This is a genomic window from Pseudomonas sp. MF4836 (assembly GCF_002018875.1).
GTDB lineage: Bacteria > Pseudomonadota > Gammaproteobacteria > Pseudomonadales > Pseudomonadaceae > Aquipseudomonas.
Genome location: NZ_MVOL01000004.1, coordinates 224,760 through 339,160, shown reverse-complemented (window position 1 = coordinate 339,160; position 114,401 = coordinate 224,760). Strand labels below are relative to the sequence as shown.

The window sequence follows — 114,401 nt, the reverse complement described above, 5'->3', positions numbered from 1 at the left end:
CTCGGTTGCAACGCCTACCTCAATGGCCTCAACCCGGAGCTGGGTGGCAAGGTGTTGCCCGCCGGCAGCTACATCATCGCCACCGAGCCGTTGAGCGAGCAGCAGGCACAGCAGTTGCTGCCGCAGAACATGGCGGTCTGCGACCAGCGGGTGGCCCTGGATTACTACCGGCTTTCGGCGGATCGGCGCCTGCTGTTCGGCGGCGCCTGCCATTACTCCGGGCGTGACCCGCAGGACATCGCCGCGTACATGCGGCCGAAGATGCTGCAAGTGTTCCCGCAACTGGCCGGGGTCAAGATCGACTATCAATGGGGCGGGATGATCGGTATCGGCGCCAACCGCCTGCCGCAGATCGGCCGGCTCAAGGACCAGCCGAATGTGTATTACGCCCAGGCCTATTCAGGTCATGGGCTGAATGCCACGCACCTGGCCGGCAAGCTGCTGGCCGAAGCCATCAGCGGCCAGCAGGGTGGCGGCTTCGAGCTGTTCGCCAAGGTGCCGCACATCACCTTCCCGGGCGGCCGCTACCTGCGTTCGCCGCTATTGGCACTGGGCATGCTCTGGCACCGCCTCAAGGAGCTCGGCTGACACCGCAACCGCCCTCCCCCTGGCATTGCTGCCGCCCAATGGCCTGACGGCGTGCAGCAGCGCCAGAGCCCTTCTTCAGAGACGCCAGAACGGCTTGAGCCCTTCGCGGCGCGCCTGCTCCCGGCTAAGCCCGATGTCCCGCAGTTCGTCAGCCGTCAGGGCGAGCAAGGCCTTGCGGGTACGCAGCCGATGCCAGTACAGGCCCCAGCGGCCAAGGGCGCGCGGCGCGTTGCGGGACATCACCGCCTGCATCGCCCGCTCGTGCCCAACCGCCAGTTCCTGACTGTGTAACGACAGACGCACATCGCTCAAGCCGTTCATTGTTGTTTGCTCCTGTTTACTTGGGTGGCCATGAGCAAACATGATGCGCGGGTGCCTGAAACCATGACAGATTCAAAGCGCTGGTATTATTTCCATACAGAATTTCCCCACTGATGGCTGAATCCTGTATTTTCCGTCCATCTGTACTGGTTCTTTGATCAATCCCTTGCGCGAGTGCCTGCCATGACCCTCTACGTCAACCTTGCCGAACTGCTGGGCACCCGCATTGAGCAGGGTTTTTATCGCCCCGGCGACCGCCTGCCTTCGGTGCGCGCCTTGAGTGTCGAGCACGGTGTCAGCCTGAGCACTGTGCAGCAGGCATACAGAGTGCTGGAAGATAACGGCCTGGCGATGCCCAAGCCCAAGTCCGGCTACTTTGTACCGGCCAGCCGCGAACTGCCGGCGTTGCCCGCCATCGGCCGCCCGGCGCAACGGCCGGTGGAGATATCGCAATGGGAACAGGTGCTGGAACTGGTGCGCAGCGTGCCGCGCAAAGACGTCATACAGATGGGCAGGGGTATGCCGGATATCAATACACCGACCCTGAAACCCCTGCTCCGCGGGCTGGCCCGCATCAGCCGGCGCCAGGACATGCCCGGCCTGTATTACGACAACATCTACGGCGTGCTCGAACTGCGCGAACAGATCGCCCGCCTGCTGCTCGACTCCGGCTGCCAGCTGCAAGCCAATGACCTGGTGATCACCACCGGCTGCCATGAGGCGCTTTCAACCAGCATTCGCGCCATCTGCGAGCCTGGCGACATCGTCGCGGTGGACTCGCCGAGCTTTCACGGTGCCATGCAGACCCTCAAGGGCCTTGGCATGAAAGCCCTGGAGATCCCCACCGACCCGCTGACCGGCATCAGCCTCGAAGCCCTGGAACTGGCCCTGGAGCAGTGGCCGATCAAGGCCATACAGTTGACCCCCAACTGCAACAACCCGCTGGGCTACATCATGCCCGAGTCGCGCAAGCGCGCGCTGCTGACCCTGGCTCAGCGCTTTGACGTGGCGGTCATCGAAGACGATGTGTATGGCGAACTGGCCTACACCTACCCGCGCCCGCGCACCATCAAGTCGTTCGACGAAGACGGTCGGGTACTGCTGTGCAGTTCGTTCTCGAAAACCCTCGCCCCGGGCCTGCGCATTGGCTGGGTCGCGCCGGGGCGCTATCTGGAGCGGGTGCTGCACATGAAATACATCAGCACCGGCTCCACCGCGCCGCAACCGCAGATCGCCATTGCCGAGTTCCTCAAGGCCGGCCATTTCGAACCCCACTTGCGCAAGATGCGCGCTCAATACCAGCGCAATCGCGACATGATGCTCGACTGGGTCAGCCGCTACTTCCCCCTGGGCACTCGCGCCAGTCGGCCCCAGGGCAGCTTTATGCTGTGGATCGAACTGCCGGAAGGCTTCGACACCCTCAAGCTCAACCGCGCGCTGCTCGACCAGGGCGTACAGATTGCCGTGGGCAGTATCTTTTCCGCCTCGGGCAAGTACCGCAATTGCCTGCGGATGAACTACGCTGCCAAGCCAACGCCGCAGATCGAAGATGCGGTGCGCAAGGTGGGCGCCGCCGCGATCAAGCTGCTGGCTGAAACTGATTGCACGACCGACTGACCTTTTTCCCCCAAGACTGCGTCCATATGTCGACCATCGCCGCCTTCGAGACGAGCTGACTTGAGACTCAAACAGGCTTTCGCCTTACTTCTGCTGATCACGGCGGGCCTCAGCGGCTGTGCCACCCTGAACGTGCCCCGAGAACCGAGCCAGGCCCTGCCGGCCACAGAGTCGGCGTTTGGACGCTCGATCCAGGCCCAGGCCGCGCCCTATCAGGGGCGCTCCGGGTTTCGCCTGCTGTCCAACAGCACCGAAGCCTTCATGGCTCGCGCCGAGCTGATCCGCAATGCGCAAAGCAGCCTGGATTTGCAGTACTACATCGTGCACGACGGCATCAGCACCCGGATGCTGGTGGATGAGCTGCTCAAGGCCGCCGATCGCGGGGTGCGGATACGCATCCTGCTGGACGACACCACCAGCGATGGCCTGGACCAGGTGATTGCCACCCTCGCCGCCCACCCGCAGATCCAGATCCGCCTGTTCAACCCCCTGCACCTGGGGCGCAGCACCGGCATCACCCGCGCGGCAGGGCGCCTGTTCAACCTGTCCCAGCAACACCGGCGCATGCACAACAAGCTGTGGCTGGCGGACAACAGCGTGGCCATCGTCGGCGGGCGCAACCTGGGCGACGAGTATTTCGATGCCGAGCCCAGCCTCAACTTCACGGACATCGACATGCTCAGCGTCGGGCCGGTGGCCGAGCAGTTGGGGCACAGTTTCGACCAGTACTGGAACAGCGCCCTGAGCAAGCCCATCGACGAGTTCCTCTCCAGCGTCCCCACCGCCCGGGACCTGGCCAACACCCGGCAACAACTGGAACAGTCCCTGGCAGACACCCGCCGGCAGAACCACGCCCTGTACCAGCAACTGAAGACCTACCAGAGCCACCCGCGCATGGATATCTGGCGCAAGGAGCTGATCTGGGCCTGGAACCAGGCCCTGTGGGATGCGCCGAGCAAGGTCCTGGCCAGGAACGAGCCCGACCCGCAATTGCTGCTGACCACCCAACTGGCGCCGGAGCTGCAAGGGGTAAGCCAGGAACTGATCATGATTTCGGCCTACTTCGTGCCCGGCCAGCCGGGCCTGGTGTACCTCACCGGGCGTGCCGACGCCGGGGTGCAAGTGAGCCTTCTGACCAACTCCCTGGAAGCCACCGATGTGCCGGCAGTGCACGGCGGCTATGCGCCTTACCGCAAGGCCCTGCTGGAACACGGGGTAAGGCTGTTCGAATTGCGCCGCCAGCCCGGCGATCACGGCGGCAGCGGGCCGCACCTGTTCCGCAGCACCTGGCGCGGCTCGGACTCCAGCCTGCACAGCAAGGCGATGATCTTCGACCGGCAGAAATCCTTTATTGGCTCGTTCAACTTCGACCCGCGCTCGGTGCTGTGGAACACCGAAGTCGGGGTGCTGGTCGACAGCCCGGAACTGGCCGAACATGTGCGCGCCCTGGCCCTGCAAGGCATGGCCCCGGCCTTGAGCTACGAGGCCAAGCTGCAGGACGGCAAGATCGTCTGGGTCACCGAAGACAACCAGCAACTGCACACCCTGACCCGGGAGCCGGGCAGTTGGTGGCGGCGCATCAACGCCTGGCTGAGCACCAGCGTCGGCCTGGAGCGCATGCTCTAGGCCCGCGCCGATCTGTCAGCGTTTGAGCAGCTGGTTTTTGATAAAGGCGTCCAGCCCGGGCGAGTGATAGAAACTCATGCAGCGTTCAAAAATCGCGTTGATCGGGTAACCGGCCTCGTTCTTCATCGGCGGCCCGCCGATATGGAAGCTGCCCGTCTGCTGCTCGACGTAGTTGCTCAGGGCCCGGGTACGGCGGTCGGTGCCGTCGCGGTCCAGCTGCACCCGATCGACGAAGTAGGACGCGTCGTGCAGGTCGTACGCCTTGTAGAACTTCAAGCGCCCGTAGTTATCGTCCAGGCACTGCTTCAGCGCCAGTTGCTTGACCCGCTCCACGGGCGGGTCCTTGGGTGCGGCATGGGCGGACCCGGCGAGCAAAATCGTCAGCGCACAGAGCGCCCCGCTGAATCGAATCCCTGGCTTAAGCTTCATCTGACCTCCCTGATTGAACCAACAGCGGTGAAGCCTATACCGATTGCGGCGCCGCGGCACCCAATGCTCCCTGGCGCAGCAACAACACAATCAGCCCAAAAGCCCCGGCCGCCATCAGCCACAGCAAGGCATGGCCGCTGACCCACTGGCTGCCCGCCCCGGCCACCAGCGGCCCGATCAGGCAGCCAATGCCCCAGAGTTGCGCCACATGGGCATTGGCTCGCACCAGGGCGTCGTCGCGGTAACGCTCGCCGATCAGGATCAACGACAGGGTAAACAGGCCCCCGGCGCTGGCGCCGAACAGCACCCACAACGGCCAGATCAACAAGGTGTGGAGCAATAGCGGAATCGCCAGGCTCGACAACAACAGCGCCACCGCACAGCCGGTGAACAGGGAGCGCCGCGACAGGCGATCGGCCAGGGCGCCAATCGGCAATTGCAGCACCGCATCGCCGACCACCACGGTGCTGACCATCGCCAGGGCGATGTCTTCGGTAAAGCCCTGGCGTAGGCAATACACCGGTAACAGCGTAAGAATCATTGCCTCAAAGGCGGCGAACAGCGCCACGGCCCAGGCAATCGCCGGCAGCCCACGACAAAAGCGCCACAGGTCGACCAGGGTCACGCTGCAGGCTTCAGTGGTCGGGGCGCCGCTGCGGCCGATCAACAGCAGGGGCGATACCACCAGCAGCCCGACACCGACCCAGAAGCCGTAGTCGGTCTCGGTGCCCAGCGCGCCCAGCAGCAATGGCCCGGCCAGCTGGCTCAGGGCGTAACAGCTGCCATACAGCGCCACCAGCCGCCCGCGCCACTGCTCGACCACCAACTGGTTGATCCAGCTCTCGCCCAGGATAAACACGATGGTCAGCACCATGCCCAGGCCCAATCGCAGCACCAGCCACAGCGGGTAACTCGGCAACAGCGCCAGCAAAGCAATGGACAGCGCCCCGCCCCACAGGCACAGGCGCATCAGGCCCGCAGTACCAAAACGCGCCGCCAGGCGGCTGGCAAGCTTGGCCCCAAGCAACACGCCAAAGGCCGGCATCGACGCCATGACGCCAATGGCAAAGGGGCCATAACCCCAGCCTTCCAGGCGAAACGACACCAGCGGCATGCTGACACCCAGGGCCAGCCCGACACTCAGGACAGCCGCCAAAACGGCGAAATAGGTCGCCCAACGCATTTCCACGCTCCTGTGGATCATTTTTTATACCGACACAGACAACGCAGCCGGACTTCCCTTGCGGAAAGTCCGGCTGCGATTTTGGATCGAGGCCCGGTCCGGCGGGCAAGCGCCCGCCCCGAGCCCTTCAGGTCAGAGCTTGATCCAGGTCGCCTTCAACTCGGTGTACTTGTCGAATGCGTGCAGCGACTTGTCACGGCCGTTACCCGATTGCTTGAAGCCACCGAACGGCGCGGTCATGTCGCCGCCATCGTACTGGTTGACCCACACGCTACCGGCACGCAGGGCCTTGGCGGTCAGGTGAGCCTTGGAGATATTGGCTGTCCAGACCGCTGCGGCCAGGCCGTACAGGGTGTCGTTGGCAATCTCGATGGCTTCTTCGACGGTATCGAAGGCGATCACCGACAGCACCGGGCCGAAGATTTCTTCCTGGGCGATTTTCATCGCGTTGCTCACACCGTCGAAAATCGTCGGCTCAATATAGGTGCCGCCGGTTTCCTGCAGGGTGCGCTTGCCGCCCGCGACCAGCTTGGCGCCGTCGGCATGCCCGGCTTCGATGTAGGACAGCACGGTGTTCATCTGCTGGGTGTCGACCAATGCACCGACGTTGGTTGCCGGGTCCAGTGGGTTGCCCGGCTTCCAGCCCTTGAGGGCCTCGATCACCAGGGGCAGGAATTTATCCTTGATGGAGCGCTCCACCAGCAGGCGCGAACCCGCGGTGCAGACTTCGCCCTGGTTGAAGGCAATGGCGCCCGCGGCCGATTCGGCCGCGGCCTGTAGATCCGGTGCATCGGCGAACACGATATTCGGGCTCTTGCCGCCGGCTTCGAGCCAGACGCGCTTCATGTTCGACTCGCCGGAGTAGATCAGCAATTGCTTGGCGATTTTGGTCGAGCCGGTGAACACCAGGGTGTCGACGTCCATGTGCAGGGCCAGGGCCTTGCCCACGGTGTGACCATAACCTGGCAGCACGTTGAGCACGCCCGCCGGAATACCGGCTTCCACGGCCAGGGCGGCGATGCGGATTGCGGTCAGCGGGGATTTTTCCGAAGGCTTGAGGATGACCGAGTTACCGGTGGACAACGCCGGCCCCAGCTTCCAGCAAGCCATCATCAGCGGGAAGTTCCACGGCACGATGGCCGCGACTACGCCCACCGGCTCGCGAGTCACCAGGCCCAGTTGATCATGGGGCGTGGCGGCGACTTCGTCGTAGATCTTGTCGATGGCCTCGCCACTCCAGCTCAGCGCTTGCGCCGCGCCCGGAATGTCGATGCCCAGGGAGTCGCTGATCGGCTTGCCCATGTCCAGGGTTTCAAGCAGGGCGAGCTCTTCGGCGTGCTTTTTCAGCAGGCCGGCAAAACGAATCATGGTGGCCTTGCGCTTGGCCGGGGCCAGGCGCGACCAGGCGCCGGAATTGAATGTGGCGCGGGCATTTTCTACAGCACGCTGGGCGTCGGCGGCGTCACAACTGGCGATGGTTGCCAGCACGCGACCGTCAACCGGGCTGATGCATTCGAAGGTTTCACTGGAAACCGCAGCGGTGTATTCGCCATTGATATAGGCGCGGCCTTCGATCTTCAGGTCGCGGGCACGTTGTTCCCAGTCGGCACGAGTCAGGGTGGTCATACGAGTGTCCTCCTCTTATTGAATACAAGCGCCACGCGATCAACGCAGGCACCTTCAGGAATTCTGCCCGGCCAGCCTTCTTTCGGCCCAAGGCACCGGCCACCCTAAACCAGTGGCACCCGAAGTTTCAATATATTTGACATAACGCCCGTAAACGCCATTGCTATGTTCATTTTAATAAACATAGACTTTGGCCCCACTACCACTCGCGCCGCCAATCACGGGGGAATACAAGAATGAGCATTCAGCACGTCGTCGACTTCAGCCAGGCCACCACCGAGGGTGAACGCTATCGCCCTGCACCGGAAAAAGTCCTCAAGGGCGACCCGGAACAGGCGTTGTTCAACCATTACGCCAGTCCGTGCGGGCAGATGAACGCCGGGGTCTGGGAAGGTGCGGTCGGGCAGTGGACGGTGAATTTCACCGAGCATGAATACTGCGAAATCGTGCAGGGCGTCTCGGTGCTGCGCGACAGCGACGGCAATGCCAAGACCCTGCGCGCCGGCGACCGCTTCGTCATCCCGGCCGGCTTCAAGGGCACCTGGGAAGTGCTGGAGCCCTGCCGCAAGATCTACGTGGCCTTCGAACAGAAAGCCTGAATCACAGGCACAAAAAAACCCGCTTGAAGGCGGGTTTTTTTGTCAGAAGAAAAATCAATTACTTGATTTTGCCTTCTTTGTAGATCACGTGCTTACGAACAACCGGATCATATTTCTTGATCTCGATTTTGTCCGGAGTAGTGCGCTTGTTCTTGTCGGTAGTGTAGAAGTGACCAGTACCGGCGCTCGAAATCAAACGAATCAATTCACGCATGATTAGCTCCCTTAGATCTTGCCAGCTTTGCGGATTTCGGCCAGCACGACAGTAATGCCACGCTTGTCGATGATACGCATGCCTTTGGCAGATACGCGCAGACGCACGAAACGTTTCTCTTCTTCAACCCAGAAGCGGTGATGCTGCAGGTTCGGCAGGAAACGACGACGGGTTTTGTTGTTTGCGTGGGAAATGTTATTCCCAGTCACCGGACCCTTACCGGTAACTTGACAGACTCTCGACATGCCTCAGCCCTCTAAAACCACATGCCCAACCCGGCATGGGTTGGCCGCTTAATCTCTCAGTCATTTGGCGCCAGGCGCCGCGTTTCTTTAGGGGTCTTACCGGCTACACCTACAAACGAAGGAACCGGGCCCCTAGAAAAGAGCGCTGCTTTATACCAGAAAGACCCAATAGCAACAACAGTCACTGTGGTCGGGAATTCAAAAAGTCCCGTTTTTCTTGCGCCAAGCGCCTGCGGCAAAGGCTACCGCAGTTATCGACCGCTCGTCGCAGAATAAAATTCCTGCCCCGCAAAGCCCCCGCCAAAGCAGCGTCATTCACCGTCGCCAGCACCCGCGAGGCCCCTTCGAACGGGTCAATTTGTCAATTCATGGCAAATTATTGGCCGTCGGCCAGGGTAAAAACCGACCTTTTTGCCTTTGAAGGCCCACTCCACCCACGTCAATAAACGGAAAATGGGGATAGTCATTTTCCGACGAGATCACTAGGGTAAGCCTTTTCCAGACTGCACTCGCAGATGGGCCTTCGATCTGCAAAGGAAGCCGAATATGCGTCTCGCCGCCCTACCGCTGTTGTTCGTACCGTTTCTGAGCCCGCTGGCCCAGGCTGCCGCCCTGAGCGTCTGCACCGAAGCCAGCCCGGAAGGTTTCGACGTGGTGCAATACAACTCGCTGACCACCACCAACGCCTCGGCGGACGTGCTGATGAACCGCCTGGTCGACTTCGACGAAGCCAGCGGCAAGGTGGTGCCGAGCCTGGCAGACAGTTGGGAGGTGTCCGACGACGGCCTGACCTATGTGTTCAAGCTGCACCCCAAGGTCAAGTTCCACCACACCGACTACTTCAACCCCAGCCGTGAACTGACCGCCGAAGACGTGAAGTTCAGTTTCGAGCGCATGCTCGACCCGGCCAATCCCTGGCACAAGATTGCGCAAAGCGGCTTCCCCCACGCCCAATCCCTGCAGTTGCCGGCACTGATCAAGAAAATTGACGCCCTTGACCCACTGACCGTGCGCTTCACCCTGGACCACGCCGACTCGACATTTATCGCCACGCTGAGCATGGGCTTCGCCTCGATCTACTCTGCCGAGTACGCCGAGCAACTGCTCAAGGCCGGCACACCGGAGAAGCTCAACAACCAGCCGATCGGCACTGGGCCGTTTATCTTCGGCCGCTTCCAGAAAGACGCGTCGATCCGCTACAAGGCCAACCGCGACTACTTCGCCGGCAAGCCGGACGTGGACCCGCTGATTTTCGCCATCACCCCGGATGCCAACGTGCGCCTGCAAAAACTGCGGCGCAATGAATGCCAGATCGCCCTCTCGCCCAAGCCCCTGGACATCAATGCCGCGAGCCAGGACCCGGCGCTGAAAGTCGAACGCACCGCCGCCTTCATGACCGCTTTTGTCGCCATCAACAGTCAGCACCCGCCGCTGGACAAACCGGAAGTGCGCCAGGCAATCAACCTGGCCTTCGACAAGGCCAGCTACCTCAAAGCGGTCTTCGAAGACACCGCCGAAGCTGCCAACGGCCCGTTCCCGCCGAACACCTGGAGCTATGCCAAGGACTTGCCGGGCTATGCCCACGACCCTGAAAAAGCCCGCCAACTGCTGGCCAAGGCCGGCCTGAAAGACGGCTTCCAGACCACCATCTGGACTCGCCCATCCGGCAGCCTGCTCAACCCCAACCCCAGCCTCGGCGCACAACTGCTCCAGGCTGACCTGGAGAAAATCGGGATCAAGGCCGAGATCCGCGTGATCGAATGGGGCGAACTGATCCGCCGTGCCAAGGCCGGCGAGCATGACCTGCTGTTCATGGGCTGGGCCGGCGACAACGGCGACCCGGATAATTTCCTCACCCCGCAGTTCACCTGCGCTGCGGTCAAGTCCGGCACCAACTTCGCCCGCTACTGCGACCAGGGCCTGGATAAGCTGATCACCGCCGGCAAGACCACCAGCGAGCAAGGCGTGCGCAGCAAGCTCTATCAGCAGGCCCAGGCGCAGATCCAGCAACAGGCCCTGTGGCTGCCCCTGGCGCACCCCACCGCCTTCGCCCTGACCCGCAAGGAAGTCCAGGGCTATCAGGTCAGCCCCTTCGGCCGCCAGGACTTCTCCAAAGTCAGCGTCGGCAAATAACCCCGCCACAGGTTCTGGGCGCCCCGGTGCCCAGAACCTGCCGTTCAACACTTGCCGCTGCCCTCACCTAGACCCAACCGTATTCCGCCATCGACAGTGGATCGCCTTCACCGATGATGAAGTGATCGAGCACCCGCACATCCACCAGATCCAGGGCCTCTTTCAGCCGACGTGTCACCACGCGATCGGCATGACTGGGCTCGGAGATGCCCGAAGGGTGGTTGTGGCACAGGATCACGGCGGCGGCGTTGTGTGCCAGGGCACGCTTGACCACCTGCCGCGGGTAGACGCTGGTGCTGTCAATCGAACCCTGGAACAGCGCCTCGAACGCCAGCACCCGGTGCTTGGTGTCCAGAAACAGGCAGCCGAACACCTCATGGGGCTCATGGCGCAGCATTGACTTGAGGTAGTCGCGGACCACCAGCGGGTTTTCCAGCACCGAGTCGCGACGCAGTTTTTCGGCCAGATGCCGACGAGCCATTTCCACCACGGCCTGCAACTGGGCGAATTTTGCCGGGCCCAGGCCGAGTTGGCGGCTGAAGGTCAACTGGTCCGCCTCCAGCAGGCGACGCAGGCTGCCGAACTGATGCAAAAGGTGACGCGCCAGGTCCACTGCGCTCTTTCCGGCAACCCCGGTACGCAAGAAAATTGCCAGCAATTCGGCGTCGGAAAGGCTCGCCGCACCCTGCTCCAGAAGCTTCTCCCGCGGGCGCTCCGCCGCGGGCCAGTCGCGAATGCTCATAGCACCTCCATGTGTGTGGGCGCCGCTGTTCCATAGCGGTCGCTGTGGTATCTTAGCCCATCTTTTTGCCTGTGATTTCCCCTGGGGAGGGGGCGTTACAAGCAGCAATCATTGAACTCAAAGGCAGGCCTATGCAGCGGCTGTATCGGAAACGCATCGTCCTCGGCGTCGGCGGCGGCATTGCCGCCTATAAGAGCGCCGAGCTGGTTCGCCGACTCCTCGACCAGGGCGCCGAAGTGCGTGTGGTCATGACCCGTGGCGGCAGTGAATTCATCACACCGCTGACCATGCAGGCCCTCTCCGGGCACCCGGTCCACCTGGACCTGCTCGATCCCGCAGCCGAGGCTGCCATGGGCCATATCGAGCTGGCCAAATGGGCCGACCTGGTGCTGATCGCCCCCGCCACCGCCGACCTGATCGCGCGCCTGGCCCAAGGCATCGCCGATGACCTGCTGACCACCCTGGTCCTGGCCACGGACGCCACCGTCGCCATCGCCCCGGCCATGAACCAGGCCATGTGGCGCGATCCGGCCACCCAGGCCAACACCCAATTGCTGCAAAGCCGCGGCCTCCAGGTGTTCGGGCCGGCCTCGGGCAGCCAGGCCTGCGGCGACGTCGGCATGGGCCGCATGCTCGAAGCCAACGACCTGGTACTGTGCGCCGCCGATTGCTTCCAGCATCAGGCACTGACCGGCAAACACGTACTGATTACCGCCGGCCCGACCCAGGAAAACATCGACCCGGTGCGCTACATCACCAACCACAGCTCCGGCAAAATGGGCTTTGCCCTGGCCGAAGCCGCAGTTGAAGCCGGCGCCCGAGTGACCCTGATCACCGGCCCGGTGCACCTGCCGACCCCGGATCGGGTGACCCGGATCGATGTCGTCAGCGCCCGCGACATGCTCGCCGCCTGCGAGGCCGCCATCCCCTGCGACCTGTTTATCGCCTCGGCGGCGGTGGCGGACTACCGCCCGGAAGTCGTTGCCCCACAAAAATTAAAGAAAGACCCTACGAAAGGTGACGGCCTGCTGCTGCAGATGGTGCGTAACCCGGACATCCTGGCCACCATCGCCACCCGTCCCGATCGCCCTTTCAGTGTCGGCTTCGCCGCCGAGACCGAACACTTGCTCGACTACGCTGCACGCAAATTGAAAGACAAGAACCTCGACCTGATCGTCGCCAACGACGTGGCCAACCCGAGCATTGGCTTCAACAGCGAGGAAAACGCCTGCAGCGTGATTGACCGGGAGTTGCACGCAACTCTCTTCGCCCAGACCAGCAAGGGCAAGATCGCCCGCCAACTGATCTCTTTTATCGCCGAACGGCTGAACCAGGTTTAACTCGCATGCACGCTCTACAAGCCAAGATCCTCGACCCACGCATCGGCAACGAATTCCCGATGCCACAGTACGCCACCCCGGGCTCCGCCGGTCTCGACCTGCGCGCCATGCTCAAGCAAGACACCGTGCTGGAGCCGGGCCAGACCCTGCTGATCCCCACCGGCCTGTCGGTCTACATCGGCGACCCGGGCCTGGCGGCGCTGATCCTGCCGCGCTCCGGCCTGGGCCATAAACACGGCATCGTCCTGGGCAACCTGGTGGGCCTGATCGACTCGGACTACCAGGGCGAACTGATGGTGTCCTGCTGGAACCGTGGCCAGACCGCCTTCAACATCGCGGTCGGCGAGCGCATCGCCCAACTGGTACTGGTGCCGGTGGTCCAGGCGCACTTCGAAGTGGTCGAGGCCTTCGACGAAAGCCAGCGCGGCGCAGGCGGTTTCGGGCATTCCGGCAGCCACTGATCGACGCGGAACCTGGCTGGGCGCCAAACCCGGTCAGAGTTCCGGGTTTTGTATTTCAGGACGAAAATCGGGCAAAGCGCCTTCGTGGGTTTCCCTCCCCAAATCAAGGCATTAGACCCTCAAAAGCAGGCTGAATCGCCGACGATGGCATTTTTGCACCATGAACCCAATGGCAAAAACGCCGTCATACCCTTCAGTTTGAGCCTGCCGGCCCACCCTGGCCCGGCCTGTCCCGCCCCCTTTTGAAATGGAGCAACCCCGATGAGCAACCCGGCCCCAGTCGCACCGAGCTTTCCCGATAGCATCTTTCGCGCCTACGACATTCGCGGCACCGTCCCGGAGTTTTTGAACGCTGAAACCGCTTACTGGCTCGGCCGCGCCATTGGCGCCCAGAGCCTGGCTCAGGGTGAACCTGACGTTTCCGTTGGCCGCGACGGCCGTCTCTCCGGTCCGGAGCTGGTGGAGCAACTGATCAAAGGCCTGGCGGACAGCGGCTGCCACGTCAGCGACGTCGGCCTGGTGCCCACTCCGGCGCTGTACTACGCCGCCAACGTACTGGCCGGCAAGTCCGGGGTCATGCTCACCGGCAGCCACAACCCGTCGAACTACAACGGCTTCAAAATCGTCATTGCCGGCGACACCCTGGCCAATGAACAGATCCAGGCCCTGCACCAACGCCTGAAGGACAACAACCTGAGCAGCGGCAAGGGCAGCATCACCCGGGTGCAGATCCTTGAGCGCTACAGCGACGAGATTACCCGCGATGTGAAACTGGCCCGCCGCCTGAAAGTGGTGGTCGATTGCGGCAACGGCGCGGCCGGGGTCATTGCCCCGCAGTTGATCGAAGCCCTGAACTGCGAAGTCATCCCGCTGTTCTGCGAGGTCGACGGCAACTTCCCCAATCACCACCCGGACCCGGGCAAGCCTGAAAACCTGGTGGACCTGATCGCCAAGGTCAAGGAAACCAAAGCCGACCTGGGCCTGGCCTTCGACGGCGACGGCGACCGCGTCGGCGTGGTGACCAACACCGGTAGCATCGTCTTCCCGGACCGCCTGCTGATGCTGTTCGCCAAGGATGTAGTGGCGCGCAACCCGGGCGCGGAAATCATCTTCGACGTCAAATGCACCCGCCGCCTGACCCCGCTGATCAAGGAATACGGCGGCAAGCCGCTAATGTGGAAGACCGGCCACTCGTTGATCAAAAAGAAGATGAAACAAACCGGCGCCCTGTTGGCCGGCGAAATGAGCGGGCATATCTTCTTCAAGGAGCGCTGGTTCGGTTTTGACGACGGGATTTACAGTGCCGCGCGCCTGCTGGAGATCCTCAGCAAGGAGCCATCCAGCGCCGAAGAGCTGTTCGCGACCTTCCCGAACGATATTTCGACGCCGGAAATCAATATCCATGTGACCGAAGAGAGCAAATTCAGCATCATTGATGCTCTGCACGACGCGCAGTGGGGCGAAGGCGCCAACCTGACCACCATTGACGGGGTGCGAGTCGATTACGCCAAAGGCTGGGGCCTGGTCCGCGCCTCCAACACCACGCCGGTGCTGGTGCTGCGTTTCGAGGCCGACAACGAAGCCGAGCTGCAGCGCATCAAGGATGTGTTCCACGTCCAATTGAAACGTGTTGCACCCGATCTCCAACTACCGTTCTGATTTTCTGAAACACCGGAGCCCTGAATGACCCTCGAACGCGATGCCGCCGCCAACACCGCCAAGGTTCTATCCGAAGCGCTGCCTTACATTCGCCGCTATGTCGGCAAGACGCTGGTGATCAAATACGGCGGCAACGCTATGGAGAGCGAAGAGCTCAAGACCGGTTTCGCCCGTGACATCGTGTTGATGAAAGCCGTTGGGATCAACCCGGTGGTGGTACACGGTGGCGGCCCGCAAATCGGTGACCTGCTCAAGCGCCTGTCCATCGAGAGCCACTTTATCGACGGCATGCGCGTTACCGACGCCCAGACCATGGACGTGGTGGAGATGGTCCTCGGCGGCCAGGTGAACAAAGACATCGTCAACCTGATCAACCGTCACGGCGGCAGCGCCATTGGTCTGACCGGCAAGGACGCCGAGCTGATTCGCGCGAAAAAACTCACCGTGACCCGCAAGACGCCGGAGATGACCCAGCCGGAAATCATCGACATCGGCCAGGTGGGCGAAGTGATCGGCATCAACACCGACCTGCTGAACCTGCTGGTGAAAGGCGACTTCATTCCGGTGATTGCGCCCATCGGCGTCGGTGCCAACGGCGAGTCCTACAACATCAACGCCGACCTGGTGGCCGGCAAGGTGGCCGAGGCGCTGAAGGCCGAGAAGCTGATGCTGCTCACCAACATCGCCGGCTTGATGGACAAGGAAGGCAAGGTCTTGACCGGCCTGACAACCCAGCAAGTGGATGACCTGATCGCCGACGGCACCATCTACGGCGGCATGCTGCCGAAGATCCGTTGCGCGCTGGAAGCGGTGCAAGGCGGGGTTGGCAGCTCGTTGATCCTGGATGGCCGGGTTCCAAATGCGATCCTGCTGGAAATCTTCACCGATACCGGTGTGGGTACCCTGATCAGCAATCGCAAGCGCCCTTAAGCGCTGAAAAAAAGCCCCGCTCAACCTGGTTGAGCGGGGCTTTTTTATTGTAGCGAGGGCGCTGGCTCCCGCCGTACGGCCTAGCAGTCGCGAATCAGACGCCGAACTGCTCGCGATACGCCTTGACCGCTGGTAAATGCTGCTTGAGCTGCGGATCATCTTCCAGGAACTGCAACACCTGGTTCAGCGACACGATGCTGACCACCGGAATCCCGAAGTCACGCTCCACTTCCTGGATGGCCGACAATTCACCGTTGCCGCGCTCCTGGCGATTGAGCGCGATCAGCACGCCAGCGGCCTTGGCACCTTCCTGGGACGCAATGATCTGCATCACTTCGCGAATCGCCGTACCGGCGGTGATCACGTCGTCGATGATCAGCACATCGCCCTTGAGCGGCGCGCCCACCAGGCTGCCGCCTTCACCGTGGGCCTTGGCCTCCTTGCGGTTGAAGCACCAGGGCAGATCCTGCCCATGATGTTCAGCCAGGGCCACGGCTGTGGCGGCGGCCAGGGGAATGCCCTTGTACGCCGGACCGAACAGCACGTCGAAGGAAATACCGCTTTCAACGATGGCGGCCGCATAAAAACGACCCAGCTGCGCCAGGGCGGAACCCGAGTTGAACAGCCCTGCATTGAAGAAGTAAGGACTGGTGCGCCCGGACTTCAGGGTGAACTCACCGAAGCGCAAAACCCCGCGATCGATGGCAAAACGAATGAAATCGCGCTGATACGCTTGCATGAAAAAAGCCCCAGATACCACGGATTTAGCTAATTAGGTAGACCTCGGGTATCATACACGCACGTGATTTTTGGGGCCATTTATGCGGATCATCAGTGTGAACGTCAATGGTATTCAGGCTGCAGTCGAGCGTGGTTTGCTCAGTTGGCTGCAGGCCCAGAATGCCGACGTCATCTGCCTGCAGGACACCCGCGCCTCCGCCTTTGAACTGGACGACCCAGCCTTCCAACTGGATGGCTACTTCCTTTATGCCTGCGATGCTGAAGTCCCCGCCCAAGGTGGCGTGGCTTTGTATTCGCGGTTGCAACCTAAGGCGGTCATCAGCGGCCTCGGCTTCGAGACAGCCGATCGCTACGGGCGCTACCTGCAAGCCGATTTCGATAAGGTCAGCATCGCGACCTTGCTGCTTCCTTCGGGGCAGAACGGCGATGAAGACTTGAACCAGAAGTTCAAGCTAATGGACGACTTCGCCCGTTATCTGGATAAACAGCGGCGCAAACGTCGCGAGTACATCTATTGTGGCTCGCTCTACGTTGCGCAACAGAAGCTGGATATCAAGAACTGGCGTGACAGCCAGCAATCCCCGGGCTTCCTGGCGCCTGAGCGTGCCTGGATGGACGAGATTGTCGGCACCATGGGTTATGTCGACGCCTTGCGCGAAGTCAGCCGTGAAGGCGATCAGTACAGCTGGTGGCCGGACAACGAACAGGCCGAGATGCTCAACCTGGGTTGGCGTTTCGACTATCAACTGCTGACCCCGGGCCTGCGTCGCTTCGTGCGCAGCGCACGCCTGCCGCGTCAGCCACGCTTCTCGCAGCACGCACCGCTGATCGTGGACTACGACTGGACGCTGACTATCTAAGCGTCGTTTCGCAGCCACAAAAAAGCCGACATCAGTGTCGGCTTTTTTGTGCGCGGCGGTTTTACTTGATCAAGCGCCAGGTGAACGGATAGCGATACGGTACCCCTTCCCCCGCCTTGACCCCGCCAATGATCGTCAGCACCAAGGCGCCGATCGCCAGCAACCCGAACAAGAAGAAGCCGATGATTACCAGCATCAACAGGAAGCAGATAGCCGAGGCAATGGCGACGGTGATCTGGAAATTCAGCGCCTCCTTGCCCTGAGCGTCGATGAACGGGTCGGATTCGCGCTTGATCTGCCACAGAATCAACGGACCGATCAGGGTACCGAACGGCACCCAGATCCCCAGCAAGGCAGACAGATGACAAAACATTGCCCACTGCCGAACCTCATGGCTCGGCGTAGGCAGCGGAAGCTGGTCGTCACTCATGGCGTTCTCCTTGGCGGGTCGTCCGTAGCGCAATCAGTCGGCCAGGGCCGCCTGCTGCAGTTCAAAAATCTCGCTCATGCCTTTCTTCGCCAGCTCCAGCATTGCATTCAGGTCTTCAGGCTGGAACGGTGCGCCTTCGGCAGTGCCCTGGACTTCAATGAAACCACCGGTGCTGGTCATCACCACGTTGAGGTCAGTCTCGGCAGCCGAGTCTTCCAGGTAGTCCAGGTCCAGCACAGGCTCGCCCTGATACATGCCCACCGACACCGCAGCGATCATTTGCTTGAGCGGGTCGCCGCCTTTGAGGCCGCCACGCTTCTTGATCACTTTCAGCGCATCGACCAAGGCCACCATGGCGCCGGTGATCGACGCGGTACGGGTGCCGCCGTCAGCCTGGATCACGTCGCAGTCGACGTACAGGGTCACGTCACCCAGCTTGGACATGTCCAGCGCGGCGCGCAGGGAGCGGCCGATCAGGCGCTGGATTTCCAGGGTGCGGCCGCCCTGCTTGCCACGGCTGGCTTCACGCTGGTTACGCTCGCCGGTAGCACGCGGCAACATGCCGTACTCGGCGGTCAACCAACCCTGGCCCTGGCCCTTGAGGAAGCGCGGCACGCCGTTCTCGACGCTGACCGTGCAGATAACCTTGGTATCACCGAACTCGACCAGTACAGATCCCTCGGCGTGTTTGGTGTAGTTGCGGGTGATGCGGATCGAGCGGAGCTGATCGGCAGCGCGACCACTTGGACGTTTCATAGGGGAACACCTGTACGGGGACGGAAAACTGCCGAACATTATAGAGCCCGCGGCCGCGCCTGGGCAGTTCTAAAAAATCCAGAGGCGGACCAAAGGCTCTGCACGAAGGCTCCAGCGCCCCGCCGCAACCCTTTGTCACCGCCACGGTTGGGGGCTTTCGCCGCACTGCGCTACAATCCTGCGCCTTCGCAGCCTGTCGGCTTTAATTCATATCTATCGGGCCCGCCCAACCCTATTGCGGTTGGTGCCAGACCTGAATCGGAGGTACCTCCATGGTGCACAGCATGACCGCCTTCGCCCGGGTCGAACGGGCCGGCACTCAGGGCACCCTGAGCTGGGAACTGCGCTCGGTCAACAGCCGCTACCTGGAACCGCACCTGCGCCTGCCGGAGTCCTTTCGCGACCTCGAAGGCGCGGTTCGTGAAGCGCTGCGCCAGGGTTTGTCCCGCGGCAAGCTTGAATGCACCCTGCGCTTTACCGAAGAAACCACCGGCAAACCCCTGCAAGTGGATCGCGAACGGGCCGCGCAACTGGTGGCCGCAGCCGAATCGGTGGCAAGCCTGATCAAGCAGCCTGCCCCGCTCAACCCCCTGGAAGTCCTGGCCTGGCCCGGCGTGCTGGTGGCTGACGCAACCGATCCACAGGCACTGAATTCCGAGGCCCTGGAATTGTTCAAGCAGGGCCTCAAGGAACTCAAGGGCGGCCGCGAACGCGAAGGCTCGGAGCTTGCCCGCCTGATCAACGAGCGCCTGACCTCGATCGAGGAAGACGTGGTGACACTGCGCGAACTGGTGCCGCAAATGCTCGCGACCCAGCGCCAGAAGGTCCTCGACCGCTTCGCCGACATGCAGGCCGAGCTCGACCCGACGCGCCTGGAGCAGGAAATGGTGATGCTTGCGCAAAAGAGCGACGTCGCTGAAGAACTGGACCGCCTGAGCACCCACATCATCGAAGTACGCCGCGTGCTGAAGTCCGGTGGCGCCGCCGGTCGGCGCCTGGACTTCCTGATGCAGGAGCTCAACCGCGAAGCCAACACACTGGGCTCCAAGGCCTTCGACCCGCGCAGCACCCAGGCTGCGGTCAACCTCAAAGTGTTGATCGAGCAGATGCGCGAACAAGTACAGAATATTGAGTAAGGCTACCCCCACATGACCCACAGCACCGGCACCCTGTACATCATTTCCGCCCCTTCGGGCGCGGGCAAGAGCAGCCTGGTCAAGGCCCTGACCGACGCCAACCAGGAGATCCGTGTCTCGGTCTCCCACACCACCCGGGCCATGCGCCCCGGTGAAGTGAACGGCGTGAACTATCACTTCGTCTCCCGCGAAGCGTTCGTGAAGATGGGCGAGCATGGGGACTTCCTCGAGCGTGCCGAAGTATTCGGCAACCTCTACGGCACCTCGCAAAGCCACCTGCAGCAAACCCTGGATGCGGGCCATGACCTGATTCTGGAGATCGACTGGCAGGGCGCCGAGCAAGTGCGCAAATTGATGCCGCAAGCCCGCTCGATCTTCATCCTGCCGCCGTCCCTTGAGGCCTTGCACCAGCGCCTGACCAACCGCGGCCAGGACAGTGACGAGATCATCGACGGGCGGATGCGCGAAGCGGTCAGCGAAATGAGCCACTACGTCGATTATGACTATTTGATCATCAACGATGATTTTGCCCATGCGCTGGCGGACCTGAAGGCGATTTTCCGGGCCAATCAGCTGCATCAAAAGCGTCAGCAGCAGCGTTTTGGCAAATTGCTCGCTGAATTGCTGGGCTAAAACAGCACTTCCCAAAACCGCTGCAAGCGCTTTACATTGGCACTTGCAGCGCGTTGCAGGGCCTGGTCAAAAAATCAGCGCTTCCCTAATCGCTGGTGATTTTTTAAACTGTTGAGTCCGCTCGCCCAACCGGGCAGCGCGCATATTGCATTCGCTCCGAGGAATACCATGGCCCGCGTAACCGTTGAAGACTGCCTAGAACACGTGGAAAACCGCTTTGAGCTGGTCATGCTCTCTACCAAGCGTGCCCGTCAACTGGCCACCGGCGGCAAAGAGCCCTTGGTTCAGTGGGAAAACGACAAGCCTACCGTTGTAGCCCTGCGTGAAATTGCCGAAGGCCTGATGAGCTACGAGTTCATTGCCAACGCTGAGATCGTTGAAGACGAACCGCTGTTCGCAGCGTTCGAGGACGAGTCCAACGAGGCCGTCTAAGCCTATGCCTGGTCGACGTAGCACGGCGCGGGAATACAGCTTACGGCAGGAGTCAGCATGCCGAGCATAGACGCCCTCGCCGATCGCTTATCGACCTATCTCGGCACGGACCAGGTCAACCTGGTCCGCCGAGCGTATTTCTACGCCGAACAAGCCCACGACGGCCAACGCCGCCGCAGCGGCGAGGCGTACGTCACGCACCCATTGGCGGTGGCGAATATTCTTGCCGACATGCATATGGACCATCAGAGCCTGATGGCGGCCATGCTGCATGACGTGATTGAAGACACCGGTATTGCCAAGGAAGCGCTTTCAGCGCAGTTCGGCGAAACCGTGGCCGAACTGGTCGACGGGGTCAGCAAACTGACCCAGATGAACTTCGAGACCAAGGCCGAAGCCCAGGCTGAAAACTTCCAGAAAATGGCCATGGCCATGGCCCGCGACATTCGCGTGATCCTGGTCAAGCTGGCCGACCGCCTGCATAACATGCGGACCCTGGAAGTGCTGTCCGGCGAAAAGCGCCGGCGCATCGCCAAGGAAACCCTGGAAATCTATGCCCCCATCGCCAACCGGCTGGGCATGCATGCCATCCGCATCGAATTCGAAGACCTTGGTTTCAAGGCCATGCACCCGATGCGTTCCGCGCGGATCTATCAGGCCGTCAAGCGCGCCCGGGGCAACCGCAAGGAAATCGTCAACAAGATCGAAGAATCCCTCAGTCACTGCCTGGCCATCGACGGTATCCAGGGTGAGGTCAGCGGCCGGCAGAAACACCTCTACGGCATCTACAAGAAGATGCGCGGCAAGCGTCGGGCCTTCAACGAGATCATGGACGTCTACGCGTTCCGCATCATCGTCGACAAGGTAGACACCTGCTATCGCGTGCTGGGCGCTGTACATAATTTGTACAAACCGCTGCCGGGACGCTTCAAGGACTACATCGCGATTCCCAAGGCCAACGGCTACCAATCGCTGCATACCACCCTGTTCGGTATGCACGGCGTGCCGATCGAGATCCAGATCCGCACCCGGGAAATGGAAGAGATGGCCAACAACGGCATCGCCGCGCACTGGCTGTACAAATCCAGTGGCGACGAGCAGCCAAAAGGCACCCACGCCCGCGCCCGCCAATGGGTCAAGGGTGTACTGGAGATGCAGCAACGCGCTGGCAACTCCCTGGAATTCATCGAAAGCGTGAAGATCGACCTGTTTCCGGACGAGGTCTACGTGTTCACGCCCAAAGGCCGGATCATGGAGCTGCCCAAAGGCTCCACGGCCGTCGACTTCGCCTACGCGGTGCACACCGACGTCGGCAACAGCTGCATTGCCTGCCGCATCAACCGCCGTCTCGCACCGCTGTCCGAACCGCTGCAAAGCGGCTCCACGGTGGAGATCGTCAGTGCCCCTGGCGCCCGGCCGAATCCGGCCTGGCTCAACTTCGTGGTCACCGGCAAGGCCCGCACCCATATTCGCCACGCCCTGAAGCTGCAGCGCCGCTCCGAATCCATCAGCCTCGGTGAGCGCCTGCTGAACAAGGTGCTCAACGGTTTCGACAGTTCGCTGGAAAAGATCCCGGCCGAACGCATCCAGGCGATGCTCCACGAATACCGCCTGGAACTGATCGAAGATCTGCTCGAAGACATCGGCCTGGGCAATCGCATGGCCTATGTGGTGGCCCGCCGCCTGCTCGGCGAGGGCGAACAGTTGCCAAGCCCGGAAGGCCCGCTGGCGATTCGCGGCACAGAGGGCCTGGTGCTGAGCTACGCCAAGTGCTGCACGCCGATCCCGGGCGACCCGATCGTCGGCCACCTGTCCGCCGGCAAGGGGATGGTGGTGCACCTGGACAACTGCCGCAATATCAGCGAAATCCGCCACAACCCGGAAAAATGCATCCAGCTCTCGTGGGCCAAGGATGTCACCGGCGAATTCAACGTCGAACTGCGGGTCGAGCTGGAACACCAGCGTGGCCTGATTGCCTTGTTGGCCAGTAGCGTCAACGCCGCCGACGGCAATATCGAGAAAATCAGCATGGATGAACGCGATGGTCGCATCAGCGTGGTCCAACTGGTGGTCAGCGTGCACGACCGCGTGCACCTGGCCCGCGTGATCAAGAAACTCCGCGCCCTGACCGGGGTGATTCGCATCACCCGCATGCGCGCGTAGCGCCTCACATAAGCCATCGTCACTTACAAGGACTCATAAATGACCAAGACTGTTATCACCAGCGACAAAGCGCCTGCTGCCATCGGCACCTATTCCCAGGCGATCAAGGCTGGCAACACCGTGTACATGTCCGGCCAGATCCCCCTCGACCCAAAAACCATGGAACTGGTCGAAGGCTTCGAAGCCCAGACCGTCCAGGTGTTCGAGAACCTGAAGTCGGTTGCCGAAGCCGCCGGCGGTTCGTTCAAGGACATCGTCAAGCTGAACATCTTCCTCACCGACCTGAGCCACTTCGCCAAGGTCAACGAGATCATGGGCAAGTACTTCGAACAGCCTTACCCTGCCCGCGCCGCCATCGGCGTCGCCGCCCTGCCAAAGGGTGCGCAGGTTGAGATGGATGCCATTCTGGTCATCGAGTAACACCCGCGGCGCAGCGTCCCAGGCTGCGCCGACTTTGCTTTGAAAGGATTTCATCATGCGCAAAGCGCTAGCTTTCTCGCTGCTCGCCGTCATGCTCGGCGGTTGCGCCAGCGACCCCGCCAAAACTGATGTCGGCGGCACCTGGATCAACCAGGTTGCGATCGACGCGGCCTCCAAGGGCGGCCCTTTGCGTGAAGCGCTGCAAGCCTACGGCCCGAACCTGGAGTGGGAGGTCAACACCCGCGCCGGCCAGGCCCGCTACACCAACGGTTTCGAAATTGCCGAAGGCAAGGTCATTGCCGACCCCGCCGGCAGCTGGAAAGTCGACTTCTACGGCAGCTCCGCTACTGAACTGAAGCGCGACGGCAAACAACTGCTGCAAGCAGCGAACGACAACGAACCCGAACAGGTCTTCGACCGTCCCAAGGATCCTGCGCCGGAAGGGGCACCCCTGGGCGCCAACTTCGAGCGCGCGCTCTATACGGCGTATATGGGCGGCTCCTGGAAAATCCTCAGCGGCCCGGGGGAAGGCTCCACCGTGCAGTTCCAGGGCGACGGCGCGGTCCAGGGCCTACCGGGGGCTGATCGTTACGCCCTGTGCCTGGCCGGAGACTGCGCGTCCATGAGTGGCGGCAACGATAACCTCTGGCTCCAGCAAAATGGCCAGGGCAACGCCTGGATCTTTGTACGCAAGGACAAGCAGCTGGAAATCTTCCAGGCGGTCAATACCGCCCAGGCGGATGAAGTGCCATCCCTGGCACCCGGCACTCGTCAGTGGCTGCTGGAAAAGCAATAACGGCTGTAGCCGCACGCTGAGCCTTTGCCGGAATAGCGGCGTTGCGCTGGGCCAGCGCAACCTCGCGGGCTCGGCGGCAGCTACAGAATCACCCTTTCAGTATTGCCGCGTAGCCTTCGCGGTAACTCAAGTAACGCGGCACCCAGCCCAGCGCCCGAGCCCGGGCGTTGCTGCAGCGCTTGCTGCCGGCACGCCGCACACTGGCGTCGTCGGCCCATTCGGTGACCCCCAGGTATTCGCGCAGCCAACCCACGACCTCCGCCAACGGCGCCGGCGCATCGTCGACGCCGATATAGCAGTCTTCCAGCGCCACTCCGCGCTGATCGGCCTGCATCAGGAACGCCAGCAAGCCTGCAGCGTCATCCGCATGAATCCGATTGCCATACAAAGGCGGGTCGATCGCCACCCGATAGCCTTGGCGGACCTGGGTCAGCAACCATTCGCGGCCGGGACCGTAAATGCCGGTCAGGCGCACCAGGCTGGCGGGGATGCCGCTGTGCAGCGCCACTTGCTCCGCCTCCAGCATCAGCCGCCCGGAATAACCGCTGGCTTCGGTGGCTGAGGTTTCATCAACCCATTCGCCGTCTTTCTGCCCGTAGACACTGCTGCTGGACACAAACAGCAGGCGCCTGGGCTGCTGGCCGTGCTGCTTGAGCCAGCTCAACACGTGTTGCAGACCCTCGACATAGGCGGCGCGATAGCCCGCTTCGTCATGCTCGGTGGCAGCAGCGCAGTACACCAGGTAATCCAGGGGAGCGCTGGGCCAGGTCGGAGGGCATTGGGCGTTGAACAGATCACCGGCAACGCCAATGACCCCGTCCGGCAAGCGTGAAACGTTGCGGCGCAAGCCATGAACCTGCCAACCCTCGACAAGCAATTGACTGGCCAGGCGGCTGCCGACATCACCACAACCGGCGATCAAAACAGAAAGGGCGGGCATCACTAAACTCCGTTCGCAAAGCTCAAGACTAGCCGCGGCGATGGACGAGCGGCTAGCAATCAAGGAAAAAAAGATACTCTATTACTTTTGTTAACAAGAATTACTTGCAATAATAAGCGCCCAAATTGTTCTCGGCCCCGCGAGGCCTAGAAGGACATTTACCTCTTTCCTCTCTCAGGTCCGGCCAGCATGACACCCAATCAACTCTCCGCTTCGCCAACCAAACGCCCAAGCCCGCTGCGCGCCATGAGCGCGGTTGCAGCGTTGTTGTTCAGCCTGGTACTGGCACCGAGCGCAGCCTTCGCCGACGCACAGGCACCGGCCACCGCGCCAGCCGCGAACGCCACCCATGCACCGGCCGAACCTGCCGCACCGGTCGTGACTCCGGCCGCCACCGACCCGGCCCAGACCCCGGCCCAAGGCGAAGCTGCAGAAGACGTTCCTGAAGTACTCGAAGCCGACAACACCCTGGGCATGGCCCATGACCTGTCGCCGTGGGGCATGTACCAGAACGCCGACATCATTGTGAAGATCGTGATGATCGGCCTGGCCATCGCCTCGATCATCACCTGGACCATCTGGATCGCCAAAGGCTTCGAGCTGATGGGCGCCAAGCGTCGTCTGCGCGGTGAAATCCTCAGCCTGAAAAAGGCCACCACCCTCAAGGAAGCCAGCGCCACCGCGACCAAGGAAGGCACCCTGGCCAACCTGCTGGTCCACGACGCCCTTGAAGAAATGCGCCTGTCGGCCAACAGCCGGGAGAAGGAAGGCATCAAGGAACGCGTGAGCTTCCGCCTTGAGCGCCTGGTAGCTGCCTGCGGCCGCAACATGAGCAGCGGCACCGGCGTGCTGGCAACCATTGGTTCCACCGCACCCTTCGTCGGTCTGTTCGGCACCGTGTGGGGCATCATGAACAGCTTTATCGGCATCGCCAAAACCCAGACCACCAACCTCGCGGTGGTTGCACCAGGTATCGCCGAAGCCCTGCTGGCCACGGCCCTGGGCCTGGTTGCAGCGATCCCGGCCGTAGTGATCTACAACGTCTTCGCCCGCTCCATCGCCGGTTACAAGGCGCAGGTGTCGGACGCCTCTGCTGAAGTCCTGTTGCTGGTCAGCCGTGATCTCGATCACCTGCCGACCACTGAGCGCTCCACACAACCCCACGTGGTCAAAGTAGGGTAATCAGCCATGGGCTTGCATTTGAAAGAAGGCGCTGACGACGATCTCGCCGAGAACCATGAAATCAACGTCACGCCGTTTATCGACGTGATGCTGGTGCTGCTGATCATCTTCATGGTGGCGGCACCCCTGGCCACTGTGGACATCAAGGTCGACCTCCCGGCCTCCACTGCCAAGCCTGAACCGCGCCCTGAAAAGCCGGTGTTCCTCAGCGTCAAGGCCGACCAGCGCCTGTTTCTGGGCGAAGACGAAGTGAAGGCCGAAACCCTCGGCGGCGCCCTCGATGCCAAGACTCAAGGCAAAAAGGACACCACGATCTTCTTCCAGGCCGATAAAGGCGTGGACTACGGCGACCTGATGAGCGTGATGGATACCCTGCGGTCCGCCGGATACTTGAAGGTAGGCCTGGTCGGACTTGAGACGGCAGCCAAGAAATGATCACGACGCGCCAAAAGCTGACGCGTTATAGCGGTAGCCTGGCGGTGGTGCTGGGCGTCCATGCGGTGGCGATTTTGCTCGCCCTCAATTGGTCGTCGCCACAACCGGTCGAACTGCCACCCCAGGCGATGATGATCGAGCTGGCGCCGGTTCCGGCACCGCCTCCTCCCGCACCGCCCAAGGTCATAACGCCACCGCAGCCACCGGCTCCGGTAGAAGAACAGCCGCTGCCGAAGCTGGCTGAAGCGCCGAAGCCGACGATCTCGGTGCCCAAGCCGGTCAAGCCCAAGCCCCAGCCGCAACCACCCAAGCCGGTGGAAAAGCCGCCTGAGCCGACCAAGGAAAAGCCCAGCGAGGAAAAACCCAGCGACGCACCGCCGACCAACGCCAAGACTGACAAGTCCGCGCAACCGGCACCGGGCCCTTCGCCTGCGCAATTGGCCGCCAAGGAAAGCTGGCAAGGCACCCTGCTGGCGCACCTGGCCAAGTACAAGAAGTACCCGCCAGGCGCGCAGTCCCGGGGCAAGGAAGGCCTGAACCGCCTGCGGTTCGTGGTCGATGCCGAAGGCAATGTGCTGTCCTACGAGCTGGTGGGACGCTCGGGCAACGCCGATCTGGACCGGGCCACACTGGAAATGATCCGCAAGGCCCAGCCGCTGCCCAAGCCGCCGTCGGACATGCTCAACAACGGCTCGATCGAGATCGTGGCACCCTTCGTTTACTCCCTGGAGAAACGGCGCCGCTGATCCCTTCAGCCAGCTCACCCTGCAAAAGGCACCGAAAGGTGCCTTTTGCATATCCGCCGGCGACGAACATGCATTAGCCGGTGTCGCACTGCGCCCTCTGTCTGATAACGTGCGTCTATCGATTGCAGCCGGTATGCTTGGCCCGCACCTCATGGACGCCCGCTATGACCCTCACTGAATTACGCTACATCGTCACCCTCGCCCAAGAGCAGCACTTCGGCCACGCGGCCGAGCGTTGCCACGTCAGCCAGCCGACCCTGTCGGTGGGCGTGAAAAAACTTGAAGACGAGCTCGGTGTACTGATTTTCGAGCGCAGCAAAAGCGCGGTGCGCCTGACTCCGGTCGGCGAAGGCATCGTGGCCCAGGCGCAAAAGGTCCTTGAACAGGCCCAGGGCATTCGCGAACTGGCCCAGGCCGGCAAGAACCAGCTGACCGCCCCGCTGAAGGTCGGCGCCATCTACACCGTCGGCCCCTACCTGTTCCCGCACCTGATTCCGCAACTGCACCGGGTCGCGCCGCAGATGCCGTTGTACATCGAGGAAAACTTCACCCACGTCCTGCGTGACAAGCTGCGCAACGGCGAATTGGACGCGATCATCATCGCCCTGCCGTTCAATGAGGCCGACGTCCTCACGCTGCCGCTGTACGACGAACCCTTCTATGTGCTGATGCCCACCGGCCACCCATGGACCCAGAAGGACACCATCGACGCCAGCCTGCTCAACGACAAGAGCCTGCTGCTGCTCGGCGAAGGCCACTGTTTCCGCGACCAGGTGCTCGAAGCCTGCCCCACCCTGACCAAGGGCAACGACGGCGCCAAGCACACCACGGTGGAATCCAGCTCCCTGGAAACCATTCGCCATATGGTTGCCTCCGGCCTGGGGATCTCGATCCTGCCGCTGTCGGCGGTGGACAGCCATCATTACGCCCCCGGCGTGATCGAAGTGCGTCCGCTGACCCCGCCCGTGCCGTTTCGCACCGTGGCCATCGCCTGGCGCGCCAGCTTTCCACGGCCCAAGGCGATCGAGATCCTCGCCGACTCGATCCGCCTGTGCTCGGTGGCCAAGCCGCCTGCCGCGAGCTAAGCCGTCGCGATGACTGAGCTGTCGAAAGTGCCGGTCACGGCACTCAAGGGCGTCGGCGAAGCCATGGCCGAAAAGCTGGCCAAGGTCGGCCTGGAAAACCTCCAGGACGTGCTGTTCCACCTGCCCCTGCGTTACCAGGATCGCACCCGCGTGGTGCCCATCGGCGCCCTGCGCCCGGGCCAGGACGCGGTGATCGAAGGCACCGTCAGCGGCGCCGACGTGGTCATGGGCAAACGCCGCAGCCTGCTGGTCCGCCTGCAGGACGGCACCGGCGGGCTGAGCCTGCGCTTCTACCACTTCAGCAATGCGCAGAAAGACGGCCTGAAACGCGGCACACGCGTGCGCTGCTATGGCGAAGCCCGGCCCGGCGCTTCCGGGCTGGAGATTTACCACCCGGAATACCGCGCCATCAGCGGCGATGAGCCGCCTCCGGTGGACCAGACCCTGACCCCGATCTACCCGCTCACCGAAGGCCTGACCCAGCAACGCCTGCGCCAGCTGTGCCAGCAGAGCCTGGCCCTACTAGGCCCGAGCAGCCTGCCCGACTGGCTGCCGCAGGAGCTGGCGCGCGATTACCAGCTGGCACCGCTGGATGATGCGATTCGCTACCTGCATCACCCACCGGCCGACGCCGATGTCGACGAACTCGCCCTCGGCCATCACTGGGCCCAGCATCGCCTGGCGTTCGAAGAACTGCTGACCCACCAGCTGTCCCAGCAACGCCTGCGCGAAAGCATGCGCTCGCTGCGCGCACCGGCCATGCCCCCGGCGAAAAAACTGCCGGCCAAATACCTGCGCAACCTGGGCTTTGCGCCCACCGGCGCGCAACAGCGAGTGGGCCGGGAAATCGCCTACGACCTGAGCCAGCCCGAGCCGATGCTGCGCCTGATCCAAGGCGATGTCGGCGCCGGCAAGACCGTGGTCGCCGCCCTCGCCGCCCTGCAGGCCCTGGAAGCCGGTTATCAGGTGGCGTTGATGGCGCCGACCGAGATCCTCGCCGAGCAGCACTTCATTACCTTCAAGCGCTGGCTCGAACCCCTGGGCCTGGAAGTCGCCTGGCTGGCCGGCAAGCTCAAGGGCAAGAACCGCAGCGCCGCCCTGGAACAGATCGCCGCCGGCGCGCCGATGGTGGTCGGCACCCACGCGCTGTTCCAGGACGAAGTGCAGTTCAAGAACCTGGCCCTGGTGATCATCGACGAACAGCATCGCTTCGGCGTGCAGCAGCGCCTGGCCCTGCGCCAGAAAGGCGTTGGCGGGCGCATGTGCCCGCACCAGTTGATCATGACGGCCACGCCGATTCCCCGGACCCTGGCCATGAGCGCCTACGCCGACCTCGACACCTCGATCCTCGACGAACTGCCCCCCGGGCGCACCCCGGTCAATACCGTGCTGGTGACCGACAGCCGCCGCGTCGAAGTCATCGAGCGGGTGCGTGCCGCCTGCGCCGAAGGGCGCCAGGCGTATTGGGTCTGCACCCTGATCGAAGAGTCCGAAGAGCTCACCTGCCAGGCCGCCGAAACCACTTACGAAGACCTGACCGCGGCCCTCGGCGAACTGCGCGTGGGCCTGATCCACGGGCGCATGAAGCCTGCGGAAAAAGCCGAAGTCATGGCTCAGTTCAAGGCCGGCGCGTTGCAGTTGCTGGTGGCGACCACGGTGATCGAGGTCGGGGTCGATGTGCCCAATGCCAGCCTGATGATCATCGAAAACCCCGAACGCCTGGGCCTGGCCCAGCTGCACCAGTTGCGCGGCCGGGTCGGACGCGGCAGCGCCGCCAGCCACTGCGTGCTGCTCTATCATCCGCCGCTGTCACAGATCGGGCGCCAGCGCCTGGGCATCATGCGGGAAACCAACGACGGCTTCGTCATCGCCGAAAAGGACCTGGAGCTGCGCGGTCCCGGCGAGATGCTCGGCACGCGCCAGACCGGTTTGCTGCAATTCAAGGTCGCCGACCTGATGCGCGATGCCGACCTGTTGCCGGCCGTGCGCGACGCGGCCCAGGCCCTGCTGGAGCGCTGGCCGCACCATGTGAGCCCGTTGCTGGACCGCTGGCTGCGTCACGGCCAGCAATACGGCCAAGTGTGAAACACCTCTCAGTTAATGGAACGCTGGTGTAACCAAGCTGGTTATACTGGTCCAATTGTTGGGAAAACGGATACAGACCATGACCGAAGTTGCCCTCGCCGACCAAGCCCCGCACGCTCCGTCTGTAATCCGGTTGCTGCTGGGCAAGCTGGCCATCAGCTACAACGAAGTGCTCGACCGCCCCGGTCTTCCGACCGAGCGCAAGGTGCAGGCGGTTCTGCTGGACGACGCCGTCGGCGCGCTCATGGTGCTGTTCCCGCAGAGCCAGTTGCTGGACCTCAATCGCCTGGCCGAGCTCACAGGCCGGCGCCTGACCGCCGTGTCCACCGAACGACTGGAGCGCATGCTCGGCAAACACAGCCTGAGCCTGTTGCCAGGCCTGCCGGCCCTCACCAGTTCACCGTGCCTGTACGAAGAGAGCCTGCTGCGCGAACCCAGTGTGTTGATCAATTCCGGCGAGCCCGGAGTGCTCCTGGAAATCACCCGCGAAGACTTCAAGACCATGCTCAGCAAGGCCAGCGCCGGCAATTTCGGCGAAGCCCTGAGCCTCATCCGGCCGAACCTCGACCGCCCCGATGATGACCGCGAGGAAATCACCCAGGCGATGCAGGCCTTCACCGCCCGCCGGATCCAGCAGCGCCTGGAAGCCACCATCGAGATTCCGCCCCTGGCGGAAACTGCACAAAAAATCATCAAGCTGCGGGTCGACCCCAACGCCACCATCGACGACATCACCGGCGTGGTCGAGACCGACCCGGCCCTGGCTGCCCAGGTGGTGAGCTGGGCCGCCTCGCCGTACTACGCTTCGCCCGGCAAGATCCGTTCAGTGGAAGACGCCATCGTCCGCGTGCTGGGCTTTGACCTGGTGATCAACCTGGCGCTGGGCCTGGCCCTGGGTAAAACGCTGAGCCTGCCCAAGGATCAGCCGCAGCATTCGACGCCGTACTGGCAGCAGTCGATCTACACCGCCGCCGTGATCGAAGGCCTGACCCGCGCCATGCCTCGCGCCCAGCGCCCGGAAGCCGGCCTGACCTACCTGGCCGGCCTGCTGCACAACTTCGGCTATCTGCTGCTGGCCCATGTGTTCCCGCCGCACTTCTCGCTGATCTGCCGGCACCTGGAGGTCAACCCGCACCTGTGTCACAGCTATGTCGAGCAGCACCTGCTGGGCATCAGCCGCGAGCAGATCGGCGCCTGGCTGATGCGCTACTGGGACATGCCGGACGAGTTGTCCACAGCCCTGCGCTTCCAGCACGACCCGAGCTACGACGGCGCCTACGCCGAATACCCGAACCTGGTGTGCCTGGCGGTGCGCCTGCTGCGTAGCCGCGGCATCGGTTCCGGCCCTGATGAAGACATTCCCGACGCCCTGCTCGAACGCGTCGGCCTGAGCCGCGACAAGGCCGAGGATGTGGTCAGCAAAGTCCTGGAAGCCGAAGTGCTGCTGCGGGAACTGGCGTCGCAATTCAGCCAGGCCTGAACCGCCGCCACAAAAACGCCCCGCACGGCAGCCCGTGCGGGGCGTTTTTTTTGCCTCTGTAGCCGCTGCCGCCAGGCTCGGCTACAGGTCAGGCTTTGGGCTTGGGCTTTTTCGGTTTCAGGTATTTGGTCAGGCCCTGGAACCAGATCACCAGCGCGGGGTTGCCCTTGATCTGGATCGATTTGTCCTGGATCCCGGTCATGAAAGCCAGTTGCTTGTTCTTGGCCTGCATCGTCGCGAAGCCGTAGGCGGCGTCTTTGAAGGCGATGGCGAAGGCAGGATCGGGATAGGTGCCGGAACGGCTGGTAATGCGCTGGTTCTTGACGAAGAAGTGACGGGAGACTTTGCCGTCGAGGGTCTGCAACTGGAACACCAGCTCCTTGTCGCCCAGCTGTTGCTGGAAGGCGGCATTGTTACGGCTGGCTTTGCCCATCAACAGGCCAAGCATCCACAGAAGAAAACGAAATTTCATGCACGGCGCCTCGGGTAGTTATTAGATGGCCCGGGCAGTTTAACCGTTCAGTAAAAGAGCGCCAGCGATCTCCGTGATTACCCGGAGATCGACTGGCGTTTAGCACTTATCGCGTCATCTTGTCAGACAATCGCGGACTCAGACGTTAGGGCAAGGCACCGGTGCCCAGTCACCCAGGTCCGGGCTTTTGCACATGCTGTTGACTTGGCTCTGGCCGGTGCTGGCGACCTTGGCGCTTTCGTCCTGCTTGATCTTGGCGTCCCGCAGGGTCTTCTCGGTCGCGACCGCTTCCTGAGGCACCTTCGGCAGTGGTGGCTTCTTGGTCACTTTCGGCGGCTGCTTGATCTTGGTCTTGCCGCTGGTAACCAGCGTCGTGGTATCGGCGGCGACCACAGTGGCCACGTCGGTACGCTGCACGCCCACTTGCTGCAGGTCTGTCTCGTAGGCCTGGGTGTAGTTGTTCAGGTCTTCGCCAGCCTTGCCGTTAACCGCCGTGATCAGGTCGTTGGACTCTTTCAGGCCGGCAACGATTTCCGCCAGGCGCTTGCGGCCTTCGGTGTCGTTGATGGTCTTGGCCTTGCGACCCGAGATCAGGTTGTCGAACTCGCGCTGATAGCAGCTCTGCGAAGCCTTGGCGTACGCGGTGCTGCGGTCGATGTCGGCCGCGCGCTTGTTGACGTCGGTGGCGTAGGAGCCGATGCGCTGGTTGTCATCGCTGATCTGCTTCTGGCGCTCGGTGTAGTAACCCGCAGCACCACCGGCCAGGGCGCCGCCAGCGGCACCGATGGCGGCATTGCGACCGCGCTTGTCCGAATCGCCGGTCAGGGCGCCCAGCAGTGCACCGCCGGCTGCGCCCAGGGCAGCGCCGGTGACGACCGACTTGGTCATGTCCGAGTCAGTGGCACGCAGGTGCTGTACCGGCTCGTAGCAGCTCGGGTAGTACTCGACCTTGGTCGTCGAAGCGACCTTGGACACCGGTGAAGTGGCACAGCCGGTCAACACGGTGCTGAATCCGGCGGCAACCAACAGCAGGTGACGCTTGGATGTTGAAGCAAATGGTTTGCGGGAAAAAAGCATGTTTGTTTTCTCGTTTAAGTTTGACCAGCTCGGTACGGCGCCATGCCGTCCGAGACCCTCCAAGCTCGCCAGACAGCGTCCGCTCACGGTTTCTGAGCGGTCGATGCGAGCAGTTCTTTCAAAATCGTCGCCGGATCGGCTCGCCGTTGCTGGCGATAATTCCCGACATGACGAACGAATAGGGTTGCGCGCGTCACCAGGCTCTTGCCGAGCACCGGCTTGCGATTCAGTTCTTCCTTGATGCGTTGAAACTGCGCCTGGATCACCGCGTCGGTGTAGCGGGTGCCGGTGGCCAGGTTGTCGATGTAGATCGCCACCGCGCCGTCGAGTGCGCTGCGGCCGTTGTCGATGGCTTCGGCGAACAGCTTGGCGCTGGGCTCGTCCTTGGCGTCGACAGCCTGCTGCTGGCTCTTCTTCAGGTTGGTCAGGCGGATGTTGTAGTTATTGATGGTCTCGGCCACCAGCGCCGAGGACTGGATCAGGTTGCCGGCGGCCTCTTCGCGCTGCTGGGCGATCAGCGAGACATTGCGCTTGAGCTCTTCGTTGACCAGCCCCAATTCGGCCTGCAGGCGCGGGTCGACGCTGGCGGCGATGATGCTGTCCAGGCGCTTGGTGGGGTCCTGGGCGTCATCGATGGCATCGGTCAGGGACGCCAGGCGGCCCTCTTTCTGCCACTGGGCGAACAGCTCCTTGTAGCGCGAGCGCGGCGCCGCCAGGGCCCCCAGGGCCACACGAAAACCGGTGGTCTCGTTGCTCTGCTCGGTGCCATCGGCGGCGAACAACGGGTATTCGCGGCGCATGCCGGTGAACAGCGTGCCCTCGCCTTCAAGGTAGTTGCCGCCCTTGACCACGAAGCCGCCATAGGTGCCCTGGCGACGCCCGGAGTGGACCAGCTGGAAGGACTCCTGGACCATCTCGGCGGCGTTGCCGATCACGTCGAACATGCCGATAGGGTTGGGCAGCTTGGTGCCGATCGGCATCAGCCGCGCGGCTTGCCCGGTGCCGCCCGCCACCTGGTTGAACACTGCCCAGTCCGCCAGCGGGCCGTCGCTATCGCTGCCTTCCAGGCGCCGGGGGAACAGGCGTCCCTCCAGGTCCTGGCGGCTCACGGCCTGGCCACCACGGGCGGCGTATTCCCACTCGACCTCGGTCGGCAGCCGCACAAAGCCCAGGCCGCCGTCTTCGCTGGCGGTGCCCCGGCCGCTGACCGGCAGCAGGTCACGGTGGTACTTCATCAGCCAGGCGCTGTACACCGCGGCAAAGCGCTCGGCCTCAAAGCGCGAGAGTTTGACCTTGGGCAAGCGCCCCTGCATGCCTTCGGGCGCTTCGCAGGCCGGGGCCGGTTCGCCGCTGGCCAGGGACTGAGCCTGGGCCATGACCTGGGCGTACTGGCGCGCCGTCACTTCGTATTTGCCGATGAAATACAGCATCGGCTTGAGCGGGATCCCGGCCCCGGATTTGGGCAACCCCGAGGCGATGCTCTTGCTCCAGCTCGAAGGCAGGTCCTTGACGGTGAACTGGCCGTTGATGAAGTCGCGGCGGTAGCCGGAAATAAATGACTGCTGATACCCCGCCTCGCCTTCGCTGAAGGGGTAGCCGAGGCTGATCTCGCGGTCGTCGAGGGTGCCCTGGGCCAGCACGTACACGTAACGGAACACCATCTCGCCGTCGCACGGCAGCGGCAGGCTGACGTCGTCCGGCAACGGCTTGGGGTTGTCCAGCTTGTTGACCTCGTCGGCCCACACGGCGCCGGTCAGGGTCAGGGCCAGCGCGGCACTCAGCAACTTATACATCTCGAATTCCTTCACACGCTTCAATGCGCGATACGCGCCAGCCACCCAGGGCTGCCGCCACGGTGCTGACGCCCAGCGTCGCGAACAGGGCCAGCGCGTAGTGCGCCGGTAACAGGTGGCTGGCGTATTCGCCCGGCACCTGCATAAACAAACGGTTCAGGCCGGTTTCGGCCAGGGCGTACAGCAGCCCGCTCAACAGCGCGGCAAACCCGGCGCTGTACAACGCCTGGGCCACCACGAACAGCAACAGCGCGGCGGTGGAGAACCCCAGCAGGCGCAGCACCGACAACTCGCGGCGCTTGCGCGCGACCGCCGCCAGGGCCCCGGCGAAGATCGCCGCAAAGGCCCCCGCCAGGGCCAGCCCGGCTATGACCCAGAAAACGATCGATAGGTTGCGGCTCAGTGACTGCACCTGAGCGATTGTCTGCGCCTGGGTCGACACCAGCAGCCCGCGTTCGGCGAAGTACAGGCGCAGTGGCTCGACGTCATCCAGGCTGCGGGCATACAGGCGAAACCCCGGGTACACCCGCTGCGCCGCGGCGCCCGGGGCTTCGCCGGTCCAGCCCAATGCGGCCACGGCGCGGCCATCGCGGTAATCCTCGGCGGCTTCCAGCAGCACCAGCGGCGCAAACAGGGCATCGCGCTGGAATGCTTCCAGGGGCAATATGCCCTGCACCTGCACCCGGGTCCGCTGCGACTCGCTGCGCCCGGCCACCTGCCGGCCAAAGCTGGCCTGAAGCCAATCGCCGGCCCGGACCCCGAGCTTCTCAGCGGCGGTCTGGCTGAGCAGCACGCCGCTCAGGCCCTCGGGCGCCTTGAGGCCGCCGAGCAAGGGATCGGTGGGCGCGCTGGGGATCATTTCCACGGTCAGCCCGGGGCCGCTGGCGGACACCGCCAGATCGGCCGTGGCCGCGATCTGCCGGGTGCGCGGCAAGGCAAAGGCCACGTCCACCCGCTGCCCCAGGCGCTCGATGAATTCGGCACTGAAACGCCCGCCGCCCAGGGGGATGATCTCGCGCACCGTCGGGTCGTTCTGCAGGCGCTCGGTGAGGCTGCTGACCAGGCCGAACTTGAGCCCGAACAGCACCATCAACGGCGCGATCACCGCCACCAGGGCCAGCACCGAACAGGCCGAGAGCCAGGTGTCGGCGCGGTAATCCTGCCAGGCCAGGGACGCCGCCAGGGAGCTGCGCATCAGCAGGCCTCCCCGAGGGTCGCGGTGACCCCGCCATCGGCGTCGCGCTGGCAGGCGATGCGGCGGATTTGCAAGCCGCTGTTGCGCGCCAGGACTTCGTCATGGGTGGTGATCACGCAGCAGGTACCCTGGTCCCGCGCCCGGCTCAGCAAAAGCTGCATCACCCGCGCCGCATTCAGCGGGTCGAGGGCGGCGGTCGGTTCATCGGCCAGCAGCAACTGCGGGCCGTGGGCCAGGGCCCGGGCGCAACTGACCCGCTGGCGTTGCCCGACGGACAAGGCCGCCGGTTTCTTGTGCAACTGATCGGCAATTTCCAGCTGCTCGGCCAGGCGCCGCACCACACCGTCGTCGGCCAGCCCCAGCAGGCTGCGGGACAAACCGATGTTCGCCCGCACATCGAGAAACCCCAGCAGGCCACCGGTTTGCAGCACATAACCCAGGTGCCGGCTGCGCAGCGCAGCCAGCGGGTTCTGCCCCGAGGCGCGCCAGATCGCGGCGATGTCCAGGGCCTCACGGCCCGGCGCGAACTCGAAACGTGCCGCCCGGTCCGGCGCCAGCACCAGGGCCAGCAGGTCGAGCAAGGTGCTTTTGCCGCAGCCGCTGGGCCCGACCACCGCCAGTTGTTCGCCGGCGTGCAATTGCAGACGCGGGATCACCAGGCTGTAGCGCTGGCTACCCGTGCCACGGCTTTTACGCACATCGCCGAGGTTGAGCATCATGGCAGCGTCGACAACGGAACGCGGTACAAGGCGTCGCCCGGCTCGGCATCACCGAAGCGCACCCAGTTGGCCAGGTCGTTGTGGAAGGTTTCGTAGAGGCGGATTTTCGAGTCCAGCTCATCGATGAAATCTTCCTGCTCGGCCACGCTCAGGGACAGCCACAGGTCCTGGGTCATGCTCAGCGATTTGCTGCGATACGGCAGGCCTTCCAGGTACTCACCCAGCACGCCGCCGTCGGCCAGGTTGCCGCCTTTTTTCAGGGCCGCCGGATCGCGACTCATGTAGGCACTGGCGCTGGCGATTTCCTGGAAGAAGTTCTTGGGCGAGGTCTGGGTCTTGCGCGCCGCGTCGACGATCAGTTTCAGCGACTGTTGCAGGTCATTGAGCTGCAACTTGGTCAGCATCACGCACACCTGGAACGCCGGCAGCGCCGGGTTGGTCAGATCACGGTCGGCGGTCCAGGCACTGACCAGCTGGGGCGCCTGACTCGCGGTCTTGCGGCCGAGGAAGTCCATGTGCATGGCGTAGCCGATGGCCGCCGACTTCTCACTGAGGCTCGGCGCCGCGGCCAGTACCGGCACGGCTTGCGGCTGGTTGCTGCGCACCTGGTGCACCAGGTTGGCGAACACCGAACCGATCTCGTCGACCCGTTCGCCGAACTTGCGCACATCGCCGCCGGGCACCGGGATGTACAGATCGCCGATCTGCGGGTTGGCGTCGGCGGTCAGGGTCCGGTACTGGGTCTCGGCGCCGCTGTGGGTTTTCTTGCCGGCGTCGGAGCGCAGGTGCAGGGCGTAGATTTTGATCTGCTTGCCCAGCGCCGCCTGACGCACTTCGGCCTCGTTCATCTGGGTCGCGGCAAACGGGTCGTTCTTGCGCAGGGCCCCGGCGTCGGTCACCAGCAGGATCAGGCGCCCGCCGTAGCCGGACCAGTCCATGCCCTCGACCGCCTGCATCACCCCGGCAAACGCGTCTTCGTTGAACGAATGGCTCGACACCTGGGACGCCTTGACCTGCCCCGCCAGCTCCATGAAGCGCTTGGGGTCGCGCCCCTGATCGAGGGTGATCAGGGTCTTGGAAACGTACTCCAGGCCCGGGGTCTTTTTGGTGCTGTTGCGAAAGCCCACCAGGCCGAAGCTGACGCTGTCCAGCTCGCCGCGTTCGGCAATCCGGGTTTGCAGCTCGTGCACCACATCGCGCACCTGGTCGATATAGGGCTGCATCGACACCGTGGTGTCCACCACCAGCACCACCGCCGTACGGAAGGCATCGGCCGGCGCTTTTCGGGCGGCGGCCGGCTGCTGGCTGCTGAGCGCAGGCGAGGTACTGCCGGGGTCGATCGAGGCGATGTTGAGCAGCTGCACCGGCTGGCCGTTTTCGTCGAAGCTCTCGCGGGATTCGAAAATCGGCAGCAGGTAGAACTGCTCCTGGGGCACCGCGCTCGCGCCCGGCTCCAGGGCCAGTACCTGCTGCTCGTCAGCCGGGTTTTTCTGCGCCCGCAGCAGCAGGTTTTTCGCCGCAGAAGGGTCGGCCAGCAAGCGTTCCAGCTCGCTGGCCTGGCGCACGAACATCACCGGCGCGCGGCCGGAGCGTTCGGTGAACTTGAGCACCAGGCTCTGCTTCCAGTCGCTGACTTGGCTCTCTGGCAACCAGCCGGCACTGCGCCCGTCGCTGGCGGCGCCGACCCGCAGCCAGGGGCTGCCGTCCACGGTTTTGCGCTGGTAGACATACAGCACGGAAAACGCCGGCAACGCCTTGCCCGGCACCGCACCCGGGGCCTCGGAAAAACGTGCCTCAGGCTTGCTCAGCACGCGCTGGAACAGGGTCTTCTTGCCCGGCATCAACAGTGGCCGCTGGCCGCCATCGACGTCCGCAACAGGCGTGCCTGGCTGCACCTGGGTCTGATTCCGGTTCGCCGGCGGCACGCTGCCTGGGCTCGGACTGCCCGAACTCGGGCTAGCTGAGCCCTGGCCGACGGCTGTCGAAGCCTGGGTCTTGCTCACCGGGTCCTTGCTGTCACCGCTCAGCCACCAGTAACCAGCGCCGGCCACGGCCAGGGCGACGGCCACCGCCACCCCCGCCAGGGCCAAACGTGGACCACGGGACTGCGCCGCAGCGGCGCTCCTGGGCGGTGGCGGCGCGGCGCGGGGCGGCTCGGATGGCCGCTCCGGTGGCACCACCGGCGGCGCAGGCTTGGCCGGCGGTGCCTGCTGCGGGATCTCGATCGACACCGGGGTCAGCCCGGCCAGGTCGTTACTGGGCAATGACTCCAGCGGCCGCAGTTGCAGGGGCTGGATCAGCGTCGCCTCGACCTCCTCGACCACCGGCGGCAGGTTGTCCAGGGCGATGAGCAAGGCGGCGGCGTCCGGGTAGCGCTCGTTCGGGTCCTTGGCCAGCAGCTTGCTCAGGATGTGTTGATAGCGGCCGTGGTGCAGGGGCAGCTCCGGCAGCGGTTCGGTCAGGTGGGCCAGGGCCGTGGACAGCGCATCGTTGCCGTTATAGGGCAACTTGCCGACCAGGATTTCATACAGCACCACCCCCAGTGCATAGAGGTCGGCGCGGCCGTCGATCTCCTGGCCCCGGGCCTGTTCCGGGCTCATGTAGCTCGGGGTGCCTACGGCAAAGCCGGCCTGGGTGAACTGGGTGCGATCGTCCAGGGACTTGGCGATGCCGAAGTCCGAAAGCACGGCCGTACCGTCGGCGCGAAACAGGATGTTCGCCGGCTTCACATCGCGGTGCACCAGCCCCTGGGCGTGGGCATAGCCCAGGGCCGAGGCGATCTGGCGGATGTAGACCAGGCCCTGCTCCGGGGTCAGGCCGGCGGCGATGCGCTCCTTGAGCGTGCCGTTGGGCAGGTACTCCATGGCCATGTAGTACAGGGCGTCGACATTGCCGATGTCATGGATGGTCACGGTATTGGGGTGCGACAGGCGCGCCAGGGTCCTGCCTTCACGCAGGAAGCGCTCGCAGAAACTCGGGTCGGCCGCCAGCGCCGCAGCCATGACCTTGAGCGCCACCTTGCGCTCCAGGGACCGCTGGGTCGCCAGGTACACCGTGGCCATCGCGCCTTCGCCGATTTCGCCCTGGATGTCGTAGCCGGGAATCAGTAGTTCCATGGTTAGTGTCCTGCGGCCTTGACCACAATGGCGGTGATGTTGTCCGGGGCGCCCCGGGTCAGGCCCAGGTGGATCAGGCTGCGTACCACGTCATGGGGGTCGGTGTGGCACAGCACATCGCGCAATTCGTGGTCTTCGGCGGTCTTGTTCAGGCCGTCGCTGCACAGCAGGAAACTGTCGCCGGCCTGCACCTGCAGGTCGACCTGGGACAATTCCAGGTGCGCCTCGACGCCCACCGCGCGGGTCACGATATTGGCCCGCGGGTGAACCCGAGCCTCGGCCTCGCTGAGCAGGCCACTGTCCTGCAGGTCCTGGACGTAGCTGTGATCGCGGGAGATGGCGTCGAGCTGGCCGTCGCGCAGGCGATACAGGCGGCTGTCACCGGCCCACAGGCACACGCCGCGGGCACCGCGCACGGCCAGCAGGACCACGGTGCTGCCCATCATGTTCACCCCACGGTTGGCGGTTTCTTCACGCACGGCGGCATTGACCGCCGCCAGGCCGTTGCGCAGGGCCGCGACGTAAGCCTCGAGGCTGTCGCCGGCCGGAATCCGGCGCAGGCTGTCGACGATCAGGCTGCTGACGTAATCGCCGGCGGCGTGCCCACCCATGCCGTCGGCCACCAGCCATAGGCCGGTTTCCGGGGCTTCGAGAAAAGCGTCTTCATTGATTTTGCGCACCATGCCCACGTGGCTGTAGCTCGCGGACTGGTAGGACAGTTGAGGCGCTGAGCGCATGTTAGACGGCACCTTCTTGTCCGAGCAGAAACTGCGCGAAATCATTGGCTGGCGGCAAACCCGGGCAACGCAACAGCATCGGGCTGATGCTCTGCGACCCACGGCCCCACCAGAAACTCATGCCCTCGCAAGCCTGGGCCGCGAGCACGGCGCCGCGCTCCCGAGGCTCGCTGACGGCAAATTGCTGCAAACCGGCAAAGCGGCTGCCCGGCACTTTCGGCGTCGCAGCGGGGGCTGGCAGGTCCTGCATCGCCTGCTCCAGGGCTTCGAAACTGGCGTCTTCATCCAGGGTGCCCAACAGCAACTCCTCGACGTGCTCGAACCACAGGTCCGGGCCCACCACCAGGGACGCCAGGTCGCTGTCGTGATCGAGCAGGGCCGCGATGGTCAGGGGGAAATAGCGCCCGACCCGGTCGATGCTCGGCATCACCACGCCAACCGCCGCCTGGGCGCCACACACCCCCGGCGCCAGAGCGAAGCGCCACAGCGGGCTGACCAGATAAGCATTGAGCCACTCGCTGCCCAGGGTCTGCTGGCTGGCCAGCAACCCGGCCGCCAGCCAGCTGTCCCAGGGGCCGATAAAGCCCTGGGGCAAGCCGCGACTGACAAAGTCGCCCCGGCTGGCCAATTTGCCGTAGAAGCCCTGGGTCGTCATAGCCGCTCCGGCAAGCTGAAGCCGCTGAGCACACGGCTCTTGAACGGGTTGAAGGCGCTGTTGGCGCGCAACTCGTAGGAGATGCTCGCGCCATCGATGCGCAGCCGCAGGTTGAAGCGGTCCGGCGAATTGCCAGCGGTCAGGTCCGACTGCTCCAGCAGGCGGAACCAGGCCCAGGGGCCGTCCAGGGTGACGCCGGAGCGACCGTTGGCCGACGGCGGCATGATCGACAGCCGCACCACGCCGATGCTGCCCGGGTTCGGCCACTGCATGGCCACCGGCCGGCTCGGGCCGTGGTCATAGCTCAATTGCTGGCCGTCGAGGTCGAGCAGGAACTGGCTGATGCTGGCGTCCATTGCCACCGGCTTGAGTTCGAAACGCACCGCTGGCGAGGTGCCGCCGGAACGGAAGAACGCATCACGAATGCTCGCCGCGCGCTGGAAGGTCTGCAGCACGCCCGGGGCGATCCCGAGCTTCTGCGCCGCGCCCGGCTGCCAGCGCCAGGTGGCCGCGGAGGTGTCGACGTAGGGTTGCAGGTACTTGCGGAAGTAGTTGTCCATCACCCCGCCCACCCCGAAGAACTGGCCGAAGTCATCCAGAGTGGCGTCCCGCGCACTGCCGGGCGACATCGGATAACGCCCGCTCAGGGACTGGCGATAAACGTTCACCACCTCGCTGACCCAGGCCGCGTTCAACTGGTTGCGCACGCCGCCCATCACCGTATTGGTGGTGGAGGTGACCACCGACTTGACCAGCCCCTGGACCAGCGGCGGCTGGCGCTCGGCGGTCAGGCTGACCCGGTTGGCCGCAGCGCTGGCCTGGTTTTTGGCCTCGCCCAGCAACGCGTCGCCGCTGGCACCGACCATGGCGCTGACCTGCACATACAGCGCGTTCATGTCCGCCAGCAGGCCGTCGATGGCCGCCGGTTCACCTTCACCCTTGGTCACCAGGCTGTTGAGGTCGGCAAAGTGCGTGCTCACCGGGTCCTCGCTGGCCGCCGCAGGCTGGGTGCCGGCCGCCTGCTCCTGGCCCAGCAGCGAACCCAGGCGTTGCTTGAGCTGGTCGACGCCCCCGTCGACCTTCTGGCCCTGGGCGGCGATCAGGCGTTCTTCCTGCTGCAGATCGGTTTCCTTGGCCACCGCCACCAGCAGCTTTTTCAGCGGCGAGGTCGGCCCGGAGATGATCCGCAGCACGTCGGCGGCCTGGGCCACGCTGGTGATCGGGACAAAATCGATGTCCGCCAGCAAGGCATCCCACTGGCGCAGGTAGTCCTGGAAATACAGGCGACGCACATCCGCCGCCAGGCTGGCGACGTTCTGCTGGTCGGCCTGGTCGCGGCCCAGTACCCACTGCTCTTCCGCCAGGGTGCCGGCCTGATTGAGGCTGGCCAGGAGGAAGCCTTCGCGGTAACCCTTGGCCGTGAACAGGCCGCTCAGGGGTTCGCCCAGGGGCTTGCCGCTCTTGCGGGTGAACACCAGCGCGGCATCGCGCCCGGCGGCGTCGCTGAGGCGGAAGTCCGGCACGCTGGCCGGCAGTTTCTGGCGCTTGACCCGGTCATACACGCGCTGGGCCACCGGCAACTGCTGCAACTGGCGGCGCAGGTCGTCGATCAGGCGCTGGTCCAGGCGCGCATTGGGCGGGTGTTTGTCGAACAGGGCCTTGAGGTGCTCGGTCAGGGCCAGGCGCTGCTCGGCCGGCAAGTCCCGCGGCAGGCTGCGGTCCCAGTCCAGGGCGATCCAGGCCTTGATGAAGTCCGGATCGTAATGCTCGCCGTCGGCCAGCATCAGGTAGGCCTTGAGGCCTTCGTAGAGGAAGTCCGAATTGCCGCCGCTGTGCAGTTGCTCTTCGATCCGGGTCAGCAGGCGCGGGGCGAATACGGCGATCAGCAGCTTGCGGTAGACGCTGCCGGACTCGGCTTCCAGCATGTCGCCCTGATACAGGCCCAGGCCTTCGGCCCAGCCTGGCGCATCGTCGGACAGGTGCTTGACCGCATTGAGCAGCGGCAGCACCGCCAGCACATCGCGCTGGGCCGGGCTGAGGTTCTGCACCACCGGGCCCAGCGGCGCCAGGCGCTGGTCGACCTGGGCAATGTAGGCCTGGTTGGCACGGTAGCTGATCCACCACAGGGTGCTGACCACCAGCACCAGGGCCACGGTCGCGGCCAGCACGCCACGGGCGATCCACTTGCGCCGGCGCTCGACCTTGGGGTTGACCCCGACCAGGCCACGCTCGGCAAAGGCTACGGCGGTGAACAGTTTTTCGATGAAGTAGCTGCGGCCGGTGCCGGTCTGGCGGGCCAACTGCTGGCGGTCCAGGTTCATGCTCTGGGCCATGCTGCCGATCAGGCGATCGATGGGGCTGCCTTCCTGGGTGCCGCTGGTGAAATACACCCCGCGCAGCAGGACCCGCTCTTCGAAGGCATTGGGTTTGAACACCCCTTCGAGGAAGCTTTGCAGGCAATCCTTGAGCGCCCCGAACTGCTGCGGGAAGCCGTAGATCAGGTCACGCCGCGCCGGGTCGCGTTCCTGTTGCAGGCGCTCGACCAAACGCTCGTTGAGGCGCTGTTCAAGGCCGGCGAACTCGCTTTGCAGGTGCGCCAGCGGGCTGTCACCACTCTTGCCGTCGTCCAGCTCGAAGGTCATGCCCCAGACCTGGGCCCGCTCTTCCTTGCTCAGGGAGTCAAAGAACTCCATGAACCCGGGCACCAGGTCGAGCTTGGTCAGCATCAGGTAGATCGGGAAACGCACGCCCAGCTCGGTGTACAGCTCCTGGATCCGCGAACGGATCGCCGCCGCGTGGGCCGCCCGTTCGGCGTCGCTGCCCAGCAGCAGGTCGGACAGGCTGATGGCGACGAAGGCGCCATCGATCGGGCGCCGTGAACGCTGGGTTTTCAGCAGGTTGAGAAAGCCCAGCCAGGCCGCCTTGTCCACCGTGGCGTGGCTGTCCTGGGTGGTGTAGCGCCCGGCGGTATCGAGCAGCACGGCCTGGTCGGTAAACCACCAGTCGCAGTTGCGGGTGCCGCCAACGCCGCGCACGGCACCGGCCCCCAACTGCGCAGCCAGGGGAAAGTGCAGCCCGGAGTTGACCAGCGCGGTGGTCTTGCCCGAGCCCGGCGGGCCGATGATCACGTACCACGGCAGCTCATACAGGTTGCGCCGCTCATCGCCGCCAAGCTTGGCCTTTTTCAACAGGGCCAGGGCTTCGTCCATGCGCTGGCGCAGGCTCGCCAGCTCTTCGGCGGTGGCCACGCTGTCCGGGTCCGGCGGGGTGTCGGCGGCCAGGCTTTGCAAGACCTTGGCCGCATGACGCCGGGCCTGGATGATGCGAAACACCCGGTAGGCGATCCACACCGCGAAGATGAAAATGATCAACCCCCAGCGCCGACCTTCCGGCACTAGGGCTTCGAGCAGCGGCCCGATAAACCAGATGATCAGGCTCAAGGCGATCAGGCCCAGCAGCGGGATCACCCAGCGAATCACAAAACTGAAAAACGCCTTCACTCGACCCCCTCCGCCAACACAGTGATTTCTACCCGACGATTACGCGCACGCCCTTCCGGGGTGGCGTTGGACGCCAATGGCTCGGTGTCGCTGCGGCCCTCGGCGCTGAAGCGCTCCGGTTGCCCGGTCTTGGCCGCCAGGATCTGCAACACCGACTCGGCACGGGCCTGGGACAGCTTCCAGTTGGACGGGAAGCGCAAAGTGGCGATCGGCCGGTTGTCACTGTGGCCGGTAACCCGCACCTGGCCCTTGACCTTGCGGATGGCGTCGGCGATGCGCAGCATCAGGGGCTGGTAGTCATCGACGATGCCGGCGCTGGCCGAAGCGAACAGTTCGTCGCCACGGATGGTCACGATCGAGCGGTCGACGGCGTCTTCCACCGCCACCCGCCCGGCCTTGATCTCATCGGCAAGGAAGCCCGCCAGTCGCGGACGCTCCACCAGCTTGGGCTGAATCACCGGCCGGTCGATGGCCTGCACCGGGATCTCGCCCAGGGCATGAATATTCTTGAACACCGGCTCGGCATCCGAAGCCAGCTTCATGCGCAGGCCGAACAGCAGCGCCAGCAGCAGCGCCAGGCCGATGGCCACGCCCACCCAGGGCGGCATGAATTGCGCCAGGCGATCACGGGCCACGCTGACCCCACGCCAATGGGGCGACAGCTCGCGCTCGTGTTCGCCACGGGCGCTGCGAATGGTCGCGGCCGTGCGCTCGCGCAGGGCCTCGAGCTGGCTACGGCCGTCGTTCATTACCCGGTAGCGCCCTTCAAAACCCAGGCACATGCACAGGTACAACAGCTCCAGCAGATACAGGCGTTCGCGCGGGCTTTGCAGGCAGTGCTCCAGCAACTGGAAGACTTTCTCGCCGCCCCAGGCTTCGTTGTGCACGGTGATCAGCAGGCTCTGCTTGCCCCAGTCGCTGGTGCTGCCCCATGGCGTGCTCAACACCGCTTCATCGAGGGCGGTGCACAGCGCATAACGCGCCAGCAGCACATCGTTGCGCGCCACACCGGCGGCCTCGGCACGCTCCTCGAACTGGCGCAGGTAGGCCAGCAGTTGCGCGCGCAGGCTGGCTGGCGCCGGGTGGGCAATGGTGCTGCGCAACCGGGTCAACAGCGCCAGCAACGGGCCGGCGGCGCTTTCCAGCGGGTTCAGGCCCCGGGCCTGGCCGGTCAGCGGCGGCGCGGCCGGCATGGCCAGGGGCTGGGCCGCAGCGGCGGCCGGCCGGGAGCTGTCCGGGCCACGGCCACCGGGACGCGGCATGAACTGGGTACGGTCGTTGGCGGCAGACGGCTGCCCTGGCGAATCATCGTTGGGATGCATCGCGGTTTATCCTCGGATGGCCCAGAAGGCCAGGTTCAAGCCCGGAAATTCGCCGGCCACGTGGAACGCAAAACCACCGGAATGGATCAGCTGTTTCCAGTGTTCGCTGCCACGGTCGAGTTCGTAATAGGTCGAGCCCGCGTGGTACGGCAGCTGCCGCGGCGCCACCGGCAGCGGCAGCAGGCCGATCCCCGGCAGTTGCAGGTTGACCAGATCGCGGATGTGCTCCACCGAGCCGACCTTGCTCTGCTGGGCGAAGCGCCCGCGCAGGGTTTCCCCCGGCACATCGGCCCGCACTACCAGGATGAAGCTGGCGTTGTCGATCAGGGTCTTGTCCGCCAGCATCGCCACGTGCACGCCGTAGGCTTTCTCGACAATCGGAATCGGCGTCGCCTTGCTGTCGATCAGCATCGACAAGGCTTCGCGCAGCGCCTGCATCACCGGGGCGAAGCTCGCCGCCAGTTCGTCGTGCTGGTACTGCGGGTACTCGGCCGGGCGCCGGCCGGCGCTGGAGAAGGTGGCAAATTCGCCGGCCAGGCCTACCAGCTCGCTGTACAAGCGCTCGGGGTGCAGCGGGCTGAGCTGGGCCAGGTGCGCCACCAGCGGCTGGGCCCGGTTGACCAGTTGCAGCAGCATGAAGTCGGCAATTTCCGAGGCACCGCCCGCCCCCGAGGCCACTACTCGCCCGGCCAGGGCTTCGCCACGCTGATGGAGCAGGCCCAGCAGTTCGCTGCGAAACGCGGTCAGCGGTTTCGACGCCGCCACATCCAGCACCGGCGGGATGTAGCTGTCATCGAGGATCAGTGCACGGTCGGCACGCTTTTCCTTGACCCGCACCAGGCCGATGGCGGCGTAGTCGCTCAGGCCGTCCTGCACCGTCAGCAGGCGCAAGGCCCGGGAACCGACGGCCACCGGCGCACGGTTTTCGAACGGCGCGTTGTCATCACGCACCTCGCGCACCTGGCTCAGGTAGCGCGCAGCGCCCAGCTCTTCACCTTCGTCGACGGTGTCCCGGGCGCCGGCGCGCTTGAGCGGCAGGGCCAGGTACACCAGGCCATCGCGCAGGCTGTCGTCAATGCTCAGCGGGCTCGGTGCCAGGTCGTCATGGGGGATATTGAACGGCGTGCCGTCGGGCAACAGGCCGCGCGCCGAGACAATCGCCAGCTTGCCCTGGGCCAGCAGGCCCTGGTCGATCAGCAGCTCGGAGAAGCCCCAGGCACCTGCGGACAACGGCCGGCTACGGGCATCGATTAGGTTTTCCAGGTAACGGTCATGCTGCTGGAAGTGCTGGGTTCCAATGAACATGCCTTCCGACCAGACCACGCGATTGTTCCAGGACATGGTTGCTCCGATTGCCTATTGGGCAGGGCTGGATGGGGACGCCGCGACCACACCGCGAATCGCGCGGGCATCGAGGCTGATCTGATATTCGGTGCGCTGCCTTGGCGGCACATTCATCACCGCGCGCCATTGCGCCCGGTCCACGTCGCGATAGCCCACCAGCAGGCCGATCTGGCGTGTGGCCGGGTCGAGGGTGCGCTCCAGGTTCAACTGGTCACCGGGCTGGATCAGCACTTCGTCCTGATCGATCAGGTCGGCGCCCAGGGTCGCCTGGGCCCGCTCGGCCAGGGCGAAGTAGTCGGAACGGGCGAATGTCGCCGGATTCTTCAGCTCGAACAGCCGCACCCGCACCGGGGCGGGCACCCCGTCGGGCCCAGGGTTGAGCCCGGGGGAGGCGGAAAAATGCAGTTCGATGGTGGCCGTGGTGAGCGCATCCGGTGCCGCCTCGGCGGGGGCTGCTGCCTCATCCTTGGCACATGCCGCAAGCAGCAGCATGGCGACCAATGTCAGAAATCGTTGAATCATCCTGCGTCCTCAATGACGTATCAGCTGTCCGTGAATCCGTGTTTGCTGGGGTTGGGTCGCGCTCAGGAGCGGCGTACCCGGCTGGTGTGTTCTTCGTAGGCGCGGCTGAACTCCCGACCGAACAGGTCCTGGAAGTCGTCCTGGGCCTCGCGGGAAATCTGGCTGTAGAGCGCGGTGAACTGCTGCCAGTACTGGGCCTGGCGCGAGCCGCTGAACAGGTTGCTCAAACCACCGGGCTTGCCCATGCGCGCCTCCAGCTCGGCAGGTTCGAAACGCTGCAACAGGTGCTTGATCGCCGCTTCCACCCCGGCCATCACCGCCAGTTGGTGGGCGCGCAGATCGTCGAAGCTGTCCTGCACCGCCTGGTCCGGAGCCATGAACGCCTGCTTGCTGTGGCGCAGCATCAGCAACATGGCTTCATCGACATTCGGCGCGAATTTGAGCGGGTTGTTTTCCACCGGGCGGATCATGGTCTGCTGCATGCGGAACTCGCCCTTGAGGCTGCTGCGGGCGCGCAACACATCGATCAGGCCCTCGACCATCAGCCGGTAGCTGCGGCCGATGCTTTCCATCTGCGCCTCGGCCTGCTCCTTGTCGATACGCAACTGGTCCAGGCCGGCACCGCGCAGAAAAGCCTGCAGCAGATCGGCCTGGGGGCTGGCGGCAACGGCGGCGGGCACCGGCTCGGGCACGGGTGCCGGCGCGCTGACGGGCGGCTCGGGTTGCACCACCGGCGCCACGGCGACTGCCACGGCCACCGGAACCACCTGCAACTGGGGCTGAGGCGGCGCCGCCGGCGGTTGGGCGGGCGCCTGGATCTGCGGTTGCGGTTGGGGCGCCAGGCTGGTCGGCAGTGGCGCGATCGGTTCCAGGGGCGGCCATTGCACGGGGGGTTCGCTGCGCGGCAGCGGGGTGTCGGCAAACAGGTCCCAGTCTTCCGGGATCACCGAAGCCGCCACCGGTGGTGCGGGCGGGGCTTCGACCACAGGCGCCGGAATGCTGGTGGGGCTTGGCGGGCGGAAATCATGCTGCTCGGCCGGCACATGGTCGGGCTGGGTGGCAGGCGGCGTGGCCGTGGGGCTCAGGAAATCGAACAGGTCGGGCATGGTGTCCAGCGCCGACCCACCCTGGAAGTGCGCCACCGGCGCGCTCGGAATAATCGGCGCGGCACTGGGCAGCGGCTGTTGCCGCCCCATCAGGGCTTCAAAACTGTTGGATGAATCCACCGCGAACGGCTGGGCCTGGGCGCTGTTCAGGTTGAAGTCGATACGGGCACTGATTTCGTAATCGCCGATGCGAATGACCTCGCCATCCTGCAAGGGCTCGCTATTGCCACGGCGCAGACGAATACCGGCGTTGAGCAACTCCACGCCGTTAGTGCTGTTATCGGTTAAATAATAACGACCGTCCTTGTATTGAATAGAGCAATGTCGCGCCGAAACTAAACGCTCAGGATCGGGAAGTACCCAGTCATTATCAGAGGCACGGCCAATTGATATCACGCCACGATCCATTACTTTCTCGGGGCATTGACCTGGGGTGATCTTGTGATAACTAGTGATAGTCAAACACAGCGACATCTCGCCTCCTTGCTGGGTGTTTCGCCTGCGAACCGGGTACGGGGAAAAAGTTCCGTAAAAAACCGGCAAACTTTGAAAAAATCCTTTCAATGCCGGTTTTACCAGCACGTTCACTTAATTTGCCCGCCCCAGGTGACAGAACGCCGCTCACCGTCCCTCACACTGACCCAATAGTCAGGTCAGGATATTGGAGACTTATCACTGTCATGCGGGGCGAATAGCTTACCTTGACAAGCCACAAGTACTACACCAAAAATGCACAACTTCTTGAATACGGATGATGGCTTACTAATATCAGTGAGTCTATATAAGCAAGAATGTGCTGCAGTTCACAAAGAACTTCCGCGCTAATTGCCTGACTGTCCCGCAGGCTGATATGGAGATCGAAACAGGTGGATGTGCCAATGCTGCTCGCCGCAATTTCCGAGACTTCGCCTTGTGGCGAAGACCTGGAATATGACGCGGACTTTTTGCACCTGGAGCGGGCCGCACAAGGCCAGCCCGAGCGCAGCATGGGTGATTCGATCCTGCCTGCCGAAGCGCCCGATTGGCGCAGCGTCCAGCAGCAGAGCCTGGACCTGCTCGCGCGCAGCAAAGACCTGCGCATCGCCCAACTGCTCCTGCAAAGCAGCCTGGCCCTTGAAGGCCTGCCGGGCCTGGCCACGTCCCTGACCCTGATCAGCGAACTGCTCCTGCAGTACTGGCCGCACCTGCACCCGCGCCTGGATGCAGACGACAACAACGACCCCACGGTACGCATCAACGCCCTGGCTGGCCTGACCTCGGACGCCACCGTGCGCCTGCTGCGCGAAAGCATCCTGACCCGCTCCCGCGCCTTTGGCCCGGTCAGCCTGCGGGCGGCGTTCAACGCCAGCGGGTTGCAGAGCTTCTCCGGCGAGACCCTGGGCGCCGATCACCTGGCCGGGGCCATGCGCGACAGCGACCCCGAGCAGCTGGAGCAGGTACGCGCGGCCTTGAACCAGGCCCGCAGCGCCGCCGAAGCCATCGAACAACAGGTCAACGAGCAGGTCGGTTCGGCCAGTGGCGTCGATCTTTCGGCCCTCAAGCAGCCGCTGAAAATGGCCCTGCAAGTGCTCGGTCAGCACGCCCCGCAAGGCGTCGAGAGTGCGCCTGTGGCCAGCGCCGATGAGCCGGTGGCCGACGCCCCCGGGCAACCGCTGGCCGTGGCCGCCGTGCCCCGGGTGTCGGGCGAGATCGGCAACCGCGACGACGTGCTGCGCAGCCTCGACCGGCTCCTGGCCTACTACAGCCGCCATGAGCCTTCGAGCCCGCTGCCCGTGCTGTTGAACCGGGCCAAGAACCTGGTGCACGCCGACTTCGAGTCGATCGTGCGCAACCTGATTCCCGATGGCATGTCCCAATTTGAAAACCTGCGCGGCCCCGAAAGCGACTAACCACGCCCGGAGCAAGCAGTCCCGTTAACGGCAACCACCGATGACGCCAACACCGTCGCAGTAGCGACCAGGAGCAGCAACGTGGCGAAGCAAAGTTCTCAGAAGTTCATCGCGCGCAACCGTGCGCCCCGCGTGCAGATCGAGTACGACGTCGAACTCTACGGCGCCGAGAAAAAGGTCCAGCTGCCCTTTGTCATGGGTGTGATGGCCGATCTCGCGGGCAAGCCGGCCGAGCCCCTGGCGGCGGTTGAGGATCGCAAGTTCCTGGAGGTCGACGTTGACAACTTCGACTCGCGCCTCAAGGCCATGCAGCCGCGCGTCGCGTTCCATGTACCCAACGAACTGACCGGCGAAGGCAACCTGAGCCTGGATATCACCTTCGAAAGCATGGACGACTTCAGCCCGGCCGCCGTGGCGCGCAAGGTCGACTCGCTGAACCAGCTGCTCGAAGCCCGTACCCAGCTGGCCAACCTGCTGACCTACATGGACGGCAAGACCGGTGCCGAAGAAATCATCATGAAAGCCATCAAGGATCCGGCGTTGCTCCAGGCCCTGGCCAGCGCGCCAAAGCCTGCGGACTCCGAGCCGAACGCTTAATCAGGACTTACGATCATGACCGAATCGATGCGTGACAATCAGTCCCAGCCCGCCGGGACCGAGCAGGCCAGCGAATTTGCCTCGCTGCTGCTGCAAGAATTCAAACCCAAGACCGAGCGTGCCCGCGAAGCCGTCGAAACCGCCGTCCGCACCCTGGCCGAACAGGCCCTGGCGCAGACTGACCTGGTGTCCAACGATGCGATCAAGTCGATCGAATCGATCATTGCCGCCATCGACGCCAAGCTCACCGCCCAGGTCAACCAGGTGATCCACCACCCGGACTTCCAGAAACTGGAAAGCGCCTGGCGTGGCCTGCACTACCTGGTGAACAACACCGAAAGCGACGAGCAGCTGAAAATTCGCGTGCTCAACATCTCCAAGCCGGAGCTGCACAAAACCCTGAAGAAATTCAAGGGCACGGCCTGGGACCAGAGCCCGATCTTCAAGAAGATGTACGAAGAGGAATACGGCCAGTTCGGCGGCGAGCCGTACGGCTGCCTGGTGGGCGACTACTACTTCGACCAGTCGCCACCGGATGTCGAGCTGCTGGGCGAGCTGTCGAAAGTCTGCGCCGCCATGCACTCCCCGTTCATCGCCGCGGCCTCGCCGACCGTGATGGGCATGGGCTCGTGGCAGGAACTGTCGAACCCGCGCGACCTGACCAAGATCTTCACCACCCCGGAATACGCCGGCTGGCGTTCGCTGCGTGAATCGGAAGATTCGCGCTACATCGGCCTGACCATGCCGCGCTTCCTGGCGCGCCTGCCGTACGGCGCCAAGACCGACCCGGTGGAAGCCTTCGCCTTCGAAGAAAACACCGACGGCGCCGACAGCTCCAAGTACACCTGGGCCAACGCCGCCTACGCCATGGCGGTGAACATCAACCGTTCGTTCAAACACTTCGGCTGGTGCTCGCGGATTCGCGGCGTGGAGTCGGGTGGCGAGGTTGAAAACCTGCCGGCGCACACCTTCCCGACTGACGACGGTGGTGTGGACATGAAATGTCCGACCGAGATCGCGATCTCCGACCGCCGCGAAGCGGAACTGGCGAAGAACGGTTTCATGCCGCTGCTGCACAAGAAAAACACCGACTTCGCGGCCTTTATCGGCGCCCAGTCGTTGCAGAAACCGGCCGAATACGACGACCCGGATGCCACGGCCAACGCCAACCTGGCGGCGCGCCTGCCGTACCTGTTCGCCACCTGCCGTTTCGCTCATTACCTGAAGTGCATCGTGCGCGACAAGATCGGCTCCTTCAAAGAGAAGGACGAGATGCAGCGCTGGTTGCAGGACTGGATCCTGAACTACGTCGACGGTGATCCGGCGCACTCCACCGAAACCACCAAGGCCCAGCACCCGCTGGCGGCTGCCGAGGTGATTGTCGAGGAAGTGGAAGGCAACCCGGGCTACTACAACTCCAAGTTCTACCTGCGCCCGCATTACCAGCTCGAAGGGCTGACCGTGTCGTTGCGCCTGGTCTCGAAGTTGCCGTCCGCCAAGGGCGCGTAAACCGCAATAACCTGTCGCCGCTGCCCAGGTACGAGGCAGCGGCGGCAGCTCGGATCGAACGACGCAGTCTTCTGGCTACAGAAGCAGAACCAACATCGTGGCAAGTGCCACATAGGGAGAAAACATGGCTGTTGATATTTTCATCAAGATCGGTGACATCAAGGGCGAGTCCATGGACAAGGCCCACAAGGACGAGATCGACGTCCTGAACTGGAGCTGGGGCATGTCGCAGTCCGGCAATATGCACGTTGGTGGTGGCGGTGGCGCAGGCAAGGTCAACATCCAGGACCTGTCGCTGACCAAGTACGTCGACAAGGCATCGCCGAACCTGATGATGCTCTGCTCCAGCGGCAAGCACATCGACAAAGTGCGCCTGACCGTGCGCAAGGCCGGCGGCGAAAGCCAGGTCGAGTACATGATCATCGACCTCGAAGAAGTCCTGGTCACCTCGCTGAGCACCGGCGGTTCGGGCAGCGATGATCGCCTGACCGAAAACATCACCCTGAACTTCGCCCAGGTGATGGTCGAGTATCAGCCGCAGAAAGCCGACGGCAGCAAAGATGGCGGCGCCATCAAGTACGGCTGGAACATCCGCTCGAACACCAAGCGCTGATTCCGTCTGCAGCGCTGCCACCGGTTGCCTTCGCAGCCTGTGGCAGCGGCTGCAGGGTTCGCTTCGAACCTGATTCCATGCCCCTCTCCCGCTCCGGTGCCTGAACCCATGGCTATGCCTGTCTCCATTACGTCATGCCCTCGCAACCCGACCGTGGAGCTGCCTCTGTGGTAAGCGAAATCGCCGCGCGCGACCGCCTGCAACCGTCCTTGCTCGATCGCCTGAGCGACGACGAACCGGGCAACCTCAAGGAAAGCGCCGACAAGCGCGTGCTGTCCCTGACCCAATTGAAGAATTCCGTGCTGCGCGACCTGACCTGGTTGCTCAACACCACCTCCCTGCTCGACGCCGACGCCACGCTGCACACCCCGGCCGGCACCTCGGTGATCAACTACGGCCTGCCGGCGCTGGCCGGGCACAGTGCGTCGAGCATTGATATCGCGGCCCTGGAAAGCCTGATCCACCAGGCCATCGCCACCTTCGAGCCACGCATCCTGCGCAACACCTTGCGCGTGCGGGCGCGAACCGCCCCTGGCGAGATGAACCACAACGCCTTGAGCTTCGAAATCGAAGGCGACCTGTGGGCCCAGCCGGTGCCCCTGCGCCTGCTGCTGCAGACCGACCTGGACCTGGAGTCCGGGAATGTGCGAGTGGTCCAGGCCGACCAGCGGAGGCGCCCATGAACCCGCGCCTGCTGGAGCTGTACAACCAGGAACTGCACCACGTGCGCGAGAGCGCCGCGGAGTTCGCCAAGGAATACCCGAAGATCGCCAGCCGCCTGACCCTGTCGGGCATGGACTGCGCCGATCCCTATGTGGAGCGCCTGCTCGAAGGCTTTGCCTACCTGACTGCGCGGGTGCAGTTGAAGCTCGACGCCGAGTACCCGACCTTCACCCACAACCTGCTGGAAATCGCCTACCCGCACTACCTGGCGCCGACCCCGTCGATGACCGTGGTGCAGATGCAGGCCGACCCGGACGAAGGCTCCCTGAGCGGCGGCTTCACCCTGGAGCGCGACACCACTCTGCGCGCCGCCCTGGGCCGCGACACTCAGACCTGCTGCGAGTACCGCACCGCCCACGCGGTGACGTTGTGGCCGTTGCAGGTCGCCAGTGCCGAGTACTTCGGCAACCCCTCGGCGGTGCTCGGGCGCCTGGCCGCCAGCGAGCCCAAGGCCAAGGCCGGGTTGCGCCTGACCTTGCGCACCGGTGCCGAGCTGCCGTTCAACAGCCTGGCCCTGGACAGCCTGCCGCTGTACCTCAACGGCAATGACGAACAACCGTTCCGCCTCTACGAGCAACTGCTGGGCAATGCCTGCGCGGTGTTTGCCCGCCAGCCGGGGGGCAACTGGGTCGAGCGCCTGCCGGCCGGGGCCTTGCGCTCCCGTGGTTTCGATGACTGCGACGCGGCCCTGCCCGTGGTGCCCCGCGCCTTCCAGGGTTATCGCCTGTTGCAGGAATACTTCGCCCTGCCCAACCGCTTTCTGTTCGTCGAATTCGCCGAACTGGGTCGCGCCGTGCAGCGTTGCAGCGGCCAGGAGCTGGAGCTGATCGTGCTCTTCGAGCGCCATGACCCCAGCCTGGAAAGCAGCGTCGGCGCGGCGCAGTTCGTGCCCTTCTGCACCCCGGCGATCAACCTGTTCCCCAAGCGCGTGGACCGCATCCACCTTTCGGACCGGGTCAACGAACACCACGTGATCGCCGACCGCACCCGGCCGATGGATTTCGAGATCCACTCCCTGAGCGCCATCAGCGGCCACGGCACCGGCCCGGAACAACCCTTCCTGCCGTTCTATGCGGTGCGCGATCCGTCGCGCTACGGCCGCGACCAGGCCTACTACACCTTGCGCCGCGAACCGCGGGTGCTGTCCAGCGACCAGCGGCGCAACGGCCCGCGCTCGACCTACATCGGCAGCGAAAGCTTCGTCAGCCTGGTGGACAGCCAGCAGGCGCCCTACCGCCACGACCTGCGGCAACTGGGCGTCAGCGCCCTGTGCACCAACCGCGACCTGCCGCTGTTCATGAACGTGGGCAACAGCAAGACCGACTTCACCCTGGCCGACAGTGCCCCGGTGCAAGCCGTGCGCTGCCTGGCGGGGCCCAGCCGGCCGCGCCCCAGCCACGCCCATGACGGCAAGGCCTGGCGCCTGATCAGCCAGCTGTCGCTGAACTACCTGTCGTTGAGCGAACAGGGCCAGGGCGCCGCCGCCCTGCGCGAACTGCTGCGCCTGTACGGCGACAGCAATGACGCCGCCCTGCAATTGCAGATTGAAGGCCTGCGTGAAGTCAGCAGCAAGGCCGTAACCCGGCGCCTGCCGATGCCCGGGCCGATCGTGTTTGGCCGGGGCCTGGAGATCACCCTCGAATTCGATGAAAACGCGTTCCGTGGCACCGGGGTGTTTCTCCTCGGCGCGGTATTCGAGCGCTTCCTGGCACGCTACGTGTCGATCAACAGTTTTACCGAGACGGTGCTACGTACCACCGAACGCGGCGAGATCATGCGATGGAAAGCCAAGCCCGGACGCCGTCCGACTCTTTGAATACGCTGACGGCGATGCACGCCGAGCCCTGGGAATATGATTTCTTCCAGGCGCTGCGGCGTATCGAGTGTCTGTCGCCGCAGTTGCCGCGCTTCGGCCATTCCCTGCGCCTGGCGGACGACCCGCTGCGCCTCGGCCAGCAGGCCGACTGCAGCTTCGCCCCGTCCACCCTGGCGTCGGTAGAGCCTGGCGGCGACGGCGCCCCGGCGCGCCTGGAGCAGTTCTTCTTCGGCCTCGGCGGCCCCAACGGCCCGTTGCCGCTGCACATCACCGAATACGTGCGCGAGCGCCAGCGCAACAACGCCGACAGCACCAGCAAGCGCTTTCTGGATGTGTTCCACCACCGCCTGCTGAGCCTGTTCTACCGGGCCTGGGCCGAGGCCCGGCCAACCGTCAGCCACGACCGTCCGGACGACGATTACTGGTCGGCGCGCCTGGCCGCCCTCAGCGGGCGCGGCATGCCGAGCCTGCTCAAGCAGGGGCTGATCCCGGACACCGCCAAGCTGCACTACAGCGGCCACCTCGCGGCCCAGACCCGTTACCCCGACGGCCTGCGGGCGATCATCGGCGAGTATTTCGGGCTGCCGGTGCAGATCGAGGAATACGTCGGCCAGTGGTTGGAGCTGCCCGAGCGCAGCCGGGTCGGGGTCAGCGCGAATCAGCTGGGGGTGGATTTCTGCCTGGGCAGCCACGTCTGGGATCGCCAGCACAAATTCCGCATCCGCCTCGGGCCGCTGTCCCTGGACGCCTACATGGGCATGCTCCCCGACGGCCAGCAATTCAAGGAACTGGTGGCCTGGGTCGCCGAGTACCTGGGGCACGAACTGGACTGGGACCTGAACCTGGTCCTGGAGCAGGCGCAGGTGCCCGCACTGCAACTCAACGGTCGCTTCCGCCTGGGTTTCAACACCTGGCTCGGCCAACCCGGCAAAGACGCCGATGACTTAATTCTGGCCCGGCACTACGCCGAACTGGCCACTACCTCACGCACATCAAGGAGCACAGAGCATGGGTGAAATCAGTCGCGCAGCGCTGTTCGGCAAACTCAACAGCGTCGCCTACAAAGCCATCGAAGCCGCCACCGTCTTCTGCAAACTGCGGGGCAACCCCTATGTGGAGCTGGCCCACTGGTTTCACCAATTGCTGCAATTGCAGGACTCGGACCTGCACCGCATCGTCCGTCAGTTCAACCTGGAGCCGGCGCGCCTGGCCCGCGACCTGACCGAAGCCCTGGACCGCCTGCCGCGCGGCTCGACCTCGATCACCGACCTCTCGTCCCACGTCGAAGAAGCGGTCGAGCGCGGCTGGGTCTACGGCAGCCTGATGTTCGGCGAAAGCCAGGTGCGCACCGGCTATCTGGTGATCGGCATCCTCAAGACCCCAAGCCTGCGCAACGCGCTGCTGGGGCTGTCCAAAGAGTTCGACAAGATCAAGGTCGAAGCCCTGAGCGAGCGCTTTGACGAATACATCGGCGATTCGCCGGAAAACGCCCTCAGCGCCAGCGACGGCTTCAATGCCGGCGCCGTGCCAGGCGAAGCCAGCGGCGCCATGGCCCCGAGTGCCCTGGGCAAGCAGGAAGCGCTCAAGCGCTTTACCGTCGACCTCACCGAGCAGGCCCGCAGCGGCAAACTGGACCCGATCGTCGGCCGTGATGAAGAGATCCGCCAATTGGTGGACATCCTCATGCGCCGGCGGCAGAACAACCCGATCCTCACCGGTGAAGCCGGTGTCGGCAAAACCGCCGTGGTCGAAGGCTTTGCCCTGCGCATCGTCGCCGGCGATGTGCCGCCGGCACTCAAGGACGTCGAACTGCGCAGCCTGGACGTCGGCCTGCTGCAAGCCGGCGCCAGCATGAAGGGCGAATTCGAACAGCGCCTGCGCCAGGTCATCGAAGACGTCCAGGCCTCGCCCAAGCCGATCATTCTGTTTATCGACGAAGCCCACACCCTGGTCGGTGCCGGTGGCGCCGCCGGCACCGGTGACGCGGCCAACCTGCTCAAGCCGGCCCTGGCCCGTGGCACCCTGCGCACCGTGGCCGCCACGACCTGGGCCGAGTACAAGAAACACATCGAGAAAGACCCGGCCCTGACCCGCCGCTTCCAAGTGGTGCAAGTGGCCGAGCCGTCGGAAGACAAGGCGCTGCTGATGATGCGTGGCGTGGCCTCGACCATGGAGCAGCACCACCAGGTACAGATCCTCGACGAAGCCCTGGAGGCCTCGGTCAAACTCTCGCACCGCTACATTCCGGCGCGCCAGTTGCCCGACAAATCCGTGAGCCTGCTGGACACCGCCTGCGCCCGCGTCGCCATCAGCCTGCACGCGGTGCCGGCCGAGGTGGACGACAGCCGCCGCCGGATCGAAGCCCTGGAAACCGAGTTGCAGATCATCGCCCGCGAACATGCGATCGGGGTCAACATCGGCACCCGGCAAAGCAACAGCGAGGGCCTGCTGAGCGCCGAACGCGAGCGCCTGGCCGAGCTGGAAAGCCGCTGGGCCGAGGAGAAAACCCTGGTCGACGAATTGCTGGCGACCCGCGCCACCCTGCGTGAACGCGCCGGCGTGGTGGACAGCGATGACGGCAGCGAAGACAGCCACGACCTGCGTGAAAAACTGGTCGACCTGCAACAGCGCCTCAGCGCCTTGCAAGGTGAAACCCCGCTGATCCTGCCAACCGTCGACTACCAGGCCGTGGCCTCGGTGGTGGCCGACTGGACCGGGATCCCGGTCGGGCGCATGGCGCGCAACGAACTGGAGACGGTGCTCAACCTCGACCAGCACCTGAAGAAACGCATCATCGGCCAGGACCATGCCCTGCAGATGATCGCCAAGCGCATCCAGACCTCCCGCGCCGGCCTCGACAACCCGAGCAAGCCGATTGGCGTGTTCATGCTGGCCGGCACCTCCGGCGTGGGCAAGACCGAAACCGCCCTGGCCCTGGCCGAAGCCATGTACGGCGGCGAGCAGAACGTGATCACCATCAACATGAGCGAGTTCCAGGAAGCCCATACCGTGTCCACCCTCAAGGGTGCCCCGCCGGGCTATGTGGGCTATGGCGAAGGCGGCGTGCTGACCGAAGCGGTACGGCGCAAACCCTACAGCGTAGTGCTGCTGGACGAGGTGGAAAAAGCCCACCCGGACGTGCACGAGATCTTCTTCCAGGTGTTCGACAAGGGCGTGATGGAGGACGGTGAAGGCCGGGTGATCGACTTCAAGAACACCCTGATCCTGCTCACCACCAACGCCGGCACCGAGCTGATCGCGCAAGTCTGCAAGGACCCGCAGAACGTCCCCGAGCCCGAGGAAATCGCCAAGGCCCTGCGCCAGCCGCTGCTGGAAATCTTCCCCCCGGCCCTGCTCGGGCGCCTGGTGACCATTCCGTACTACCCGCTCAGCGACGACATGCTCAAGGCCATCACCCGCCTGCAACTGGGGCGGATCAAAAAGCGCGTGGAGAACACCCACAAAGTCGCCTTCGACTTCGACGACGAGGTGGTCGACCTGATCGTCTCGCGCTGCAGCGAGACCGAAAGCGGCGGACGGATGATCGACACCATCCTCACCAACAGCCTGCTGCCGGACATGAGCCGCGAGTTCCTGACGCGCATGCTCGAAGGCAAGCCAATGGCCGGGGTGCGCATCAGCCAGCGCAACAACGAATTGCACTACGCGTTCAGTGACGTTGGGGTTTGAGCGCAAGGGGATGTTGCTACGGACTGTAGCCGCCACCGAACGGGGCCCGAGCCTCGCGGTAGCGGCTACAGATCAATTGCCTCTAACGAGATAAACCATGTTATTCACGCAATCCACACGGCTGGCACAGATCAGCAGCCCCTTGGGGCCGGATGTTCTGCTGCTGAAAAACATGGGCGGCGGCGAGGAGCTGGGGCGCCTGTTCGACTACGAGCTGCAACTGACCTCGAACGACGCCGCCATCGACCTCAACCAGCTCCTGGGCAAGCCCATGAGCCTGAGCCTGCAACTGAGCGACGGTGGCGAGCGGCACTTCCACGGCATCGTTTCCCGGTGCAGCCAGAATGTCGACCTGGGCCAGTTCGCCAGCTACCAGGTGACCCTGCGCCCCTGGCTGTGGCTGTTGAGCCGCACCTCCGACTGCCGGATTTTCCAGAACCTGAGCATCCCGCAGATCATCAAGCAGGTGTTTCGCGACCTGGGTTTCTCCGACTTCGAAGACGCCCTGAGCCAGCCTTATCGCGAGTGGGAATACTGCGTCCAGTACCGGGAAAACAGCTTCGACTTCGTCAGCCGGCTGATGGAACAGGAAGGCATCTACTACTTCTTCCGCCATGAAAAAGACCGCCACGTGCTGGTCCTGGCCGATGCCTACGGCGCCCACAGCACCGTGCCCGGCTACGACTCGGTGCCCTACTACCCGCGCGACGAACAGCAGCGCGAGCGCGACCACATCTTCGACTGGCACCTGGCGCAGGAAGTCCAGCCCGGCTCCCTGGAGCTCAACGACTACGACTTTCAGCGCCCCAGCGCACGAATCGACGTGCGCTCGGCCATGCCGCGCCCGCACACCGCCGGCGACTACCCGCTGTACGACTACCCCGGGACCTACGTCCAGAGCCAGGACGGCGAACACTACGCGCGCACCCGCATCGAGGCCCTGCAAAGCCTGCACGAACGGGTCGAACTCAGCGGCAACGCCCGCGGCCTCGGCGCCGGCCACCTGTTCAGCCTCAGCGGCTTCAGTCGCCAGGACCAGAACCGCGAATACCTGATCGTCGGCGCGCGCTACTACATCGTCCAGGAAAGCTTGGAGTCGGGCGGCGGTGGCGGCGGCGCGCAGTTCGAAAGCGGCCTGACCTGCATCGACGCCCAGCAAAGCTTCCGGCCCCTGGCCGACACCCACCGGCCCGTCGTCAAAGGCCCGCAGACCGCCATCGTGGTCGGCCCCAGCGGCGAGGAAATCTGGACCGACCAGTTCGGCCGGGTCAAGGTGCACTTCTACTGGGACCGCCACGACCAGTCCAACGAAAACAGCTCCTGCTGGATCCGCGTCTCCCAGGCCTGGGCCGGCAAGAACTGGGGCTCGATGCAGATCCCGCGGATCGGCCAGGAAGTCATCGTCAGCTTCCTCGAAGGCGACCCCGACCGCCCGATCATCACCGGCCGCGTGTACAACGCCGAGCAGAGCGTGCCCTACGACCTGCCCGCCAACGCCACCCAGAGCGGCATGAAAAGCCGCTCCAGCAAAGGCGGCTCCCCGGCCAACTTCAACGAAATCCGCATGGAAGACAAAAAGGGCCTGGAGCAGCTGTACATCCACGCCGAGCGCAACCAGGACATCGTGGTCGAGGTCGATGAAAGCCATTCGGTGGGGCATGACCGGAACAAGAGCGTGGGCCGTGACGAAACGGTCACCATCGGCTCGACCCGCCTGCGCGCGGTGGGGGAACTGGACATCCTGGTAGTCGGTGGCAAAAAGACCGACAGCATCAGCCAGAGCTACGTCATCGAGGTCGGCGAGAACCTGCGCCTGGTCTGCGGCGAGAGCGTGCTGGAATTGAACGCCAGCGGCCAGATCAACCTCACCGGCAAACAGATCAGCTTTTATGCCTCGGGCGATGCCGAATTCAACACCGGCGGCGTGCTGCACCTGAACAACGGCGGCAGCGCCGGCGCGAGCCCGGAAGGCCAGGGCATCAAGGGCAGCATCGATGCCAGCGTCAACGCCATGTTTCCCAAGCCCAAGGGCAACCCCTAACCAGAGCCCAGCGCCATGTCCTATCGCCTCAACGAATTCCAATTCGCCCTGCCGCCCAGCGAGCTGCTGGACGCGTCGATCAATATCCTCAAGTTCCCGGAGCTGGGCACCTCGCTGATCGTCAGTCGCAGCCTGCTGGCCGAGGGTGAAACCCTGCAAGGCAGCTTCGACAGCCAGTTGAAGAAACTCGAACAACAGGTCCAGGAACTGCGTTACCAGCCCGGGGTGGCGGTGCGTGTAGGCACGGCGCAAGAGGTCGATGCCCTTGAGCTGCGCAGCCAGTTCAACAAGGGCAATGAGCGGGTGTTCCAATACCAGTTGGCCCTGGTGCTGCCGGGCACGCGCAAGATGCTCGCCCTCAGCTACGTCAAGGCCCAGCCCCTGGGCGATGCCGATGCCGCGCACTGGGCCAGCATCAAGGGCTCCCTGAATTTCGACGGACCTCAGTGACGAGCGCCCTGCATGTCTGACGCACTTTTGTGGGCCGCCCGCCTGGGTGACGGGCTCGAACACAGCTCGATGATGGCGGACATCCTCAGCGGCGTGCTGGAGGTGGCGGCCAACGTCGCGATTACTGCCCTGGCTACCGCCGCCGTGGTGGCCGCGACCGGCATCACCGTGGCCACCGGCGGGCTCGGCGCCTGCCTGCTGGGCGCAGTGGTGGGGGTGATCGTCGGGCTGGCCATGAGCAAGACCGGGGCCGACAAAGGCCTGACGAAAATGTGCGACTGGATGGGCAACGCGCTGTTCCCCCCCTCAGTGCAGGCCACCATCCTCAGCGGCTCCACCGACACCCTGACCAACAACATTCCGGCCGCCCGTGCCGCGGGCACCGTGCCCTCCCATGTCGCCCCGTCGGGCACGCCGGAAAGCGCAGAACCGCCCGCGCCGGAGTCGCCAGAGTCGGCACAGGCCCCGGCCGAAGAGCCCGGCTTCCTGGACATGGCCAAAGGCTTCTTCTCGCAGATGTGGCGCCCCACCGTCGCCACCCCCGCCCCCGGTGCAGAACCCAAGCCGCTGGACCTGGTGACCTGCATGAAGCATCCACCGATGCCGCCGCAGTTTCTCGCCGAAGGCTCGGAAAAAGTCACCATCAACGGCCAGCCCGCCGTGCGCAGCGGCGACCGCAGCACCTGCGACGCCAAAGTCGTTGCCGCCGGCATGGTCTCGTCCAACGTCACCATCGGCGGCGGCTCGGTGGTGGTGCGCGAGATCCGCAGCGGCAAGACCCCAGGCGTGGGCCTGGCCATCACCGCGCTGATGATGCTCAAGGGCGCAAAGGGCAACTTCAAGGCCAACCTGCCGTGCATGTTGCTGGCGGGGGTCAATTCGTTTGTGGTCAGCCAGGCCATGGGGGCGCTGACCAATGCAGTAGTGGGTTCGCCGAACCCGGTGCATGCGCCAACTGGGGCCAAGGTGCTGGGCGGCGGCGAGGACATGGACTTTGTCTTGCCCGGACCTTTTCCGATCGACTGGCAGCGCGTCTACAACAGCCACGACGAACGTCACGACGGACTATTCGGTGCGGGTTGGAGCGTTACGTACGAAATCAGCGTCCAGATCGAAGCCCACCCCGATGGCGGCGAGCGCCTGATCTATACCGACGAGCAAGCCCGACGCATCGACATGGGGAGTATTGCGCTAGGCAGCGCGGTGTACAGCCCGGGTGAAAAACTCAGTGTGCGGCGCAACACCAACGGCCAGTTGCTGATTGAAAGCGAAAACGGCCTCTATCGGCTATTCGAACCCAACCCGGCCGACCCCACGCACCTGCGCCTTAGTCAACTGGGCGACCGCAACGACAATCGTATCTACCTCGACTACGCCGAAAGCGGGCATCTCACGCGACTACGCGATACCGATGACTTGATCCAGATTGAGCTGGGGTACAGCACGCAATGGCCTAAGCGCGTGTCGCAGATCGAATGTCTGTATCCCGATGGGGAGCGGGAGCTACTGGTCAGTTACGCCTACGATAGCGCCGGCGACTTGGCCGAGGTCAGAGACATCAGCACTCACGTCCAGCGCCGCTTTGCCTACGACAGCGGGCGGCGCATGGTCGAACACCAGTTGCCCACTGGGCTGCGTTGTTTCTATCAGTGGGGGTGGATAGAAGAGCGCGAATGGCGGGTGGTCCGGCACTGGACCGACGACGGCGAACAGTACCAGTTCGACTACGACTTGAGCGCCGGCATCACTCGTATTACCGACGGCCTGCAACGAACGAGTAGCCGTACCTGGAACAGCCAGCAGCAAGTCATCGAGTACACCGATAACCTTCAACAGACCTGGCGCTTCCAGTGGAATGAGGAGCGGCAACTGCTGGGGGCCATCGATCCCAAGGGTGGGCAGTACCAGTTCAGCTATGACGAGGCCGGCAACCTTAGCGCAAGCCTCGACCCTCTGGGACGCACCGAGTCGACCCTGTGGCTGGAACACTGGGCATTGCCGTTGGTGGAAACCGATGCAGGCGGTAACAGTTGGAGCTACCGCTACGACCCACGCGGCAACTGCATCCAGGAAACCGACCCCATGGGTGCGGTTACCCAGTACCGCTACAACGCTTACGGCCAGGTGGTGACGATCATCGACGCCAGCGGCAGGAGCAAGACTCTGGACTGGAACGGCCTGGGACAACTGGTCAAACATGTCGACTGCTCAGGCTATCCGACTCGCTTCGATTATGATCGGCGCGGCCACTTGCAGGTGATCACCGATGCCCTCGGCGAACGCCAGACTTACCAGTACGACGCTCACGGGCGGTTACTACAAAGCCAACTGGCCGATGGCAGAATCGAGCACTTTCAGCGCGATACCAATGGCTTGCTGACGCGCTACATCGACCCCGCAGGCCACGGAACCGGTTATCAGTACGACAGTCGTGGCCAGGTACGCCAGCGTATCGACGCTCAAGGCCGACAGGTACGTTTCAGTTATGACCCTTACGGTCGGCTGCAAGCCCTTACCAATGAAAATGGCGAACACTACCGCTTTACTTGGGACAAGGGCGACCGTCTGGTCGAGCAGCAGGACCTGGACGGCAGCGCCCGCCGCTATACCTACGACTTGCTGGGGCACCCGATCCGTGTCGATTACCTTCCAGCGTTTCATGGCAACGGCCTCGCACTGGTGCCAGATGTTGCGGTAGCGCCAATCGTCCATCACCTGCAACGCGATGCTGTGGGGCGGCTGACGACCAAGACAACCGACGACGGCACCACGGTCTACAGCTACTCGCTGCTGGACCAGTTACTTGGAGTTCGATTCACCGATCATCAGGGCCAGCAACAGGCACTGGCGTTCAGCTACGACGCCAACGGCCAACTGCTGACAGAGCAGAGCGCAACGGGCAGCTTGCAGCATCACTACGACGAACTCGGCAACATGGTGCAGACTCAACTCCCGGACGGCCGCTGGCTAAACCGGCTGACCTACGGCAGTGGCCATCTGCACCAAATCAACCTCGACGGGCAAGTCATCAGCGACTTCGAGCGCGACCGCCTGCATCGTGAAGTCATGCGTACCCAGGGTCAGCTCAGCACCCGCAGCGAGTACGATCGAAGCGGTCGCCTGCGCTCACGTCTACGCCGAACGAATCCGGCACTCTCCAACCTTCCCGCAACGGAACAGAAGCACTTCGAGTTCGACCTCAATAACCACCTGATCGGGCGTACCGAGCGCCATGTTTCAGGCCACGAACAACAATTGCTGCACTACGACGCGACCGGCCGCATCATCGCCAGCCAGGGCAGCCAGCAAGGCCAGAACGAAACCTTTGCCTACGATGCTGCCGCCAACTTGCTCGATGGCCCTAATGCGGGCGCCGGGCTGGTGGTGCATAACAAGTTGCTGACTTACCAGGACAAGCGTTATCGCTACGACGCCTTTGGCCGCATGGTCGAAAAACGCAGCGGCAGCCGTGGCGTCCAGCGTTTCACCTATGACTCAGAACACCGCCTGATCGAAGTCCGGAGTCAAAGTGCCCAGGGCGAGACGCGGCTACGAATGAGCTACGACCCACTGGGCCGGCGTATCGCCAAAAGCGAGCACGACAGCCACGACTATCCCTTGGGTGAAACACGTTTCGTCTGGGAAGGCACGCGCTTGTTGCAAGAACAACGCAACCAGCAGACCAGCCTGTACATATACGAAAACGATGGATACGAGCCATTGGCCCGGGTCGACGGCCTCGGCGCGCATCAGCGGATTCGCTACTATCACAACGACTTCAACGGGCTTCCGGAACTGCTGACGGAAGCCGATGGGCATCACATCTGGCAAGCCACTTACCGAGTCTGGGGCAATACCCTTAAGGAAGTACGCGAATCCTATTACATCGAAGAACAGAATCTCAGGTTTCAGGGACAGTACCTGGACCGTGAAACAGGGTTGCACTACAACACCTTCAGATTTTACGACCCGGACATCGGCCGCTTTATCTCCCCCGACCCGATAGGTTTGGCGGGTGGTATCAACCTTTACCAGTACGCGCCGAACCCGGTGACCTGGATCGACCCGCTGGGCTGGGCACCGTGGAAGTCAGGCCAATTCGACGAATGGTTCAATGCCGCGTCGGTGCAAGATATCAAAGACAACAAAACCTCTGTTTCGGCGGCATTGAGGGGCTCCGGCGGCAAGCATGAGCTGTTCCCGGTTTCTATCGCAGCCAAGGCCAAAGAACTGGGCTTCACGGCCCAGGAGCTTAAAAAATACGTTGTCGACACTGACCGGGTTACTTTTACCAAGGTGACCGATGCCAAAGGCGTACCAGTCCCGGATGGCGGCCACCACGGAAGCCGTGCCGGTCGGCACTTCCACAACAAATTGATTGCCGAACTCAAAGCGGCCACCAGCAAGAGCGATGCGAAACGAATAATCGCCAGAAATCATAAATCCCACATGAAACTGAGCAGGTGCTTATAAATGTCCAACGATGAAAACCAGGTACACGTCTGGATCGGCAGCAACTTCGCCCCTGAAGACCAGTATATGGAGTACTTCCAGCTGGACTATTCGGTCGAAGGAGACTTTGACGATCCCAGCTACAAGCTCTGCGGCTTCTGCGAGGACATTGGCACGCAGTGGTATGACGAAGACTTTATCGGGATCATCCCGCGTAGTGACGCCGAGGTTTCTCTGGATGAGATTCTGCAGGAAGCGGCGGTTGATCAGGACCAATTGGACGCGGTAAAACAGCGCTGCGCGGCGCTGGGGATCACCCAGGCCAACGCGATTTTCTGGTATCAGGATGCGGACTTGGTGCTCAAGCAGCCGATCAAGGATCAGTACAACGGCTTGAAATACATCGGTCTGTTCAAAGGCGACTAGGGCCGGTGTATGGGCCTAGCTCTGAATGCACGCCGCGTAGCGGGTGGCCCATTGCTTGTCGAACGTGAGGGCCTCGGGCTCTTCGGGATCGATGGTGATGTTCCACAGCTTCTGCTGTTCCACCTCGTATTTGACCCAGCCGATGATGCCGCTGCCGGAGGTGTCGTAGAACAGCTGGAGCGACAGTTCGTCGCCCTTGTCGGTGTCGATCAGCAACTTGAGTTTGTCCGGGGTGGTGAAGTCGCGGTAGGGGTAGTTGCTGCTCCTGACCATCTCGGTGAGGTAGCCGTAGCAGCTGGCGACGCCTGTTGCCTCATCGGCCAGGGCCGGCATCGCCCCCAGGCTGCCCAGCAGGGCGAGGATGGCCAGATTCAGGTTCCGCATGATTGCCCCTTGAGCTTGAGAGTTTCGACTTGTCCGGCGATTTCGATGCGGGCCTCGACCTGGCGGTCGTGGGATTCCTGGTATTCGCTGAAGTTGTTGCGCTTGAGGATGTTCAGGGTCACACGCATGTCTGCCGAGGCGTTCTGGTACTCGACCCGGTTGTTGCTCTGGGCGCCACTGGTCAATTCCACCAGTTGGCCGCCGGTCTTGAGGTAGAGGAAGTGTTCGTCGATCTCTACCAGCAGCCGTGGGGCCTTGGGCGCAACGCTGTAGTCGGGGCGTGCCAGCGAATAACCGCACAGCCAGATCCCCGGGCTGTCGTACTTCTGGCTGTTGAACCACTTCAGGGCTTCGCGATAGCCCACTTGCGTCAGCGCCGACCCTGGCTCGGCCACGGCGAAGGCCGAGTTCATGCTCAACCCGAGAACGCACCCGCACACCATCCGCCAGGCACGGCCCATGGCCGCTGAGGGTACTGGTGTGGTGGTCGGGAGCGGGAAAGGTGTCGAGCGGGTCATCCTTGGCCTTTGTTCGCAAGTAAAGCAGTGCGCATGCTAGCCATGCCCAAAGCCATGCGCAAGACGCTTTCAGTGACGCCATCGGCAAATATGCAGGCATAAAAAAATGAGCACCCGAACGGTTCGGCGTGCTCATTTTTTGTACTGCTCTCCCCGCTTCGGGGCGTGCAGTGCTTAAGGGTTGACGCTGTCCTTGAGGGACTTGCCTGGCTTGAAGGCAACGGTGTTGCTGGCCTTGATTTTTACCGGCTCGCCGGTTTGCGGGTTCTTGCCGGTACGGGCGCCACGGTGGCGCTGCAGGAAGGTGCCAAAACCAACCAGGGTCACGCTGTCTTTGCGATGCAGGGCACCGGTGATTTCTTCGAGAACGGCGTTGAGTACGCGGTTGGCCTGCTCTTTGGTCAGATCCGCTTTTTCAGCGATGGCGGCGGCGAGTTCTGGTTTACGCATAGTGAAGCCTCTTTGACGGTTTTTTGTTGTTATGTCCGTGCTGTTCTTCCGGAACAGCGCCCAAGGCGCCGCAGGCTCTACTCTGCGGCAGACGGGTGTGAGGATGGCACGCACTTGAGAGTGGCGCCAGTCTCCCCACGACCTTTGTAGGGGCAAAATCGGGGTTATTCCGACAGAACGACCGCTATTTATGCCAGCAACGGCGGAAGCTCTTTGTTCAGGGCCAGTTTCTCCATCACCGCGGTGCCGGTCAGGGCGTAGCCCAGCAGCTGGCCGCTGGCATCGCGGCACAGCACCTTGATGTCGGCGCCCTGCCCTTCAGCGCTCCACACCCCTTCGCGGCCGCGAGGTGGCGGCGAGACCACCAGCGGGCAGACCGGGGTTTTCACGGTGATCGGCATCGGCCCGTAGCCGACGGTCGTCGGGTTGCCGGCCAGGGTCTGGGCCAGGGCGCGGGCGCAGCTCATCAGCGGCATCACGTACAGCAGGTTGAGGCCATCGACCTCGGCGCAGTCGCCCAGGGCGTAGATATTGGCGTGGGAGGTTTTCAGCTGCCGATCGACGGCAATGCCGCGGCCGACCACCAGCCCGGCAGCCGCAGCCAGATCGGTGCGCGGACGCAGGCCGATGGCCGAGACCACCAGGTCGCAGGCGATCACCTGGCCGTCGGAGAGGTGCGCTTGCAGGCCGTCCTCGCTGCGCTGCAGGCGGTTGAGCACCGGCCCCAGGTGGAAGCGAGCGCCCAGGCTTTCAAGCCCGGCCTGCACCGCTGCAGCGGCGGCCGGGTGCAACAGGGTCGGCATCACTTGCTCGCACGGCGCCACCAACTCGACTTCATAGCCGCCGAGGATCAGGTCATTGGCGAATTCACAGCCGATCAGCCCGGCCCCCAGCAACAGCACCCGGCGCTTGCCGGCGGCGGCAGCCCGGAAGCGTGCGTAGTCTTCCAGGTCGTTGATCGGGAAGATCAGCTCGGACGCGTCGCCTTCCACCGGCACGCGCACGGTTTGCGCGCCGCAGGCCAGGATCAGGTCGCGATACGCCACCGCTTCCTCACCGATCCACAGGCGCTTGTGGCCCGGGTCGATTCCGCTGATGCGGGTATGGGTGCGCACCTCGGCCTTGAGCTGCTCGGCCATGGCGCCCGGCTCGGCCATGCTCAGGCCGTCGGCGTCCTTGTTTTTGCCGAAGCCGGTGGACAGCATCGGCTTGGAGTAGGAGCGACCGTCATCCGCCGTAATCAGCAACAGCGGTGTTTCGCCGTCGAGTTTGCGAAACTCCCGGGCCAGGTTGTAACCCGCAAGTCCGGTGCCAACGATCACGACAGGTGCGCTCATCCCTTTCTCCTTGTTATGCAATTGATCAAAAAATCGCCATTAACCGATTTCGATCATCTCGAAATCCATTTTGCCCACGCCACAGTCCGGGCACAGCCAGTCCTGCGGCACATCTTCCCAGCGGGTACCGGGCAAGATACCGTCGTCCGGCCAGCCATCGGCTTCGTTATAGATCAGGCCGCAGACCACACATTGCCACTTTTTCATGTACGCATTTCCTCAGGTTCTCAGGCGTTGCCGGCGCGGCGGTCGATGGATCGACTCTGATTGCCGTCCGGCTCAGGGCGTTTTGTACTGATCGCTCAGCGCAGATGCAAGCATGTTCGCAGCGCCAAGCCACCCCGATCAATCAAAGTTCGCGGACGACATGTTAAGCTCGGCGCCTCATTTGCTGCCAATAATGACTCACTGTGCCGCACTCTAATCCCCCCGTTCCGACCCCGGCCTGGCTGCCACACAGCCAGTTGTCGCCCCTCCCCGATGCGCAGATTGTCGATTGGCTGTTCGATCAAGGGTCGCTGACCCGGCGCCTGACCCGGCTGTCGGACAACGGCTTCAGCGTGACCCCGCTGGTGGAAGGCTGGCAGCCCCTGCGCGCCGACGAGTGTGCAGCCCTGGACCTGCCCGCAGACAGCCAGGGCTGGGTGCGCGAGGTGTACCTGCGCGGCCATGGCGAGGCCTGGGTATTCGCCCGCAGCGTTGCCGCACGCACGGCCCTGGAGAATGGCGGGCTGAATATTGACGAACTGGGCAGCCGTTCCCTGGGTGAATTGCTGTTCTGCGACCAGGCGTTCCAGCGCCGCGCCATTGAGGTCTGCCATTACCCGCGCCAATGGCTGCCCGCCGAGGTCCAGGCCGACGCGCTCTGGGGCCGCCGCTCGCGCTTCGACCGCGGCACGCTGAGTGTGCTGGTAGCGGAAATCTTTTTGCCGACCCTGTGGGACGCGGTACGCGCCCACCCGGAGAACTGCTGATGTACCAGAGCCTGCTCAAATCCCTGAATCGCCTCAACCCGCGGGCCTGGGACTTTATTCAACTGACCCGCATGGACAAGCCGATCGGCATCTACCTGCTGCTCTGGCCCACCCTCTGGGCCCTGTGGATTGCCGGCAAGGGCGCGCCATCCCTGGCCAATATCGTGATTTTCGTACTCGGTGTGACCCTGACCCGGGCGGGTGGCTGCGTGATTAATGACTGGGCCGACCGCAAGGTCGACGGCCACGTCAAACGCACCGAGCAACGGCCGCTGGTGAGCGGCAAGATCAGCTCAAAAGAGGCCCTGGTGTTCTTCGCGGTGCTGATGTTTATCAGCTTCCTGCTGGTGCTGTGCACCAACGCCACCACCATCTGGCTGTCCCTGGGCGGATTGGCGCTGGCGGCCAGCTACCCGTTCATGAAGCGTTACACCTACTACCCGCAGGTGGTGCTGGGCGCGGCGTTTTCCTGGGGCATTCCCATGGCCTTCACCGCCGAGACTGGCGAGTTGCCGGCCAGCGCCTGGCTGCTGTATATCGCCAACCTGCTATGGACCGTGGGCTACGACACTTATTACGCCATGACCGACCGCGACGACGACCTGCGGATCGGGGTGAAATCCACCGCCATCCTGTTTGGCGAAGCGGACCGGGTGATCATCCTCAGCCTGCAGGGCCTGGCCCTGGGCTGCCTGCTGCTGGCGGGCGCGCGGTTCGATCTGGGGGGCTGGTTCCACCTCGGGCTGCTGGTGGCGGCCGGGTGCTTTGTCTGGGAGTTCTGGTACACCCGCGACAAGGACCGGATGAAATGCTTCCGGGCCTTCCTGCATAACCATTGGGCGGGGTTGGCGATTTTCCTGGGGATCGTTGCCGATTACGGCTTGCGCTGACACGAGCGGGAGTACACCTGGAAGAATGCGGTGCCGCTGATGGCCAGCGCAGCGTGCCGCAGCGGCTACACCTGTAGCCGCTGCCGAGCCCGCGAGGCTGCGCGGGCCGGCATGGGCATAGAGGGGGTTAAGGTTTGGCCACCTTCCAGGCGCCGTCCATTTTGCCTTCACCGGTCATGTCGCCGGCCTTTTTGTCCATAACGAAGGTGTACAGCGGCTTGCCATCGTAGGCCCACTGCATGGTGCCGTCATCGCGCTTGACCGTGGTCCACTTGCCCATGGCCTTGTCGCTGCCTTCGGCCATCAACGGCGGCCAATTGCCGGCGCATTTGTCGTTGCACATGGACTTGCCACCCGCGTCCTTGGCAAAGGTGTAGAGGGTCATGCCTTTGTGGTCGACCATCATCCCGTCTTTGCTCATGGCGGGGTCGGCGGCGAAAGCCAGTGTCGGCAGCGCCAGGGCAGCAGCGACCAGCAGGGCCTTCCAGGATTGCGTCAGTTGAGTCATGGAAACCTTCTCTTGTGGTTGTCAGGATTCGGACTCAAAGCTTAGTTCATGAATGCGCGGGCCGCCGTCGGCCTGAAATACTGTCACACGACTGCAATAATTCCGTTATCTAATGCGGCGCAAGACAGTTAAATGACAAGAGGTTCAAGCATGGTTGGCAGAAGCATTCTGATCGTTGACGACGAAGCGCCTATTCGCGAAATGATCGCCGTTGCGTTGGAAATGGCCGGCTATGACTGCCTGGAGGCTGAAAACTCCCAGCAGGCCCACGCCATTATCGTCGACCGCAAGCCCGACCTGATCCTGCTCGACTGGATGCTGCCCGGCACTTCGGGCATCGAACTGGCGCGGCGCCTCAAGCGCGACGAGCTGACCGGGGATATCCCGATCATCATGCTCACCGCCAAGGGCGAAGAGGACAACAAGATCCAGGGCCTGGAAGTCGGCGCCGACGACTACATCACCAAGCCGTTTTCACCTCGCGAGCTGGTGGCGCGCCTCAAGGCCGTGCTGCGCCGCGCGGGCCCGACCGATGGTGAAGCGCCGATTGAAGTCGGCGGCCTGCGGCTCGACCCGATCAGCCACCGCGTGACCATCGACGGCACCCCCGCCGAAATGGGCCCGACCGAATACCGCCTGCTGCAATTTTTCATGACCCACCAGGAACGCGCCTACACCCGTGGCCAGCTGCTGGACCAGGTCTGGGGTGGCAATGTCTATGTTGAAGAACGCACCGTCGACGTGCACATTCGACGCCTGCGCAAAGCGCTGGGTGAAGCCTACGAGAACCTGGTACAAACCGTGCGCGGCACCGGCTATCGCTTTTCAACCAAGGCATGACATCAGCGCCAAGCTATGAGCTGCAAGCGGCAAGTTGACCGCTTCTGAACTTGTAGCTTGCAACTTGGAGCTGTCCCCTACGTGAACCAAAACTGGCATGGCACCCTGATTCGCCACATGCTGCTTCTGATCACCGGCTGCCTGCTGGTCGGCCTGATCAGCGGTTATTACGGCTGGAGCATGGCCATCGGCCTGGCGATCTACCTGGCCTGGACCCTCAAGCAACTGCTGCGCCTGCACGAATGGCTGCGGCTGCACCAGCCGGACCAGGCACCGCCCGATGGCTACGGCCTGTGGGGTGAAGTGTTCGACAGCATCTATCACCTGCAACGCCGCGACCAACGGGTGCGCGGGCGCCTGCAAGCGGTGATCGACCGGGTCCAGGAGTCCACCGCCGCCCTGAAGGACGCGGTGATTATGCTCGACAGCGACGGCAACCTGGAATGGTGGAACCGCGCCGCAGAAACCCTGCTGGGCCTCAAGACCCCGCAAGACAGCGGCCAGCCGGTGACCAACCTGGTGCGCCACCCGCGCTTCAAGGAGTACTTCGAGCAGGACAACTACGCCGAGCCGCTGGAAATCCCCTCGCCGATCAACGACCGCCTGCGTATCCAGCTCTACATCACCCGCTACGGCAACAACGAGCACCTGATGCTGGTGCGCGATGTCACCCGCATTCATCAGCTGGAGCAGATGCGCAAAGACTTCATCGCCAACGTCTCTCATGAGCTGCGCACGCCGTTGACGGTGATCTGCGGCTACCTGGAAACCCTGCTCGACAACGTCGAGGAAGTGAACCCGCGCTGGAGCCGTGCCCTGCAGCAGATGCAGCAACAAGGCGGACGCATGCAGACCCTGCTCAACGATCTGCTGTTGCTGGCGAAGCTGGAAGCCACCGACTACCCCTCGGACAACCAGCCGGTGGCGATCGATACCTTGCTGCAATCGATCAAGAGCGACGCCCAGGCCCTGTCCGGCGAGCGCAACCAGCGCATCAGCCTGGAAGCGGATTCCAGGATCCAGCTCAAGGGCAGCGAGGCGGAACTGCGCAGCGCGTTCTCCAACCTGGTGTTCAACGCGGTGAAATACACCCCGGCCGAAGGCAATATCCGCATTCGCTGGTGGGGTGATGAGCAAGGCGCGCACCTGAGCGTGCAGGATTCGGGCATCGGCATCGACAGCAAACACCTGCCGCGCCTGACCGAGCGCTTCTACCGCGTGGACTCCAGCCGCAACTCCAATACCGGCGGCACCGGCCTGGGCCTGGCCATCGTCAAGCACGTGCTGCTGCGCCACCGCGCGCGCCTGGAGATCAGCAGCGTGCTGGGTCACGGCAGCACGTTCACCTGCCATTTCGCCCCCACCCAGGTCAAGAAAACCGCCCCCACGCCCTGACCGGCCAGCGCTGACAGCGACTCGCCACTAGGCAATCGTCCTGTCAGCCGCTACATTGGCGCACTTGTGCCTGCCTTTCAGGCACCGCATTTCCTTCTTTTTTCGCCTACACGGAACCCGCAAAACTCCATCATGGACCCATCCCCTGGTTTTACCCTCGCGACACTCTTCGCCGACTTCGGCATGATTCTTTTTGCTCTGATCCTGGTTCTGCTCAACGGCTTCTTCGTTGCCGCCGAGTTCGCCATGGTCAAATTGCGCTCCACCCGGGTCGAGGCCATCGCCCACAAGAACGGTTGGCGCGGACAGATCCTGCGCACCGTACACAGCCAGCTCGACGCCTATCTGTCGGCCTGCCAACTGGGTATCACCCTGGCCTCCCTGGGCCTGGGCTGGGTCGGTGAACCGGCCTTCGCACACATTCTGGAACCACTGCTGGGCGCCATCGGCGTCGAGTCGCCGGAGATCATCAAGGGCGTGTCGTTCTTTGCCGCCTTCTTCGTGATTTCCTACCTGCACATCGTGGTCGGCGAGCTGGCGCCCAAATCCTGGGCCATTCGCAAACCCGAGCTGCTGTCGCTGTGGACGGCGGTGCCGCTGTACCTGTTCTACTGGGCCATGTACCCGGCCATCTACCTGCTCAACGCCAGCGCCAACACCATCTTGCGCATCGCCGGCCAGGGCGAGCCCGGCCCGCACCATGAACACCACTACAGCCGCGAAGAACTGAAACTGATCCTGCACTCCAGCCGTGGCCAGGACCCCAGCGACCAAGGCATGCGCGTACTGGCCTCGGCCGTGGAAATGGGCGAGCTGGAAGTGGTGGACTGGGCCAACTCCCGGGAAGACCTGATCAGCGTCGAATTCAACGCGCCGCTCAAGGAAATCCTCGCCCTGTTCCGCCGCCACAAGTTCAGCCGCTACCCGGTGTACGACAGCGACCGCAACGAGTTCGTCGGCCTGCTGCACATCAAGGATCTGCTGTTGGAATTGGCGGCCCTGGACCACATTCCCGAGTCGTTCAACCTCGCCGAACTGACCCGCCCGCTGGAGCGCGTATCGCGGCACATGCCGCTGTCGCACCTGCTGGAACAGTTCCGCAAAGGCGGCTCGCACTTCGCCCTGGTGGAAGAGGCCGACGGCAAGATCATCGGCTACCTGACCATGGAAGACGTGCTCGAAGTGCTGGTCGGCGACATCCAGGACGAACACCGCAAGGCCGAACGCGGCATCCTCGCCTACCAGCCGGGCAAGTTGCTGGTGCGCGGCGATACGCCGTTGTTCAAAGTCGAACGCCTGCTGGGCATCGACCTTGACCACATCGAGGCTGAAACCTTGGCCGGCCTGGTCTACGAAACCCTGAAACGGGTTCCGGAAGAAGAGGAAGTCATGGAAGTCGAAGGGCTGCGCATCATCATCAAAAAGATGAAGGGCCCGAAAATCATCCTGGCCAAGGTTTTGATGCTCGACTGATAGCCCCCTTGGCCCCCGCCCCTCTCCAATGGCTGCAAAACCTTCCCTGCCGATAGATTGCGGGCATAGGGTTTGCGGCCGCTGCGCGGCCGAGCGGGAGCAAGCTCCGTCGCCACAGGGGGGCTTATGCCGGGCGATGAACCTCGATGCGCTGCGTGCGCTTTTGTGGCGAGCGAGCTTGCTCGCGCTCGGACGGCCGGGGCTCCGGGGTGCAGCTGCCCCGATGCCAGCAACCTCACTCCTCCTGATAAATCGCGGGCTCAGGGTTTGCGGCCGCTGCGCGGCCGAGCGGGAGCAAGCTCCCTCGCCACGGGGGGCTTATGCCGGGCGATGAACCTCGATGCGTTGCGTGCGCTTTTGTGGCGAGCGAGCTTGCTCGCGCTGGGGCGGCCGGGGCGGAAGCTCTGATGGCAGCAACCTCATTTCTACAGGTAAGTTGCGGGCTCAGGGCTTGCCGAGGGCGAAGTTGGGCAGGCTGCTGACAGGCTGGTTGAACTGGTAGGGAATCGACACCAGCCCCAAGCCGGTGTTGCGCTGCACCACGAAGTGCAGGTGCGGACCCGTGCTGTTGCCGGTATTGCCCGACAGCCCGAGGGGGCTGCCCACGGCCACCCGCTGACCTTCACGCACCCTCAGTGAGCCACGCTGCAAGTGCAGGTACACGCCCATGGTGCCGTCATCGTGCAGCACCCGGACAAAGTTGCCGGCCGGGTTGTTGCCGCGCCCGGTCTGGCTGTTCTCGGTCTTCACCACTACCCCGCCACGGGCGGCAATGATCGGCGTGCCCTCGGGCATGGCGATGTCCATGGCGTAGCGGCTTTTCGGACCGAAGTGGCTGTACTGCCCATCCGCACCCTGGGTCAGGCGAAACGGTCCTCCACGCCATGGCAGCGGATAGCGATAGGTCTGAGCCGCGCCTGAAGGGTCGCCCAGGGAATAACGGAACCTTGGGGTATACACCAGCGGCTGATCGAGCCGGCTCGCCGTGAGCAGCGCCAGGCGCGTCCTGCTGCGCGCCGGCAGCACCCGCCGAATCGGTGCTTTCGGTGCCGCGCTGACATTGCTCAAGCCGCCAAAGCTCAACTCGACCTCGACCGGCGCATACAGCTCGTTGCGCACAAACACACTGTCGACGCCTTTTTGCCGCTGAATATCCAGATGCACCTGCCGCTCCAGGTGTTCGACCATGCGATCCCGGAACACGAATACCTGGGCACCCGGCGTCGCTCGATCGCTGTACGAAACCACTCCGTTGGCGTCGGTGGACTTGTAGATGGTCATGGCGACTGCCGAGGAGGCAGACAGCCACAGGCCACAAAAAAACAGCAGGCGCACGAGCATGGGCAACTATCTTGAAAAATCCAGCCGCGAGACTAACAGCAGCACATGGAGCTTGTGTGAATCAGACCGGAATCAGCGGCCCGGTGGGAGCGGCGCCGACACTGATATCGACCTCCAGTTGCGCGGCGTCGGACAGGTTCACCAGCGCGTCGAGGGAGAATTTGTTGATCTTGCCGCTGAGCACGTCGTTGAGCCGTGGCTGAGTGATGTTGAGCCGCTGGGCCGCTGCCTTTTGCGAAAGCCCCCAGGTCTTGATGGTCTTGCTCAGTTCCATCATCACTTTGGAGCGCAGGCGCATATTGGCCGCCTCCTGGGGCGAATCCTCTAGGGCATCCCAGACACTGTCGAAGCGTTGAATATGTTGATGTTCGTTCATGGTGTGAACCTATCTCCTGCAATCTGGCACGAGCCAGCTCGATATCCCGCGTTTCGGTACGGCGCGTGGTCTTGCGCATGGCATGCAGCACATAAATCGCCGACAGCCGGACCACCACATAAAACACCCGAAACGCGCCTGATTCCTCGTTGATCCTGATCTCGAATACCCCAGGCCCCACGGTCTTCATCGATCGGCAGTCATAGGGCTGCTCGCCCTGCTGCAACAGATCCAGCTGATAACCCGCGGCCCGCCGCGCCTCCAATGGAAACGCCTTGAGATCCCTGAGCGCGCTCCCGACAAACACCACATCCTTGTGCCTTGGCATCGAACCTCTCCCGTGACTGAATGCCGAGAGATTAAACAACCCGCCCGCTACAGAACGCGCCTGGGTTGTTTCAAGGCATGGCCAAGAGCGAGAAAGACGAAAACACACCCCACAACCTATATCTAAACAGATATAAATCAACCTGAAAAACAGAAACCAGACGCACGGCATCGAACCACCGTCGCCGAGTTCCAGGCCTTGCACTGCAAGGCCTGCAACCCAGCGCAGCACTCTTCAGGCACTACCCACGACCTTTGAGGCAGACGCCTCAGGTCAGGGTCATTCGGATGAAACGCCGGGGACAGGAAAGTGTTTGCAGCAGGTTTCCGGCCGCATTCAGGCGCGGCGGTCGAGATCGATCAACGACGAGGCGGGGAAATCAGGAGAGGGGAAATCAAATCTTTATGCGCAACAGCAGCGGCTGACTGCAACCGCTGCTTCCAGACTGCGCCGGGCCAATGAAACGACGGCGTGCATCACGGGTAGCACGGCGCCTGGCAGGGCCAGCGTCTGAACGCGGCCCGAGCCCACGGCGGTGACTACCGGATGCCAGCCAGATCCTCGCTCAGGCCGGCAGCCTCAAGCCCCCGGCACAAAGTGCTTCTGCGCCGTCCCGCGGGCAATCAGCCGCGAAATGTAATCCAGCTTCTGCGCATCCTGATCCACAAAGCGGAAGGTCAGTTGCAGCCATTCGCTGTCCGGCTTCGGCTCGTAGGCCACCACCGCATGCAGGTACCCGTTGAGGCGCGCCACTTCCGCGTTGTCGCCCTGCTCCAGGTCCAGCACCGCGCTGTCCAGTACCTGAGGCAGCGTCTCGGTACGCTTCACCACCAACAGCGCTTCCTTGATGCTCAAGGCCTTGATCACGCATTGCTGGGTGCCGCTGGGCAGGCGCAACTGACCCTGGCCACGGCCGCCGGAGGCCGCTGCCGCCGGGGTGGGTGCCTTGACCGGCGGGCTGTTGAGCAGGCCACGGGACGGCGCCGCTGCGGCTGCGGCAGGTGCAACCACGGCCGGTTTGGCGAAGGGATTGACCGGGGCCGATGCCGCACCGCCACCCAGGACTTCAGCCTTGCCGCCGGTCAGGGCGCTCAGGGAGTCGTTGCCGAACGCCGAGTTCATCTTGGTCGGCGCGCTGTTCATCAAGGTGTCGAGCTTGCCGACCTTGTTCAGCGCCTGCTTGACCTTGGTCAGCAGCTGTTCGTTGGTAAAGGGTTTGCTGACGTAGCCGGAAACCCCGGCCTGGATCGCCTGGACCACGTTTTCCTTGTCGCCACGGCTGGTCACCATGACGAACGGCATGCTTTTCAGGGCCTCTTGCCCACGGCACCAGGTCAGCAGTTCGAGGCCGGACATTTCCGGCATCTCCCAGTCGCACAGGACCAGGTCGAACGCTTCGCGGGCCAGGATGGCCTGGGCCTTCTTGCCGTTGACCGCGTCTTCGATCTTGATGCCCGGGAAGTAGTTGCGCAGGCACTTCTTCACCAGGTCACGAATGAACGAAGCGTCGTCCACCACCAACACACTTACCTTACTCATCGACCGCCCCTTTAAAAATCCCGGCAAGCATAACGCTTGGCTGATGGCACTTTGCCAAAAACTTTCAGTCACGCCGGGACTTTTCGTTCGCGGGTGCTGCTGTCAGATTCAAAAAACCCAAACAAAAACGCCCGGCCAAAAGACCGGGCGCTTTTCTCGGGCAATCTTACTTATCGTCAGCTTCGTCCGGAACATTAGCGGTTTCGGCACTGGTGCCTTCAACTTCCTGCTTCATGCGCTTGAGGCCCAAATGGCGCACGTCGGTCCCGCGCACCAGGTAAATCACCAGCTCGGAAATATTGCGCGCGTGGTCGCCGATACGCTCCAGGGAGCGCAGGACCCAGATGATGCTCAAGACCCGCGAGATAGAGCGCGGGTCTTCCATCATGTAGGTGGCAAGCTCACGCAGCGCGGTCTTGTATTCGCGGTCGATGATCTTGTCGTACTGGGCCACCGACAACGCCAGGTCGGCGTCGAAACGGGCAAAGGCGTCCAGCGCATCGCGAACCATGTTGCGCACCTGGTCGCCAATGTGGCGGACCTCGACGTAGCCACGCGGCGCCTCGCCTTCTTCGCACAACTGGATGGCACGTCGCGCGATCTTGGTCGCTTCGTCGCCGATCCGCTCGAGATCGATCACCGACTTGGAGATGCTGATGATCAGCCGCAGGTCCGACGCGGCCGGCTGTCGACGGGCCAGGATGCGCAGGCATTCTTCGTCGATGTTGCGTTCCATCTGGTTGATCTGGTCATCGATCTCGCGCACCTGCTGGGCCAGGCCCGAGTCGGCCTCGATCAGCGCAGTCACCGCGTCGTTGACTTGCTTCTCCACCAGCCCGCCCATCGCCAGGAGGTGGCTGCGCACCTCCTCAAGCTCGGCGTTGAACTGCGCGGAGATGTGGTGGGTAAGGCCTTCCTTCGAAATCATGGTTTTGCTCCGCAAAAGCTGTAAGCCACAAGCTACAAGCTGCAAGTTGATAGGTGTCGTTGCCTTGAACTGCTTTTACTTGCCGCTTGATGCTTGCGGCTTGCAGCTCATCACTAGCCGTAGCGCCCTGTAATGTAGTCTTCGGTCTGCTTTTTCGCCGGGTTGGTGAACAGGGTGTCGGTGTCGCCGAACTCCACCAGTTTGCCCATGTACATGAAGGCGGTGTAGTCGGAAACCCGCGCGGCCTGTTGCATGTTGTGGGTCACGATCACAATGGTGAACTTGGATTTCAGTTCGTAGATCAGCTCTTCGACTTTCAGGGTCGAGATTGGATCGAGGGCCGAGCACGGTTCGTCGAGCAGCAGCACTTCCGGCTCCACGGCGATGGTCCGGGCAATCACCAGACGCTGTTGCTGGCCGCCGGACAGGCCCAGGGCGGACTCGTGCAGGCGGTCCTTGACCTCATCCCACAGGGCGGCGCCCTTGAGCGCCCACTCCACGGCTTCGTCGAGGACGCGCTTTTTGTTGATGCCCTGGATGCGCAAGCCGTAGACCACGTTTTCGTAGATGGTCTTGGGGAACGGGTTGGGCTTCTGGAACACCATGCCGACCCGGCGGCGCAGCTCGGCCACGTCCTCGCCCTTACGGTAGATGTTGTTGCCATAGAGGTTGATGGCGCCTTCCACACGGCACCCGTCCACCAGGTCGTTCATGCGGTTGAAGGTGCGCAGCAGGGTCGACTTGCCGCAGCCGGACGGGCCGATAAAGGCGGTCACGCGCTGCTTGGGGATGTTCATGCTGACGTCGAACAACGCTTGTTTGTCGCCGTAGAACAGGCTCAGGCCGGGGACTTCGATGGCCACGGTTTCCTGGGCCAGGCTCAGGCTCTGCTTGTCGCGACCCAGGGCCGACATATTGATGCCGTGGGAATGGGTTTCGTGTTGCATGGTCGCACTCCGTTCGTAGCTGCAAGCTTTTAGCTGCAAGCCGCAATTTAGGGCAAAGCGGCAATCTGCATGGAGCTTGCCGCTTGTGGCTTAAAGCTTTGGTTAACTGTCCAGCGCCTTGTACTTCTCGCGCAGGTGGTTACGGATCCACACCGCCGACAGGTTGAGCGTGGCGATCACCAGCACCAGCAGCAGCGCCGTGGCGTACACCAGCGGCCGCGCGGCTTCGACGTTGGGGCTCTGGAAGCCGACGTCATAAATATGGAAGCCCAGGTGCATGATCTTCTGGTCCAGGTGCAGGTACGGGTAGTTGCCATCCAGCGGCAACGACGGTGCCAGCTTGACCACACCCACCAGCATCAGCGGCGCCACTTCACCCGCAGCGCGGGCCACGGCGAGGATCATGCCGGTCATCATCGCCGGGCTGGCCATGGGCAGCACGATCTTCCACAAGGTTTCAGCCTTGGTTGCACCCAGGGCCAACGAGCCCTCGCGCACGGTGCGGGGGATCCGCGCCAGGCCTTCTTCAGTGGCCACGATCACCACCGGCACCGCCAGCAGGGCCAGGGTCAGGGAGGCCCAGAGCAGGCCCGGGGTGCCGAAGGTCGGCGCCGGCAGGGCTTCGGGGAAGAACAGGCGGTCAACCGAACCACCAAGCACATAGACAAAGAAGCCGAGGCCGAACACGCCGTAGACGATGGCCGGGACACCGGCGAGGTTGTTCACGGCAATGCGGATGACCCGGGTCAGGGTGTTCTGCTTGGCGTATTCACGCAGGTAGACCGCGGCCAGCACACCAAACGGGGTAACGATCATGGCCATGATCAGGGTCATCATCACGGTGCCGAAAATCGCCGGGAAGATCCCGCCTTCGGTGTTGGCTTCCCGCGGATCGTCGCTGAGGAATTCCCAGACCTTGCTGAAGTAGAAGCCGATCTTGGTCAGGGTGCCCATGGCGTTCGGCTGATAGGCGTGCACCACCTTGCCCAGGCTGATTTCCAGCTCTTTGCCGTTGGCATCGCGGGCGGTCAGGCTGTCGCGGTTGAACTGTGCGTGCAGGTCACCCAGGCGCGCCTCGATGTCCTGATAACGGGCGTTGAGTTCGGCGCGCTCGGCGTCCATGTCGGCCTGGGCGGCGGCGTCCATCTTGCCGTCCAGCTCCAGTTTGCGACCGTGCAGGCGGATGCGTTCGAGGCCGGCGTTGATCGCGCCGATGTCGGTTTTTTCCAGGCTCTTGAGCTGGGCTGCCAGCTTGTTCACCCGCTCGATCCGCGCTTGCAACTCGGGCCAGGCCGCTTCGCCCTCGGCGATCACCTTGCCGTCCTGTTTGACGTTGACCAGGTAGCCGTAGAAATTGCCCCACTCGCGGCGCTCGATGGCCATCAGCTCTGGCGGCGTGGTCTGGTTGGTCAGCCAATCGCCGACGATCCACGTGAAGTCGTTACCGTTCAAGTCACGGTTGCCGACCTTGATCAGCTCGCGGGTCATGAACTCCGGGCCCTGATCGGGCACCGGCAGGCCGGCGCTTTTCAGGCGCGCACGGGGCACTTCTTCTTTCTGCACCACTTCACCGATGACCAGGTGGTTAGCCTGGCCCGGCACATCGTAATTGGCGTGGATCAGGTCCGCCGGCCAGAAATGGCCCAGCCCGCGCACCGCGATCACCGCCAGCAAACCGATGGTCATGATGACCGCGATGGACACCGCACCACCGCTGATCCAGACGCCTGGGGCGCCGCTCTTGAACCAGCCTTTTAGGGAGTTCTGTTTCACAGACTTCTACCTTTCTTAAAGCGACGAGTATTTCTTGCGCAGACGCTGACGGATCAGCTCGGCGAGGGTGTTCATGACGAAGGTGAACAACAGCAGCACCAGCGCCGAGAGGAAGAGCACGCGGTAGTGGCTGCCGCCGACTTCCGACTCGGGCATTTCCACCGCGACGTTGGCGGCCAGGGTCCGCAGGCCTTCGAACAGGTTCATTTCCATGACCGGGGTGTTGCCGGTGGCCATCAGCACGATCATGGTTTCACCGACCGCACGGCCCATGCCGATCATCAACGCCGAGAAAATGCCAGGGCTGGCGGTCAGGATCACCACGCGGGTCATGGTCTGCCACGGCGTGGCGCCCAGGGCCAGGGAGCCCAGGGTCAGGCCGCGCGGCACGCTGAACACGGCGTCTTCGGCGATGGAGTAGATGTTCGGGATCACCGCGAACCCCATGGCCAGACCGACCACCAGGGCGTTGCGCTGGTCGTAGGTAATGCCCAGGTCGTGGGAGATCCACATGCGCATGTCACCGCCGAAGAACCAGTTCTCCATGAACGGGCTCATGTACAGCGAGAGCCAGCCCACAAACAGGATCACCGGAATCAGAATCGCGCTTTCCCAGCCATCCGGCACTTTCAGGCGGATCGATTCAGGCAGGCGGTTGAAGACAAAACCGGCCACCAGGATGCCAATCGGCAGCAGCATCAGCAGGCTGAAGATGCCCGGCAGGTGGCCTTCGACGTAGGGCGCGAGGAACAGGCCAGCGAAGAATCCAAGAATCACCGTCGGCATCGCCTCCATCAGCTCGATCACCGGCTTGACCTTGCGGCGCAGGCTCGGGGCCATGAAGTAAGCGGTGTAGATGGCGGCGGCAACCGCCAGCGGCGCGGCCAGGAGCATGGCGTAGAACGCGGCCTTCAAGGTACCGAAGGTCAGGGGCGCGAGGCTCATCTTGGGTTCGAAATCGGTGTTGGCCGCAGTCGATTGCCAGACGTATTTAGGCTCGTCGTAGTTTTCGTACCAGACCTTGCTCCACAGCGCGCTCCAGGACACTTCCGGGTGCGGGTTATCAAGCAGCAGCGGTTGCAGCTTGCCGCCGGCTTCGACGATGACCCGGTTGGCCCGTGGCGACAGGCCGAAAATACCCTGGCCATCGACCACCTGGTCCACCAGCAGGGTGCGGTGCGCGGTGCTGTGGAACACGCCGAGCTTGCCCGAGGCATCCAGGGCCACGAAGCCTTTGCGGCGTTCTTCAGCGGTGATTTCAACGATCGGCGCAGTGCCCATCTCGAAGGTGCGGATCTGCTTCAGGCGCAGCTCGCCGTCCGGGTCGCGGGCCATGAACCACTGGGCCAGGCCGCCTTTGGAGGTCCCGATAATCAGCGAGATGCCGCCCACCAGCTGGGTGCTGGCAGTCACTTCGGCGGTGCCGTCTTCCAGCAGTTTGTAGCGGCCGTTGAGGCTCTTGTCGCGCAGGCTGAAGACATCGGCCTGGGCGCGACCATTGATCACATACAGCCACTGCTGACGCGGGTCGATGTACATCGCCTTGACCGCCTCGGTCATCTGCGGCAGCTCGATGCGCTTCTGCTCGCTGGTGACTTCCCCGGTCATCATGTTTTCTTCGCGGGTCAGTTGCAGCACATGCAGCTGCGAACCGCTGGAGCCGGCAACGACCAACGCCGAATCAGTGGCATTGAGGTTGACGTGATCCAGCGCCCCGCCCTGCTCGTTGAGCACGATCGGGGTTTCACCGTAAGGGAACTCGACAGCCGGCGAGATGGTTTTCTTGCCATCCGGGTAGGTGACCTTATAGGTATGGCGGAACACCAGCGCCTGGCCATTGGACAGGCCGACCACCACCAGCGGGCTGCCGGGCTGGTCCTTGCCGATGGAGCTCACGTTGACGCCGGCCGGGATCGGCAGATCGACTCGGCGCAGTTCGGCACCGCTCTCGATGTCGAAGAACAGCGCCTGGCCCTTGTCGGAAACCCGCATGCCGACCTGGTTCTGCTCTTCCAGGGCGAACAGCAGCGGCTTGCCGGCATCCTGCATCCAGGCTGGAGCCAGGGGCTCCTTGGCGGTCAGGTCGGCGCCCTGGAACAGCGGCATCACCACGTAAGCCAGGAAGAAGAAGATCAGGGTAATCGCCCCCAGCACAGCCAGGCCGCCAATAAGGACGTACCAGCGGGTCAGGCGGTCTTTGAGCGCGCGGATGCGGCGCTTGCGTTGCAACTCAGGCGTATTGAAGTCAATGCGCTTGGGGGGAGAAGTCGTAGTCATGGGGGAATTGGCCAGATCATTCATGCGCACACCCTAGCGATCCTGTATGACAGAAAGATGACAATGCAGTGACGCAACAAATCCGCCGCCGAGCAGGGCTGGCAGCAGACAAAAAATTGGGGGGTGCAGGAGCCGCTTTCCGGGAGGGCCAGACGCCCTCCTTCGGCTCCTGCACAAGGCCTGGGCCTTGGGTGTTACTTCTTGGCGACCGAGCCGCCTTCCTGCAGACCCAGGTCAGCCAGGGCCTTGGCGGCTACTTTGGCTGGCAGTGGGATGTAACCGTCTTTCACTACAACTTCCTGACCCTGTTTGGACAGGACCAGTTTCACGAACTCGGCTTCCAGCGGGGCCAGAGGCTTGTTCGGGGCCTTGTTGACGTAGACGTAGAGGAAGCGCGACAGCGGGTACTTGCCGTTCAGGGCGTTTTCTTCGGTGTCTTCGATGAAGTCGGTGCTGCCTTTCTTGGCCAGGGCCACGGTCTTCACGCTGGCGGTCTTGTAGCCGATGCCCGAGTAACCGATGCCGTTCAGCGAAGAGCTGATGGACTGCACGACCGAAGCCGAGCCTGGTTGTTCGTTGACGTTAGGCTTGTAGTCGCCTTTGCACAGGGCTTCTTCCTTGAAGTAGCCGTAGGTGCCGGAAACCGAGTTGCGGCCGAACAGTTGCACTGGCTTGTTGGCCAGGTCGCCCTTCACGCCCAGGTCACCCCAGGTCTTGACGTCTTCCTTGGCACCGCACAGGCGAGTCGAGGAGAAAATCGCGTCAACCTGTTCCATGGTCAGGTGCTGGATCGGGTTGTCCTTGTGCACGAACACGGCCAGGGCATCCACGGCAACCGGGATGGCGGTTGGCTTGTAGCCGTACTTCTGCTCGAAGGCAGCCAGTTCGGTGTCCTTCATCTTGCGGCTCATCGGGCCCAGGTTGGAGGTGCCTTCAGTCAGCGCAGGAGGCGCAGTGGCGGAGCCGGCGGCTTGAATCTGGATGTTGACGTTCGGGTATTCTTTTTTGTAGTTCTCGGCCCACAGGGTCATCAGGTTCGCCAAAGTATCGGAACCGACGCTGGACAGGTTGCCCGACACACCAGTGGTCTTGGTGTAGCTCGGGATAGCAGGGTCAACAGCGGCAACCGCGTGGGCAGTGGCAACGCCAGCAGCGACAAAAGTCATTGCCGCCATCAAACGCTTCAGTTTCATGCCTTACTCCTAGCAGATAGGGGGTGTTAAGTCGGGGCCAAGTATCTGTAGGCCGTGTGAACACTCTATGACTGGAATATGACAATTAGATGAAAGGCCAGCATTCCGGAGAGGAAGGCTGGCCTTTGTTTGTGCGGGGTGAAAACGTGAAATGGCTAACGGCATGCCGGCCGTGAGCGACACGGCCGGCGCCAGGCGGGGCGCAAGGAACCCCGCCGGGAAGACACCATCAGCGGCCTTTTTTCCACAGGTACAGGCCCACCACCATCCCCAGGCTGCAAAGAATTGCAACATAGTAGGCCGGGCCCATCGGGCTGCTCTTGAGCAACCAGGTCACCGCCATCGGCGTCAGGCCACCGAAGATCGCGTAGGCCAGGTTGTAGGAAAACGACAAGCCGCTGAAACGCACCACGGCCGGGAACGCCTTGACCATCACATACGGCACCGCGCCGATGGTGCCGACAAACAGGCCGGTCAACGCGTACAGCGGGAACAGCCATTGCGGGTGGTCCATCAGGCTGTGATAGAAGGTCCAGGAACTGACCAACAACAGGCCGCTGCCCACCACAAATACCCGCCCGGCACCGAAACGATCGGCCAGGGCACCCGAGGCGATGCAGCCCAGGCTCAGGAACACGATGGCCAGGCTGTTGGCCTGAAGCGCAGTGGTCGGCGAGAAGTGATAGATGGTCTGCAGGAAGGTCGGGGTCATCAGGATCACCACGATGATCCCGGCCGAGAGCAGCCAGGTCAGCAGCATGGAGACCAGGATCGCCCCACGGTGATCACGCAATACCGCGCGCAGCGGCACTTCCGCCGCCAGCGCCTTGCGCTCCTGCAGCTCGGCGAACACTGGCGTCTCGTGCAACCAACGGCGCAGGTACACCGAGAACAAACCGAAAACCCCACCCAGCAGGAACGGAATCCGCCAGGCGTAATCGGCCACTTCGACCGGGGTGTAGATACTGTTGATTGCGGTGGCGACCAGCGAGCCCAGCAGGATACCGGCCGTCAGGCCCGAGGTCAGGGTGCCGCAGGCATAACCCATGTGCCGCTGGGGCACATGCTCGGAAACGAACACCCAGGCGCCCGGCACTTCACCGCCAATGGCCGCGCCCTGGATCACGCGCATCACCAGCAACAGGATCGGTGCCCACATGCCGATCTGCGCGTAGGTCGGCAGCAGGCCCATGATCAGGGTCGGCACGGCCATCATGAAAATGCTCAGGGTGAACATCTTCTTGCGCCCCAGCAGGTCGCCGAAGTGCGCCATCACGATCCCGCCCAGGGGCCGCGCCAGGTAACCGGCGGCAAAAATGCCGAAGGTCTGCATCAGGCGCAGCCATTCAGGCATGTCGGGCGGGAAGAACAACTTGCCCACCACCGTGGCGAAGAACACGAAAATGATGAAATCGTAGAACTCCAGCGCGCCGCCCAAAGCGGACAGCGACAGGGTCTTGTAGTCGTTGCGGGTCAACGGGCGGGCGGGTTGCGCTGGCTGCGCAATGCTCGAGGGCACAGTGGTCATGGCAAGGGCTTCTCTTATAGGCGGTTCTGAAGCCTCAACAGCGCTGGTTGGGGCCTGGCAGGTGGGGCACGATAGCAAATTGTTCGAAAATGCACATTCTGAACGCCACATCCGGCGCTTGAGGGTGCCCTGCGGACAACGCGTCGCGCCTGGCCAGAATTCCTCATGATGTTATTAGGGGCTTTTGACGTTGGTGACAGGCCGCGACGGTGGCCCTTCGGGTTGCGTGCCAAACGGCGCGGCTCGTCACCAAACGTCAATAGACCCTAGTATCGGGAACCACAGGAAAGCCACGAAATACTGGGGTTGCCGGGTGAACAGGCACAATGGCCAAAACCCTCAATCTGGATGACTGGTTTGACCAAGATTCAGGCTCTTGAGCCTGCCTGCCAGGGCGTGATCAAAAAACTTTCAGGAAGATGCCGCCATTGGGCGGCAAAATGAGAACCTGACGGTCGTCGCGGAGTCTATCGACCGATATACTCGCGGACCTCGGAGCCAAAACCCGCTCCTGGCAAGGGTTGCTGTGCGAAAACGTCGTTGGCCCTTCAAGTGGCAGCAGAATCAGCCGATTTCGCAGAGTATCCCTTTAGCACGCCTTACGAAGAACGTGACGAACGTAGTATGTTCGGGCTGAATCGTTTTTCCTCAAGACGGCTATTCACCTGCAGCAAACACGAAGAGTCATGGGTCAGAGGCACCCCCGAGATGATAGAACTCGAACAAGAAGATCCGATCCCGCAAGGCGACCTGGCCCTGCAAATCACCGCACTCCCCCGCGAAACCAACGGCTTTGGCGATATTTTCGGCGGCTGGCTGGTGGCGCAGATGGACCTCGCCGGCACGGCCATGGCCAGCCGCGTAGCCGGTGGACGGGTGGCGACGGTGGCCATTGATCGCATGGCGTTCCTGGTGCCGGTCGCGGTCGGCGCGCAGTTGTCCTTCTATACCCAGACCCTGGAAATCGGCCGCAGCTCGATCCAGATGATGGTCGAAGTGTGGAGCGACGACCCGCTGTCCAGCGAATGGCGCAAGGTCACCGAGGCGGTGTTCGTATTCGTCGCCATCGACGGCAGCGGCCGCACCCGCTCGGTTCCACCCAGAGCCCGCTGATAGCCCGCGTTAAACCCGAGGGGCGTCGCGCGGTCCAAAGCAGCCCCACTCCTGAACGAGAACCGTCGCATGCCAAGCCCTCACGTCGAGACCGTCAAACTGGATGAGCTGAACTGCTGGCGCATCCGCCACGGTCAGGCCGAACTGCTGGTGGCCCAGCAAGGCGCGCACATCCTCAGCTATCAACTGGCCGGGCAACCGCCGCTGATCTGGCTCAACGACGAGGCCGTGTTCAAGGCCGGCAAAAGCATTCGTGCCGGGGTTCCGGTGTGCTGGCCGTGGTTCGGCAACCTGGCGCGCAACCCGCAAAGCGTTCAAGACATGCGCCAGAGCAACGACCCCGCCCCGGCCCACGGCCTGGTACGGGCCACCGACTGGGAACTGCTGGGGATCGAAACCCAGGGCCTGAGCCTGGTGGTGGAGTTGGTGCTGCCAGTCCCCCAGGGCGGGCTGCCGGGCTGGCCGCACCAGGTCGACCTGAAGCTGTCGATTCGCCTGGACGAGCAACTGCACATCAGCTTGACCAGCCAGAACCGCGGCACCGAGAGCGTCAGCATCAGCCAGGCGCTGCACAGCTACTTTGCGGTCAGCGATGTGCGCCAGGTGCATGTCGAGGGGCTGGACGGGCTGGACTACATCGAGACCCTGGATGACTGGAAGACCGTGCCCCAGGCCGGCGACCTGCACTTTACCGGCGAGACCGATCGCATCTACCTCGACACCCCGCCGCAGCTGAGCATCGTCGATCCAGCCTGGCAGCGACGCATCCAACTGGCCAGCAGCGGCTCACGCTCGGCAGTGATCTGGAACCCTTGGATCGACCGCGCCGCCCAGTTCAGCGACATGGCCGCCGATGGCTGGCAACGCATGCTGTGCATCGAAACCGCCAACGTGATGAATGACGTGGTGACCCTGGCACCCGGTGCCAGTCACACCCTGGGTGTGAGCATCAGCAGCGCTGCGCTCTGATCGAGCGGCCGTCAGCTCCCTCTTCAAGTGAGGGAGCTGGCAGATCAGCTGAACGCCCCGCAGCCTACAAATCCGATTCCTTGACCACCCGCACCTTCGCCGCATCCAGGGCATAGGCGGCGTCGGCCAGGTCGTTGTTGACCTTCTCCACCTTCAGCGTGCCGGTGACCCACAGCGGGGTGTAGATATCGTCCAGCTTCAGGCCTTTGGGAAAGCGCACCAGCACCAGTTGGTTCGGCGGCGGTGGCGGTACGTGGATGCATGCACCCGGGTACGGCACCAGGAAAAACAGCGTGCTGCGCCCCTTGGCATCGGCCTCCAGCGGCACCGGGTAACCACCGATGCGGATGTCCTTGCCGTTCATCGCGGCCACGGTCTTGGTCGAATACATCACCGCCGGCAAGCCCTTGCTCTGCTTCAGGCCACCCTTGTCGGTAAAGGTGCCATTGGCTTCGGGGGAGTTGTGGTCGATTTCCGGCATCTGTTCGAGGGCTTTCTGGTCCGACTTGGGCATCAGTTCGAGCCAGTCGGTTTCCGGCAGTTCAGCAGCATTAGCCAGGCCGCTGCCCAGCAAAACAAGAGTCAATAAAAGACGGCGCATGGAGGGGCTCGATCAGGGAGGGACGTTGCGTCGCCGAGCATTCTAGCCCTCCCGGCCTGCGCAGCAGAGAGGGTTTCGTCGCAGAATCAGTTCTTTTTGATCAGGCCGTAGATCACCAGCAACACGATCGCGCCGACCAGTGCACCGATGAAGCCCGCACCTTGACCGGCCTGGTAGATACCCAGTGCCTGACCACCGTAGGTGGCTGCCAGCGAGCCGCCGATGCCCAGCAGGATGGTCATGATCCAGCCCATGCTGTCATCGCCAGGCTTGAGGAAGCGTGCCAGCAGGCCGACGATCAAGCCGATAAAAATGGTTCCGATAATTCCCATGGCATTTCCTCTGTGTGGGTAGGTACGCCAAAGCCTAGTCAGCGCTTTGGCATCCTGCCATCAGAGAACGGCGGCGAACGAAGGTTCCCGCCGGCACTCGGGTTTTGTTACTCGGCGATCAGCGCCTGGACCTTGAGGATCTGCGCTTGAAGGGTCGCCAGGTCCTTGCAACGCAAGTTGGCATGACCCACTTTGCGCCCGATCTTGAAGGCCTTGCCGTAGTGATGCAGGTGGCAGTCGTCGATGGCGATGACCTTGTCCACAGGCGGCACTTCACCGATGAAGTTGAGCATGGCGCTCTCGCCAACCTTGGCGGTCGAACCCAGTGGCAAGCCGGCCACAGCCCGCAGGTGGTTTTCGAACTGGCTGCACTCGGCGCCTTCGGTGGTCCAGTGCCCGGAGTTGTGCACCCGCGGGGCGATTTCGTTGGCCTTGAGGCCACCGTCGACTTCAAAGAACTCGAACGCCATCACGCCGACGTAATCCAGTTGCTTGAGCACACGGCTCGAATAGTCCTCGGCCAGGGCCTGCAATGGATGGTCGGTACTGGCCACGGACAGCTTGAGAATGCCGCTGTCGTGGGTGTTGTGCACCAGCGGATAGAACCTGGTTTCACCATCGCGGGCACGCACGGCGATCAGCGAGACTTCACCGGTGAACGGCACGAAGCCTTCCAGCAGGCAGGCGACGCTGCCCAGTTCGGCAAAGGTGCCGACCACGTCTTCAGGTTTGCGCAGGACTTTCTGGCCCTTGCCGTCGTAACCCAGGGTGCGGGTTTTCAATACGGCCGGCAGGCCGATGGCGGCTACCGCGGCGTCCAGATCGACTTGCGACTGGATGTCGGCGAACGCCGGGGTGGGAATCCCCAGGTCCTTGAACATGCTCTTTTCGAACCAGCGATCGCGGGCGATGCGCAGGGCTTCGGCGCTCGGGTAGACCGGAACGAATTGCGAAAGGAAGGCCACGGTCTCGGCCGGCACGCTTTCGAACTCAAAGGTCACCAGGTCCACTTCATCGGCCAATTGGCGCAGGTGGTCCTGATCGCCGTAATCGGCCCGCAGGTGTTCGCCCAATGCCGCGGCACAGGCGTCTGGCGCCGGGTCCAGGAAAGCGAAGTTCATCCCCAGCGGCGTACCCGCCAGGGCCAACATGCGGCCCAATTGGCCGCCACCGATTACACCGATCTTCATCGTCAAAAACCTCAGGCGACGCGTGGGTCTGGATTGTCCAGGACGCTGTCTGTCTGTTCAGCGCGGAATTTTTTCAGCACGGTATGAAACTGCGGGTGCTTGGCGCCCAGGATGCTCGCCGACAGCAGCGCGGCGTTGATTGCGCCAGCCTTGCCGATGGCCAGGGTGGCAACCGGAATGCCGGCCGGCATCTGCACGATCGACAGCAGGGAGTCGACGCCCGAGAGCATCGACGACTGCACCGGCACGCCCAGGACCGGCAGGTGGGTCTTGGCCGCACACATGCCTGGCAAGTGGGCCGCGCCGCCGGCACCGGCGATGATCACCTCGATGCCACGCGCCTCAGCCTCTTCGGCGTACTGGAACAGCAGGTCCGGGGTGCGGTGGGCAGAGACCACTTTCACCTCGTAAGGGATGCCGAGCTTTTCCAGCATATCGGCGGTGTGGCTAAGGGTGGACCAATCGGACTTGGAGCCCATGATCACGCCAACCAGTGCACTCATCGTCGTGCCTCTTCTCTCTGGGCGCCCGCAGGCGCGTCAAAAAACAACAAGCCACGCAAAATGCGTGGCTTGAATGTACGAATTATGGCCAGGCGAACCGGCCGAAGGCCGCGCAGTATACCGAAAAAGCCGCACTAAACGCACTTTCGCCGACCACCTGTCATACAAAGTATTTCCACAGCAAAACCCCGATTTTATTGACCCGAAAGTCAGTTCATCCACCCCCGAAAACACCGTGGCCGCTGCCAGGGAACGAGGCTGCGCTGGCCGGATCGGACGCCGTGGAGTGTCAGGTAAATGAGGCAGCATTTAGTAGGGGCAGCGGCCGAGCGCGGCCCGAGCCTGCGGCAGCGGCTACAGATTTACGCCGTGGGGCATCAAGGTACAGGCAAAAAAAAGGGCCTGGAGAGTGATCTCCAAGCCCTCAAAAGGTGAGAGGTGTCTAGTCCCTCGACCTGGTGAGCGGTGTTGCGTGTTCAGTGTCGCGTCGGTTACGCCTTCAACGGCACCAGACGTGGAGCAATCATGTTTTCCGGGCGCAGGATGTCGGCGAGCATGGCTTCGTCGAGCAGGCCTTCTTCGCGCACCAGTTCCAGCACGCCGCGGCCGCTTTCAAGGGCGATACGGGCGATGCGGGTGGCGTTTTCGTAGCCGATGTACGGGTTCAGCGCGGTGACCAGGCCGATCGAGTGCTCGACCAGTTCGCGGCAGCGCTCTTCGTTAGCGGTGATGCCGACGATGCAGTGCTCGCGCAGCATGTCCATGGCCCGTTGCAGCAGGCGGATCGAGTCGAAGATCTTGAAGGCGATCAGCGGCTCCATCACGTTCAGTTGCAGCTGGCCGCCTTCGGCCGCGATGGTCAGGGCCAGGTCGTTGCCGATGATCTGGAACGCCACCTGGTTGACCGCTTCCGGGATAACCGGGTTGACCTTGCCGGGCATGATCGAGCTGCCGGGCTGACGCGCTGGCAGGTTGATCTCGTTGATCCCGGTACGTGGGCCGCTGGACAGCAGGCGCAGGTCGTTGCAGATCTTCGACAGCTTGACCGCGGTGCGCTTGAGCATGCCGGAGAACAGTACGAAGGCGCCCATGTCGGAGGTGGCTTCGATCAGGTCGGCTGCCGGTACCAGCGGGTGACCGCTGATGGTCGCCAGGCGTTGCACGGCCAGGTGCTGGTAACGCGGGTCGGCGTTGATGCCGGTACCGATGGCGGTGCCGCCCAGGTTGACTTCGGTCAGCAGCTCCGGAGCCAGGGTCTTCAGGCGTGCCAGGTCTTCGCCCAGAGTGGTGGCAAAGGCACGGAATTCCTGGCCGAGGGTCATCGGCACGGCGTCTTGCAGTTGGGTGCGGCCCATCTTCAGGACGTGGTTGAATTCTTGACCCTTGGCTGCGAACGCCTGGATCAGGCTGTCGAGGCTGGCGAGCATGGCGTCGTGGCCCAGCAGCAGACCCAGGCGGATCGCGGTCGGGTAGGCGTCGTTGGTCGACTGCGCCATGTTCACGTCGTTGTTCGGGTGCAGGTACTGGTACTCGCCCTTGCTGTGGCCCATGGCCTCCAGCGCGATGTTGGCGATGACTTCGTTGGCATTCATGTTGGTCGAAGTGCCAGCGCCGCCTTGAATCATGTCCACCACGAATTCTTCGTGGAAATCGCCGCGGATCAGACGGGCACAGGCTTCGCTGATGGCAGCGTGCTTGGCTTCACTCAGATGACCCAGCTCGCGGTTAGCGTCAGCGGCGGCCTGCTTGACCATCGCCAGGCCGACAACCAGCTTGGGGTAGTGCGAAATCGGAACGCCGGAGAGACGGAAGTTATTCACCGCTCGCAGGGTCTGGATGCCGTAATACGCTTGAGCCGGTACTTCGAGTACGCCAAGCAGGTCTTTTTCTGTGCGGAATGATGCAGCGGAGGACATGATAGAAATCATCTCAATATGGACCCGGTCTGTGCCGGAACGCTTCGAATGCTAGGCCTACAGGCAATTTTGGGCCAATGCTGTTAAACACTGCCCTATGCATAAACGGCATAATGCCCATGTGACGCCGCGTGTACGGCGAGCGTGTGACCTAAAATGGTGCGTGTCCGGGAGGACGTGATGAATCTGGAAAGCAAATGGCTCGAGGACTTCAGTGCCCTGGCCGCCACCCGCAGCTTCTCGCAGGCCGCCGAACGGCGCTTCGTGACCCAGCCCGCCTTCAGCCGGCGGATCCGCAGCCTGGAGTCGGCGCTGGGCCTGACCCTGGTCAACCGTTCCCGCACGCCCATCGAGCTGACGGCAGCCGGGCAACTGTTCCTGGTGACCGCGCGCACCGTGGTCGAACAACTGGGTGAAGTGCTGCGGCATTTGCATCACCTGGAAGGCGGCCAGGGCGAGGTGATGCAGGTCGCGGCCGCGCACTCCCTGGCGCTGGGGTTCTTCCCGCGCTGGATCGCGCAACTGCGCAACGAAGGCCTGAACATCGCCACGCGGCTGGTGGCGACCAACGTCGGCGACGCGGTGCATGCCCTGCGTGAAGGCGGTTGCGACCTGATGCTGGCCTTCTATGACCCGGACGCCGCCATGCAGATGGACTCGGAAATCTTCCCGTCGCTGCACCTGGGCCACACCGAAATGCTCCCGGTGTGCGCCGCCGGGCCGGATGGCCAGCCGCTGTTCGACCTTGAGGGCGAAGCCAGCGTGCCGCTGCTGGCCTACAGCGCCGGGGCCTTTCTCGGGCGCTCGGTGAATATGCTGTTGCGCCAGCGCGCCCTGCGTTTTACCACGGTGTACGAAACCGCCATGGCCGACAGCCTGAAAAGCATGGCCCTCGAAGGCCTGGGCATCGCCTGGGTGCCCCAATTGAGCGTGCGGGCCGAACTGGCGCGCGGCGAGCTGGTGGTCTGCGGCGGCCCGCAATGGCATGTGCCGCTGGAGATTCGCCTGTACCGCTGCGCCCTGGTGCGCAAGGCAAACGTGCGCCTGCTGTGGCGCAAACTCGAAGGCGGCGCGGCGCAGAACACCACCAGTGCCTGAGTACGACGCCTGGCGCCCCGTGACCCCAGGGGCGCTGAAAGACATCAGCACCAACCATCGCGCAAACCCGTAAACTGCCGCCCTGATCAGGTAACGGACACCGGTTTGAACACCATGGAATTGCAGTTCACCATCACCCCCGCCCACACCGCCGCCAGAATCGCACCGCAGCTGGCGCGCGAGATGCAGCAGCACGACCAGCACATGGGCAAGCTGACCCAGCTGCAGAATCGGCTGGCTGCCCGTCTTGTCCCGCCCCTGGTCACGGCCCTGGCGTTTGCACTGCCGCTGGCCGGTGGCCTGGCCGCGATTTACTTCCCGCAGCGTGTGTTCAGCGCTGAAAAAATCATCGCCATGGTCCTGTTCGGCCTTATCTATGGGCTGGGCTGGCGGCTGTTTTCCGGGCGCTGGCTCAAGCGCCTGCAAGGCAACATCAAACTCAAACCGATCCCCTCAGGCACGCCTTTGCGCGGGCTCAATCAACGCCTGGTGGAGGCCAAGCTGCGGATTCCACTCAAGGCCACCGAAGGTGCCTATCGTCTGCTACTCGACGACCAGGGCTTCACCCTGACCCACGCCAATGGCGCCACGGGCGGTCTGGCCTGGGAGCAGGTCGCGCACCTTGAGCAAAGCCCCGATTTCTATTGCCTGGCGAGCACCGACCTGCACCGTCAGGGCAAGGCCTACAACATCCCCAAGCACAGCGACCTGATGGACCCCGACGAGTACCAGCAGGGCATCGCGCTGCTGCTGGAAAAATGCCCGGTGGCCCTTGAGCCGGCTTGATCACCCCCTGCCTTGCCGCCATTGGCGCGCAGCCTGACCGCCCACACACGGAACCTGAATGCACACATCACAGCCTTCGCCCCTGCCCTCCAGAGCCGTGACCATCCTCGGCACCGGGCATGCCCTGCCCGAGCGGATCGTCACCAGTGCCGAACTGGACAAGCAAATGGGTCTGGCAACCGGCAGCGTGGCGCGCATCAGCGGCGTGGTGCAGCGGCATGTCGCCAGCTCCGCAGACAACGCGGCCAGCCTGGGGGCCAGCGCGGCGCGCAAGGCACTGCTGGCAGCGGGAGTCGAACTGGAGCAACTGGACCTGGTGGTCTGCGCCAGCGGCACCCAGGATCAGGGCATGCCGTGCAATGCCGCGCTGCTGCACCGCGAGCTGGGCCTGGGCCAGTCGGGCATTCCGGCCCTGGACATCAACGCCAGTTGCCTGGGGTTCATTGCCGCCCTCGACACCCTGTCCTGGCCGCTGATTGCCGGGCAGTACCGACGCATCCTGCTGGTCTGCGCCGACATCGCCTCCTGCGGGCTGGACTGGCAGCAGGTCGAAGTCAGCGGCATCTTTGGCGACGGGGCCGCCGCCGTGGTGCTGGGCACCAGTGACGCCGGGCCGAAGATCCTCGCCTCGCGCCTCAAGACCTTTTCCGAAGGCGCCGAGCTGTGCCAGATCCGCGCCGGTGGTTCGCGTTATCACCCGCGACGCATCGATGAACCGTTCGAGCCCCTGACCAGTTTTTCGATGCAGGGCAAAGGCGTGTTCCGCCTCGCCGCCAAACACCTGCCGAACCTGTTGGCAGAACTGCTGAGCCAGGCCGGCCTGCAGCAAGGGCAGATCGACTGGGTGATTCCGCACCAGGCCAGCCAGCAGGCGATGCAGCACGCGGCCAGGCGCCTGGGGTTCGGCTCGCAGCAGGTGGTCGACATCTTTGCCCGGCACGGCAATCAGGTCGCGGCCTCCCTGCCCACGGCCCTCGACATTGCGGTACGCGACGGGCGCATCCAGCGCGGGCAACGGCTGCTGCTGATCGGCACCGGCGCGGGCCTGTCCCTCGGCGGCATGATCCTGGAGTACTGATGAAAGTCCTGGTCACTGGCGGCAGCGGGTTTATCGGCAGGCATCTGGTGTGGCGGCTGGCGGCCGAAGGTTGCGAAGTGTTGTTCAGCGGACGCAATGCCCAGGCCGCCGCCGAAGTCATCGCCCTGAGCCCGGCGCCTGTGCGCTGGCTGGCCCTGGACCATGGCAGCCCCCAGGCCGAGGCGCTGCTGGCCGATGCCAGCCAGGGTTGCGATGCCATGGTGCATTGCGCGGCGCTGTCTTCGCCCTGGGGTTCGCCCCAGGCCTTTGCCCAGGCCAACCTCGACTCCACCGCCGAGGTGATCAACGCCTGCCGCGTCAATCAGGTGCGGCGCCTGGTGCACCTGTCGACACCAAGCCTGTATTTCGATTTCCGCGACCGCCTGGGCATCCGCGAGGACCAGCCGCTGCCGCCCCCGGTGAATGACTACGCCCGCAGCAAGGCCCAGGCCGAAGTGCTGCTGGGTCAGGCCGGGCTTGGCGAATGTGTGATCCTGCGACCACGGGCGGTGTTCGGCCCCTGGGACGCGACCCTGATGCCGCGTCTGCTGCGAGTCATGCAGCGCGGGGCGATTCCGCTGATGCGCGGCGGCCGGGCGCAACTGGACCTGACCTGCATCGACAACCTGGTGCAGGCGGTGTGGCTGGCCCTGACCCGGCCGCTGCCGCGTGCGCTGTGCGTGTACAACCTGAGCAACGGCACGCCGCTGAGTTTCAAGGAACTGCTGGAGAAAATGGCCCGCCAATTCGACCTTCCCTTGCGCACCCGACGCCTGCCCTGGCGCCTGGTGGACCGGGTGGCATACCTGCTGGAGTTGCGCGCGCGCCTGGGCAACGGCGCCGAACCCTTGATCACCCGTTACGGCGCCGGGGTCCTGGCCTTCAGCCAGACCCTGGACATCAGTGCGATCGAGCGCGAGCTGGGCTACCGCCCGGTCATCAGCCAGGAACAGGGCATCGCCCAGCACGCCCAATGGTGGCTGGCACAACAGAGGCAACAACCATGAGCCGCCGCGTGAGCTTGAAGATCCTGCGGGCCGGCTGGTGCCAGCACCTGGAATGCATGGCCGACCGTGGCGGGCGCCTGGCGCCGGTGCAGTTTCCGGCCTTGTGCGGGCTGATCCAGCACCCGGACCACGGCTGGATTCTGTACGACACCGGCTACGCCGAGCACTTCTTCCAGGCCACCCGGGCCCTGCCCGAGCGCCTGTACCGCAGCGCGGTGCCGGTGCAGTTGCCGGTGGCGGAACAGCTGGGGGCCCAGTTGCATGAGCTGGGCATCGGCCCGGCTGATATCCGCTACGTGATCATTTCCCACTTCCACGCCGACCATATCGCCGGCCTGCGGGACTTCAGCAATGCGCGTTTCATTGCCCTGGAAGCCGATTACCGGCATATCGACAGCCTGCGCGGCCAGCGTTGGCGCGCCACCCTCGGCGGCCATCTGCCGGGGTTGCTGCCGGACGACTTCAACGCCCGCCTGAACCTGGCCGAAGCCAGCCCCAGCTGCGCGCTGCCGGGCTGGATGGCGCCCTTCGAGCAGGGCCTGGACCTGTTCGGCGATGGCAGCCTGATCGGCGTACCGCTGCCGGGGCATAGTGCTGGCCAGTTGGGGCTGTTTATTCCCGATGCCCAGGGGCGGCCGGTGTTCCTGGTGGCCGACGCCTGCTGGTCGGTGCCGGCCTGCCGCGCCAATCGCCTGCCGGCGGCACCGGCGCTGTGGTTTTCCAGCGCCGATCAAGGGCAATACCGGCGCACCTACAGCGGCCTTGGCCAGTTGCTCCGGCGCGAACCGGCGGTGGCGGTGCTGCCGTCCCATTGCACCCGGGCCTGGGAGGCGTTCGTCGATGAACAGTGAGCGCCTGTTGAGTACGTTGCGCAGCGTGGGTTCCTTCATCCTCAGCCGTTATGGCCTGCAATTTCGCCGGCGCGACCGGCTGGAAGCCTGGCAGGCCAGGCGCCTGGCGCACTTCATGACCCGGGTCATGCCCCAGGCCCGACGCTTCAGCCCCCCGCCGGGGCAAACCCTCGACAGCCTGCCACTGATGGACAAGGCCACGCTGATGGGCGACTTCGCGGCCTACAACACCCGCGACCTGAGCCTGGAGCAGGTGCTGCCGCTGGCGGTCCAGGCCGAGCAGTCCCGGGATTTCAGCCCGACGCTGGGGGATATCACGGTCGGTCTGTCCAGCGGTACGTCGGGGGCCCAGGGGGTGTTTCTGGTGAGCAGCGTCGAACGCCAGCGCTGGGCCGGCATTCTGCTGGCGCGGACCCTGCCCCGGGCGCTGTTGCCACGGCTGCTGTGCCCGTGGCTGGCACCGCTGCGGATTGCCTTCTTCCTGCGGGCCAACAGCCGCCTGTACACCACCCTGGCCAGCCGCCGTATCGACTTTGCCTTTCACGACCTGACCCTGGGCCTGGCACCGTCCTTCGAACGGTTGAACCAGCAGGATCCGGATGTGCTGGTGGCCCCGGCCACCGTGCTGCGCGGCTTGGCCCAGGCGGCCCTGGCCGGGCAGCTGCGGATTCGCCCGCGGCACATCTTGTCGGTGGCCGAGGTGCTGGAAAGCGCCGACGCCGAGGCGGTATTCGCCGCGTTCGGGCGCCAGCCGCAGCAGATCTATCAGGCCAGCGAAGGCTTCCTCGGCTACACCTGCGAGGCCGGGACCCTGCACCTCAACGAAAGCCACCTGCATATCGAGCCGCAATGGCTGGATGCCGCGCAGACGCGTTTTCAGCCGATCATCACGGACTTTTCCCGGCGCACGCAGATGATCGTGCGCTACCGCCTCAACGATATTCTGCGGGTCGCTGCGGCGCCCTGCCCCTGTGGCCGCGCCGAGCGCGCCATCGCGGCGGTGGAAGGTCGGGCCGACGAAATTCTCTGGCTGCCGAGCCTCGATGGCCGGCAGTTGCGAGCCCTGTATCCCGACGTGCTGCGCCGTGGCCTGCTGATGCTCGGCCCGGCCCTGGAAGAATATGAAATTCGCCAGCAGGGCCTGACCTGGCACATCAACCTGCGCACCCGGGAGCCTTACTCTGACGTCTGCCAACGCCTGGCCGAGGCTCTGCATCGGCTTTGCGCCGAGCACGACCTGAGCCCGCCCGGCCTGAGCTTCGGCCACTGGCTGGCGCCGCCGCCCCAGGCCAAACGGCGACGGATCCAGATGCTGCAACAACCCGAGGGCTTGCCATGCATGTACTGATTCTCGGCGCCCGCGCCCCGGCGTGCCTGGAGTGGGCCCGGGCGTTCCAGCACGCCGGCTGGAAGGTCACGGTGGCTGACTCCCTGGCCCAGCCATTGAGCCGCTTCAGCCGCGCGGCTGAACACTTCGTGCGCCTGCCGGAACCCAAAGCCAACCCCCAGGCCTGGATCGACGCCCTGGCCACGGTCATCCGCCAGCAATCGGTGGACCTGCTGCTGCCGACCTGCGAAGAGGTGTTCTACCTGGCTCACGGCCTGGAGCGCCTGCGGCCGCTGTGCCGGGTGTTCACCAGCGACTTCGACCTGCTGCACCGTCTGCATCACAAGGGCGATTTCGCCGCCATGACCCAGGGCTGGGCCGTGGCAGCGCCGCCGACCCAGGTGCTGCACGACCTTGCGGCGTTGCAGGCCTTGGCCGCCGAGGGCGAAAACCTGGTGCTCAAGCCGGCGTATTCGCGCTTCGCCTCCCAGACCCTGATCCGCCCGAGCGCGGCGCAACTGGCGAAGATCCAGCCCAACGTCGATGCGCCCTGGGTCGCCCAGGATTTTGTCGCCGGCCAGGAATATTGCAGCTTCAGCGTGCTGGTGGACGGCCAGTTGCGCGCTCACAGCTGCTATCAGCCGAAGTACCGGGTCGGGCGCGGGTCCGGGATCTATTTCCAGGCCTGCGCGCCGCTGCCGATTCGCACCTTCCTTGAGCAATTCGGTCGCGAAACCGGCTACACCGGCCAGGTGGGCTTCGACTTTATCGAGGATGCCCAGGGCCGTTTCCATGTCCTGGAGTGCAACCCCAGGGCCACCAGCGGTGTGCACCTGTTCGACGACCAGCGCTCGCAACTGGTGGCGGCGTTGAGCGAGAACGCCGGCGCAAACCCGCCACTCGAAGCCACCCTGGAGCCGCGCATGATCGCCCTGGCCATGCTGCTGTTGGCCGCCCCGCAACGGGCCTTCAGCCGCCCCTTCTGGAAGGACTACCAGCACGCGCGGGACGTGATCGTGCAGGATGGCGATCGCGGTCCACTGCTGGCCCAACTGCTGAGCCTCGGCGAAATCATCGGCCGCGCCCTGACCCGACGCTGCGGTTTGCTGGCCGCCTCCACCGCCGATATCGAGTGGAACGGCCAAACCCTGGACGCCCCCCGGCCATGAAGCTGCTGCTGCCCGAACAACTGACCACTCTGGCGCCCGGGGCTGACGACAGCCAGGCCCTGCGCTACGTGCGCACCTGCGCCGGCGGTGCGCTGATCGGCAATGTCAGCTGCACCCTGGCCCTGCTCGACACCGGCCAGCAGCAGTTTCCGGTGAGCATCACCCACGGCACCGAACCGCCGGACAACTGCTACGTGGTCTCGCCGCAAACCGCCTACAGCGGCTACGCCCGGGAAGAACTCAAGCGCCTGAACCGCCCCTGGCTGGCCTGGCCCTTGAAGCTGCTGACCCAGGGTGTCGACCGCCTGCTGCGCGCGGCCCAGGTCGACCGGCTGGTGCAGGTCAACAACTGGCTGCTGTCGACCAACCTCTACCCCGCCGACTGGGATGGCGCCGACCTGCCGGCGATCACCGACCTGCTGCGGCGGCAGTTTCCCGAGCATGGCTTCGGTTTCCGCTCGCTCAACGACTTCAGCAACCTGGAGCTGCGCCAGCGCCTGCAAGCTCTGGGCTACCTGGCGATCCCCAGCCGCCAGGTGTACCTGTTCGACGGTCGCGAGGGCGAACGCTCAGCCTTCCTGCGTCATCACAACACCCGCCTCGATGCCACGCTGCTGCGCCGCAGCCCTTACACCGTGGTGCATGGCGCGCAGTTGCAGGCCGCCGACTTCGAGCGCATCGAGCAGTTGTACAACCTGCTGTACCTGGACAAGTACTGCACCCTGAACCCGCACTACAGCGCCCAATGGCTGCAACGCGGCCACGCCGAGGGCTGGCTTGAGCTACGGGCCCTGCGCAATCCCGAGGGGCGGATCGATGGCGCCCTTGGCTGGTTCGCCAACAGCAGCCTGATCAGTGCCCCCATCGTCGGCTACGACACCGCATTGCCCCAGCGCACCGGGCTCTATCGACAACTGACCCGGCTGTGCCTGCAGGAAGCCGTGGAGCGGCGCCTGGTACTCAACTTCAGCTCCGGCGCCGCGGCGTTCAAACGCCTGCGCGGCGGCCAGCCACAGATCGAGTACAGCCTGATCCAGGTCGGGCATCTGCCCCTGGGCCGGCGCCTGGTGTGGCAACTGTTGAGCCTGCTGCTGACGCGCATCGGCGTGCCCCTGATGAGGAAACTCAAACTGTGAAGCCTGATAACGCCTGGTGGCCCGTGGCCCTGAGCCACACGCTGCGAAAACAGCCGTTGGGCTGCACCCTGCACGGCGTGCCGCTGGTGGTGTTTCGCGATGCCCAGGGACTGCCGGCGGTGCTGCCCGACCGCTGCCCCCATCGCTTCGCGCCGCTGAGCGCCGGCCGGGTGCACAACGGGCAGATCCAATGCCCGTATCACGGCTGGCGCCTCGACGCCCAAGGCCGCTGTACCCATCTGCCCGGCCAGCAACAACAGCGATGCAGCCAGCCGCTGCTGCAACCGCTGCCCAGCTGCGAAGCCCATGGGCTGGTGTGGGCCAGCCTGACGCCAGAACGTCCGGCCAGCCCCCCGGTCGCCCCTGCCGAACAGCAACAGGCGCTGGACACCTTCTGGATCACCGACCAGGTGCGCTGTTCGTTGCAGGATGCGGCAGAGAATTTTCTCGACGGGTTCCATACCCATTTCGTGCATGCCGGCTGGATTCGCCATGACCAGCAACGCCAGCACATCACGGCCTGGGTCCAGGCGCTGAGCGACGGGGTGCAGGCGCAGTACAGCGAGGAAGGCACCCAGTCGGGACTGATTTCACGGCTGTTCGAGGGTGAACGAGGGGTCAGCATGGGACGCTTTCGTCTGCCCGGGCTGGCGGAAATCGAATACCGCGATCGGCAGGGACGCCTCAACCTGTTGGTCAGTGCCTGGCTGATGCCAGCCGCCGACGGCCAACTGCGCCTGTTCGCCCGCATCGCCACCGCCCGCGGCCGGACCCCGGCCTGGCTCAAGCGCAGCGTGCTGCACCCTTTGTTCAAGGTGATCCTGCGCCAGGACCGGCAGATCCTGGAAAAACTCAGCGCCAACCAGCAGCGCTTTGCCGCCGTCCCCCTGCGCTGGCGTCGGGAAAACCCGCTGGACAGCTCCCAGGACCTGTTGGGGCCGTGGATCAGGCAGCTGTTGCAACAGGGGGAGATGCAGGGGTTTCAAGAGCGGCGGGAGGAATTTTGGATCTAAGCGGCAAGCTGCAAGTTAAAAGGCTACGGGGCTCCAGTGAGCCTTGTGGCGAGCGAGCTTGCTCGCGCTGGCCAGCGCAGCTGGCCTAAACCCTGTACGCACCGTTTGTCAGGTATACCGCGCAAACTTTCTTTGCGGCCGCTGCGCGGCCGAACGGGAGCAAGCTCCCTCGCCACAGAAGCTCCAGGCTTGCGGCTTGACGCTTGCATCTGCCTCTCGATGCTGGAGCGTTTCAGCTCCAGCGGGGCTGCCGTTCCTCGGTCAAATGCGCAACATGCAGACGGCAGGCGTGCGCACCGGTATAGTGCGGCCCCTCTTCGCATGAGCGGCCGTCGGTAACGAGGCCTGACCCCATGCGAAACCCGAACTAATAACAACCCGCGATATGGACCCGGGACGAAGCTCGCCCCACCCGTTGTGCTGTCTGCGCGACGAGGTGTAACGAAATGTTTCGTTCCATCCAGCATTTGCCTCTACAAAAAAACAGCGAGGAATACTCCATGCTCGAAGTCATCAACGACTTCCTCTCAGGGAAAGTACTGATCGTGCTCATTGTCGGGCTCGGTAGCTACTTCACGATCCGCTCGCGTTTCGTTCAATTGCGCCACTTTTTCCACATGTTCGCGGTATTTCGCGACAGCCTGAAAAGCAGCGCCGGCCAACTCAGCTCATTCCAGGCGCTGATGCTCAGCCTCGCCGGCCGTGTCGGCGCAGGCAATATCGCCGGGGTCGGCATCGCCGTGACCCTGGGTGGCCCCGGTGCCGTGTTCTGGATGTGGGTGACCGCGCTGGTCGGCATGTCCAGCAGCTTCTTCGAGTGCTCCCTCGGCCAGCTCTACAAGCGTTGCGACGCCGAAGGCCAGTACCGTGGCGGCCCGGCCTATTACATCCAGCACGGCCTGCAGAAACGCTGGCTGGGCATGGTCATGGCCTTTTTGCTGCTGGTGACCTTCGGTTTCGCCTTCAACGGCTTGCAAGCCCACGCCGTGACCCACTCGCTTCAGGACGCCTTCAACTTCGACACCACCTACTCCGGCCTGGCCCTGGCCGTGCTGCTGGGCCTGGTGTTCGTCGGGGGCATCAAGCGCATCGCCAAGGTCGCCGACCTGCTGGTGCCGGTGAAAACCCTGGCCTACATCGGCGTGACCCTGTACGTGATCGTGCTGCAGATCGACCACGTGCCGGGGATGCTGATGACCATCGTCAAAAGCGCCTTCGGCCTGGACCAGGCGTTCGGCGGCCTGATCGGCAGCGCCATCATCATGGGCGTGAAACGCGGCGTATTCGCCAACGAAGCCGGCCTGGGCAGTGCGCCTAACGTGGCTGCCGTAGCCTCGGTCGAACACCCGGTGGCGCAAGGCGTGGTCCAGGCGTTCAGCGTATTCCTCGACACCTTCATCATCTGCACCTGCACCGCGCTGCTGATTCTGCTGTCGGGCTTCTACACCCCGGGCTTCGAAGGTGACGGCATTGCCCTGACCCAGAACTCCCTGGCCGCGGTCGTCGGCGAATGGGGCCGGGTCTTCATCTCGGTGGCCCTGTCGTTGTTCGTGTTCACCTCGATCCTCTACAACTACTACCTGGGCGAGAGCAACCTGCGCTTCCTGCTCGGCGAGAACCGCGACGCGCTGATCGCCTACCGGGTGCTGGTGCTGGTGCTGATTTTCTGGGGCGCGATCGAGAACCTGGGCACGGTGTTCGCCTTTGCCGACATCACCATGACCATGCTCGCGTTCGTCAACCTGATCGCGCTGTTCCTGCTGTTCAAGATCGCCCTGCGCGTGCTGCGCGACTACGACGACCAGCGCGCCGCCGGTATCAAGACCCCGGTGTTCGACTCCAGCAAGTTCCCCGACCTGGACCTGGACCTGAAAGCCTGGCCGGCCAACCCGCCAGCCGCGCCTGCCGCGCCACAGACCCAAGCTGAAGGCGTGCCCGCAGCGCAACGCTGATCGGCCAGTAACCGGGCGCACCCCCTGCGCCCGGCGTGACACAGCGCGTGGCCGGCGTCATGCTCGGCCACCGCTGTCATCGTCCTCGGAGACCCTCCATGAATGCCCCGACCTATCCTGCCGCCCAGCACGTCATGGTGCTTTACACCGGTGGCACCATCGGTATGCAGGCCAGCGCCAACGGCCTGGCGCCGGCTGCCGGATTCGAAGCGCGGATGCGCGACTACCTCAACAGCCAGCCGACGCTGACCGTGCCAGCCTGGCGCTTTCGCGAGATGGCGCCGCTGATCGACAGCGCCAACATGACCCCCGCCTACTGGCAGAACCTGCGTGAAGCGGTGGTCGATGCCATCGACCAGGGCTGCGATAGCGTGCTGATCCTGCATGGCACCGACACCCTGGCCTACAGCGCCGCCGCCATGAGCTTCCAGTTGCTGGGCCTGCGCGCACCGGTGGTGTTTACCGGTTCGATGCTGCCGGCCGGCGTGCCCGATAGCGATGCCTGGGAAAACCTCGGCGACTCGCTGGTCGCCCTGGGCCAGGGCCTGGCGCCGGGGGTGCACCTGTACTTCCACGGCGAGCTGCTGGCGCCGACCCGCTGCGCGAAAATCCGCAGCTTCGGCCGCCACCCGTTCGCCGCACTCAAGCGCCAGGGCGGCGCGGCCAAGGTCGAAACGCTGCCGGCGCAACTGGACTATCGCCAGGCCAGGCAACTGGCCAAGGTCGGCGTGCTGCCGCTGTTCCCCGGCATCGGTGCCGAGCTGCTGGACGGCGCGCTCGCCAGCGGCATCCAGGCCCTGGTGCTGGAGTGCTTTGGCAGCGGCACCGGGCCGAGCGATAACCCGCAGTTCCTGGCCAGCCTGCAACGGGCGCATGAGCAAGGGATTGTGCTGGTGGCGATCACCCAGTGCCATGAAGGCGGGGTCGAGCTGGACGTCTACGAAGCCGGCAGCCGCCTGCGGGGCGTGGGCGTGCTGTCCGGTGGTGGCATGACCCGCGAAGCGGCGTTCGGCAAGCTCAATGCGCTGCTCGGCGCGGGCCTGGACGGAGCCGAAGTGCGGCGCCTGGTTGAGCTTGATCTGTGTGGCGAATTGAGCTGAAGCCCGTGCCAAAGAGCCGGTGGCTACTGCGGTAGCCGCCGGCTCGAGCACGAGCACAGGGCGGGTTCCAGGTTACTTTTTGACCGAGTAATCCTGGCCCCAGACCCGTACCGAACTCGACTGCTCGATCGGTCCTTCAAACACGAACTTCTGCCGTACCGCCGCCTTGGGCGGGATGGTGACTTCGTCCGGGTTGTCGAGGCTGGCGGTCAGGCCGTTGGCATAACCATCCTGGTCGATGGCCAGCAATGCCCCGGTCTGCTTGAGGTTGATCAGCCGCAACTGGCTGTCGCTGCTGTTCTTGAACCCCAGGGTGACGTTGAAGCTGTCGCCGCTGGCTTCGGTCTTCAAGACCTGGACATCGACGCGGTCTTTCATTTGTTCACGGGAGGAAATGATCGAGGCACCGTCGACGCCTTGCGCCGATTGGCGACCGTCGAGCACGCCTTCGCTGACGCCACCCAGCAGGTTCTTGCCCGCCGAAATGGCCGACGAGACCGCAGACTTGGCGGAATCCTTGAGGGTGCTTTCGCTGGCCGGCTCGCCTTCGGCCAGGCACAGCGAACTGAGCAGCAGGCTGGAAACCAGGAGCAGGGAACGCGCGGGAATGGGGGTCATACATAGTCCTTTATCGGGTTGCAACACCGCCACCGGGGGGTGATTGGCAGGCAGGTTGCACCAATCAATGCGCCAAGTCACTAGCCACATGTCCCCCAAAACGCCCCACGCGGCTGGCCGGCGAACCGCAGGTTTTGCCGCGAGCGGCATGCAACTTGCTCGGCTTAGCGGTTCATCATGGCTGGAGACGAGCATGTTGCACTCTCACCTCACGACCCTGAACGCGGTGTCGCTGATCCTCAATGCCTTCAAGGACCAGGGTTTGTCCAGCGACGCCCTGCTTGCCGGCAGCGGCATCAGCCCCGCCGACCTGAGCCGGGCCGACACCCGCATCACCACCAATCAGGAGATGCTGGTCTGCGCCAACGCCGTTGCGCTGCGCCGCGATATCGGCCTGGAACTGGGGCGGCGCATGCATGTTTCGTCCTACGGCATGCTCGGCTACGCCCTGCTCACCAGTGCCACCTTCGGTGACGCTTTGCGTCTGGCGCTGCGTTATCCGGCGCTGCTGGGAACACTTTTCGAACTGAGCCTGGAGCAGGACGGCGAGCGCGTCTGGTTCGCCGCCAGCGATTACCGGGAAAACCCGGCGATGGCCGTGTTCAATATCGAGTTCTGCCTGGTGTCACTCAAGGTCATCTGCGACGACCTGCTGGGCCGCCCGCTGCCGCTGCTGGGGGCCCGCTTCGAATACCCGGCCCCCGACTATCAGGCGCGCTACAGCGAACGCTTCGAATGCCCGCTGCAATTTGCCGCCACGACCAACGCCTTTGCCTTCGACCGGCGCTGGCTCGACCAACCGCTGCCACTGGCGGACGCCATCACCCACCAGGCCATGGCCGAGCGCTGCCGCAAACAGAACCTGGAATTCACCGGGCGCCAGGCCTGGCTCGGGCGTATCCGCCAGTTGCTCACTGCGCAGCTCGACGCCGCCCCGGGGCTTGAGGGCCTGGCGGAACAGATGAACTGCTCGGCGCGGACCTTGCGCCGTCACCTCAAGGACCTCGGTTGCAGCTATCAGGAGTTGCTCGACGAGCTGCGTTTCGAACGCGCCAAGCAGATGCTCTGCGAAGACCAGGTGCCGATCTACCGGATTGCCGAGGCCCTGGGCTTCAGCGAAACCGCGAGCTTTCGCCATGCCTTTATCCGCTGGAGCGGCGTGGCGCCCAGCCAGTTCCGGCCCTGAGCACCTGCTTACGACCTGGCGAGCAACCCTCAGCCCCGTTTAACGCCCCAGGACCAGGCGCAGCGGATCGGCAACAGGTTCTGCGAGAAAGCCCGGCATAAATGCGTTGCTTGCATTACATTGCCGCCTTTCGAGACCGCCAAGGACTGCACCTTTGAAACACTCCACCGGCTCGCGTCGCCTGCGCGCGGCATTGATCGCGTTGCTGTGCCTGGGCGCCGTGCCCACCGTTCAGGCCTTCGACCTCGACCTGGGCAAGATCAAGTGGTCGCAACTGCAGCGCGACATGCGGCTCGACGCTCCCGAAAGCGCCACCCTGCAAATCAAGGCGTTCCCCGTACCCGGCCAGCCGCAGACGCCAGCGCGGGTGGTGCTCAGCCAGTACCGCGGGCTGTTCTACCTCAACGCCTATGCCGATCCCAAGTACCAGCAGCGGGTCTACAAATCCCCTGCCTTGCAGCTGTTCACCGCCCAGGAACTGCGTGACTGCGTGCCGCAACACGAGCCGATCCCGGTCGCCGACAACTGGCCGGTCAGCAATGACCTGGAGCCCGGGCTGAGCCTGACCCAGCTCAGTTTCAACTGCCGCAACAGCGACTGGCAGCTCAGCAGCCGCTACCTGTTGATCGACATCCGTGATCCCCAGCAGCCGCTGCTGGCCTTCAGCCGCCGCAAAGACCTGTCGCAGATGGACTTCACCCCGCTGCAACCGATCGACGCCGAGGTGCAGGAGCAGTGGCTGCAAGCCTTGCAGCGCTTCCCGAGGTGGTTTCAGCCTTTCAGCAGCGGCGCCGGCACGCTGACGATCAACCCTTACCCGCCCGCTCCGGCGGCTGACCGCGTGTGGGACGAATTCCGCCAGTTGCACGGCCAGCTGCGCAGCGCCAAGGACAAAGGGCCAGGCATCGCTCGGGTCAAAGACTTTTTCGCCAGCCATGACTTTCGCACCCTCGCCCCCGGGGAAAGTACCTACCCCGGCCTGCTCAACGACATTGCCTACTGGACCAGCGAAGCCGGCCAGCTGCAAACCGCACGTCCGTGGCTGGCCGAGGTACTGCGCCGCGACCCGGCGCGGGTGCCGAGCTACCTCAACCTGGCGGACCTGGATTGGGCGCTGTTTGAACAGCAGCCCTTGAACAACGAGCATCAGGGGCGAGCCGTGGAACGCTATCGGGTGTACTGCGGCCTGCGCCTGCAACGCCAACAGACCGTGCCGGCCCGCGTGCTGCAACGCCTCGATGTGAAGGCCGCCACCCCGCAGGCGTGCCAGGGGTTCTGGCCTCTGGTCAGCGCCGTGGATGCCGGCGATGCCGCCGAGGTCCAGCGCCTGCTGGAGCAAGGGATCAGCGGCGAAGTCATGGCTGACGACGGGCGCAGCGCCTTGCTGCACGCCCTGGATGCGCCGAACCTGGACATCGCCCGCCAGCTGCTGGCCCATGGCGCCCACACTCGCGGCCCCTACAACGGGAGCACCCTGGCCCTGTTGGCCATGCGCAACGATCTCAGGGACAGCCCGGACCTGAACCAGGCCCGGCGCCTGAAGTTCCTCCTAGACGCCGGGGTCGCCATCGACGAGCAAAGCAGCAGAGGCGCCACCCCGTTACTGGAGATGGCCCGCAGCCGTCGGGATATCGAGGGTTTCACCTGGCTGATGCAGTACCCGCAAAACCTCGACCGGCGCACCCCGGACGAAGGCGAAACCGCGCTCTGGCGCGCGCTCGACGGCAACAACTACGCCGCGGCCCGGCAACTGATCGCTGCCGGCGCCAACCTCGACCTGAGCTACGGACGCGGCACCTGCCATAACCAGCCGATCGGCAAGAGCCTGCTGATGCGGGTGGCCGAGCAGACCGCCGCCGACAGCAAGGAGCCTGCGGTCAGCGTGCAGGACAGCCTGGACATGTTCACCCTGCTGCTGGAGCACGGCGCCAACCCCAACGTCGGCCAATACTGCGAAAAGAAAGGTTATGCGCTATTGCTGGAAACCCTGGCCCGGCAAAAACGCCAGGATATGCTCCAGGTCCTGCAACGCCTGAGCCCGCCCCCCGCCGGCAAAAGCTGAAGCCGCGCGCCCCGCAATGGGGCGCAACGCCTCGTTAAGGGGCGAAATTCGGACAAAGACTTTGGCCATATCGATCCCTTTTTGGCCGCTACCGACGTTCTCCGAAAGCCCCGGCGCCGCAAGACTGTGGAACACCGAATCAGCCTGCGGAGAACAAGAAAATGCTGACGATCTACTCGGATGACCACCACCTGCACCATGGCCGCTGCGAACTCATCGACGGCCGCCTGATGCCCTGTTTTGAAATGCCGTCCCGCGCCGACCATGTCCTGGCGCGCGTGCAGTACCGCAACCTGGGCCCGGTCGAGGCCCCCAAGGACTTTGGCCTGGCAGCCATCGAACGCGTCCACAGCCGCGCCTACCTGGACTTTTTCAAGGGGGCCTGGGATCGCTGGGCTGCCACCGGCACCGACGGCGACCTGCTGCCCTATACCTGGCCCGCGCGCACCCTGCGCAGCGTGATACCCACCAGCCTGCACGGCCAGTTGGGCTACTACAGCTTTGACGGCGGCGCGCCGATTACCGCCGGGACCTGGCAAGCCGCCTACAGCGCAGCCCAGGTGGCACTGACGGCCCAGGCGGTGATCCAGCGTGGCGCACGCAGCGCCTTCGCCCTGTGCCGGCCGCCGGGGCACCACGCCGCCAGCGACCTGATGGGCGGCTACTGCTACCTGAACAACGCTGCCATCGCCGCCCAGGCCTTCCTCGACCAGGGCCACAAAAAAGTCGCGATCCTCGACGTCGACTACCACCACGGCAACGGCACGCAGTCGATCTTCTACGCGCGCAACGATGTGCTGTTCACCTCGATCCACGGCCACCCGGAAGCCGAGTTCCCGTTTTTCCTGGGCTACGACGACGAACTGGGCGAAGGCCCGGGCGCTGGCTGCAACTTCAACTACCCTCTGCCGGCGGGCAGCGGCTGGGACAGCTGGAGCGCGGCGCTGGAACAGGCCTGTGGGGAAATCACCCGCTACGGCGCCGACATCGTGGTCGTGTCGTTGGGCGTGGACACCTTCAAGGATGATCCGATCTCGCAATTCAAGCTCGACAGCCCGGACTACCTGAGCATGGGCCAGCGCATCGCCGCCCTGGGCAAGCCGACGCTGTTCGTGATGGAAGGCGGTTATGCGGTGGAAGAAATCGGCATCAACGCCGTGAACGTTCTCGAAGGTTTTCAAAGCGCCCAGTGAGGGATCCGCACCATGAACAGTCTCAAACGCTTTATCGCCCCAGCCCTCTGCGCGGCCTTGCTCAGCGGCGCGGTGCAGGCTGAAGAACGCACCCTGCGGGTCTACAACTGGTTCGACTACATCACCCCCAAGGCCCTGGAGGATTTCAAGGCGCAGAACACCCAGATCAAGCTGGTGTACGACATCTTCGACACCAACGAAGCCCTGGAAGCCAAGCTGCTGACCGGCAACTCCGGGTATGACGTGGTGGTGCCGTCCAACGTGTTCCTGGCCAAGCAGATCGAGGCCGGGGTGTTCCAACCCCTGGATCGCAGCAAGCTGCCCAACTGGAACCACCTCGATCCCAAGCTGATGAAGCTGATCGAGGCCAACGACCCGGGCAACAAATTCGCCGTGCCCTACATGTACGGCACCATCCTGATCGGCTTCAACCCGGCCAAAGTCAAAGCCGCCCTGGGAGACAACGCACCGGTGGACAGCTGGGACCTGATCTTCAAGGAAGAGAACATCAGCAAGCTCAAGCAGTGCGGCGTGGCGCTGCTGGATTCACCGTCGGAGATCCTGCCCCTGGCCCTGCAACACCTGGGCCTGGACCCCAACAGCAAGAAGCCGGCGGATTACGCCAAGGCTGAAGCGCTGCTGATGAAGATCCGCCCCTACATCACCTATTTCCATTCATCCAAGTACATGGCCGACATCGCCAATGGCGATATCTGCGTCGCGGTCGGTTACTCGGGCAGCTTCTCCCAGGCCGCCAACCGCGCCAAGGAGGCCAAGAACGGGGTGACCGTGGACATGCGCCTGCCCAAGGAAGGCGCGCCGATCTGGTTCGACATGCTGGCGGTGCCCAAAGGCGCGAAAAACCCGGAAGACGCCTACACCTTTATCAACTACCTGCTGCAACCCCAGGTGATTGCGCCGGTCAGCGACTTCGTCGGCTACCCCAACCCGAACAAGGACGCCACCGAACGGGTCGACCCGGCGATCCGCAACAACCCCAACCTGTACCCGACCGAAGCGGCGATGGGCACCCTCTACACCCTGCAACCGCTACCGCGTGACGCGGAACGCGCCCGGACCCGGGCCTGGACCAAGATCAAGTCGGGGACCTAGCAGCAGCGGCAAGCTTCAAGCTTCCAGCGGCAAGCCATAGGGGATCACCCCCCCTGTGGCGAGCGAGCTTGCTCGCGCTGGCTTGCGAAGCAAGCCCAAATCCTGCCAGCGCAGTACATCTGAAACACCGCGATTACCGCCTTTGCGACCGCTTCGCGCTCGAGCGGGAGCAAGCTCCCTCGCCACAAAAGAGCCAAGCGGCAAGCTATAAGGGGGGGACCTGACCCCGGTGGCGAGCGAGCTTGCTCGCGCTGGCTTGCGAAGCAAGCCCAAATCCAGCCGCCGCAGCACA

100 protein-coding genes and 2 pseudogenes (1 of these 102 only partly in view) are annotated in these 114,401 nt (G+C 63.7%); 56 read left to right on the top strand and 46 right to left on the bottom strand.

Annotated features, from left to right (window positions below):
* Window positions 1-588, top strand: the 3' portion of a protein-coding gene (locus tag MF4836_RS11730) for an NAD(P)/FAD-dependent oxidoreductase (protein WP_078470465.1). The gene continues 726 nt to the left of window position 1, outside the view; 588 of the gene's 1,314 nt are visible here — the last part of the coding sequence; its start codon lies beyond the left edge, outside the window; the stop codon is at window positions 586-588.
* A gap of 75 nt (window positions 589-663) precedes the next feature.
* On the opposite strand, the gene MF4836_RS11725 is transcribed toward MF4836_RS11730, so the two are convergent.
* Window positions 664-909, bottom strand: a complete 246-nt coding sequence (locus tag MF4836_RS11725; RefSeq protein ID WP_078470464.1) for a DUF1127 domain-containing protein — start codon at window positions 907-909, stop codon at window positions 664-666.
* Between the two features lie 183 nt (window positions 910-1,092).
* Here MF4836_RS11725 and MF4836_RS11720 point away from each other — a divergent pair, with 183 nt between their 5' ends.
* Together MF4836_RS11720 and MF4836_RS11715 are read left to right on the top strand one after the other, a co-directional pair.
* Window positions 1,093-2,526, top strand: coding sequence for an aminotransferase-like domain-containing protein (locus MF4836_RS11720; RefSeq protein WP_078470463.1), 1,434 nt, complete (start codon window positions 1,093-1,095; stop codon window positions 2,524-2,526).
* Window positions 2,527-2,586: 60 nt separating this feature from the next.
* Window positions 2,587-4,152 (top strand): phospholipase D family protein, encoded by a 1,566-nt coding sequence (locus tag MF4836_RS11715; RefSeq protein ID WP_078470462.1) that lies wholly within the window; start codon window positions 2,587-2,589, stop codon window positions 4,150-4,152.
* Between the two features lie 15 nt (window positions 4,153-4,167).
* Here the strand turns inward: MF4836_RS11715 and MF4836_RS11710 are convergent, their stop codons facing one another.
* From MF4836_RS11710 to MF4836_RS11700, 3 genes are all read right to left on the bottom strand, one after another.
* A complete protein-coding gene (locus MF4836_RS11710) occupies window positions 4,168-4,581 on the bottom strand; it encodes a hypothetical protein (RefSeq protein ID WP_153050229.1) in 414 nt (137 codons plus the stop codon).
* A 34-nt stretch (window positions 4,582-4,615) separates the two neighbouring features.
* The gene (locus tag MF4836_RS11705) at window positions 4,616-5,764 is read right to left on the bottom strand and encodes an MFS transporter (RefSeq protein ID WP_078470460.1); all 1,149 of its coding nucleotides are present in this window, start codon (window positions 5,762-5,764) and stop codon (window positions 4,616-4,618) included.
* 132 nt (window positions 5,765-5,896) lie between these two features.
* Window positions 5,897-7,390: an aldehyde dehydrogenase gene (locus MF4836_RS11700; protein ID WP_078470459.1), complete on the bottom strand. Its 1,494-nt coding sequence runs from the start codon at window positions 7,388-7,390 to the stop codon at window positions 5,897-5,899.
* Window positions 7,391-7,626: 236 nt separating this feature from the next.
* Here MF4836_RS11700 and MF4836_RS11695 point away from each other — a divergent pair, with 236 nt between their 5' ends.
* On the top strand, window positions 7,627-7,989 hold the full coding sequence (locus MF4836_RS11695; protein WP_078470458.1) for a cupin domain-containing protein: 363 nt from the start codon (window positions 7,627-7,629) through the stop codon (window positions 7,987-7,989).
* A 58-nt stretch (window positions 7,990-8,047) separates the two neighbouring features.
* Here MF4836_RS11695 and rpmG read toward each other — a convergent pair whose 3' ends face one another.
* A complete protein-coding gene (rpmG, locus tag MF4836_RS11690; protein WP_003177274.1) occupies window positions 8,048-8,203 on the bottom strand; it encodes a 50S ribosomal protein L33 in 156 nt (51 codons plus the stop codon).
* Window positions 8,204-8,214: 11 nt separating this feature from the next.
* Window positions 8,215-8,448: a 50S ribosomal protein L28 gene (rpmB, locus tag MF4836_RS11685; RefSeq protein ID WP_007894701.1), complete on the bottom strand. Its 234-nt coding sequence runs from the start codon at window positions 8,446-8,448 to the stop codon at window positions 8,215-8,217.
* A 546-nt stretch (window positions 8,449-8,994) separates the two neighbouring features.
* Between rpmB and MF4836_RS11680 the strand changes: the two genes are divergently transcribed.
* On the top strand, window positions 8,995-10,581 hold the full coding sequence (locus MF4836_RS11680) for an ABC transporter substrate-binding protein (protein ID WP_020296014.1): 1,587 nt from the start codon (window positions 8,995-8,997) through the stop codon (window positions 10,579-10,581).
* Window positions 10,582-10,648: 67 nt separating this feature from the next.
* Here the strand turns inward: MF4836_RS11680 and radC are convergent, their stop codons facing one another.
* Window positions 10,649-11,323, bottom strand: a complete 675-nt coding sequence (radC, locus tag MF4836_RS11675; RefSeq protein WP_078470457.1) for a RadC family protein — start codon at window positions 11,321-11,323, stop codon at window positions 10,649-10,651.
* A 131-nt stretch (window positions 11,324-11,454) separates the two neighbouring features.
* Here radC and coaBC point away from each other — a divergent pair, with 131 nt between their 5' ends.
* The 4 genes and pseudogenes from coaBC to argB all read left to right on the top strand — a co-directional run bounded on the left by coaBC (window position 11,455) and on the right by argB (window position 15,713).
* A complete protein-coding gene (gene coaBC, locus MF4836_RS11670; RefSeq protein ID WP_020296016.1) occupies window positions 11,455-12,663 on the top strand; it encodes a bifunctional phosphopantothenoylcysteine decarboxylase/phosphopantothenate--cysteine ligase CoaBC in 1,209 nt (402 codons plus the stop codon).
* A gap of 5 nt (window positions 12,664-12,668) precedes the next feature.
* Window positions 12,669-13,124: a dUTP diphosphatase gene (dut, locus tag MF4836_RS11665; RefSeq protein WP_020296017.1), complete on the top strand. Its 456-nt coding sequence runs from the start codon at window positions 12,669-12,671 to the stop codon at window positions 13,122-13,124.
* Between the two features lie 255 nt (window positions 13,125-13,379).
* Window positions 13,380-14,783 (top strand): annotated as a pseudogene (locus MF4836_RS11655) (phosphomannomutase/phosphoglucomutase); the annotation flags it as partial.
* 24 nt (window positions 14,784-14,807) lie between these two features.
* Window positions 14,808-15,713 carry an acetylglutamate kinase gene (gene argB, locus MF4836_RS11650; RefSeq protein WP_020296019.1) on the top strand — a complete coding sequence of 302 codons (906 nt, stop codon included), beginning with the start codon at window positions 14,808-14,810 and terminating at the stop codon, window positions 15,711-15,713.
* A gap of 94 nt (window positions 15,714-15,807) precedes the next feature.
* On the opposite strand, the gene pyrE is transcribed toward argB, so the two are convergent.
* Complete coding sequence (gene pyrE, locus MF4836_RS11645) at window positions 15,808-16,452, bottom strand: orotate phosphoribosyltransferase (protein WP_078470455.1); 645 nt, start codon at window positions 16,450-16,452, stop codon at window positions 15,808-15,810.
* Window positions 16,453-16,534: 82 nt separating this feature from the next.
* On the opposite strand from pyrE, the gene MF4836_RS11640 reads away from it, so the two are divergent.
* Complete coding sequence (locus MF4836_RS11640; protein ID WP_020296021.1) at window positions 16,535-17,314, top strand: exodeoxyribonuclease III; 780 nt, start codon at window positions 16,535-16,537, stop codon at window positions 17,312-17,314.
* A 61-nt stretch (window positions 17,315-17,375) separates the two neighbouring features.
* Here the strand turns inward: MF4836_RS11640 and MF4836_RS11635 are convergent, their stop codons facing one another.
* Together MF4836_RS11635 and rph are read right to left on the bottom strand one after the other, a co-directional pair.
* Window positions 17,376-17,744 carry a DUF4870 domain-containing protein gene (locus MF4836_RS11635; protein ID WP_078470454.1) on the bottom strand — a complete coding sequence of 123 codons (369 nt, stop codon included), beginning with the start codon at window positions 17,742-17,744 and terminating at the stop codon, window positions 17,376-17,378.
* 33 nt (window positions 17,745-17,777) lie between these two features.
* The gene (gene rph / locus MF4836_RS11630; protein WP_020296023.1) at window positions 17,778-18,500 is read right to left on the bottom strand and encodes a ribonuclease PH; all 723 of its coding nucleotides are present in this window, start codon (window positions 18,498-18,500) and stop codon (window positions 17,778-17,780) included.
* Window positions 18,501-18,772: 272 nt separating this feature from the next.
* Here rph and MF4836_RS11625 point away from each other — a divergent pair, with 272 nt between their 5' ends.
* From MF4836_RS11625 to MF4836_RS11600, 6 genes are all read left to right on the top strand, one after another.
* Window positions 18,773-19,636 carry a YicC/YloC family endoribonuclease gene (locus MF4836_RS11625; protein WP_078470453.1) on the top strand — a complete coding sequence of 288 codons (864 nt, stop codon included), beginning with the start codon at window positions 18,773-18,775 and terminating at the stop codon, window positions 19,634-19,636.
* A 12-nt stretch (window positions 19,637-19,648) separates the two neighbouring features.
* Entirely contained in the window at window positions 19,649-20,269 is a 621-nt protein-coding gene (gmk, locus tag MF4836_RS11620) for a guanylate kinase (protein WP_078470452.1), read from the top strand.
* A 168-nt stretch (window positions 20,270-20,437) separates the two neighbouring features.
* A complete protein-coding gene (rpoZ, locus tag MF4836_RS11615; RefSeq protein ID WP_003177259.1) occupies window positions 20,438-20,701 on the top strand; it encodes a DNA-directed RNA polymerase subunit omega in 264 nt (87 codons plus the stop codon).
* 57 nt (window positions 20,702-20,758) lie between these two features.
* Window positions 20,759-22,864 carry a bifunctional GTP diphosphokinase/guanosine-3',5'-bis pyrophosphate 3'-pyrophosphohydrolase gene (gene spoT / locus MF4836_RS11610; protein WP_020296026.1) on the top strand — a complete coding sequence of 702 codons (2,106 nt, stop codon included), beginning with the start codon at window positions 20,759-20,761 and terminating at the stop codon, window positions 22,862-22,864.
* Window positions 22,865-22,903: 39 nt separating this feature from the next.
* A complete protein-coding gene (locus MF4836_RS11605; protein ID WP_003176922.1) occupies window positions 22,904-23,284 on the top strand; it encodes a RidA family protein in 381 nt (126 codons plus the stop codon).
* A gap of 55 nt (window positions 23,285-23,339) precedes the next feature.
* A complete protein-coding gene (locus tag MF4836_RS11600) occupies window positions 23,340-24,080 on the top strand; it encodes a hypothetical protein (protein ID WP_078470451.1) in 741 nt (246 codons plus the stop codon).
* 88 nt (window positions 24,081-24,168) lie between these two features.
* Here the strand turns inward: MF4836_RS11600 and MF4836_RS11595 are convergent, their stop codons facing one another.
* On the bottom strand, window positions 24,169-25,020 hold the full coding sequence (locus tag MF4836_RS11595; protein WP_078470450.1) for an SDR family oxidoreductase: 852 nt from the start codon (window positions 25,018-25,020) through the stop codon (window positions 24,169-24,171).
* A gap of 189 nt (window positions 25,021-25,209) precedes the next feature.
* On the opposite strand from MF4836_RS11595, the gene exbB reads away from it, so the two are divergent.
* From exbB to MF4836_RS11565, 6 genes are all read left to right on the top strand, one after another.
* On the top strand, window positions 25,210-26,202 hold the full coding sequence (exbB, locus tag MF4836_RS11590) for a tonB-system energizer ExbB (protein WP_078470449.1): 993 nt from the start codon (window positions 25,210-25,212) through the stop codon (window positions 26,200-26,202).
* A gap of 6 nt (window positions 26,203-26,208) precedes the next feature.
* Window positions 26,209-26,637 (top strand): TonB system transport protein ExbD, encoded by a 429-nt coding sequence (gene exbD / locus MF4836_RS11585; RefSeq protein ID WP_020296030.1) that lies wholly within the window; start codon window positions 26,209-26,211, stop codon window positions 26,635-26,637.
* The gene (locus MF4836_RS11580) at window positions 26,634-27,383 is read left to right on the top strand and encodes a TonB family protein (RefSeq protein WP_078470448.1); all 750 of its coding nucleotides are present in this window, start codon (window positions 26,634-26,636) and stop codon (window positions 27,381-27,383) included. The genes exbD and MF4836_RS11580 overlap by 4 nt, the downstream gene beginning before the upstream one ends.
* Before the next feature lie 164 nt (window positions 27,384-27,547).
* On the top strand, window positions 27,548-28,468 hold the full coding sequence (locus tag MF4836_RS11575; RefSeq protein ID WP_020296032.1) for a hydrogen peroxide-inducible genes activator: 921 nt from the start codon (window positions 27,548-27,550) through the stop codon (window positions 28,466-28,468).
* A 9-nt stretch (window positions 28,469-28,477) separates the two neighbouring features.
* On the top strand, window positions 28,478-30,553 hold the full coding sequence (gene recG / locus MF4836_RS11570; protein ID WP_078470447.1) for an ATP-dependent DNA helicase RecG: 2,076 nt from the start codon (window positions 28,478-28,480) through the stop codon (window positions 30,551-30,553).
* Window positions 30,554-30,632: 79 nt separating this feature from the next.
* On the top strand, window positions 30,633-32,033 hold the full coding sequence (locus tag MF4836_RS11565) for an aminoacyl-tRNA deacylase and HDOD domain-containing protein (RefSeq protein ID WP_078470446.1): 1,401 nt from the start codon (window positions 30,633-30,635) through the stop codon (window positions 32,031-32,033).
* An 88-nt stretch (window positions 32,034-32,121) separates the two neighbouring features.
* Here the strand turns inward: MF4836_RS11565 and MF4836_RS11560 are convergent, their stop codons facing one another.
* From MF4836_RS11560 to tagH, 13 genes are all read right to left on the bottom strand, one after another.
* Complete coding sequence (locus tag MF4836_RS11560; protein ID WP_078470445.1) at window positions 32,122-32,505, bottom strand: helicase; 384 nt, start codon at window positions 32,503-32,505, stop codon at window positions 32,122-32,124.
* A gap of 138 nt (window positions 32,506-32,643) precedes the next feature.
* Complete coding sequence (gene tagQ / locus MF4836_RS11555; RefSeq protein WP_078470444.1) at window positions 32,644-33,582, bottom strand: type VI secretion system-associated lipoprotein TagQ; 939 nt, start codon at window positions 33,580-33,582, stop codon at window positions 32,644-32,646.
* 83 nt (window positions 33,583-33,665) lie between these two features.
* The gene (locus MF4836_RS11550) at window positions 33,666-35,375 is read right to left on the bottom strand and encodes a formylglycine-generating enzyme family protein (RefSeq protein ID WP_078470443.1); all 1,710 of its coding nucleotides are present in this window, start codon (window positions 35,373-35,375) and stop codon (window positions 33,666-33,668) included.
* On the bottom strand, window positions 35,368-36,570 hold the full coding sequence (locus MF4836_RS11545; RefSeq protein WP_078470442.1) for an ABC transporter permease: 1,203 nt from the start codon (window positions 36,568-36,570) through the stop codon (window positions 35,368-35,370). The genes MF4836_RS11550 and MF4836_RS11545 overlap by 8 nt, the downstream gene beginning before the upstream one ends.
* A complete protein-coding gene (locus tag MF4836_RS11540; protein WP_078470581.1) occupies window positions 36,570-37,286 on the bottom strand; it encodes an ABC transporter ATP-binding protein in 717 nt (238 codons plus the stop codon). The genes MF4836_RS11545 and MF4836_RS11540 overlap by 1 nt, the downstream gene beginning before the upstream one ends.
* Window positions 37,286-40,405: a serine/threonine-protein kinase gene (locus MF4836_RS11535; protein WP_078470441.1), complete on the bottom strand. Its 3,120-nt coding sequence runs from the start codon at window positions 40,403-40,405 to the stop codon at window positions 37,286-37,288. The genes MF4836_RS11540 and MF4836_RS11535 overlap by 1 nt, the downstream gene beginning before the upstream one ends.
* A gap of 2 nt (window positions 40,406-40,407) precedes the next feature.
* Window positions 40,408-41,142, bottom strand: a complete 735-nt coding sequence (locus tag MF4836_RS11530; RefSeq protein ID WP_078470440.1) for a PP2C family protein-serine/threonine phosphatase — start codon at window positions 41,140-41,142, stop codon at window positions 40,408-40,410.
* A 1-nt stretch (window position 41,143) separates the two neighbouring features.
* Complete coding sequence (gene tagF, locus MF4836_RS11525) at window positions 41,144-41,797, bottom strand: type VI secretion system-associated protein TagF (protein WP_078470439.1); 654 nt, start codon at window positions 41,795-41,797, stop codon at window positions 41,144-41,146.
* Window positions 41,794-45,297: a type VI secretion system membrane subunit TssM gene (tssM, locus tag MF4836_RS11520; protein ID WP_078470438.1), complete on the bottom strand. Its 3,504-nt coding sequence runs from the start codon at window positions 45,295-45,297 to the stop codon at window positions 41,794-41,796. The genes tagF and tssM overlap by 4 nt, the downstream gene beginning before the upstream one ends.
* A complete protein-coding gene (locus MF4836_RS11515) occupies window positions 45,294-46,619 on the bottom strand; it encodes a DotU family type VI secretion system protein (protein ID WP_078470437.1) in 1,326 nt (441 codons plus the stop codon). The genes tssM and MF4836_RS11515 overlap by 4 nt, the downstream gene beginning before the upstream one ends.
* A gap of 6 nt (window positions 46,620-46,625) precedes the next feature.
* Window positions 46,626-47,960 carry a type VI secretion system baseplate subunit TssK gene (tssK, locus tag MF4836_RS11510; RefSeq protein ID WP_020294506.1) on the bottom strand — a complete coding sequence of 445 codons (1,335 nt, stop codon included), beginning with the start codon at window positions 47,958-47,960 and terminating at the stop codon, window positions 46,626-46,628.
* A 15-nt stretch (window positions 47,961-47,975) separates the two neighbouring features.
* On the bottom strand, window positions 47,976-48,485 hold the full coding sequence (gene tssJ / locus MF4836_RS11505) for a type VI secretion system lipoprotein TssJ (protein WP_078470436.1): 510 nt from the start codon (window positions 48,483-48,485) through the stop codon (window positions 47,976-47,978).
* Window positions 48,486-48,547: 62 nt separating this feature from the next.
* Window positions 48,548-50,065: a type VI secretion system-associated FHA domain protein TagH gene (gene tagH, locus MF4836_RS11500; RefSeq protein WP_078470435.1), complete on the bottom strand. Its 1,518-nt coding sequence runs from the start codon at window positions 50,063-50,065 to the stop codon at window positions 48,548-48,550.
* A 392-nt stretch (window positions 50,066-50,457) separates the two neighbouring features.
* On the opposite strand from tagH, the gene tssA reads away from it, so the two are divergent.
* The 12 genes from tssA to MF4836_RS11440 all read left to right on the top strand — a co-directional run bounded on the left by tssA (window position 50,458) and on the right by MF4836_RS11440 (window position 67,797).
* Window positions 50,458-51,480 carry a type VI secretion system protein TssA gene (gene tssA, locus MF4836_RS11495; protein ID WP_078470434.1) on the top strand — a complete coding sequence of 341 codons (1,023 nt, stop codon included), beginning with the start codon at window positions 50,458-50,460 and terminating at the stop codon, window positions 51,478-51,480.
* A gap of 81 nt (window positions 51,481-51,561) precedes the next feature.
* On the top strand, window positions 51,562-52,077 hold the full coding sequence (gene tssB / locus MF4836_RS11490) for a type VI secretion system contractile sheath small subunit (RefSeq protein WP_078470433.1): 516 nt from the start codon (window positions 51,562-51,564) through the stop codon (window positions 52,075-52,077).
* 15 nt (window positions 52,078-52,092) lie between these two features.
* Window positions 52,093-53,586 carry a type VI secretion system contractile sheath large subunit gene (gene tssC, locus MF4836_RS11485; RefSeq protein ID WP_078470432.1) on the top strand — a complete coding sequence of 498 codons (1,494 nt, stop codon included), beginning with the start codon at window positions 52,093-52,095 and terminating at the stop codon, window positions 53,584-53,586.
* Between the two features lie 124 nt (window positions 53,587-53,710).
* A complete protein-coding gene (locus tag MF4836_RS11480; RefSeq protein WP_078470431.1) occupies window positions 53,711-54,199 on the top strand; it encodes an Hcp family type VI secretion system effector in 489 nt (162 codons plus the stop codon).
* A gap of 167 nt (window positions 54,200-54,366) precedes the next feature.
* Window positions 54,367-54,882 (top strand): type VI secretion system baseplate subunit TssE, encoded by a 516-nt coding sequence (gene tssE / locus MF4836_RS11475; protein ID WP_078470430.1) that lies wholly within the window; start codon window positions 54,367-54,369, stop codon window positions 54,880-54,882.
* The gene (gene tssF / locus MF4836_RS11470; RefSeq protein WP_078470429.1) at window positions 54,879-56,738 is read left to right on the top strand and encodes a type VI secretion system baseplate subunit TssF; all 1,860 of its coding nucleotides are present in this window, start codon (window positions 54,879-54,881) and stop codon (window positions 56,736-56,738) included. Before tssE ends, tssF begins: the two co-directional genes overlap by 4 nt.
* Window positions 56,702-57,754, top strand: a complete 1,053-nt coding sequence (gene tssG, locus MF4836_RS11465; RefSeq protein WP_078470428.1) for a type VI secretion system baseplate subunit TssG — start codon at window positions 56,702-56,704, stop codon at window positions 57,752-57,754. Before tssF ends, tssG begins: the two co-directional genes overlap by 37 nt.
* The gene (tssH, locus tag MF4836_RS11460) at window positions 57,747-60,428 is read left to right on the top strand and encodes a type VI secretion system ATPase TssH (protein ID WP_078470427.1); all 2,682 of its coding nucleotides are present in this window, start codon (window positions 57,747-57,749) and stop codon (window positions 60,426-60,428) included. Before tssG ends, tssH begins: the two co-directional genes overlap by 8 nt.
* A 97-nt stretch (window positions 60,429-60,525) precedes the next feature.
* Window positions 60,526-62,469, top strand: coding sequence for a type VI secretion system Vgr family protein (locus MF4836_RS11455; RefSeq protein WP_078470426.1), 1,944 nt, complete (start codon window positions 60,526-60,528; stop codon window positions 62,467-62,469).
* Window positions 62,470-62,484: 15 nt separating this feature from the next.
* On the top strand, window positions 62,485-62,919 hold the full coding sequence (locus MF4836_RS11450) for a DcrB-related protein (RefSeq protein WP_078470425.1): 435 nt from the start codon (window positions 62,485-62,487) through the stop codon (window positions 62,917-62,919).
* Window positions 62,920-62,931: 12 nt separating this feature from the next.
* Entirely contained in the window at window positions 62,932-67,392 is a 4,461-nt protein-coding gene (locus tag MF4836_RS11445) for an RHS repeat-associated core domain-containing protein (RefSeq protein WP_078470424.1), read from the top strand.
* The gene (locus tag MF4836_RS11440) at window positions 67,393-67,797 is read left to right on the top strand and encodes an immunity 22 family protein (protein WP_078470423.1); all 405 of its coding nucleotides are present in this window, start codon (window positions 67,393-67,395) and stop codon (window positions 67,795-67,797) included.
* 15 nt (window positions 67,798-67,812) lie between these two features.
* Here the strand turns inward: MF4836_RS11440 and MF4836_RS11435 are convergent, their stop codons facing one another.
* The 5 genes from MF4836_RS11435 to MF4836_RS11415 form a co-directional block, all read right to left on the bottom strand.
* A complete protein-coding gene (locus MF4836_RS11435; protein ID WP_078470422.1) occupies window positions 67,813-68,181 on the bottom strand; it encodes a hypothetical protein in 369 nt (122 codons plus the stop codon).
* Window positions 68,169-68,594, bottom strand: coding sequence for a hypothetical protein (locus tag MF4836_RS11430; RefSeq protein ID WP_238596142.1), 426 nt, complete (start codon window positions 68,592-68,594; stop codon window positions 68,169-68,171). The genes MF4836_RS11435 and MF4836_RS11430 overlap by 13 nt, the downstream gene beginning before the upstream one ends.
* A gap of 279 nt (window positions 68,595-68,873) precedes the next feature.
* The gene (locus MF4836_RS11425; protein WP_003213368.1) at window positions 68,874-69,149 is read right to left on the bottom strand and encodes an HU family DNA-binding protein; all 276 of its coding nucleotides are present in this window, start codon (window positions 69,147-69,149) and stop codon (window positions 68,874-68,876) included.
* Between the two features lie 188 nt (window positions 69,150-69,337).
* Window positions 69,338-70,486, bottom strand: coding sequence for an NAD(P)/FAD-dependent oxidoreductase (locus MF4836_RS11420; RefSeq protein ID WP_078470420.1), 1,149 nt, complete (start codon window positions 70,484-70,486; stop codon window positions 69,338-69,340).
* A gap of 39 nt (window positions 70,487-70,525) precedes the next feature.
* A complete protein-coding gene (locus tag MF4836_RS11415; RefSeq protein ID WP_020298281.1) occupies window positions 70,526-70,693 on the bottom strand; it encodes a rubredoxin in 168 nt (55 codons plus the stop codon).
* Between the two features lie 203 nt (window positions 70,694-70,896).
* Between MF4836_RS11415 and MF4836_RS11410 the strand changes: the two genes are divergently transcribed.
* Together MF4836_RS11410 and ubiA are read left to right on the top strand one after the other, a co-directional pair.
* On the top strand, window positions 70,897-71,460 hold the full coding sequence (locus MF4836_RS11410) for a chorismate--pyruvate lyase family protein (protein ID WP_043229853.1): 564 nt from the start codon (window positions 70,897-70,899) through the stop codon (window positions 71,458-71,460).
* Window positions 71,460-72,350 (top strand): 4-hydroxybenzoate octaprenyltransferase, encoded by an 891-nt coding sequence (ubiA, locus tag MF4836_RS11405; RefSeq protein WP_078470419.1) that lies wholly within the window; start codon window positions 71,460-71,462, stop codon window positions 72,348-72,350. The genes MF4836_RS11410 and ubiA overlap by 1 nt, the downstream gene beginning before the upstream one ends.
* Before the next feature lie 127 nt (window positions 72,351-72,477).
* Here the strand turns inward: ubiA and MF4836_RS11400 are convergent, their stop codons facing one another.
* On the bottom strand, window positions 72,478-72,858 hold the full coding sequence (locus tag MF4836_RS11400) for a COG4315 family predicted lipoprotein (protein WP_020298278.1): 381 nt from the start codon (window positions 72,856-72,858) through the stop codon (window positions 72,478-72,480).
* Between the two features lie 150 nt (window positions 72,859-73,008).
* Here MF4836_RS11400 and phoB point away from each other — a divergent pair, with 150 nt between their 5' ends.
* From phoB to MF4836_RS11385, 3 genes are all read left to right on the top strand, one after another.
* Window positions 73,009-73,698, top strand: a complete 690-nt coding sequence (phoB, locus tag MF4836_RS11395) for a phosphate regulon transcriptional regulator PhoB (RefSeq protein ID WP_020298277.1) — start codon at window positions 73,009-73,011, stop codon at window positions 73,696-73,698.
* Window positions 73,699-73,815: 117 nt separating this feature from the next.
* On the top strand, window positions 73,816-75,093 hold the full coding sequence (gene phoR / locus MF4836_RS11390; protein ID WP_238596147.1) for a phosphate regulon sensor histidine kinase PhoR: 1,278 nt from the start codon (window positions 73,816-73,818) through the stop codon (window positions 75,091-75,093).
* A gap of 132 nt (window positions 75,094-75,225) precedes the next feature.
* Complete coding sequence (locus MF4836_RS11385; protein WP_020298275.1) at window positions 75,226-76,566, top strand: hemolysin family protein; 1,341 nt, start codon at window positions 75,226-75,228, stop codon at window positions 76,564-76,566.
* A 444-nt stretch (window positions 76,567-77,010) separates the two neighbouring features.
* Here the strand turns inward: MF4836_RS11385 and MF4836_RS11380 are convergent, their stop codons facing one another.
* The 10 genes and pseudogenes from MF4836_RS11380 to MF4836_RS11335 form a co-directional block, all read right to left on the bottom strand.
* Window positions 77,011-77,907, bottom strand: a complete 897-nt coding sequence (locus tag MF4836_RS11380; RefSeq protein WP_078470417.1) for a peptidoglycan DD-metalloendopeptidase family protein — start codon at window positions 77,905-77,907, stop codon at window positions 77,011-77,013.
* Between the two features lie 61 nt (window positions 77,908-77,968).
* Window positions 77,969-78,283 (bottom strand): helix-turn-helix domain-containing protein, encoded by a 315-nt coding sequence (locus MF4836_RS11375; RefSeq protein ID WP_020298273.1) that lies wholly within the window; start codon window positions 78,281-78,283, stop codon window positions 77,969-77,971.
* Between the two features lie 7 nt (window positions 78,284-78,290).
* A pseudogene (locus MF4836_RS11370) lies at window positions 78,291-78,611 on the bottom strand (type II toxin-antitoxin system RelE/ParE family toxin); the annotation flags it as partial.
* Window positions 78,612-79,190: 579 nt separating this feature from the next.
* Window positions 79,191-80,150, bottom strand: a complete 960-nt coding sequence (locus MF4836_RS11365; RefSeq protein WP_078470416.1) for a response regulator — start codon at window positions 80,148-80,150, stop codon at window positions 79,191-79,193.
* Window positions 80,151-80,316: 166 nt separating this feature from the next.
* Window positions 80,317-81,078 (bottom strand): phosphate signaling complex protein PhoU, encoded by a 762-nt coding sequence (gene phoU, locus MF4836_RS11360; protein WP_020298271.1) that lies wholly within the window; start codon window positions 81,076-81,078, stop codon window positions 80,317-80,319.
* A 113-nt stretch (window positions 81,079-81,191) separates the two neighbouring features.
* The gene (gene pstB / locus MF4836_RS11355) at window positions 81,192-82,025 is read right to left on the bottom strand and encodes a phosphate ABC transporter ATP-binding protein PstB (protein ID WP_020298270.1); all 834 of its coding nucleotides are present in this window, start codon (window positions 82,023-82,025) and stop codon (window positions 81,192-81,194) included.
* Window positions 82,026-82,127: 102 nt separating this feature from the next.
* On the bottom strand, window positions 82,128-83,798 hold the full coding sequence (gene pstA / locus MF4836_RS11350) for a phosphate ABC transporter permease PstA (protein WP_078470415.1): 1,671 nt from the start codon (window positions 83,796-83,798) through the stop codon (window positions 82,128-82,130).
* Between the two features lie 15 nt (window positions 83,799-83,813).
* A complete protein-coding gene (locus tag MF4836_RS11345; protein WP_078470414.1) occupies window positions 83,814-86,099 on the bottom strand; it encodes an ABC transporter permease subunit in 2,286 nt (761 codons plus the stop codon).
* 170 nt (window positions 86,100-86,269) lie between these two features.
* On the bottom strand, window positions 86,270-87,268 hold the full coding sequence (locus MF4836_RS11340; RefSeq protein ID WP_078470413.1) for a phosphate ABC transporter substrate-binding protein PstS: 999 nt from the start codon (window positions 87,266-87,268) through the stop codon (window positions 86,270-86,272).
* Window positions 87,269-87,497: 229 nt separating this feature from the next.
* Complete coding sequence (locus MF4836_RS11335) at window positions 87,498-88,796, bottom strand: MFS transporter (RefSeq protein WP_078470412.1); 1,299 nt, start codon at window positions 88,794-88,796, stop codon at window positions 87,498-87,500.
* 708 nt (window positions 88,797-89,504) lie between these two features.
* Between MF4836_RS11335 and MF4836_RS11330 the strand changes: the two genes are divergently transcribed.
* The gene (locus MF4836_RS11330; RefSeq protein WP_003229628.1) at window positions 89,505-89,909 is read left to right on the top strand and encodes an acyl-CoA thioesterase; all 405 of its coding nucleotides are present in this window, start codon (window positions 89,505-89,507) and stop codon (window positions 89,907-89,909) included.
* A 69-nt stretch (window positions 89,910-89,978) separates the two neighbouring features.
* Window positions 89,979-90,878: a D-hexose-6-phosphate mutarotase gene (locus tag MF4836_RS11325; protein ID WP_078470411.1), complete on the top strand. Its 900-nt coding sequence runs from the start codon at window positions 89,979-89,981 to the stop codon at window positions 90,876-90,878.
* Between the two features lie 64 nt (window positions 90,879-90,942).
* Here MF4836_RS11325 and MF4836_RS11320 read toward each other — a convergent pair whose 3' ends face one another.
* The 5 genes from MF4836_RS11320 to aspA all read right to left on the bottom strand — a co-directional run bounded on the left by MF4836_RS11320 (window position 90,943) and on the right by aspA (window position 95,420).
* Window positions 90,943-91,479: a DUF3299 domain-containing protein gene (locus MF4836_RS11320; protein ID WP_078470410.1), complete on the bottom strand. Its 537-nt coding sequence runs from the start codon at window positions 91,477-91,479 to the stop codon at window positions 90,943-90,945.
* Between the two features lie 86 nt (window positions 91,480-91,565).
* Window positions 91,566-91,811: a GlsB/YeaQ/YmgE family stress response membrane protein gene (locus MF4836_RS11315; RefSeq protein ID WP_003229635.1), complete on the bottom strand. Its 246-nt coding sequence runs from the start codon at window positions 91,809-91,811 to the stop codon at window positions 91,566-91,568.
* Window positions 91,812-91,918: 107 nt separating this feature from the next.
* Window positions 91,919-93,001, bottom strand: coding sequence for a 5-(carboxyamino)imidazole ribonucleotide synthase (locus MF4836_RS11310; RefSeq protein WP_078470409.1), 1,083 nt, complete (start codon window positions 92,999-93,001; stop codon window positions 91,919-91,921).
* Window positions 93,002-93,012: 11 nt separating this feature from the next.
* A complete protein-coding gene (purE, locus tag MF4836_RS11305; RefSeq protein WP_020298262.1) occupies window positions 93,013-93,504 on the bottom strand; it encodes a 5-(carboxyamino)imidazole ribonucleotide mutase in 492 nt (163 codons plus the stop codon).
* A gap of 491 nt (window positions 93,505-93,995) precedes the next feature.
* A complete protein-coding gene (gene aspA / locus MF4836_RS11300) occupies window positions 93,996-95,420 on the bottom strand; it encodes an aspartate ammonia-lyase (RefSeq protein WP_020298261.1) in 1,425 nt (474 codons plus the stop codon).
* A 180-nt stretch (window positions 95,421-95,600) separates the two neighbouring features.
* Between aspA and MF4836_RS11295 the strand changes: the two genes are divergently transcribed.
* The 11 genes from MF4836_RS11295 to MF4836_RS11245 all read left to right on the top strand — a co-directional run bounded on the left by MF4836_RS11295 (window position 95,601) and on the right by MF4836_RS11245 (window position 107,937).
* On the top strand, window positions 95,601-96,518 hold the full coding sequence (locus MF4836_RS11295; protein WP_078470408.1) for a LysR substrate-binding domain-containing protein: 918 nt from the start codon (window positions 95,601-95,603) through the stop codon (window positions 96,516-96,518).
* A gap of 105 nt (window positions 96,519-96,623) precedes the next feature.
* Entirely contained in the window at window positions 96,624-97,304 is a 681-nt protein-coding gene (locus tag MF4836_RS11290; protein WP_443217315.1) for a hypothetical protein, read from the top strand.
* Window positions 97,305-97,362: 58 nt separating this feature from the next.
* Window positions 97,363-98,382, top strand: a complete 1,020-nt coding sequence (locus tag MF4836_RS11285; protein WP_078470407.1) for a beta-ketoacyl-ACP synthase 3 — start codon at window positions 97,363-97,365, stop codon at window positions 98,380-98,382.
* The gene (locus MF4836_RS11280; protein ID WP_078470406.1) at window positions 98,382-99,389 is read left to right on the top strand and encodes an NAD-dependent epimerase/dehydratase family protein; all 1,008 of its coding nucleotides are present in this window, start codon (window positions 98,382-98,384) and stop codon (window positions 99,387-99,389) included. Before MF4836_RS11285 ends, MF4836_RS11280 begins: the two co-directional genes overlap by 1 nt.
* Complete coding sequence (locus MF4836_RS11275; protein ID WP_078470405.1) at window positions 99,386-100,240, top strand: MBL fold metallo-hydrolase; 855 nt, start codon at window positions 99,386-99,388, stop codon at window positions 100,238-100,240. The genes MF4836_RS11280 and MF4836_RS11275 overlap by 4 nt, the downstream gene beginning before the upstream one ends.
* Window positions 100,230-101,588 (top strand): F390 synthetase-related protein, encoded by a 1,359-nt coding sequence (locus MF4836_RS11270; RefSeq protein WP_078470404.1) that lies wholly within the window; start codon window positions 100,230-100,232, stop codon window positions 101,586-101,588. Before MF4836_RS11275 ends, MF4836_RS11270 begins: the two co-directional genes overlap by 11 nt.
* Window positions 101,576-102,736: an ATP-grasp domain-containing protein gene (locus MF4836_RS11265; RefSeq protein WP_078470403.1), complete on the top strand. Its 1,161-nt coding sequence runs from the start codon at window positions 101,576-101,578 to the stop codon at window positions 102,734-102,736. Before MF4836_RS11270 ends, MF4836_RS11265 begins: the two co-directional genes overlap by 13 nt.
* The gene (locus MF4836_RS11260) at window positions 102,733-103,872 is read left to right on the top strand and encodes a hypothetical protein (RefSeq protein WP_078470402.1); all 1,140 of its coding nucleotides are present in this window, start codon (window positions 102,733-102,735) and stop codon (window positions 103,870-103,872) included. Before MF4836_RS11265 ends, MF4836_RS11260 begins: the two co-directional genes overlap by 4 nt.
* Window positions 103,869-104,885, top strand: a complete 1,017-nt coding sequence (locus MF4836_RS11255) for a Rieske 2Fe-2S domain-containing protein (protein WP_078470401.1) — start codon at window positions 103,869-103,871, stop codon at window positions 104,883-104,885. The genes MF4836_RS11260 and MF4836_RS11255 overlap by 4 nt, the downstream gene beginning before the upstream one ends.
* A 500-nt stretch (window positions 104,886-105,385) precedes the next feature.
* Entirely contained in the window at window positions 105,386-106,837 is a 1,452-nt protein-coding gene (locus MF4836_RS11250; RefSeq protein ID WP_078470400.1) for an alanine/glycine:cation symporter family protein, read from the top strand.
* Between the two features lie 98 nt (window positions 106,838-106,935).
* Window positions 106,936-107,937: an asparaginase gene (locus tag MF4836_RS11245; RefSeq protein ID WP_078470399.1), complete on the top strand. Its 1,002-nt coding sequence runs from the start codon at window positions 106,936-106,938 to the stop codon at window positions 107,935-107,937.
* 72 nt (window positions 107,938-108,009) lie between these two features.
* Here MF4836_RS11245 and MF4836_RS11240 read toward each other — a convergent pair whose 3' ends face one another.
* Window positions 108,010-108,555 (bottom strand): hypothetical protein, encoded by a 546-nt coding sequence (locus MF4836_RS11240; protein WP_238596141.1) that lies wholly within the window; start codon window positions 108,553-108,555, stop codon window positions 108,010-108,012.
* A 193-nt stretch (window positions 108,556-108,748) separates the two neighbouring features.
* On the opposite strand from MF4836_RS11240, the gene MF4836_RS11235 reads away from it, so the two are divergent.
* The 4 genes from MF4836_RS11235 to MF4836_RS11220 all read left to right on the top strand — a co-directional run bounded on the left by MF4836_RS11235 (window position 108,749) and on the right by MF4836_RS11220 (window position 114,109).
* A complete protein-coding gene (locus MF4836_RS11235; RefSeq protein WP_078470397.1) occupies window positions 108,749-109,741 on the top strand; it encodes an AraC family transcriptional regulator in 993 nt (330 codons plus the stop codon).
* 154 nt (window positions 109,742-109,895) lie between these two features.
* The gene (locus tag MF4836_RS11230; protein WP_078470396.1) at window positions 109,896-111,803 is read left to right on the top strand and encodes an ankyrin repeat domain-containing protein; all 1,908 of its coding nucleotides are present in this window, start codon (window positions 109,896-109,898) and stop codon (window positions 111,801-111,803) included.
* Between the two features lie 161 nt (window positions 111,804-111,964).
* Window positions 111,965-112,996, top strand: a complete 1,032-nt coding sequence (locus tag MF4836_RS11225; RefSeq protein ID WP_078470395.1) for a histone deacetylase family protein — start codon at window positions 111,965-111,967, stop codon at window positions 112,994-112,996.
* Window positions 112,997-113,008: 12 nt separating this feature from the next.
* Window positions 113,009-114,109 (top strand): polyamine ABC transporter substrate-binding protein, encoded by a 1,101-nt coding sequence (locus MF4836_RS11220; RefSeq protein WP_078470394.1) that lies wholly within the window; start codon window positions 113,009-113,011, stop codon window positions 114,107-114,109.
* Window positions 114,110-114,401 lie beyond the last annotated feature (292 nt).

Bases quoted from the DNA above. Each gene is read 5' to 3' on its own strand.
- phoR (WP_238596147.1), top strand. From the start codon at position 73,816: ATGCTGCTTCTGATCACCGGCTGCCTGCTGGTCGGCCTGATCAGCGGT.
- tssF (WP_078470429.1), top strand. From the start codon at position 54,879: ATGAACCCGCGCCTGCTGGAGCTGTACAACCAGGAACTGCACCACGTG.
- MF4836_RS11325 (WP_078470411.1), top strand. From the start codon at position 89,979: ATGCCAAGCCCTCACGTCGAGACCGTCAAACTGGATGAGCTGAACTGC.
- MF4836_RS11705 (WP_078470460.1), bottom strand. From the start codon at position 5,764: ATGCGTTGGGCGACCTATTTCGCCGTTTTGGCGGCTGTCCTGAGTGTC.
- MF4836_RS11535 (WP_078470441.1), bottom strand. From the start codon at position 40,405: ATGGAACTACTGATTCCCGGCTACGACATCCAGGGCGAAATCGGCGAA.
- MF4836_RS11575 (WP_020296032.1), top strand. From the start codon at position 27,548: ATGACCCTCACTGAATTACGCTACATCGTCACCCTCGCCCAAGAGCAG.
- coaBC (WP_020296016.1), top strand. From the start codon at position 11,455: ATGCAGCGGCTGTATCGGAAACGCATCGTCCTCGGCGTCGGCGGCGGC.
- MF4836_RS11480 (WP_078470431.1), top strand. From the start codon at position 53,711: ATGGCTGTTGATATTTTCATCAAGATCGGTGACATCAAGGGCGAGTCC.
- MF4836_RS11225 (WP_078470395.1), top strand. From the start codon at position 111,965: ATGCTGACGATCTACTCGGATGACCACCACCTGCACCATGGCCGCTGC.
- MF4836_RS11380 (WP_078470417.1), bottom strand. From the start codon at position 77,907: ATGCTCGTGCGCCTGCTGTTTTTTTGTGGCCTGTGGCTGTCTGCCTCC.
- MF4836_RS11515 (WP_078470437.1), bottom strand. From the start codon at position 46,619: ATGCATCCCAACGATGATTCGCCAGGGCAGCCGTCTGCCGCCAACGAC.
- MF4836_RS11600 (WP_078470451.1), top strand. From the start codon at position 23,340: ATGCGCAAAGCGCTAGCTTTCTCGCTGCTCGCCGTCATGCTCGGCGGT.
- MF4836_RS11430 (WP_238596142.1), bottom strand. From the start codon at position 68,594: ATGAACTCGGCCTTCGCCGTGGCCGAGCCAGGGTCGGCGCTGACGCAA.
- MF4836_RS11285 (WP_078470407.1), top strand. From the start codon at position 97,363: ATGCACACATCACAGCCTTCGCCCCTGCCCTCCAGAGCCGTGACCATC.
- pstB (WP_020298270.1), bottom strand. From the start codon at position 82,025: ATGCAACACGAAACCCATTCCCACGGCATCAATATGTCGGCCCTGGGT.
- MF4836_RS11330 (WP_003229628.1), top strand. From the start codon at position 89,505: ATGATAGAACTCGAACAAGAAGATCCGATCCCGCAAGGCGACCTGGCC.
- argB (WP_020296019.1), top strand. From the start codon at position 14,808: ATGACCCTCGAACGCGATGCCGCCGCCAACACCGCCAAGGTTCTATCC.
- exbD (WP_020296030.1), top strand. From the start codon at position 26,209: ATGGGCTTGCATTTGAAAGAAGGCGCTGACGACGATCTCGCCGAGAAC.
- MF4836_RS11425 (WP_003213368.1), bottom strand. From the start codon at position 69,149: ATGCGTAAACCAGAACTCGCCGCCGCCATCGCTGAAAAAGCGGATCTG.
- rpmB (WP_007894701.1), bottom strand. From the start codon at position 8,448: ATGTCGAGAGTCTGTCAAGTTACCGGTAAGGGTCCGGTGACTGGGAAT.
- MF4836_RS11265 (WP_078470403.1), top strand. From the start codon at position 101,576: ATGCATGTACTGATTCTCGGCGCCCGCGCCCCGGCGTGCCTGGAGTGG.
- MF4836_RS11315 (WP_003229635.1), bottom strand. From the start codon at position 91,811: ATGGGAATTATCGGAACCATTTTTATCGGCTTGATCGTCGGCCTGCTG.
- MF4836_RS11625 (WP_078470453.1), top strand. From the start codon at position 18,773: ATGGTGCACAGCATGACCGCCTTCGCCCGGGTCGAACGGGCCGGCACT.
- MF4836_RS11260 (WP_078470402.1), top strand. From the start codon at position 102,733: ATGAAGCTGCTGCTGCCCGAACAACTGACCACTCTGGCGCCCGGGGCT.
- MF4836_RS11635 (WP_078470454.1), bottom strand. From the start codon at position 17,744: ATGAGTGACGACCAGCTTCCGCTGCCTACGCCGAGCCATGAGGTTCGG.
- MF4836_RS11530 (WP_078470440.1), bottom strand. From the start codon at position 41,142: ATGCGCTCAGCGCCTCAACTGTCCTACCAGTCCGCGAGCTACAGCCAC.
- MF4836_RS11680 (WP_020296014.1), top strand. From the start codon at position 8,995: ATGCGTCTCGCCGCCCTACCGCTGTTGTTCGTACCGTTTCTGAGCCCG.
- MF4836_RS11560 (WP_078470445.1), bottom strand. From the start codon at position 32,505: ATGAAATTTCGTTTTCTTCTGTGGATGCTTGGCCTGTTGATGGGCAAA.
- MF4836_RS11440 (WP_078470423.1), top strand. From the start codon at position 67,393: ATGTCCAACGATGAAAACCAGGTACACGTCTGGATCGGCAGCAACTTC.
- MF4836_RS11340 (WP_078470413.1), bottom strand. From the start codon at position 87,268: ATGAAACTGAAGCGTTTGATGGCGGCAATGACTTTTGTCGCTGCTGGC.
- MF4836_RS11385 (WP_020298275.1), top strand. From the start codon at position 75,226: ATGGACCCATCCCCTGGTTTTACCCTCGCGACACTCTTCGCCGACTTC.
- MF4836_RS11245 (WP_078470399.1), top strand. From the start codon at position 106,936: ATGAATGCCCCGACCTATCCTGCCGCCCAGCACGTCATGGTGCTTTAC.
- tssJ (WP_078470436.1), bottom strand. From the start codon at position 48,485: ATGATTCAACGATTTCTGACATTGGTCGCCATGCTGCTGCTTGCGGCA.
- spoT (WP_020296026.1), top strand. From the start codon at position 20,759: ATGCCGAGCATAGACGCCCTCGCCGATCGCTTATCGACCTATCTCGGC.
- MF4836_RS11605 (WP_003176922.1), top strand. From the start codon at position 22,904: ATGACCAAGACTGTTATCACCAGCGACAAAGCGCCTGCTGCCATCGGC.
- MF4836_RS11580 (WP_078470448.1), top strand. From the start codon at position 26,634: ATGATCACGACGCGCCAAAAGCTGACGCGTTATAGCGGTAGCCTGGCG.
- MF4836_RS11335 (WP_078470412.1), bottom strand. From the start codon at position 88,796: ATGACCACTGTGCCCTCGAGCATTGCGCAGCCAGCGCAACCCGCCCGC.
- MF4836_RS11365 (WP_078470416.1), bottom strand. From the start codon at position 80,150: ATGAGTAAGGTAAGTGTGTTGGTGGTGGACGACGCTTCGTTCATTCGT.
- MF4836_RS11710 (WP_153050229.1), bottom strand. From the start codon at position 4,581: ATGAAGCTTAAGCCAGGGATTCGATTCAGCGGGGCGCTCTGTGCGCTG.
- dut (WP_020296017.1), top strand. From the start codon at position 12,669: ATGCACGCTCTACAAGCCAAGATCCTCGACCCACGCATCGGCAACGAA.
- rph (WP_020296023.1), bottom strand. From the start codon at position 18,500: ATGAAACGTCCAAGTGGTCGCGCTGCCGATCAGCTCCGCTCGATCCGC.
- MF4836_RS11270 (WP_078470404.1), top strand. From the start codon at position 100,230: ATGAACAGTGAGCGCCTGTTGAGTACGTTGCGCAGCGTGGGTTCCTTC.
- aspA (WP_020298261.1), bottom strand. From the start codon at position 95,420: ATGTCCTCCGCTGCATCATTCCGCACAGAAAAAGACCTGCTTGGCGTA.
- MF4836_RS11420 (WP_078470420.1), bottom strand. From the start codon at position 70,486: ATGAGCGCACCTGTCGTGATCGTTGGCACCGGACTTGCGGGTTACAAC.
- tssK (WP_020294506.1), bottom strand. From the start codon at position 47,960: ATGTCCTGGAACAATCGCGTGGTCTGGTCGGAAGGCATGTTCATTGGA.
- tagF (WP_078470439.1), bottom strand. From the start codon at position 41,797: ATGACGACCCAGGGCTTCTACGGCAAATTGGCCAGCCGGGGCGACTTT.
- MF4836_RS11295 (WP_078470408.1), top strand. From the start codon at position 95,601: ATGAATCTGGAAAGCAAATGGCTCGAGGACTTCAGTGCCCTGGCCGCC.
- MF4836_RS11450 (WP_078470425.1), top strand. From the start codon at position 62,485: ATGTCCTATCGCCTCAACGAATTCCAATTCGCCCTGCCGCCCAGCGAG.
- MF4836_RS11595 (WP_078470450.1), bottom strand. From the start codon at position 25,020: ATGCCCGCCCTTTCTGTTTTGATCGCCGGTTGTGGTGATGTCGGCAGC.
- MF4836_RS11725 (WP_078470464.1), bottom strand. From the start codon at position 909: ATGAACGGCTTGAGCGATGTGCGTCTGTCGTTACACAGTCAGGAACTG.
- tssH (WP_078470427.1), top strand. From the start codon at position 57,747: ATGGGTGAAATCAGTCGCGCAGCGCTGTTCGGCAAACTCAACAGCGTC.
- MF4836_RS11720 (WP_078470463.1), top strand. From the start codon at position 1,093: ATGACCCTCTACGTCAACCTTGCCGAACTGCTGGGCACCCGCATTGAG.
- gmk (WP_078470452.1), top strand. From the start codon at position 19,649: ATGACCCACAGCACCGGCACCCTGTACATCATTTCCGCCCCTTCGGGC.
- radC (WP_078470457.1), bottom strand. From the start codon at position 11,323: ATGAGCATTCGCGACTGGCCCGCGGCGGAGCGCCCGCGGGAGAAGCTT.
- MF4836_RS11280 (WP_078470406.1), top strand. From the start codon at position 98,382: ATGAAAGTCCTGGTCACTGGCGGCAGCGGGTTTATCGGCAGGCATCTG.
- MF4836_RS11250 (WP_078470400.1), top strand. From the start codon at position 105,386: ATGCTCGAAGTCATCAACGACTTCCTCTCAGGGAAAGTACTGATCGTG.
- MF4836_RS11345 (WP_078470414.1), bottom strand. From the start codon at position 86,099: ATGAATGATCTGGCCAATTCCCCCATGACTACGACTTCTCCCCCCAAG.
- MF4836_RS11565 (WP_078470446.1), top strand. From the start codon at position 30,633: ATGACCGAAGTTGCCCTCGCCGACCAAGCCCCGCACGCTCCGTCTGTA.
- MF4836_RS11375 (WP_020298273.1), bottom strand. From the start codon at position 78,283: ATGAACGAACATCAACATATTCAACGCTTCGACAGTGTCTGGGATGCC.
- MF4836_RS11240 (WP_238596141.1), bottom strand. From the start codon at position 108,555: ATGACCCCCATTCCCGCGCGTTCCCTGCTCCTGGTTTCCAGCCTGCTG.
- tssC (WP_078470432.1), top strand. From the start codon at position 52,093: ATGACCGAATCGATGCGTGACAATCAGTCCCAGCCCGCCGGGACCGAG.
- MF4836_RS11540 (WP_078470581.1), bottom strand. From the start codon at position 37,286: ATGCTCAACCTCGGCGATGTGCGTAAAAGCCGTGGCACGGGTAGCCAG.
- MF4836_RS11640 (WP_020296021.1), top strand. From the start codon at position 16,535: ATGCGGATCATCAGTGTGAACGTCAATGGTATTCAGGCTGCAGTCGAG.
- MF4836_RS11455 (WP_078470426.1), top strand. From the start codon at position 60,526: ATGTTATTCACGCAATCCACACGGCTGGCACAGATCAGCAGCCCCTTG.
- tagH (WP_078470435.1), bottom strand. From the start codon at position 50,065: ATGTCGCTGTGTTTGACTATCACTAGTTATCACAAGATCACCCCAGGT.
- MF4836_RS11415 (WP_020298281.1), bottom strand. From the start codon at position 70,693: ATGAAAAAGTGGCAATGTGTGGTCTGCGGCCTGATCTATAACGAAGCC.
- MF4836_RS11275 (WP_078470405.1), top strand. From the start codon at position 99,386: ATGAGCCGCCGCGTGAGCTTGAAGATCCTGCGGGCCGGCTGGTGCCAG.
- MF4836_RS11220 (WP_078470394.1), top strand. From the start codon at position 113,009: ATGAACAGTCTCAAACGCTTTATCGCCCCAGCCCTCTGCGCGGCCTTG.
- exbB (WP_078470449.1), top strand. From the start codon at position 25,210: ATGACACCCAATCAACTCTCCGCTTCGCCAACCAAACGCCCAAGCCCG.
- phoU (WP_020298271.1), bottom strand. From the start codon at position 81,078: ATGATTTCGAAGGAAGGCCTTACCCACCACATCTCCGCGCAGTTCAAC.
- rpmG (WP_003177274.1), bottom strand. From the start codon at position 8,203: ATGCGTGAATTGATTCGTTTGATTTCGAGCGCCGGTACTGGTCACTTC.
- phoB (WP_020298277.1), top strand. From the start codon at position 73,009: ATGGTTGGCAGAAGCATTCTGATCGTTGACGACGAAGCGCCTATTCGC.
- tssG (WP_078470428.1), top strand. From the start codon at position 56,702: ATGGAAAGCCAAGCCCGGACGCCGTCCGACTCTTTGAATACGCTGACG.
- MF4836_RS11310 (WP_078470409.1), bottom strand. From the start codon at position 93,001: ATGAAGATCGGTGTAATCGGTGGCGGCCAATTGGGCCGCATGTTGGCC.
- MF4836_RS11235 (WP_078470397.1), top strand. From the start codon at position 108,749: ATGTTGCACTCTCACCTCACGACCCTGAACGCGGTGTCGCTGATCCTC.
- MF4836_RS11695 (WP_078470458.1), top strand. From the start codon at position 7,627: ATGAGCATTCAGCACGTCGTCGACTTCAGCCAGGCCACCACCGAGGGT.
- MF4836_RS11435 (WP_078470422.1), bottom strand. From the start codon at position 68,181: ATGCGGAACCTGAATCTGGCCATCCTCGCCCTGCTGGGCAGCCTGGGG.
- rpoZ (WP_003177259.1), top strand. From the start codon at position 20,438: ATGGCCCGCGTAACCGTTGAAGACTGCCTAGAACACGTGGAAAACCGC.
- MF4836_RS11700 (WP_078470459.1), bottom strand. From the start codon at position 7,390: ATGACCACCCTGACTCGTGCCGACTGGGAACAACGTGCCCGCGACCTG.
- MF4836_RS11550 (WP_078470443.1), bottom strand. From the start codon at position 35,375: ATGTATAAGTTGCTGAGTGCCGCGCTGGCCCTGACCCTGACCGGCGCC.
- purE (WP_020298262.1), bottom strand. From the start codon at position 93,504: ATGAGTGCACTGGTTGGCGTGATCATGGGCTCCAAGTCCGATTGGTCC.
- tagQ (WP_078470444.1), bottom strand. From the start codon at position 33,582: ATGCTTTTTTCCCGCAAACCATTTGCTTCAACATCCAAGCGTCACCTG.
- MF4836_RS11400 (WP_020298278.1), bottom strand. From the start codon at position 72,858: ATGACTCAACTGACGCAATCCTGGAAGGCCCTGCTGGTCGCTGCTGCC.
- MF4836_RS11445 (WP_078470424.1), top strand. From the start codon at position 62,932: ATGTCTGACGCACTTTTGTGGGCCGCCCGCCTGGGTGACGGGCTCGAA.
- pyrE (WP_078470455.1), bottom strand. From the start codon at position 16,452: ATGCAAGCGTATCAGCGCGATTTCATTCGTTTTGCCATCGATCGCGGG.
- MF4836_RS11545 (WP_078470442.1), bottom strand. From the start codon at position 36,570: ATGCGCAGCTCCCTGGCGGCGTCCCTGGCCTGGCAGGATTACCGCGCC.
- ubiA (WP_078470419.1), top strand. From the start codon at position 71,460: ATGTACCAGAGCCTGCTCAAATCCCTGAATCGCCTCAACCCGCGGGCC.
- MF4836_RS11320 (WP_078470410.1), bottom strand. From the start codon at position 91,479: ATGCGCCGTCTTTTATTGACTCTTGTTTTGCTGGGCAGCGGCCTGGCT.
- recG (WP_078470447.1), top strand. From the start codon at position 28,478: ATGACTGAGCTGTCGAAAGTGCCGGTCACGGCACTCAAGGGCGTCGGC.